This is a genomic window from Arthrobacter sp. EM1 (assembly GCF_029964055.1).
In the GTDB taxonomy this organism is placed as follows: domain Bacteria; phylum Actinomycetota; class Actinomycetes; order Actinomycetales; family Micrococcaceae; genus Arthrobacter.
This window is the reverse complement of record NZ_CP124836.1, coordinates 863,108-975,382: the sequence shown is the minus strand read 5'-3', so window position 1 is coordinate 975,382 and position 112,275 is coordinate 863,108. Positions and strand designations below refer to the sequence as shown.

Annotated in this window: 110 protein-coding genes, 3 tRNA genes and 1 pseudogene (2 of these 114 only partly in view); 30 read left to right on the top strand and 84 right to left on the bottom strand. The window is 66.5% G+C overall.

The genetic code is table 11. The annotated features are described in order from the left end of the window. From QI450_RS04330 to QI450_RS04320, 3 genes are all read right to left on the bottom strand, one after another. A protein-coding gene (locus tag QI450_RS04330) for a ribonuclease J (protein WP_226774375.1) crosses the window boundary here: on the bottom strand, window positions 1-661 show its 5' end (the start). 1,031 nt of this gene lie to the left of the window's left edge; the window shows 661 of its 1,692 coding nt (coding positions 1-661); the start codon lies at window positions 659-661; its stop codon lies off the left edge, out of view. A gap of 61 nt (window positions 662-722) precedes the next feature. Then, window positions 723-1,631: a 4-hydroxy-tetrahydrodipicolinate synthase gene (dapA, locus tag QI450_RS04325; protein WP_226774376.1), complete on the bottom strand. Its 909-nt coding sequence runs from the start codon at window positions 1,629-1,631 to the stop codon at window positions 723-725. A 126-nt stretch (window positions 1,632-1,757) separates the two neighbouring features. Beyond that, window positions 1,758-2,129: a hypothetical protein gene (locus QI450_RS04320; protein WP_226774377.1), complete on the bottom strand. Its 372-nt coding sequence runs from the start codon at window positions 2,127-2,129 to the stop codon at window positions 1,758-1,760. Window positions 2,130-2,241: 112 nt separating this feature from the next. On the opposite strand from QI450_RS04320, the gene QI450_RS04315 reads away from it, so the two are divergent. Next, on the top strand, window positions 2,242-3,492 hold the full coding sequence (locus QI450_RS04315) for a heparan-alpha-glucosaminide N-acetyltransferase domain-containing protein (protein ID WP_226774378.1): 1,251 nt from the start codon (window positions 2,242-2,244) through the stop codon (window positions 3,490-3,492). Between the two features lie 7 nt (window positions 3,493-3,499). Here QI450_RS04315 and QI450_RS04310 read toward each other — a convergent pair whose 3' ends face one another. From QI450_RS04310 to QI450_RS04280, 7 genes are all read right to left on the bottom strand, one after another. Beyond that, complete coding sequence (locus tag QI450_RS04310; RefSeq protein WP_226774379.1) at window positions 3,500-4,012, bottom strand: hypothetical protein; 513 nt, start codon at window positions 4,010-4,012, stop codon at window positions 3,500-3,502. A gap of 5 nt (window positions 4,013-4,017) precedes the next feature. Beyond that, window positions 4,018-4,776, bottom strand: coding sequence for a 4-hydroxy-tetrahydrodipicolinate reductase (gene dapB / locus QI450_RS04305; RefSeq protein ID WP_226774380.1), 759 nt, complete (start codon window positions 4,774-4,776; stop codon window positions 4,018-4,020). Between the two features lie 29 nt (window positions 4,777-4,805). Next, window positions 4,806-5,288, bottom strand: a complete 483-nt coding sequence (locus tag QI450_RS04300; protein ID WP_226774381.1) for a molybdenum cofactor biosynthesis protein MoaE — start codon at window positions 5,286-5,288, stop codon at window positions 4,806-4,808. Next, window positions 5,278-5,784: a MogA/MoaB family molybdenum cofactor biosynthesis protein gene (locus QI450_RS04295; RefSeq protein ID WP_226774382.1), complete on the bottom strand. Its 507-nt coding sequence runs from the start codon at window positions 5,782-5,784 to the stop codon at window positions 5,278-5,280. Before QI450_RS04295 ends, QI450_RS04300 begins: the two co-directional genes overlap by 11 nt. Before the next feature lie 2 nt (window positions 5,785-5,786). Continuing rightward, window positions 5,787-6,272: a cyclic pyranopterin monophosphate synthase MoaC gene (gene moaC, locus QI450_RS04290; protein WP_226774387.1), complete on the bottom strand. Its 486-nt coding sequence runs from the start codon at window positions 6,270-6,272 to the stop codon at window positions 5,787-5,789. A 35-nt stretch (window positions 6,273-6,307) separates the two neighbouring features. After that, the gene (gene glp, locus QI450_RS04285) at window positions 6,308-7,531 is read right to left on the bottom strand and encodes a gephyrin-like molybdotransferase Glp (RefSeq protein WP_226774383.1); all 1,224 of its coding nucleotides are present in this window, start codon (window positions 7,529-7,531) and stop codon (window positions 6,308-6,310) included. Between the two features lie 81 nt (window positions 7,532-7,612). Continuing rightward, the gene (locus QI450_RS04280) at window positions 7,613-9,295 is read right to left on the bottom strand and encodes a molybdopterin-dependent oxidoreductase (protein ID WP_282468162.1); all 1,683 of its coding nucleotides are present in this window, start codon (window positions 9,293-9,295) and stop codon (window positions 7,613-7,615) included. Between the two features lie 209 nt (window positions 9,296-9,504). On the opposite strand from QI450_RS04280, the gene moaA reads away from it, so the two are divergent. Both moaA and QI450_RS04270 read left to right on the top strand, forming a co-directional pair. Further along, on the top strand, window positions 9,505-10,641 hold the full coding sequence (gene moaA / locus QI450_RS04275; protein ID WP_226774198.1) for a GTP 3',8-cyclase MoaA: 1,137 nt from the start codon (window positions 9,505-9,507) through the stop codon (window positions 10,639-10,641). 7 nt (window positions 10,642-10,648) lie between these two features. Then, a complete protein-coding gene (locus QI450_RS04270; RefSeq protein WP_226774199.1) occupies window positions 10,649-10,915 on the top strand; it encodes a MoaD/ThiS family protein in 267 nt (88 codons plus the stop codon). Here the strand turns inward: QI450_RS04270 and QI450_RS04265 are convergent. The 14 genes and pseudogenes from QI450_RS04265 to QI450_RS04200 all read right to left on the bottom strand — a co-directional run bounded on the left by QI450_RS04265 (window position 10,912) and on the right by QI450_RS04200 (window position 27,243). Continuing rightward, window positions 10,912-11,817, bottom strand: coding sequence for an alpha/beta hydrolase (locus QI450_RS04265; RefSeq protein ID WP_226774200.1), 906 nt, complete (start codon window positions 11,815-11,817; stop codon window positions 10,912-10,914). The two genes, QI450_RS04270 and QI450_RS04265, sit on opposite strands and share 4 nt — an antisense overlap. After that, window positions 11,814-12,491, bottom strand: a complete 678-nt coding sequence (locus tag QI450_RS04260) for a TetR/AcrR family transcriptional regulator (RefSeq protein WP_226774201.1) — start codon at window positions 12,489-12,491, stop codon at window positions 11,814-11,816. Before QI450_RS04260 ends, QI450_RS04265 begins: the two co-directional genes overlap by 4 nt. Continuing rightward, window positions 12,488-14,104 (bottom strand): AMP-binding protein, encoded by a 1,617-nt coding sequence (locus QI450_RS04255; protein ID WP_226774202.1) that lies wholly within the window; start codon window positions 14,102-14,104, stop codon window positions 12,488-12,490. Before QI450_RS04255 ends, QI450_RS04260 begins: the two co-directional genes overlap by 4 nt. Next, on the bottom strand, window positions 14,101-15,351 hold the full coding sequence (locus QI450_RS04250; protein WP_226774203.1) for a branched-chain amino acid ABC transporter permease: 1,251 nt from the start codon (window positions 15,349-15,351) through the stop codon (window positions 14,101-14,103). Before QI450_RS04250 ends, QI450_RS04255 begins: the two co-directional genes overlap by 4 nt. Continuing rightward, window positions 15,348-16,223 carry a branched-chain amino acid ABC transporter permease gene (locus QI450_RS04245; RefSeq protein ID WP_226774204.1) on the bottom strand — a complete coding sequence of 292 codons (876 nt, stop codon included), beginning with the start codon at window positions 16,221-16,223 and terminating at the stop codon, window positions 15,348-15,350. Before QI450_RS04245 ends, QI450_RS04250 begins: the two co-directional genes overlap by 4 nt. Beyond that, window positions 16,220-16,975 carry an ABC transporter ATP-binding protein gene (locus QI450_RS04240; protein ID WP_226774205.1) on the bottom strand — a complete coding sequence of 252 codons (756 nt, stop codon included), beginning with the start codon at window positions 16,973-16,975 and terminating at the stop codon, window positions 16,220-16,222. The genes QI450_RS04245 and QI450_RS04240 overlap by 4 nt, the downstream gene beginning before the upstream one ends. After that, window positions 16,972-17,741 (bottom strand): annotated as a pseudogene (locus QI450_RS04235) (ABC transporter ATP-binding protein). The gene QI450_RS04240 and the pseudogene QI450_RS04235 overlap by 4 nt, the downstream one beginning before the upstream one ends. Window positions 17,742-17,832: 91 nt before the next feature. After that, window positions 17,833-19,005 carry a substrate-binding domain-containing protein gene (locus QI450_RS04230; RefSeq protein WP_226774206.1) on the bottom strand — a complete coding sequence of 391 codons (1,173 nt, stop codon included), beginning with the start codon at window positions 19,003-19,005 and terminating at the stop codon, window positions 17,833-17,835. Window positions 19,006-19,515: 510 nt separating this feature from the next. Next, window positions 19,516-20,859 carry a pitrilysin family protein gene (locus QI450_RS04225; protein ID WP_226774207.1) on the bottom strand — a complete coding sequence of 448 codons (1,344 nt, stop codon included), beginning with the start codon at window positions 20,857-20,859 and terminating at the stop codon, window positions 19,516-19,518. 157 nt (window positions 20,860-21,016) lie between these two features. Continuing rightward, window positions 21,017-23,266: a polyribonucleotide nucleotidyltransferase gene (locus QI450_RS04220; RefSeq protein ID WP_253033235.1), complete on the bottom strand. Its 2,250-nt coding sequence runs from the start codon at window positions 23,264-23,266 to the stop codon at window positions 21,017-21,019. Window positions 23,267-23,509: 243 nt separating this feature from the next. Next, window positions 23,510-23,779 carry a 30S ribosomal protein S15 gene (gene rpsO / locus QI450_RS04215; RefSeq protein WP_226774209.1) on the bottom strand — a complete coding sequence of 90 codons (270 nt, stop codon included), beginning with the start codon at window positions 23,777-23,779 and terminating at the stop codon, window positions 23,510-23,512. Window positions 23,780-23,938: 159 nt separating this feature from the next. Next, on the bottom strand, window positions 23,939-25,231 hold the full coding sequence (gene kynU / locus QI450_RS04210) for a kynureninase (protein ID WP_226774275.1): 1,293 nt from the start codon (window positions 25,229-25,231) through the stop codon (window positions 23,939-23,941). Between the two features lie 5 nt (window positions 25,232-25,236). Then, window positions 25,237-26,091, bottom strand: coding sequence for a tryptophan 2,3-dioxygenase (gene kynA, locus QI450_RS04205; RefSeq protein ID WP_226774210.1), 855 nt, complete (start codon window positions 26,089-26,091; stop codon window positions 25,237-25,239). A 135-nt stretch (window positions 26,092-26,226) separates the two neighbouring features. Next, window positions 26,227-27,243, bottom strand: coding sequence for a bifunctional riboflavin kinase/FAD synthetase (locus tag QI450_RS04200; protein ID WP_226774276.1), 1,017 nt, complete (start codon window positions 27,241-27,243; stop codon window positions 26,227-26,229). Between the two features lie 217 nt (window positions 27,244-27,460). On the opposite strand from QI450_RS04200, the gene QI450_RS04195 reads away from it, so the two are divergent. After that, window positions 27,461-27,883, top strand: a complete 423-nt coding sequence (locus QI450_RS04195; RefSeq protein ID WP_226774211.1) for a DUF937 domain-containing protein — start codon at window positions 27,461-27,463, stop codon at window positions 27,881-27,883. A 204-nt stretch (window positions 27,884-28,087) separates the two neighbouring features. Here the strand turns inward: QI450_RS04195 and QI450_RS04190 are convergent, their stop codons facing one another. Both QI450_RS04190 and QI450_RS04185 read right to left on the bottom strand, forming a co-directional pair. After that, on the bottom strand, window positions 28,088-28,342 hold the full coding sequence (locus QI450_RS04190; RefSeq protein WP_226774212.1) for a hypothetical protein: 255 nt from the start codon (window positions 28,340-28,342) through the stop codon (window positions 28,088-28,090). Window positions 28,343-28,369: 27 nt separating this feature from the next. Beyond that, window positions 28,370-29,437 carry a GNAT family N-acetyltransferase gene (locus QI450_RS04185; protein WP_226774213.1) on the bottom strand — a complete coding sequence of 356 codons (1,068 nt, stop codon included), beginning with the start codon at window positions 29,435-29,437 and terminating at the stop codon, window positions 28,370-28,372. 158 nt (window positions 29,438-29,595) lie between these two features. On the opposite strand from QI450_RS04185, the gene QI450_RS04180 reads away from it, so the two are divergent. Beyond that, window positions 29,596-29,724, top strand: a complete 129-nt coding sequence (locus tag QI450_RS04180; protein ID WP_256446691.1) for a hypothetical protein — start codon at window positions 29,596-29,598, stop codon at window positions 29,722-29,724. A 109-nt stretch (window positions 29,725-29,833) separates the two neighbouring features. On the opposite strand, the gene QI450_RS04175 is transcribed toward QI450_RS04180, so the two are convergent. Then, window positions 29,834-31,366, bottom strand: coding sequence for an HNH endonuclease signature motif containing protein (locus QI450_RS04175; protein ID WP_226774214.1), 1,533 nt, complete (start codon window positions 31,364-31,366; stop codon window positions 29,834-29,836). A 771-nt stretch (window positions 31,367-32,137) separates the two neighbouring features. On the opposite strand from QI450_RS04175, the gene QI450_RS04170 reads away from it, so the two are divergent. After that, window positions 32,138-32,722, top strand: coding sequence for an NUDIX domain-containing protein (locus QI450_RS04170; RefSeq protein ID WP_226774215.1), 585 nt, complete (start codon window positions 32,138-32,140; stop codon window positions 32,720-32,722). On the opposite strand, the gene QI450_RS04165 is transcribed toward QI450_RS04170, so the two are convergent. The 3 genes from QI450_RS04165 to truB are packed head-to-tail and all read right to left on the bottom strand — an operon-like array spanning window position 32,719 to window position 34,545. Continuing rightward, window positions 32,719-33,168, bottom strand: coding sequence for a hypothetical protein (locus QI450_RS04165; protein ID WP_226774277.1), 450 nt, complete (start codon window positions 33,166-33,168; stop codon window positions 32,719-32,721). The two genes, QI450_RS04170 and QI450_RS04165, sit on opposite strands and share 4 nt — an antisense overlap. A 46-nt stretch (window positions 33,169-33,214) precedes the next feature. After that, window positions 33,215-33,568 (bottom strand): hypothetical protein, encoded by a 354-nt coding sequence (locus tag QI450_RS04160; protein ID WP_226774216.1) that lies wholly within the window; start codon window positions 33,566-33,568, stop codon window positions 33,215-33,217. After that, window positions 33,568-34,545: a tRNA pseudouridine(55) synthase TruB gene (truB, locus tag QI450_RS04155; protein WP_226774217.1), complete on the bottom strand. Its 978-nt coding sequence runs from the start codon at window positions 34,543-34,545 to the stop codon at window positions 33,568-33,570. The genes QI450_RS04160 and truB overlap by 1 nt, the downstream gene beginning before the upstream one ends. Before the next feature lie 67 nt (window positions 34,546-34,612). On the opposite strand from truB, the gene QI450_RS04150 reads away from it, so the two are divergent. Together QI450_RS04150 and QI450_RS04145 are read left to right on the top strand one after the other, a co-directional pair. Then, a complete protein-coding gene (locus QI450_RS04150) occupies window positions 34,613-35,770 on the top strand; it encodes a pyridoxal phosphate-dependent aminotransferase (RefSeq protein ID WP_226774218.1) in 1,158 nt (385 codons plus the stop codon). Window positions 35,771-35,914: 144 nt separating this feature from the next. Then, window positions 35,915-36,115 (top strand): hypothetical protein, encoded by a 201-nt coding sequence (locus tag QI450_RS04145; RefSeq protein ID WP_226774219.1) that lies wholly within the window; start codon window positions 35,915-35,917, stop codon window positions 36,113-36,115. A gap of 83 nt (window positions 36,116-36,198) precedes the next feature. Here QI450_RS04145 and trxA read toward each other — a convergent pair whose 3' ends face one another. From trxA to rimP, 6 genes are all read right to left on the bottom strand, one after another. Beyond that, entirely contained in the window at window positions 36,199-36,636 is a 438-nt protein-coding gene (gene trxA / locus QI450_RS04140) for a thioredoxin (protein ID WP_226774220.1), read from the bottom strand. A 163-nt stretch (window positions 36,637-36,799) separates the two neighbouring features. Beyond that, complete coding sequence (rbfA, locus tag QI450_RS04135; protein ID WP_226774221.1) at window positions 36,800-37,309, bottom strand: 30S ribosome-binding factor RbfA; 510 nt, start codon at window positions 37,307-37,309, stop codon at window positions 36,800-36,802. Window positions 37,310-37,615: 306 nt separating this feature from the next. Beyond that, window positions 37,616-40,522 (bottom strand): translation initiation factor IF-2, encoded by a 2,907-nt coding sequence (infB, locus tag QI450_RS04130; protein ID WP_226774222.1) that lies wholly within the window; start codon window positions 40,520-40,522, stop codon window positions 37,616-37,618. A 152-nt stretch (window positions 40,523-40,674) separates the two neighbouring features. Further along, a complete protein-coding gene (locus QI450_RS04125; RefSeq protein WP_348994533.1) occupies window positions 40,675-41,007 on the bottom strand; it encodes a YlxR family protein in 333 nt (110 codons plus the stop codon). A 266-nt stretch (window positions 41,008-41,273) separates the two neighbouring features. Next, on the bottom strand, window positions 41,274-42,254 hold the full coding sequence (gene nusA, locus QI450_RS04120) for a transcription termination factor NusA (RefSeq protein ID WP_226774224.1): 981 nt from the start codon (window positions 42,252-42,254) through the stop codon (window positions 41,274-41,276). After that, the gene (rimP, locus tag QI450_RS04115; protein ID WP_226774225.1) at window positions 42,254-42,871 is read right to left on the bottom strand and encodes a ribosome maturation factor RimP; all 618 of its coding nucleotides are present in this window, start codon (window positions 42,869-42,871) and stop codon (window positions 42,254-42,256) included. The genes nusA and rimP overlap by 1 nt, the downstream gene beginning before the upstream one ends. Before the next feature lie 97 nt (window positions 42,872-42,968). Here rimP and QI450_RS04110 point away from each other — a divergent pair, with 97 nt between their 5' ends. From QI450_RS04110 to QI450_RS04100, 3 genes are all read left to right on the top strand, one after another. Then, a complete protein-coding gene (locus QI450_RS04110) occupies window positions 42,969-44,090 on the top strand; it encodes a DUF4439 domain-containing protein (RefSeq protein WP_226774226.1) in 1,122 nt (373 codons plus the stop codon). 78 nt (window positions 44,091-44,168) lie between these two features. Beyond that, window positions 44,169-44,900, top strand: coding sequence for a VIT family protein (locus QI450_RS04105; RefSeq protein ID WP_226774227.1), 732 nt, complete (start codon window positions 44,169-44,171; stop codon window positions 44,898-44,900). A 22-nt stretch (window positions 44,901-44,922) separates the two neighbouring features. Then, the gene (locus tag QI450_RS04100) at window positions 44,923-45,987 is read left to right on the top strand and encodes an aminoglycoside phosphotransferase family protein (RefSeq protein ID WP_226774228.1); all 1,065 of its coding nucleotides are present in this window, start codon (window positions 44,923-44,925) and stop codon (window positions 45,985-45,987) included. Here the strand turns inward: QI450_RS04100 and QI450_RS04095 are convergent. The 17 genes from QI450_RS04095 to QI450_RS04015 form a co-directional block, all read right to left on the bottom strand. Beyond that, window positions 45,984-47,405: a pyridoxal-dependent decarboxylase gene (locus QI450_RS04095; protein WP_226774229.1), complete on the bottom strand. Its 1,422-nt coding sequence runs from the start codon at window positions 47,403-47,405 to the stop codon at window positions 45,984-45,986. The genes QI450_RS04100 and QI450_RS04095 overlap by 4 nt on opposite strands. Before the next feature lie 79 nt (window positions 47,406-47,484). Further along, entirely contained in the window at window positions 47,485-48,279 is a 795-nt protein-coding gene (locus QI450_RS04090) for a TSUP family transporter (RefSeq protein ID WP_226774230.1), read from the bottom strand. A gap of 18 nt (window positions 48,280-48,297) precedes the next feature. Then, window positions 48,298-50,109: a proline--tRNA ligase gene (locus QI450_RS04085; protein WP_226774231.1), complete on the bottom strand. Its 1,812-nt coding sequence runs from the start codon at window positions 50,107-50,109 to the stop codon at window positions 48,298-48,300. A gap of 342 nt (window positions 50,110-50,451) precedes the next feature. Further along, window positions 50,452-51,339, bottom strand: a complete 888-nt coding sequence (locus QI450_RS04080) for a GNAT family N-acetyltransferase (protein ID WP_226774278.1) — start codon at window positions 51,337-51,339, stop codon at window positions 50,452-50,454. Beyond that, complete coding sequence (gene ispG, locus QI450_RS04075; protein ID WP_226774232.1) at window positions 51,302-52,468, bottom strand: flavodoxin-dependent (E)-4-hydroxy-3-methylbut-2-enyl-diphosphate synthase; 1,167 nt, start codon at window positions 52,466-52,468, stop codon at window positions 51,302-51,304. The genes QI450_RS04080 and ispG overlap by 38 nt, the downstream gene beginning before the upstream one ends. A gap of 35 nt (window positions 52,469-52,503) precedes the next feature. Then, the gene (locus tag QI450_RS04070) at window positions 52,504-52,797 is read right to left on the bottom strand and encodes a YciI family protein (protein ID WP_226774233.1); all 294 of its coding nucleotides are present in this window, start codon (window positions 52,795-52,797) and stop codon (window positions 52,504-52,506) included. A 47-nt stretch (window positions 52,798-52,844) separates the two neighbouring features. Next, window positions 52,845-53,327 carry a hypothetical protein gene (locus QI450_RS04065; RefSeq protein WP_226774234.1) on the bottom strand — a complete coding sequence of 161 codons (483 nt, stop codon included), beginning with the start codon at window positions 53,325-53,327 and terminating at the stop codon, window positions 52,845-52,847. Then, window positions 53,324-54,085: a MarR family transcriptional regulator gene (locus tag QI450_RS04060; RefSeq protein ID WP_226774235.1), complete on the bottom strand. Its 762-nt coding sequence runs from the start codon at window positions 54,083-54,085 to the stop codon at window positions 53,324-53,326. Before QI450_RS04060 ends, QI450_RS04065 begins: the two co-directional genes overlap by 4 nt. A 413-nt stretch (window positions 54,086-54,498) precedes the next feature. Then, window positions 54,499-55,830 carry a M50 family metallopeptidase gene (locus tag QI450_RS04055; RefSeq protein ID WP_226774236.1) on the bottom strand — a complete coding sequence of 444 codons (1,332 nt, stop codon included), beginning with the start codon at window positions 55,828-55,830 and terminating at the stop codon, window positions 54,499-54,501. Window positions 55,831-55,849: 19 nt separating this feature from the next. Then, complete coding sequence (gene dxr / locus QI450_RS04050; RefSeq protein ID WP_226774237.1) at window positions 55,850-57,034, bottom strand: 1-deoxy-D-xylulose-5-phosphate reductoisomerase; 1,185 nt, start codon at window positions 57,032-57,034, stop codon at window positions 55,850-55,852. A gap of 207 nt (window positions 57,035-57,241) precedes the next feature. Next, entirely contained in the window at window positions 57,242-58,075 is an 834-nt protein-coding gene (locus tag QI450_RS04045) for a CoA ester lyase (RefSeq protein ID WP_226774238.1), read from the bottom strand. A gap of 4 nt (window positions 58,076-58,079) precedes the next feature. Further along, window positions 58,080-58,613: a MaoC family dehydratase gene (locus tag QI450_RS04040; protein WP_226774239.1), complete on the bottom strand. Its 534-nt coding sequence runs from the start codon at window positions 58,611-58,613 to the stop codon at window positions 58,080-58,082. Next, window positions 58,610-59,383 (bottom strand): CoA transferase subunit B, encoded by a 774-nt coding sequence (locus tag QI450_RS04035; protein WP_226774240.1) that lies wholly within the window; start codon window positions 59,381-59,383, stop codon window positions 58,610-58,612. The genes QI450_RS04040 and QI450_RS04035 overlap by 4 nt, the downstream gene beginning before the upstream one ends. Beyond that, window positions 59,380-60,174: a CoA transferase subunit A gene (locus tag QI450_RS04030; protein ID WP_226774241.1), complete on the bottom strand. Its 795-nt coding sequence runs from the start codon at window positions 60,172-60,174 to the stop codon at window positions 59,380-59,382. The genes QI450_RS04035 and QI450_RS04030 overlap by 4 nt, the downstream gene beginning before the upstream one ends. A gap of 38 nt (window positions 60,175-60,212) precedes the next feature. After that, window positions 60,213-61,388 (bottom strand): acyl-CoA dehydrogenase family protein, encoded by a 1,176-nt coding sequence (locus QI450_RS04025; protein WP_226774242.1) that lies wholly within the window; start codon window positions 61,386-61,388, stop codon window positions 60,213-60,215. 63 nt (window positions 61,389-61,451) lie between these two features. Continuing rightward, entirely contained in the window at window positions 61,452-63,629 is a 2,178-nt protein-coding gene (locus QI450_RS04020; protein ID WP_226774243.1) for a biotin carboxylase N-terminal domain-containing protein, read from the bottom strand. A gap of 7 nt (window positions 63,630-63,636) precedes the next feature. Further along, complete coding sequence (locus QI450_RS04015) at window positions 63,637-65,244, bottom strand: carboxyl transferase domain-containing protein (RefSeq protein ID WP_226774244.1); 1,608 nt, start codon at window positions 65,242-65,244, stop codon at window positions 63,637-63,639. Window positions 65,245-65,399: 155 nt separating this feature from the next. Here QI450_RS04015 and QI450_RS04010 point away from each other — a divergent pair, with 155 nt between their 5' ends. The 3 genes from QI450_RS04010 to QI450_RS04000 all read left to right on the top strand — a co-directional run bounded on the left by QI450_RS04010 (window position 65,400) and on the right by QI450_RS04000 (window position 67,546). Further along, on the top strand, window positions 65,400-66,050 hold the full coding sequence (locus QI450_RS04010) for a TetR/AcrR family transcriptional regulator (protein ID WP_226774245.1): 651 nt from the start codon (window positions 65,400-65,402) through the stop codon (window positions 66,048-66,050). Window positions 66,051-66,498: 448 nt separating this feature from the next. Then, window positions 66,499-66,894 carry a hypothetical protein gene (locus QI450_RS04005; RefSeq protein ID WP_226774246.1) on the top strand — a complete coding sequence of 132 codons (396 nt, stop codon included), beginning with the start codon at window positions 66,499-66,501 and terminating at the stop codon, window positions 66,892-66,894. A 76-nt stretch (window positions 66,895-66,970) separates the two neighbouring features. Continuing rightward, window positions 66,971-67,546 (top strand): hypothetical protein, encoded by a 576-nt coding sequence (locus tag QI450_RS04000; protein WP_226774247.1) that lies wholly within the window; start codon window positions 66,971-66,973, stop codon window positions 67,544-67,546. Here the strand turns inward: QI450_RS04000 and QI450_RS03995 are convergent. From QI450_RS03995 to pdhA, 3 genes are read right to left on the bottom strand one after another with little or no spacing between them, the layout of a single operon-like run. Next, window positions 67,543-68,943, bottom strand: coding sequence for a dihydrolipoamide acetyltransferase family protein (locus QI450_RS03995; protein WP_226774248.1), 1,401 nt, complete (start codon window positions 68,941-68,943; stop codon window positions 67,543-67,545). The genes QI450_RS04000 and QI450_RS03995 overlap by 4 nt on opposite strands. Further along, entirely contained in the window at window positions 68,940-69,950 is a 1,011-nt protein-coding gene (locus QI450_RS03990) for an alpha-ketoacid dehydrogenase subunit beta (protein WP_226774249.1), read from the bottom strand. Before QI450_RS03990 ends, QI450_RS03995 begins: the two co-directional genes overlap by 4 nt. After that, window positions 69,950-71,128: a pyruvate dehydrogenase (acetyl-transferring) E1 component subunit alpha gene (gene pdhA, locus QI450_RS03985; RefSeq protein WP_226774250.1), complete on the bottom strand. Its 1,179-nt coding sequence runs from the start codon at window positions 71,126-71,128 to the stop codon at window positions 69,950-69,952. Before pdhA ends, QI450_RS03990 begins: the two co-directional genes overlap by 1 nt. A gap of 195 nt (window positions 71,129-71,323) precedes the next feature. On the opposite strand from pdhA, the gene QI450_RS03980 reads away from it, so the two are divergent. Continuing rightward, window positions 71,324-71,797, top strand: a complete 474-nt coding sequence (locus QI450_RS03980; protein ID WP_226774251.1) for an Lrp/AsnC family transcriptional regulator — start codon at window positions 71,324-71,326, stop codon at window positions 71,795-71,797. Window positions 71,798-71,926: 129 nt separating this feature from the next. On the opposite strand, the gene QI450_RS03975 is transcribed toward QI450_RS03980, so the two are convergent. Next, entirely contained in the window at window positions 71,927-73,543 is a 1,617-nt protein-coding gene (locus tag QI450_RS03975) for a cation acetate symporter (protein WP_226774252.1), read from the bottom strand. Further along, window positions 73,540-73,920, bottom strand: a complete 381-nt coding sequence (locus tag QI450_RS03970; protein ID WP_226774253.1) for a DUF485 domain-containing protein — start codon at window positions 73,918-73,920, stop codon at window positions 73,540-73,542. The genes QI450_RS03975 and QI450_RS03970 overlap by 4 nt, the downstream gene beginning before the upstream one ends. A gap of 229 nt (window positions 73,921-74,149) precedes the next feature. On the opposite strand from QI450_RS03970, the gene QI450_RS03965 reads away from it, so the two are divergent. The 4 genes from QI450_RS03965 to QI450_RS03950 are packed head-to-tail and all read left to right on the top strand — an operon-like array spanning window position 74,150 to window position 77,971. Next, window positions 74,150-75,367, top strand: coding sequence for a histidine kinase (locus QI450_RS03965; protein ID WP_226774254.1), 1,218 nt, complete (start codon window positions 74,150-74,152; stop codon window positions 75,365-75,367). Window positions 75,368-75,403: 36 nt separating this feature from the next. Continuing rightward, window positions 75,404-76,123, top strand: coding sequence for a LytTR family DNA-binding domain-containing protein (locus QI450_RS03960; RefSeq protein WP_226774255.1), 720 nt, complete (start codon window positions 75,404-75,406; stop codon window positions 76,121-76,123). Further along, the gene (locus QI450_RS03955) at window positions 76,120-76,497 is read left to right on the top strand and encodes a hypothetical protein (RefSeq protein WP_226774256.1); all 378 of its coding nucleotides are present in this window, start codon (window positions 76,120-76,122) and stop codon (window positions 76,495-76,497) included. Before QI450_RS03960 ends, QI450_RS03955 begins: the two co-directional genes overlap by 4 nt. Window positions 76,498-76,504: 7 nt before the next feature. After that, complete coding sequence (locus QI450_RS03950; protein WP_226774257.1) at window positions 76,505-77,971, top strand: cation acetate symporter; 1,467 nt, start codon at window positions 76,505-76,507, stop codon at window positions 77,969-77,971. 6 nt (window positions 77,972-77,977) lie between these two features. Here QI450_RS03950 and QI450_RS03945 read toward each other — a convergent pair whose 3' ends face one another. The 6 genes from QI450_RS03945 to rpsB form a co-directional block, all read right to left on the bottom strand. After that, window positions 77,978-78,556: a DivIVA domain-containing protein gene (locus QI450_RS03945; RefSeq protein WP_226774258.1), complete on the bottom strand. Its 579-nt coding sequence runs from the start codon at window positions 78,554-78,556 to the stop codon at window positions 77,978-77,980. 81 nt (window positions 78,557-78,637) lie between these two features. Further along, window positions 78,638-79,558 (bottom strand): phosphatidate cytidylyltransferase, encoded by a 921-nt coding sequence (locus QI450_RS03940; protein WP_226774259.1) that lies wholly within the window; start codon window positions 79,556-79,558, stop codon window positions 78,638-78,640. Next, complete coding sequence (frr, locus tag QI450_RS03935) at window positions 79,558-80,115, bottom strand: ribosome recycling factor (RefSeq protein ID WP_226774260.1); 558 nt, start codon at window positions 80,113-80,115, stop codon at window positions 79,558-79,560. Before frr ends, QI450_RS03940 begins: the two co-directional genes overlap by 1 nt. 109 nt (window positions 80,116-80,224) lie before the next feature. After that, complete coding sequence (pyrH, locus tag QI450_RS03930; RefSeq protein WP_226774261.1) at window positions 80,225-80,962, bottom strand: UMP kinase; 738 nt, start codon at window positions 80,960-80,962, stop codon at window positions 80,225-80,227. Between the two features lie 196 nt (window positions 80,963-81,158). Continuing rightward, window positions 81,159-81,995 (bottom strand): translation elongation factor Ts, encoded by an 837-nt coding sequence (gene tsf / locus QI450_RS03925; protein ID WP_226774262.1) that lies wholly within the window; start codon window positions 81,993-81,995, stop codon window positions 81,159-81,161. Between the two features lie 133 nt (window positions 81,996-82,128). Continuing rightward, complete coding sequence (gene rpsB / locus QI450_RS03920) at window positions 82,129-83,028, bottom strand: 30S ribosomal protein S2 (RefSeq protein WP_226774263.1); 900 nt, start codon at window positions 83,026-83,028, stop codon at window positions 82,129-82,131. Window positions 83,029-83,554: 526 nt separating this feature from the next. Here rpsB and QI450_RS03915 point away from each other — a divergent pair. Beyond that, on the top strand, window positions 83,555-84,130 hold the full coding sequence (locus tag QI450_RS03915) for a peptidoglycan DD-metalloendopeptidase family protein (protein ID WP_226774264.1): 576 nt from the start codon (window positions 83,555-83,557) through the stop codon (window positions 84,128-84,130). A gap of 109 nt (window positions 84,131-84,239) precedes the next feature. On the opposite strand, the gene QI450_RS03910 is transcribed toward QI450_RS03915, so the two are convergent. The 6 genes from QI450_RS03910 to QI450_RS03885 form a co-directional block, all read right to left on the bottom strand. Then, entirely contained in the window at window positions 84,240-85,430 is a 1,191-nt protein-coding gene (locus tag QI450_RS03910) for an acyl-CoA dehydrogenase family protein (RefSeq protein ID WP_226774265.1), read from the bottom strand. Between the two features lie 321 nt (window positions 85,431-85,751). Continuing rightward, window positions 85,752-85,825 (bottom strand) — tRNA-Ile (locus QI450_RS03905). Between the two features lie 57 nt (window positions 85,826-85,882). Further along, on the bottom strand, window positions 85,883-87,100 hold the full coding sequence (locus QI450_RS03900) for a glycosyltransferase (RefSeq protein ID WP_226774266.1): 1,218 nt from the start codon (window positions 87,098-87,100) through the stop codon (window positions 85,883-85,885). A gap of 104 nt (window positions 87,101-87,204) precedes the next feature. After that, the gene (locus QI450_RS03895) at window positions 87,205-88,110 is read right to left on the bottom strand and encodes a DMT family transporter (protein WP_226774267.1); all 906 of its coding nucleotides are present in this window, start codon (window positions 88,108-88,110) and stop codon (window positions 87,205-87,207) included. Continuing rightward, entirely contained in the window at window positions 88,110-88,745 is a 636-nt protein-coding gene (locus QI450_RS03890) for a CDP-alcohol phosphatidyltransferase family protein (protein WP_226774268.1), read from the bottom strand. Before QI450_RS03890 ends, QI450_RS03895 begins: the two co-directional genes overlap by 1 nt. Window positions 88,746-88,800: 55 nt before the next feature. Next, on the bottom strand, window positions 88,801-89,694 hold the full coding sequence (locus QI450_RS03885) for a phage holin family protein (RefSeq protein WP_226774269.1): 894 nt from the start codon (window positions 89,692-89,694) through the stop codon (window positions 88,801-88,803). 182 nt (window positions 89,695-89,876) lie between these two features. Here QI450_RS03885 and QI450_RS03880 point away from each other — a divergent pair, with 182 nt between their 5' ends. Both QI450_RS03880 and QI450_RS03875 read left to right on the top strand, forming a co-directional pair. Next, complete coding sequence (locus QI450_RS03880) at window positions 89,877-91,100, top strand: multidrug effflux MFS transporter (protein WP_226774270.1); 1,224 nt, start codon at window positions 89,877-89,879, stop codon at window positions 91,098-91,100. Between the two features lie 200 nt (window positions 91,101-91,300). Next, window positions 91,301-91,708 carry a hypothetical protein gene (locus tag QI450_RS03875; protein ID WP_309485681.1) on the top strand — a complete coding sequence of 136 codons (408 nt, stop codon included), beginning with the start codon at window positions 91,301-91,303 and terminating at the stop codon, window positions 91,706-91,708. Window positions 91,709-91,784: 76 nt separating this feature from the next. On the opposite strand, the gene QI450_RS03870 is transcribed toward QI450_RS03875, so the two are convergent. The 7 genes from QI450_RS03870 to QI450_RS03840 all read right to left on the bottom strand — a co-directional run bounded on the left by QI450_RS03870 (window position 91,785) and on the right by QI450_RS03840 (window position 98,290). Beyond that, a tRNA-Asn gene (locus tag QI450_RS03870) sits at window positions 91,785-91,857 on the bottom strand. Between the two features lie 135 nt (window positions 91,858-91,992). Further along, window positions 91,993-92,065, bottom strand: a tRNA-Asn gene (locus QI450_RS03865). A gap of 66 nt (window positions 92,066-92,131) precedes the next feature. Beyond that, complete coding sequence (gene dnaG, locus QI450_RS03860) at window positions 92,132-94,072, bottom strand: DNA primase (RefSeq protein ID WP_226774272.1); 1,941 nt, start codon at window positions 94,070-94,072, stop codon at window positions 92,132-92,134. Window positions 94,073-94,145: 73 nt separating this feature from the next. Then, entirely contained in the window at window positions 94,146-95,435 is a 1,290-nt protein-coding gene (locus QI450_RS03855; RefSeq protein WP_226774273.1) for a deoxyguanosinetriphosphate triphosphohydrolase, read from the bottom strand. Continuing rightward, the gene (dusB, locus tag QI450_RS03850; RefSeq protein ID WP_282359299.1) at window positions 95,428-96,609 is read right to left on the bottom strand and encodes a tRNA dihydrouridine synthase DusB; all 1,182 of its coding nucleotides are present in this window, start codon (window positions 96,607-96,609) and stop codon (window positions 95,428-95,430) included. The genes QI450_RS03855 and dusB overlap by 8 nt, the downstream gene beginning before the upstream one ends. Before the next feature lie 65 nt (window positions 96,610-96,674). Then, complete coding sequence (locus QI450_RS03845) at window positions 96,675-98,144, bottom strand: YibE/F family protein (protein WP_226774980.1); 1,470 nt, start codon at window positions 98,142-98,144, stop codon at window positions 96,675-96,677. An 86-nt stretch (window positions 98,145-98,230) separates the two neighbouring features. After that, on the bottom strand, window positions 98,231-98,290 hold the full coding sequence (locus QI450_RS03840) for a BBE domain-containing protein (protein WP_256446859.1): 60 nt from the start codon (window positions 98,288-98,290) through the stop codon (window positions 98,231-98,233). A 457-nt stretch (window positions 98,291-98,747) separates the two neighbouring features. On the opposite strand from QI450_RS03840, the gene QI450_RS03835 reads away from it, so the two are divergent. The 4 genes from QI450_RS03835 to QI450_RS03820 all read left to right on the top strand — a co-directional run bounded on the left by QI450_RS03835 (window position 98,748) and on the right by QI450_RS03820 (window position 102,662). Then, entirely contained in the window at window positions 98,748-99,497 is a 750-nt protein-coding gene (locus QI450_RS03835; protein WP_226774978.1) for an alpha/beta fold hydrolase, read from the top strand. Further along, window positions 99,497-100,309 carry a DUF1295 domain-containing protein gene (locus tag QI450_RS03830; RefSeq protein ID WP_226774977.1) on the top strand — a complete coding sequence of 271 codons (813 nt, stop codon included), beginning with the start codon at window positions 99,497-99,499 and terminating at the stop codon, window positions 100,307-100,309. The genes QI450_RS03835 and QI450_RS03830 overlap by 1 nt, the downstream gene beginning before the upstream one ends. Before the next feature lies 1 nt (window position 100,310). Beyond that, window positions 100,311-101,141 (top strand): lysophospholipid acyltransferase family protein, encoded by an 831-nt coding sequence (locus QI450_RS03825; protein WP_226774976.1) that lies wholly within the window; start codon window positions 100,311-100,313, stop codon window positions 101,139-101,141. Window positions 101,142-101,213: 72 nt separating this feature from the next. Next, window positions 101,214-102,662: a TIGR00366 family protein gene (locus QI450_RS03820; RefSeq protein WP_226774975.1), complete on the top strand. Its 1,449-nt coding sequence runs from the start codon at window positions 101,214-101,216 to the stop codon at window positions 102,660-102,662. Between the two features lie 81 nt (window positions 102,663-102,743). Here QI450_RS03820 and QI450_RS03815 read toward each other — a convergent pair whose 3' ends face one another. From QI450_RS03815 to QI450_RS03805, 3 genes are all read right to left on the bottom strand, one after another. After that, window positions 102,744-103,742 (bottom strand): GNAT family N-acetyltransferase, encoded by a 999-nt coding sequence (locus QI450_RS03815; protein WP_226774974.1) that lies wholly within the window; start codon window positions 103,740-103,742, stop codon window positions 102,744-102,746. A gap of 2 nt (window positions 103,743-103,744) precedes the next feature. Further along, on the bottom strand, window positions 103,745-105,130 hold the full coding sequence (locus QI450_RS03810; protein ID WP_226774973.1) for a glycine--tRNA ligase: 1,386 nt from the start codon (window positions 105,128-105,130) through the stop codon (window positions 103,745-103,747). A gap of 183 nt (window positions 105,131-105,313) precedes the next feature. After that, window positions 105,314-106,303: a DMT family transporter gene (locus QI450_RS03805; RefSeq protein WP_226774972.1), complete on the bottom strand. Its 990-nt coding sequence runs from the start codon at window positions 106,301-106,303 to the stop codon at window positions 105,314-105,316. Between the two features lie 33 nt (window positions 106,304-106,336). Here QI450_RS03805 and QI450_RS03800 point away from each other — a divergent pair, with 33 nt between their 5' ends. Beyond that, window positions 106,337-106,573 carry an RNA-binding S4 domain-containing protein gene (locus tag QI450_RS03800; protein WP_226774971.1) on the top strand — a complete coding sequence of 79 codons (237 nt, stop codon included), beginning with the start codon at window positions 106,337-106,339 and terminating at the stop codon, window positions 106,571-106,573. 44 nt (window positions 106,574-106,617) lie between these two features. On the opposite strand, the gene QI450_RS03795 is transcribed toward QI450_RS03800, so the two are convergent. Then, window positions 106,618-107,268 (bottom strand): phospholipase, encoded by a 651-nt coding sequence (locus QI450_RS03795; protein ID WP_226774970.1) that lies wholly within the window; start codon window positions 107,266-107,268, stop codon window positions 106,618-106,620. A 148-nt stretch (window positions 107,269-107,416) separates the two neighbouring features. On the opposite strand from QI450_RS03795, the gene QI450_RS03790 reads away from it, so the two are divergent. Together QI450_RS03790 and QI450_RS03785 are read left to right on the top strand one after the other, a co-directional pair. Continuing rightward, a complete protein-coding gene (locus tag QI450_RS03790; protein WP_226774981.1) occupies window positions 107,417-108,214 on the top strand; it encodes an SGNH/GDSL hydrolase family protein in 798 nt (265 codons plus the stop codon). 74 nt (window positions 108,215-108,288) lie between these two features. Then, window positions 108,289-108,795: a hypothetical protein gene (locus QI450_RS03785; RefSeq protein ID WP_282468105.1), complete on the top strand. Its 507-nt coding sequence runs from the start codon at window positions 108,289-108,291 to the stop codon at window positions 108,793-108,795. Here the strand turns inward: QI450_RS03785 and QI450_RS03780 are convergent. The 3 genes from QI450_RS03780 to mmsB are packed head-to-tail and all read right to left on the bottom strand — an operon-like array spanning window position 108,782 to window position 111,769. Beyond that, a complete protein-coding gene (locus QI450_RS03780; protein WP_226772947.1) occupies window positions 108,782-109,342 on the bottom strand; it encodes an isochorismatase family protein in 561 nt (186 codons plus the stop codon). The genes QI450_RS03785 and QI450_RS03780 overlap by 14 nt on opposite strands. 9 nt (window positions 109,343-109,351) lie before the next feature. Continuing rightward, window positions 109,352-110,836: a CoA-acylating methylmalonate-semialdehyde dehydrogenase gene (locus QI450_RS03775; RefSeq protein WP_226772948.1), complete on the bottom strand. Its 1,485-nt coding sequence runs from the start codon at window positions 110,834-110,836 to the stop codon at window positions 109,352-109,354. 30 nt (window positions 110,837-110,866) lie between these two features. Continuing rightward, the gene (gene mmsB, locus QI450_RS03770) at window positions 110,867-111,769 is read right to left on the bottom strand and encodes a 3-hydroxyisobutyrate dehydrogenase (protein ID WP_226772949.1); all 903 of its coding nucleotides are present in this window, start codon (window positions 111,767-111,769) and stop codon (window positions 110,867-110,869) included. Between the two features lie 176 nt (window positions 111,770-111,945). Here mmsB and QI450_RS03765 point away from each other — a divergent pair, with 176 nt between their 5' ends. After that, window positions 111,946-112,275, top strand: partial view of a LysR family transcriptional regulator gene (locus tag QI450_RS03765; protein ID WP_226772950.1) — the start only. It continues 576 nt past the right edge of the window; 330 of the gene's 906 nt are visible here — the first part of the coding sequence; the start codon lies at window positions 111,946-111,948; its stop codon lies beyond the right edge, outside the window.

Here is a 112,275-nt window from a genome sequence, read left to right as displayed (position 1 = left end):
CCTTTTCGGCCGTGGTGAAGCCGGGCACGTCGGCATTGGTGGAGTCCGACATAAACAGGTCCACACCTTCTTCGCCCAGTTTGGCGAAGTGGCGGAGATCGGTGATGCGGCCGTCCAGCGGCAGCTGGTCCATCTTGAAGTCGCCGGTGTGCAGCACGGTTCCGCCGGGCGTGCGCAGGAACACGGCAAGGGCGTCAGGGATCGAGTGGTTGACGGCCACGAATTCGCATTCGAACGGCCCGAATTTCTGGACCTGGCCCTCGACGACGGTCTGGGTGACCGGCTTGATCCGGTGCTCCTGCAGCTTCGCCTCGATGAGCGCCAGGGTCAGCTGGGATCCCACCAGGGGAATGTCTGCCCGCAGCCGCAGCAGGTAGGGAACAGCGCCGATGTGGTCCTCGTGGCCGTGGGTCAGGACGACGGCAACGATGTCATCGACGCGGTTCCGGATGTAGGAGAAATCGGGCAGGATCAGGTCCACGCCGGGCTGGGTTTCCTCAGGAAAGAGGACGCCGCAGTCGACAATCAGCAGCTTTCCGTCGATTTCGAAGACTGTCATGTTGCGGCCAATCTCCCCGAGGCCGCCGAGCGGAACGATCCGCAGGGTGTCCTTGAGCAGTTTCGGCGGCGTAACAAGGCCGGGAAGGGCGGTTTGGGTCATAATGCACTACTTTCCAGGCGGTTACCGGAATGGTCTTTACTTATCAGAAACAAACACCTGATCAGGAAAAGAGCATTCCGGCTTCCGCCAAGTCCTCGCGGATGGATTCGATCTCAGCTTCGTCCGGCTCCACGAGGGGCAAACGGACAACCGAGTTGGGCAGGACTCCCTGCCACTTAAGAACTTGCTTCGCAGCAACAGCACCCTGGATATGGGTCATCACTGCACGGACCACAGGGTCCAGTTCGAAATGTATGGTGCGGGCGGCGGCGAAGTCGCCCGCAAGTGCGGCATCGATCATGGCGCGGAACTGCCGCGTTGCGACGTGCGCGGTGACACTGACGAGTCCGGCAGCTCCGGCTGCCATCCAGGGCAGCGTGAGCCCGTCATCGCCGGAATAGACGTCAAGGTCGGTGTTCGCGAGGACCCGGGTGACGGCGGCAAAGTCGGCCTTGGCGTCCTTGAGCGCAACGATGTTGGGGTGGTCCGCGAGCCGGATCATGGTTTCCGGAAGGATCGGGACGCCCGCGCGGCCCGGGATGTCATAGACCATCACCGGAAGATCGGCGGCGTTGGCGACGGCTTCGATGTGGGCCTGGATGCCGGCCTGGCTTGGCTTGTTGTAGTACGGGGTGACGATCAGCTGGCCGTGGGCGCCGGCCTTGGCGGCGCGCTTGGCCATCTCGATCGAATGCGAGGTGTGGTTGGTGCCGGTTCCGGCGATGACCTTGGCGCGGTCCCCTACGGCCTCGACGATAACCCGGAAGAGCTTTTCCTTCTCGTCGTCTTCCAGTGTCGAGGTCTCCCCCGTTGTGCCGGAGATGACCAGCGCATCGTGGCCGTCATCGACGAGCTTGTTGGCCAGTTCCGCGTTCAGCTCGTAGTCGACCTCGCCGGCGGAAGTGAAAGGCGTGACCATGGCGGTTACGAGGGATCCGAACATACGAGAACGAGCGCGAGAGTCAGCCATACGAAAAACGTTACCCTGTCCCCGGCATGATATGACAATGGCCGCGACGTGATGAAGATCAAAGCCGGCCCCAAAACCCGTGCGGGAACCGGCCGGAGACGCCGCGGCTGCGGCGGCAAAGGACTCTCAGGCGGCCGTGCCAGCACCGCCCGGCGGGGTGGCGCAGTAGCGGCCGACCGCACTTTCCCGCAGGGACTCGGCCCACACCGCGAGGCGCTGGGCCGCCCGGACATAGTGGAATAGCTCCGCCGGGGTCAGGGATTCGAGGTCGGTCTCGGCCAGCCGGCGGGCTAGTTCCGCCCCCGGGGCCTGCGCGGCGAGGGCGGTGCCTTCCCGGTGCCACTGGACATCCTCTGCCGATTCGCCGGCGATCAATTGCCGGAAGAGGAAATCCACGACGCCGGGACTCATCGCTTTGAGGACCCCGGACGCCGCGTCCGGGCCGCACTGACCTGCTCGGGTGGATCCCGGGGCTGCGGACTCTGGAGTGTTGTTCATGCCCCCATGCTATTCGAACATATATTCGAATTCAAGGGCTCCCCGGCCGCGCGGCTTTTCGACCGGCCCCGCACCGGCAGTATGAGACGATCAAAGCATGACGCCGCGCGGAATGGCTTCCCCACCCGGGACGGCACGGGGCAGGGGCAGGAACAGTTCCAGGGGTACCGGCGGTAAGTCCGGAACCCGCCTCCCAGGCATTGATGCCGCCCGCGGACTGGCTCTCCTGGGCATGATGGCCACCCATATTCTTCCCATCTTCGAAGCCGATGCCCAACTCACACCCACCTGGGTGGGCTTGGTGTTTTCCGGGCGCGCCTCGGCACTGTTCGCGGTCCTTGCGGGGATCGGGCTTGCCCTCTCAACCGGTAAACAGCATCCCTTCCAGGGTCCGCAACTGTGGGCGGCTCGGCGGGGAATCGCCCTGCGCGCCCTGGTGGTCGCCGCAGTCGGGCTCTCCATCGGCGGACTGGAGGTTAATATAGCCATCATCCTGGTCCACTACGCCGTGCTGTTCCTGTGCGTGCTGCCGTTCCTCGGCCTGGACGTCAGACGCCTGCTGGTTCTTGCCGCCGGCTGGGTGCTCGTGACCCCGGCGCTCGCTTTCCTGTTGCGGCCGTGGCTGCTCACCGCGATGCCTCGGCTGCAGCTGGGCCACAACCCGGAGTGGGGGGACCTGTCCACCCCCGCCGTGCTGTTGGGGGACCTTTTTTTCACCGGCTATTACCCGGTGCTGCAGTGGATCACCTACCTGCTGATCGGACTCGCGATCGGCCGCCTGGCGCTGACCACGGCGTTGGTCCCGGTCCTGCTGCTGGCAGCCGGAACCCTGGTGGCGGTCGCAGCCAAGTGGCTCGGCGTGGTGCTGATGGAGGACTGGGGCGGCCGGGCGGCGCTGCAGGCGTCCCTGCTGAATCCGTCCTATCCGCTGGAGAGCCTCCTGCAGGTCAACCTGGCCGGCGTGGACCAAACCGGCTCCGCCTGGTGGCTCGCCTCCAGCGCACCCCATTCGGGCAGCACCCTGGATCTGCTGCACACCTCGGGGGTGGCGGCCGCAGTCGTTGGAGTCTGCCTGTTGCTTGGCCGGCTGGTCGTGCGCACCGGGGTGGATCTGCTGCTTGCGTTGCGGGGTGCCGGTGCCATGACACTGAGTCTCTACACGGCCCACCTGTGCGTGATGGCCGCGTTGTACGGCCAGACCCTACCGGCGGGGTGGACGGTCGAGGGCGTGTACTGGGCGCAGGCCGGGGCAGCCCTGGTTGTTGGCGGAATCGTCGCGGCCCTGGCCTGGCGGGGTCCGCTGGAGTGGGTGGCTCATGCCGCCAACCAGCTCGGCCGCTTCCAGCCGGCCCGCCTCCGCTGACCGGGTTTCAGGCCCTGCCGTTGCCGTTGCCGTTGCCGTTGCCGTTGCCGTTGCCGCCACGATACAGCCGGAGTGCGTCGCGCATCGAGGAGCGCGCCCGTTTCCGGTCTCCCGCGGCGTCATAGGCGCAACTGAGCCGGAACCAGGAGCGCCAGTCTGCCGGCGCAGCCTCCGCTTCGGCGCGGTACTTTTCGAATTCACGGTCCGCCGCATCGCGGATGATCCGCCCCGCCGGGGTGCGCGGCAGGTTGTCTTCCGGCAGGCCGCCCTCGGCCTCGAGGATTTTCGCCAACCGTTCGGTCCGGGCGCCGAAGAGCAGCTCCCGGGCAAGGGCCCAGGCTCCGATAACCGGCAGGACCAGGTAGGCGGCCCCAATCGCCTTGGCCATCGGGTTGGCGTCCGTCATCAGCAACACCGAGCGCTGGAAGGACACCACCAGGTAGAAGACCAGCAGGAGCGTCACGGCACCCACCCAGATCTTGGTGCGGTTGGCTTTGACGAGCGTGAGGACATTGGCCATAGCGCTCAGAGCCCCAGGTCCAGGTAGCCGTCGAGGCCCACGGTGAGGCCCGGATTCGCGGCCACGCTGCGCACACCCAGCAGCACACCGGGCATAAAAGAGGACCGGTCGAAGGAATCGTGCCGGAAGGTCAGCTGCTCACCCGGCCCGCCAAGCAGGACTTCCTGATGTGCCACGAGGCCCCGGAGCCGGACACTGTGGACGCGGACTCCGTCGACGTCGCAGCCGCGCGCGCCGGGCAGGCCGGTGGTGGTGGCGTCGGGGCTGGCGGGCAGGCCTGCGTCTGCACGCTCGGCGGAGATCAGCTGCGCGGTGCGCACGGCGGTTCCGGACGGGGCATCCACCTTGTCCGGGTGGTGCAGTTCGACGATTTCGACGGATTCGAAGTAGCGCGAGGCCTTGGCCGCAAACGCGGAGGCGAGGACCGAGCCGAGCGCGAAGTTCGGTGCGATCAGGACCCCGACACCGGACCGGCCGGCGAGGAGCTGCTCGAGCCGGGCCAGTCGCGCCGCGTCCCAGCCTGTTGTCCCCACCACAGCGTGGATGCCGTGTTCAACGGCGTAGGTGACGTTCGCTTCCGTGCTTGCGGGGACCGTCAGGTCCACCACGATCCGGGCTCCGGCGCCGCTGAGGGTCTCCAGGGGATCGTTCCGGCCCAGCGCGGCCACAAGCTTCAGGTCCGCGGCGGCCTCGATGGCCCGCACCGCCTCGGCGCCCATGCGCCCGTTCGCGCCCAGCACGGCGACTGCGAGTTGTTCGGTCATGCCATCAACCCTACCGCCGGGCAGCGGGCCTACTCCCCTGCGCCGACCCACTCGACCGTGCCGTCGGCAAAGAACTGTTCCTTCCAGATCGGGACCTGGGCCTTGATCCGGTCCACAAGTTCCGAGCAGACGGCGAAAGCCTGGCCGCGGTGCGCCGCAGCGACGGCACAGACCAGCGCGGGGTCGCCGATCTCCAACATCCCGATCCGGTGTGCCGCCCAGATCCGGACAGGATGGGCAGGCACGTCCGCGGAACTGCCGGGATGTCCGGCGGCTGACTGTTCGGCGACAAGTTGCGCGACGACGTCGGCCATCACCTGGTGCGCTGTCGGGTGGGCGCTGTAGCTCAGGCGCTGGACGGGTTTGCCGCCGTCGTGGTTCCTAACCACGCCGCTGAAGCTGACCACAGCACCTACGGTGTCGGACTCGACGGCGGCGATGGCCTGGTCCACCGAGATGGCGTCGGCGCTAAGCACCGCGTTGATGACTTCGAAGCGTGGCTCAGTGCCCATGGGTGCCCTCCAGCTGGTCGCAAAGGTGTCCCAGGATCGGATCGAGCACGCTGAGGCCGTCCATCACGCCTTTGGGGGAACCGGGGAGATTAATAATGAAGGTCTGGCCGGCCGCGCCTGCGTGGCCCCGGCTGAGCATCGCCGTCGGGGTCTTGGCAGATCCGGCGCTGCGGATGCCTTCCATGATGCCCGGGATCTCCCGGTCCAACAGTGGCAGGGTCTGTTCCGGGGTAGCGTCTGTGGGGCTCAGCCCGGTGCCGCCGCTGGTGATGATAACGGCCGGAGCCTGGCTCAGGAGCGCGCGCAGGGCACCGCCCACCGCGTCTCCGTCCGGGACCACGAGGGCCGGGTAGGGTTCAAAGCCGTGTTCGGTTAGCCAATCGATGATGACGGGCCCGGTCAGGTCCTTATAGACCCCGGCCGCGGCCCGGGTCGAAGCAATAACAACGCCGGCCTTACGCCCGCTCGCTTCACCGTGGCGGTGTGGTTCAGGCATGCTCACAGTCTCCAGTCCCCGCTCTTGCCGCCGCTTTTGGCCAGCACCTTGATATCGGTCAGGACCGCGTGCTTGTCTACTGCCTTGATCATGTCGTACACGCTGAGGGCGGCGACGGAGGCTGCGGTCAGCGCTTCCATTTCGACGCCGGTGACCCCGCGGGTCTTAACCGTGGCGAACACGGTGACCGAGTCGGCGCCGAGTTCAAAGTCGACGGTGACCTTGGCGATCGGCAGCGGGTGGCAAAGCGGGATTAAGTCCGGGGTTTTCTTGGCGGCCAGGATGCCGGCGACCCGGGCGACAGCCAGGGCATCGCCTTTGGGCAGGTCTCCGCTGCCGAGGAGCGCCAGGACCTCCTCCGTGCTGCGGACTGTGGCGGTGGCGGTGGCCTCGCGGGTGCTTTCGGCCTTGTTGGACACGTCCACCATCTGGGCCGTGCCATCCTGCCGCAGGTGGGTCAGGCCCGGGCCCTCCGGTGCGGGGGTCATCCCTGCGGGGGTCTTCTTTGGAGGGTTCTCTTCATTCACAGCATCCATACTTCCACCTCGGCGCCCGCAGCGAGCGCAGCGGTACCTTCGGGCACCTGGATCAGGGCGTTGGAGTGCGCCAGCGCACTGACGAGGTGCGAACCGGACCCGCCTTCAAGCCTGACGGTGCCGTCGGGAAGGACCGTGCCGCGCCGCACCTGGTGTTTGCCTGCCGGTGACGTGAGCGCCCCGGCCAGGCGGGCCTTGACTGCCGGCCGCGGGGCGGGCGAACCGAAGAGGTCCCCGAGCGCCGGCCGCAGGAACATTTCGAAGGACACGAGGCAGCTCACCGGGTTCCCCGGGAAGCCCAGCACTGGCACTCCTTCGAAGGTTCCGATTCCCTGCGGGCCGCCGGGCTGCATCGCGACGCCGAAGAAGTCGACGCGATGACCCTCCATCGCCTGCCGGACCACTTCATACGCGCCTTTGCTGACGCCGCCGGTAGTAACAATCAGGTCAATGTCCGCCAGGTGCAGGCCCAGCAGGGCGGCGAGCTCCTCCGGACGGTCGGTCGAAACCCCGGTCCGGGTGACGTCGAGGCCGGCCTGGCGCATGGATGCCTCGAGCAAGGTGGCGTTGGAGTCGTAGATCTTGCCGGCGCCCAGCGGCCGTCCCGGCTCCACAACCTCGTCCCCGGTGGTGACCAGGAGGACCCGCAGGGCTTGGTAGACGGCTACCTCGGTGTATCCCAGCGCGGCCAGCAGCCCCAGCTGACCGGGTCCGAGGCACGTTCCAGCGGTGAGAGCCAGCTCACCGGTGCGGATGTCGCTGCCGGCGTCGCGGACGAAGTTTCGTGCCGGGGCGGCGGGAAGGCGGACCGTGGCCGGCACTCCCGGGAGGGGGAAAGCCGCGGGGTCCGCCTGCTCGATCGGGACGACGGCGTCGGCGCCGGCTGGCAGCATGGCTCCGGTCATGATCGGCGCGGCAGTCCCGGCAGCCAGTTCAGGGGGCGCCGCGCCGGCCGCGACGGGGGCCACAACGGTCAGTTCGGTGCCGCCGTCGGGTACGTCAGCACTCCGGATGGCAAAGCCGTCCATCTGCGAATTCGCAAATGGCGGCAGGTCCAGCGGAGCCACGACGTCCGCAGCGAGTCCGCGGCCCAGTGCCGCCAGGAGCGGGAGCATCTCGATCCGGTCCGGGGTGCGGAGCGGGGCCAACAGCCGGCGGACCGATTCGCGGTGCGCTGCCACGGTGACGTGCCGTGCCTGGGTGCTGTGCATTCGTTCGTGACCCCTCGTCGTGGGCCATTGACCTGAGTCGCCGGCCCGGCTCCGTGGCCCTGGCGTGTTTGGCCCGGCCCGCTAGGACTTCACATCAACTCTAACCGTGTGAAAGCCGGTAGCACCGCTGGGCGCCACGGGCGCGCGCTCTTCCACCTGCGCGACGCCGTTGAGGTCCGTGGCGCGGACCTGGACCTCGTACTGGCCGGGGCTCAGCTGCAGTTCGAGTTTCCACTGGTACCACGTGTCGCGGGAGATCCCGGGGGCCAGCTGCGCCGGCTGCCAGGTGCCGCGGTTGACCCTGAGCTCGACCCGGCCAATCCCGGTGTGCTGGGCCCACGCGACGCCGCCGAAGGCCACCGTCCCGGCCTGGACCGACCGGGCCTGCCGCGGCACGTCGATCCGGGAGGAGGTTTTAACCGGCCCTCGCTCGCTCCAGCCGCGGGGCGTCCAGTATCCGGCGTCATCCGCGAAGCGCGTCACCTTAAGCTCTGTGACCCACTTGGTCGCCGAAACGTAGCCGTAAAGGCCCGGGACGATCATTCGGACCGGGAAGCCGTGCTCGAGCGGCAGCGGGTCGCCGTTCATACCAACCGCCAGGAGTGCGTCACGGTCATCCGTCAGCGCCTCCAGCGGGGTGCCGGCCGTCCAGCCGTCCGCGCTGCGGGACAGCACCATGTCCGCGCCGTCCTTCGGGCGGGCCAGTGCCAGTAGTTCCCTGACCGGCCAACCCAGCCACCGGGCATTGCCGATCAGGTCCCCGCCCACCGCATTGGAGACACAGGCGATGGTGACGTGCCGTTCGATCAAGGGTTTGGCCAGCAGGGCGGCAAAGTCCAGGGAGATCTCCTGCTCCACCAGGCCGATGACTTTGAGGGTCCACTGCTCCGGGTTCACCACCGGGACGCGCAACGCGGTGTCAATCCGGTAAAAGTCCTTGTTCGGCGTCACCAGCGGCACCGCGCCCTCCAGCCCGAGTTCAGCGCCGGCCGGGACCGGCGGGGCCGGTGCCGATGGTCCGGGAAGCACCAGCTTGCTGCGCAGTTCACTCACGGCTGCGGCTGCCCCGCGGATTGTTGAAGCCAGCACCCCCGCGATGAGGGCGGCAGCGGCCGTTCCGCCGAGCGCCTGGAAGAATCGACGCCGGGCCGGAGCAGGCGCCGGAGCGGAGGCGGAAGCGGCGGTGCCGGGGGCGGTGGTGCCCGGAGCAGGCGCCGGGGCGGGGGCGGCGGTGCCCGGAGCAGCCGCCGGGGCGGTGGTGCCCGGGGCGGAATCCGCGGGCGCCCGTAGGGCACGGCTGTGCCATTCGCCCAGCCGCCGGACCAGCCACCGCAGCGCAATCATCCCCACGATGGCGGCGAGCAACGGGACCGGGACCGCGTTCAACGTCAGTTCGGCCCGGCCAAGTACTGCCACCAGCCCCACTGCGCCGAAGACGGCAATCAGGGCAACCCCGGCGAAGCGCCGGCGCGCTTCGACGACTCCGGACAGGGCTGCCAGTCCGGCGATCAGCAGCGCCATGCCACCGAGCAGGGCTACCTTGTCCGCCGTCCCGAAGAGCGAAACAGCCCAGTCCTTGACTCCCGGCGGGACAGCATCGATCACGGCCCCGCCCACAGCTGTCACCGGGGAAAGGGAAGGACTCACGAATCCGGCAGTGAGCTCCCCCAGGGCAAGGCCCGTCCCGACGGCCGTGATTCCGGCCGCTGCAGCCCAGCCGCCCGTGTGCCGGGCCGGACTTCGCGGCCTGGGGACAGCCGGCACCTCGGTGCGCCCGCCGGGGCCCGGGGTGGGCGCAGGCGCCGCTGGTTGACGGTTAGGGGTCGTGTTCACCCCTCCATCATAGGTTTTGTGCCGCCCGACAGCGCCGGGTGGACGACGGTACGGACCACGGAACGGGCGGCGGAACGCCGGCAGCGGAATCCGGACCGGACCGGAGTGTTGCCGGCGTCGGGTTGGCGTAGCCTGATCCTATGAGTGTTCAGCTAGGCATGCCCCAGCCCCGCGCGGATGACGCATCCGGCGAGGGAATTTCTGCGACGCAGCCCACCGCACGCCCGGCCGGAATGCCCGCGGGCCTCCTCGACCGCTACGGCCGACGTGCCACCGATATGCGGCTCTCCCTGACGGACAAGTGCAATCTGCGCTGCACCTACTGCATGCCGGCCGAGGGCCTTCAGTGGCTCTCCAAGCAGGCAGTGATGTCCGCGGCGGAGATTGTCCGGATCGTCAGGATCGGCGTCGACATGCTGGGGGTGCGTGAACTGCGGCTCACCGGCGGCGAACCGCTGGTCCGGGCGGACCTGCTGGATATCATTTCAGCCCTCCGGCAGGCACACCCGGACCTTCCCATCTCGATGACCACAAACGCCGTCGGGCTGGACAAAAAAGCCGCCGGGTTGAAGGCGGCGGGGCTGTCCCGGATCAACGTCTCACTGGATTCGCTGCATGAGGAAACGTTTACCCAACTGACCCGGCGCCCCGTCCTGAACAAGGTCCTGGCCGGCGTGGACGCCGCCTGGGCCGCTGGCTTGGGTCCCGTAAAACTCAATGCAGTGCTGATGCGCGGCATCAACGACGCCGAGTCCCCCGCGCTGCTGGCATGGGCCCTGGACCGCGGCTACGAACTGCGTTTCATCGAGCAAATGCCGCTCGACGCGGACCACGGCTGGACCCGCAGGAACATGATCACGGCCGCGGAAATCCGCGATTTGCTCTCCGTTGATTACGTCCTGAGCGCCGATCCGCGGGACCGCGACGGCGCCCCCGCGGAACGCTTCGAAGTCCGGGCGCGGGTTCCCGGCACCGCCGAGGCGACCGGCCCCGTACTTGGAACCGTCGGGATCATCGCCTCCGTGACCGAGCCGTTTTGCGCGGACTGCCGCCGCACCCGCATCACAGCGGAGGGCAAGATTATGAGCTGCCTGTTTTCCCGTGAGGAAGTGGATCTGCTGGACCTGCTTCGCCAGGGCGCCAGCGACGAACAACTCGCCGAGCGCTGGCAGGATGCCATGTGGATCAAGCCCAAGGCCCACGGTATGGACCACGTCGGGCTGGACGCCCCGGACTTCGTCCAGCCGGACCGCAGCATGAGCGCCATCGGAGGCTGAACCACCTGTGAATGTACGTTACTTCGCTGCCGCGCGCGCTGCCGCCGGCGTCGACAGTGAACTCTTCGACCTGCCCGCGGACGCCACGCTCGCCGCGTTGCTGGATGCGATCCTCGCCGTCGAACGCCCGGAACCCCCGGCCGGGACCCCGCCGCTGGCGCGTTTACTGTCACGAAGCAGCTTCCTGCGCAACGAGGTGGCGGTGCGGAACCGTGCGGTGGTGCTGCAGCCGGACGACGTCGTTGATGTGTTGCCGCCCTTCGCCGGCGGCTAAGGAGCCGCCAGCGCCGAACGCACGGTGTCCGCGACGGCGGCTGCGCCGGCCCCGCCCATAATAATCGTGTAGTGGTTAACGTCGGGGACTTCGCGGACGGACAGGGAAGGCAGCTTGTCCGCCCAGGTATTCAGGTAGCCGGGCGCGTAAAGGCCGCCGGCTTCATTGAGCAACCCCCGCGGGGCCCGCAACGCAATGGTTTCGACCGCGAGCTCAGCCAGGGCCTTTAGCAGTGAAGCGCCCCGGTGCAGTTCGGCGGTGTCGTCCGCCATCGCCTGGTACCGGGTGGCCGGCCGGAGCTGCGGTGCCTCGCCGGTGAGGTCGTAATCGACGTATTCCTCCACGAGCGGGTTCCAGTCCGCACTGAAGGCCGGATGCTGCCGCCAAAAGCCGCGATAGGCCTCCTTGCTGGGGAAGGCTGCGTTCAAGCGCTCGGCCGCCGGACCCAGCACCGCAGCGACGATTTCTTCGTCGCTGAGCTGCGCCGGCACCTGGAGCGGCAGCCCGCCGTCGACCAGCACCAGGGACCGCACCAGCGCCGGAAACAGGTTCGCCATCACCACGGCGGCGAAACCTCCCATCGAATGGCCAACAACCACCACGGGCCCGGTGCTGAGTGCGGTCAGCACGGCCGCGAGGTCCCCTGCGTGGGACGGCATCCCGTAGGGAGCAGGCAGCCCGTTGCTCCGGCCCCGGCCCCGCAGGTCCGGGGCAATGATCCTGACGTCCGGCAGCGCCCGGGACAACGCCAGCCAGGCCTTGTGGGACGCCGTAACACCGTGCACCGCCAGGATGGTCGGGGCAGCAGCGTCCGCGGGTCCCCAGAGGGCGGTGTGCAGGGTTCCGCCACGGACCTCAACCTCGATGGTCCGGTAGCCGGGGTCAGCAGTGGCCTCGTTCATGGGACTGTCCTTTCCGGAGCCTGTATCGGTTTGGTGGCGGGGCCGGGAGTTGGACCCGGCGTCGGTGCGAGGGCACGTTCGATGAACTGCATCATTTGCTCAAAGACTTCCTCCGGGACATCAGGCCGGGCACCGTGCGCCGGCTCGGTGCCTTCCTCGTCCCACAGCACCCAGCGCATGCCGATAAGTTCGCCGATGCCCATGAGGGCCCACGCCGCGACCGTGGGGTCCATGTCCCGGACTTCGCCGCTGAGCTGCGCGGCTTTAAGCCCTTCGATGTAGCCATTGACGATCCGGGTGTAGTGCAGGCGCAGCGCCCCGGGCGAGACGAACTCGGCCTGCCGAATGATGCGGTACAGCGCGGGATGTTCTGCGGTGAATTTGAAGAAGGCCCGGAACCCGGCGCGTTCGGCTGCGAGACGGGTGCCGGCGGATCCGGCGGCCTCCGCCATGGCGTGCCGTACCCGCCGGTTCAGGTCCTCAACGACCTCATCGAAAATGGCTTGTTTGCCCTCGAAGTAGAGGTAGAACGTGCCGAGTCCGACGCCTGCCTCCTCGGTGATTTTTACAATAGAGGCCTCGTGGTAGCCCACCGAAGCGAAGACCGTTTCGGCAGCCTGCAGCAGTTTGGCCCGGGTGCGGGTACCCCTCGCGGTGCGCGGCGCGGCGCTCATCGTTGACTCCCGTCCGCGGGCAGGAAGGCGCCCCTGTTGTCCGGTTGTGCCGCCGGCCCGTCCCCGCCCAGCTGCTGCCGCAGCCGGCCGCGCAGCACCTTGTTCAAGGCAGTGCGGGGCAATGCGGCAACAGTGACGATCCGTGCCGGAACTTTGAAGTGGGCCAGCCGGGCAGCGCAGTGCTCAAGGAGGTCCTGATCATCGGTGGCAAGGCCGGGGCGGATCACTACAAAAGCCACACCGGTTTCGCCCCAGCGCTCGTCGTCGACGCCAACGACGGCGGCCTGCGCCACTGCCGGATGGTCCAGCAGTACCGCCTCGACCTCAGCCGGGGCCACGTTTTCGCCCCCTGAAATGTAGATGTCCTTGAGCCGGTCCACGACTTTGATGTATCCCTCGGCGTCGCGCTCCACGAGGTCACCGGTGCGAAGCCAGCCGCCGGCCAGGACGGCCGCAGTAGCGGCCGGGTCGCGGAAGTAGCCGGCAAAGACCCCGGGGCCGCCCACCAGGAGTTCGCCGGTGGCGGCGCCGTCCAGGATGTCCCCCGTCACCGGGTCGGCCACGGCGACGGCGACATGCGGGTACGGTTTGCCCGATGACCCCACCATCCGGGCGGCGTCCTCGTTGGCAAGGCAAAGGACATTCGGTGACGCTTCCGTGAGTCCGTAGCCCTGGCTCAGGGCCACTCCCCTGCGGTGCCAGATCCGCAGCAGCGGTGCCGGCATGGGTGCCCCGCCCACCACGGCGTGCCGGAGGCTGGCCAACCCGGCGGACGCGAAGTCCGGATGCTCGGCGAGCATCAGGTACTGGGTAGGGACACCCATGAGCATGGTAACGCGCCGCTCCGTGATCAGCTGCAGGACCCTGCCAGGTTCGAAGCCGCGTTCGAGAACCACGGTTGCCCCCGTCCACCAGGCCAGCAGGGGCTGGATGTTCCAGCCCCCCACGTGGAACTGCGGCAGCACGGCCAGCACGACGTCGGTGCTGCCAAGATCCAGCGTTCGGGACAGGGACAGATTGGTCCAGAAGCAGTTGGCGTGGGTCAGCACGGCGGCCTTGCTGGCGCCCTCGGTTCCGGACGTGAAGACCATCAGGAGGGGATCGTCGTCGCGCACTTCCCGGTTGATCCCGGGCCCGCCGGCGCCCGGACCGGACACAATCAGCGGCCGGGACGGTGGTGGCACCGACTTTTCAATGCCGCCGGGGCCCAGCGCGGCGGTCCGCGGCCGGTGCGCCAACAAGGTGCAGGCCCCCGCGGCGAGGGAGTCCAGTTCGTCCTCGACAAGCAGCAGCTGCGGCTCGGCGAGCTCCAGCTGCGCGGCGAGCTCCCTGGCTGAGAGCCGCCAGGACAGCGGGACGAGGACCAGGCCCGCCTTGGCGCAGGCGAAAAACACCACAACGTGGTCTGAGCTATTGCCCGTCAGGGTCGCGACCCGGTCCCCGGTGACGTAGCCGGCGACCTTCAAGGCAGCGGCGAGTCCGGCAGCCCGACGCTCCAGTTCGCCGTAGCTCAGCGTGCAGCCGCGGTCGTCAACGGCGATCCGCAGGGGGGTGGAAAGGCTGCGGTCAGTGGTCCAGCGGCCCAGGGTGTGCAGCCCGTCGACGGGTATCATTCGGATTCCTCCAGGATCTCGCGGGACGCCGCCCTCTGTTGGCGGCCCGTGCCGGGGGGCCCGGCACCTTCATTTCCCTTGCCGGGCCCCCTGCTTGGGTTGCGGCGGCCGGCCAGCCGCTGTGCGGTGCCCGTCAAGCCGCCTGGCAGGAACAGCACCACGAGGATAAACAAGGTGCCCAGGATGAACAGGGGTTCCGACAGCGGTACCCGAAGGATGTCCGGCAAGGCATTGATTGCATCGGAGTTTGCCAGCGTCGTGAGGCGCTGGTCCAGGATGGTGTAGAAGACTCCACCGATCACGGCACCCCAGCGTGAACCGACGCCGCCCAGGACCACCATCACCAACAACGTGATGGTCAGGTCCGCGGACATGGCCCGCGGCACGGCGCCGCTCTGGAGCAGCAGGAACACCATACCGATGATGCTGACCAGGACGGCGGAGACCACAAAGATGAGCAGCTTGACGAGGTACGGCTGCAGGCCCAGGACGCGGACGCGCAGCTCGTTCTCGCGCACTGCGGCGGCGACGTGCCCGGCGCGGGAGGACTGTACCCAGGTCACCACGACGAAGACAGCCACCAGCACCACCAGGGCCAGCCAGTAGAGGTTGCGTGTATTGACCACTCCGACAAGGAAGTCCGGCAGGTTGTCGGTGCGCAGCGTCAGGCCTTCATCTCCGCCGGTGGTGCCGTCCGGGTTGCGTCCTACTATGACCGAGCCGGCCTGGGCGAACGCGAGCGTGACCATGGCGAAGGGGATGCCGTTGACCCGCAAGCTGATGCTGCCCACCACATGGGCCAACACAATGACAATCAGCAGGGTCAGTCCCATTGCAGGCACCAGCGGGATGTCCAGGTTTTGCAGGATGATCGCCAGGCCGTAGACGCCGGCCCCGAAATACAACGCATGGCCAAAGGACAACAGTCCGGCGACACCGAGCAGCAAATGGTAGGTCAGGGCTGCGGCAGCCATCAACATACACATCGCGAGCAACTGCAGGGAACCGGGCGTGTACGTCGGCCCGGGCAACACTCCCGGCAGGGACAGATTGAGCAGCGGCAGCAGGAACAGGAACACGATCCCGGCGGCCCCGGCGGCCAGGCCGGCGATCCTTCGGCGGGTTGGGAGTCCCCGGCCGCCGCCGGGGGTTGCCCGGAGGGCGCCGCCAGCGTGCTCGCGGGTGCTGTTGCCAGTGCTCTGGATGTTTCCGGCGTTGGTGCCGGCGGCGTCAGTATCAGTGGTCATGAGGTTCTCCCGAGCAGGCCGGATGGACGGAACAGCAGGACCAACGCCAGGGCGAGCACCACAACGAAGTCGCCGGTGCCGCCGAGATAAAAGTTGGCGAACTGTTGCAGTACGGCGACAGCGACGGCAGCGATGGCTGCGCCGGTCAGCGAACCCAGTCCGCCGATCACTGTGACGATGAATGCGAAGATCAGCAGCGAGCCGCCCAGCATCGGTGAGACGTAGCCAAAGTAGTGCGAGGCCAGGACCCCGCCGAGTCCCGCCGCGGCTCCGCCGATCGTAAAGACGAGGGTAAAGGCCTTCCGGACATCGATGCCAAGGGCCGTCACCATGGAACGGTTCTCGACGCCGGCGCGGATGATCATGCCGTAGCGGGTGTTTTTCAGGAAGAACACCATGGCCAGCAGCACCAGGACGGCGGCGACGATGCAAACAAAGCGATCGTTGGGTACCCGGGCGCCGAGGACCTCGGTGGTTTCCTTGAACCACGCAGGTCCCTGGATGAACACCGGATCGGTGCCCCAGATTCCGTCAAAGAGGGCGACGGCCGCGAGGGACAGGCCCACCGTAATGAGGACCTGCTCGATGTGCCGCTGGTAGAGCCTGCGGATCAGGACAAACTCGGTGAAAGCGGCGAAGGCGGCAGCGGCAGCCGCGCCGGCCAGGAGCGAAAGCAGGAATGTTCCCCAGCTATCGGAGCCGGTCCGCCGGGCGATTTCCCAGCCGGCGAAGGCTCCAAGGGTAAGGAAGGCCCCGTGCGCGAAGTTGAGCACTCCCATCAGCCCGTAAATCAGAGACAGTCCGGCGGCCACGAGGAAGTACAGGGCACCCAGGCCCAGGCCGGTGAAGAGCAAGAGGACAACGGTACTCACAGGGCGGTCCCCCTCACGGTATGGTCCCGCGCGGGGCCCTCAGCGGAGACCCCCAGGAGGCGCTGGGTTAGCTCGGCGTCGTCGAGGAATTCCAGGGCCCGGCCGGTGTGGACCACCCTGCCGCCGGAGAGGACGACGGCACCCTCGGCGAGTTGGCGGACGACGTGCAGGTTCTGCTCGACCAGCAGGATGGGCACGGTCCTGGCGGCCTCGGCGAGCGTCTCGGCAACCTCCGAGACAATTTTCGGAGCCAGGCCCTTGGTGGGTTCATCCACCAGCAGGATCTTGTTGGTATTCAGCAGCGCGCGCGCCAGTGAGACCATTTGCTGCTGGCCGCCGGAGAGGGTTCCTGCCATTTGCGCGGACCGGGCCAACAGGTCCGGGAAGAGCTCCTCGACGAGCTGGCGCCGGGGTGCGGCGTCCCGCTCGGCAAGTCTGAGGTTTTCTGCCACGGTGAGTTTGGCGAAGACTTCGCGGTCCTCGGGAACGTAGCCCACCCCGCTGCGGACAATCTTGAACGTTGGTTCCTTCTCGATCCGTACACCGTCGAGCTCAACGGCCCCGGTTCTGTCGATCAGGCCAATGATGGCCTTGATGGTGCTGGTTTTCCCCACCCCGTTGCGCCCCAGCAGGGCGGTGATGCCGGTGGCCGGGACGATGAACGAGACGTCCTCCACGACCTGCTGCCCGGCGATGTGGGCGCTGAGGCCCTGAAGGCTAAGAATCGGGCGGGGGTCCGCTGCAGTGCTCATACGGGTTCTCCAAGATAGGCACTTTGCACTGTCGCGTCGGACATCACGGCCTCCGGACTGTCCAGGGCGAGCAAGCTGCCATGGTGCATCACCGCCACCCGGTCTACCAGGCCCAGGACCACGTCCATGTGGTGCTCCACCATCATCACCGTGCATCCCCGGTCCCGGTGCAATCCCCGGATGATGGCCGTGAGCGCCGGGACGTCCCCCGATGCCACCCCGGCCATCGGTTCGTCCAGGAGGACGACGGCGGGATCCGTTGCCAGCAGCACGGCGATCTCCACCTTGCGCTTCTCGCCGTGCGAGAGATCGCCGGCCGCCGTCATGAGCTGGCTCGTGAGCCCGACTTCCCCGATGGTCCCGCGCGCAATCCGGGTCGCTTCGTCGGACGCTGCGGGAAATCGCAGCACGCTGAAACTGCCTCCCAGTTTCGCCTGCGCGGCGAGCCGGACGTTTTCCAGCACGCTGAGACGGGGGAACAGGTTCGAGGTCTGGAAGGTCCGCCCCAGACCTGCCCTGGCCTGGCCCGACGGTGGATGGGCGCGGCCGTTATCTCCCTGCCGTTCAGCGTGATGCTGCCCGCCGTGGGCCGCATGACACCGGAAATCAGGTTGAACAACGTGGTCTTGCCGGCACCGTTGGGGCCGATCACGCCGACCATTTCGCCGGCGCCGATGGCGAAGCCCACATCCTGGAGGATGCGCGCACCGCCGATCTGCAGACCGAGGCCGTCGACCGCCAAGGCGGGCAGGGCTGGGGAATTCATTCGGATCCTTCGTCTTGTGCTGGGGCCGGCCACGGTGGTGGCGGCGCAGTGCGGCGCTGTGCGTTACCGTGCTGCACAGCGCCGCGAAGGACTACTTCTTTTCCGGCGGGGCGACCGTGTCGCCCGGGACGACCTTGATCAGCTCAGGAGCCCAGGAACCGCCCGCCTGGACGAGCTTGACCTGGTACATGTCCTGGATCAGTGCGTGGTCTGAAGCCCGGACGGTTTCCTTGCCCTTGGGCCCGTCGAAACTGAATCCTTCGAGCGCCTTAACCATGGCGTCGGTGTCGGCGCCGCCTTCCTTGACGGCCTGGGCGATCATCTGGCCGGCAACAAAGCCGTCCGGGGTGAAGAGGTCGGCCTTTTGGCCCGCCTTTTCGACGGCGGCGATCATCTTCTTCTCCACGACGGTACCCGCGGCCCCCGGGAAGTAGTGGTTCAGGAAGCTGATTTTACTGGTCGCCTCGCCGTAGGCGCCGAAGGTCGCTGCGTCGCCGAGGCCGGTGACGATCGGTGCGGCGTCGAATGCGCCCTGCTGGCTCAGTGTCTGCCACATGGTGCCGGAGGTAGCCCCGGCCCAGGCAACAAAGACCATGTCAGGCTTCGCATCGATGATCTGGCGAGCGAACGGCGTGAGCTCCTGGCCTTCCGGAACAAGGACCGGCTCCACTGTGGCCCCCTTGGCCCCGAGGACGGCCTTGACAGCGGCGACGTTGCCCTGTCCGAAGGCGTTGTCCTGCGCGAAAACCACAACCTTTTTGCCCTTGGTATCGATGAACGAGCCGGCTGTGGCCACATCCTGCAGACTTTGCCGGCCGGACCGGAAGGTGTATTTGTTAACGCCTTGGAGGGCATCCGTGGCGGCGGGGCCGGCGATGTAGAGGACTTTGTTCTGCTGCGCCTGCTCGGCCAGTTTCAACGCAATTCCCGAGGAGACCGTGCCGCCGATGATCTTGTAGCCCTTGCCGATCAGGTCTTTGGCCGCCGTGACGGCTTTGTCCGGATCGCCGCCGTCGTCGGCGTAGCTGAGGTTGATCTTGGCGCCGTTGACCGTTCCGGTCCCGCCAGTCGCGTAGTCGATGCCGGCTTGGAGGCCCTCATAGTAGGTGGCGCCATAGGCTGCGAGCGGTCCGGTTTTGGAGTAGATAATGCCAACGTTGACGGGTTCGGCCGACTGGCTGCTGCCCGATTCGGCCGGCGCTGCGGTGCCGGCAGTGGGCGCGCAGGCGCTGAGGGCCAGCCCGGCGGCCAAAACGGTGGCCATTAGGAACTTCTTTGTATCCTTCACGGGATGCCTTTCGTTGAGAATCCGGGGAATCTGAGCAGGAAATTCGCTGAACCTGAAAGGTGATTCAGATTACAGTTAATCTAGGGCGCAGCTCAGGGCGTGTCAACGGATTTCAAAAAAGGCTTTTGTAACGTAACGGCGTCGGCCACAGTTCGGCGTCGGCCACAGTTCGGCGTCGGCCACAGTTCGGCGTCGGCCGCAGGCCGGCGTCGGGCGCAGGCCGGCGTCGGGCGCAGGCCAGCGTCGGGCGCAGGCCAGCATCGGCCACAGTTCGGCGTCGGCCACAGGCCAGCATCGGGCGCAGTTCAGCGTCGGGCACAGGCCGGCTTAGGGCAACGGCGGCTCCACGCGGGGATATGCCGGGGCTGCGCCTCCTAACCGAGGCGCAGCCCCGAGGCTCCCGGGGCAACTCCCCCGGCGCGCGGCCCGCACGCATCCGCGGGGAACGTTTCGGGCGCCCCGGGCGCCCTGCCGGGCACGGCCCGGTTAGAGGCCGAAGGTTTCGTTTTCGTCGAAGGGGCCAACGACCGTGAGGGTCCGTGGCGCAGCCGCGAGTTCGCGGGCGAGCACCTGGACCTCGTCAGCGGTCACCGCCTTGATCTGGCGAAGGGTCTCGTCGATGTCCTGGTATTCGCCGGAGACCAGTTCGGCACGGCCGAGCCGGGACATCCGTGAGCCGGTGTCTTCCAGTGCCAGCACGATTCCGCCACAGAGCTGCCCCACGGCCTTGCGGAGTTCCTCCTCGGAGATCCCGCCTTCTGCGAGCTTGTCCAGTTCGGCGCCGAGCAGCTCAACGACCTGCCGGACCTTGGACGGGGTGCAGCCGGCGTACATTCCGAAGTACCCGGCGTCGGCGTAGGAGGAGGCGAAGGAGTAGGTCGAGTACACCAAGCCGCGTTTCTCCCGGATTTCCTGGAACAGCCTGGAGGACATCCCGCCGCCCAGGACGGCGTTGAGCACGCTCATCACAAAGCGGCGGTCGTCGGTGGCGACGATGCTGGGGCAGCCCATGATGATGTTGGCCTGTTCCACCGGACGCTTGACCACGTGCAGTCCGGCGGTGCCGGTGATCGCGGCCCGGTCGGTGGAGCGTCGCTGCACCGGCGCGGCGTCAGGCTCAAGGCTCCAGCCGGCGGAGTGCAGGGCATCCACAACGAGTCCGCAGACGACGTTGTGGTCCAGTCCCCCGGCGGCGGTGATAACAAGCTCATCCGGGCGGTAATAGCGGCGGTAGTGGTCCCAGACGGAATCCCGGGCGACGGCACGGATGGCGTCGGGGGTACCGCCGATTGGGCGGCCCAACGCGTGGGTACCCAGCACGGCCGCGACAAAGTGTTCGTGGGCGACGTCGGTCGGGTCGTCGCTGTCCATCGCGATTTCTTCGAGGATAACGTCGCGTTCCTGCTCCATCTCCTGCGGGTCCAGCACGGCACCGGTGATCATGTCCGCGATGACGTCGATCGCCATCGGCAGGTCGGTGTCCAGCACGCGGGCAAAATAGCAGGTGCTTTCCTTGGCCGTGGCTGCGTTGGACTCCCCGCCGACCTCATCGAAGGCCGAGGCGATCTCCAGGGCGGTGCGCCGCTGGGTGCCCTTGAAAAGGAGGTGTTCGAGGAAATGGGTGGAGCCGTGCTGCCCGGGCGCCTCGTCGCGGGATCCCACGCCAACCCAGAATCCGATGGTGGCAGAACGCTGTCCGGGCATCGCCTCGGTCAGCACACGGACACCGCCGGGAAGGACCGACCGCCGCACTTCGGATCCGCCGTCGGCTCCGTGGATCAGGCTGTCAGCATGCTGGTTCTGCTCAAGCGGCAGGGGTACGACAGTCATCAAAGCCTTTCAGTAAAAACATCCCAAATCTGCCTGCCATCGTACCAGCGGGAAATCGCCCGGACGGTACGGCGGCGACGGCGATGTTCTACGCCGCCGTTAACGGCAGCGGGGCCGGTGGATAATCCACCGGCCCCGCCACTTGGGTCTGGAAAGACTACTCTGCGGCCTCGAGGGAGACCTCAGCGTCGTCAGCGTTTCCGGCACCGGCCTCGTCAGCCACAACGGGCGAGAGCGAAAGCTTTCCACGGTCGTCGATCTTGGTGATTTCCACCTGGATCTTCTGGCCGACGGAGACGACGTCATCAACGTTGTCCACGCGCTTGCCGCCGGCGATCTTGCGCAGCTCGGAGATGTGCAGCAGACCGTCCTTGCCCGGGGTCAGGGAAACGAAAGCACCGAAGGTGGTGGTCTTGACGACCGTGCCCAGGTAGCGCTCGCCGATTTCCGGGATCTGCGGGTTGGCAATGGCATTGATCGCGGACCGTGCTGCGTCGGCAGACGGGCCGTTCGTGGCGCCAATGTAGACAGTTCCGTCGTCCTCGATCGAGATGTCGGCGCCGGTGTCTTCCTGGATCTGGTTGATCATCTTGCCCTTCGGGCCGATGACCTCGCCGATCTTGTCTACCGGGATCTTGACCGCGATGACGCGCGGCGCGAACTCGGAGAGCTCATCCGGGGTGTCGATTGCGGAGTTCAGCACGTCCAGGATGTGCAGGCGGGCTTCGCGGGCCTGCTTCAGGGCGGCGGCCAGCACCGAGGCCGGGATGCCGTCGAGCTTGGTGTCCAGCTGGATGGCCGTAACGAACTCGGAAGTACCGGCAACCTTGAAGTCCATGTCACCGAAGGCATCTTCGGCGCCGAGGATGTCGGTAAGGGCGGCGTAGCGGGTCTGGCCGTCAACCTGGTCGGAAACCAGGCCCATGGCGATACCGGCAACAGCAGCCTTCAGCGGCACGCCTGCGTTGAGCAGGGACAGCGTCGAGGCGCAGACGGAACCCATCGACGTCGAACCGTTGGAGCTGAGGGCTTCAGAGACCTGGCGGATGGCGTAGGGGAATTCCTCGCGGGACGGCAGCACCGGCATAATGGCGCGCTCTGCGAGGGCGCCGTGGCCGATTTCGCGGCGCTTCGGGGAACCGACCCGGCCGGTCTCGCCGGTGGAGTACGGCGGGAAGTTGTAGTTGTGCATGTAGCGCTTGCGCGTTACGGGCGAAAGCGAGTCGATCTGCTGTTCCATCTTGAGCATGTTCAGCGTGGTGACGCCCATGATCTGGGTTTCACCGCGCTCGAAGATGGCCGAGCCGTGGACGCGGGGAAGAACCTCAACCTCGGCGGTGAGCTGGCGGATGTCCGTCAGGCCACGGCCGTCGATGCGGATCTGGTCCGTGAGGATACGCTGGCGCACAACGTGCTTGGTGACGGAGCGGAAGGCTGCGGACAGCTCCTTTTCGCGGCCTTCGAACTGGCCGGCCAGGGATGAGGTGACCTCGTTCTTGAGCTCGTCGGAAGCGGTGTCGCGTTCCTGCTTGTCGGCGATCTGGAAAACAGCGGCCAGCTTCTCGGCGGCAGCTGACTCCACGGCGGCGTAGACGTCGTCCTGGTAGTCCAGGAAGACCGGGAACTCGACGGTCGGCTTGGCGGCGCGTGCTGCCAGGTCGGACTGGGCGTCGCAAAGGGCCTTGATGAACGGCTTGGCGGCCTCCAGGCCCTCCGAAACGACCTCTTCGGTCGGGGCGGCGGCGCCCTGTTCCTTGATGAGGTTCCAGGAGTTGTCCGTGGCTTCGGCTTCAACCATCATGATGGCGACGTCGTCGCCCTTGACGCGGCCGGCAACGACCATGTTGAAGACGGCGTTCTCGAGCTGGGAGTGCTTCGGGAAGGCGACCCACTGCGAACCGTGTTCGTCGGCGATCAGGGCAACGCGGACGCCGCCGATCGGGCCGGAGAACGGCAGGCCGGAGAGCTGGGTGGACATCGACGAAGCGTTGATCGCTACGACGTCGTAGAGCTCGTCCGGGTTGATGGACAGCACGGTGACCACGATCTGGACCTCGTTGCGCAGGCCCTTGACGAAGGCGGGACGCAGCGGGCGGTCCATCAGGCGGCAAGCGAGGATCGCTTCAGTGGACGGGCGGCCTTCGCGGCGGAAGAACGAGCCCGGGATGCGGCCGGCGGCGTACATACGCTCTTCGACGTCGACGGTCAGCGGGAAGAAGTCGAAACCTTCACGCGGGTGCTTGCCGGCAGTGGTGGCGGACAGCAGCGCGGTTTCTTCGTCGAGGTAGACCATCGCTGCGCCGGCTGCCTGCTTGGCAAGTCGGCCGGTTTCAAAGCGGATTACACGCTTGCCGAAGCGGCCATTGTCAATGACTGCTTCTGAGAACTGGATTTCGGGACCCTCCATAGAGAGTCACCTCCGTTTCATGGTTCACGGAGTCCAGCCGCATCAACCCAGCCCGGCATCTGCCGGCCTGCACTACACCCGGTCATCGATCGAGACCCACGGGCCGGGCTTCATATCCTGGAAGCCGTTCCCGGAGATCACTACCGAAGACCGCGAATGCGTGATGCGGTTGATCCTCCTGTTGAGTTGTGTGTGAAAAAGGCGGCCCATTCCGTCACGGAAGGGGCCGCCCCTTAAAGCTGACTAGCGGCGCAGGCCGAGACGCCCAATGAGCGCACGGTAGCGGGTGATGTCAGTGTTTTTGAGGTAGGTGAGCATACGCTTGCGACGACCAACCATGGCCAGCAGACCGCGCTGGGTGTGGTAATCGTGCTTGTGCACCTTCATGTGCTCAGTGAGATCCTTGATCCGCTGAGTCAGGACTGCAACCTGGACCTCCGGCGAACCGGTGTCGCCCTCGGACGTTGCGAAATCCTTGATGATGGACTGCTTTACAGCGGCTTCAAGTGCCACAATAACTCCTAGATATGTGCCGTGAGGCCCGAATCAGTAACTCACCGCCGGGGGGTGCCGTGCCGGTTCTTCTGCTTTGATGCCAGCTGTCCCGTACACAACAGGACCCAGCCGCCACGGACTGCAGCCGGATCCAACGCTTAGTTTACCGGCACGCCGCTAATCTTGTCGAAACGACCCCTCCAGTGGCTGCCCGGAATGGCCCGCGTCCAGCCGTTCGCGGATCGCAGCCACCCCGCGGTGCACCTCGGTAAAGGACGTACTCAGCGGGGACAGCCCGATCCGCAGGCCCTGCGGTGCCCGGAAATCCGGGATGACGTCGGCCGCCCACAGTGCGGCGGTCATCTCCCGGAACGCCGGGTGGTCCACCGTGATGTGGCTGCCGCGCAGCTCCGGCTCCCGCGGCGTCGCGAGTTCCACGCCGGCCGGGGCGAGCCAGGCATCGTGGAGCTCGACGGCGAACGCGGTCAGCAGGCGTGATTTCTCCCGAACCGCGGCCATGCCGACCTCCTCGAGCAAGTCCAGGGTGCCACGCATGGCAAGCATCCCGAAGACCGCCGGGGTGCCGCTGAGGAACCCGCGGATGCCGTCTGCCGCTTCATACCCGGGCCCCATCTCGAATGCGTCTTTCCGGCCCATCCAGCCCCAGATCGGCTGCTGCAAACCCGGCAGGTGCCGGGCATTAACATAGGCGAACGCCGGCGAGCCGGGCCCCCCGTTGAGGTATTTGTAGGTGCAGCCGGCGGCGAAGTCGACCTCGGCGGCGTCCAGGGCAATCTCAACCGAACCGGCGGAATGGCAAAGGTCCCAGACCACCAGCGCACCCGCGGCGTGAACGGCAGCGGTGATCCCGGGCAGATCGGCAAGGAACCCGGAGCGGTAGGCAATCTGGCTCAGGACCACAACGGCGGTGGCCGGCCCCGTTGCCGCCCGCACCTGCTCGACAGTTACCCCGGCGGAAGGATCGGTGTGGATCCAGCGCAGCGTCAGCCCTTCTTCGCGGGCGATGCCCTCGACAAGGTAGCGGTCAGTGGGGAAGTTCTCCGTATCCAGCACTATTTCGGTCCGGGCCGGGTCGGCGATCGCGGCCACTGCGGCCCGGATCAGCTTGTAGAGCACCACAGTGGTGGAATCGGCGATGATGGTCTGCCCGGCGGCCGCGCCGAGGACTGCCCGGCCGAGCTGGTCGCCGATGGCCTGCGGGAGCTCCAGCCAGTGCTCGTCCCAGCCGCGGATCAGACGCCCGCCCCAGCTGTCCTGGATGAAGCTGCTGATGTCCGTGACGGTGCGCTTGAGCGGCCGGCCCAGGGAGTTGCCGTCCAGGTAGGCAAGGTCCGTGTCGGCACCGATGAAGTGGTCGCGGCAGGCAGCCAGCGGATCGGCGGCGTCCAGTTCCCGGGCGCGCTGCAACAAGGCATCTCGGTTCTGCGCCGCTGCCGCCGCCGGAGTCAGTGCGCTCACTGGCCGATCTCCGTCCGGACGGCGAAGAGCTCGGGGAAGAACGTCAGTTCCAGCGCCTTCTGCAGGAAGGCAGCACCGCTGGAGCCGCCGGTGCCGGACTTCATGCCGATGGTGCGCTGGACCGTTCGCAGATGCCGGAAGCGCCACAGCTGGAAGTTGTCCTCAAGGTCCACGAGTTCCTCACAGGCCTCGTAGGCGCCCCAGTTGTCCGCGGCGTTCTCGTAGATGTACTTAAAGACGGGGACCAGCTCGGCGCAGAACTCGTGCGCCTTGGTGACGTCCCGCTCCAGCAGCGCGGCGGGGACGTCGAAGCCCTGCCGCTTGAGGTAGGCGAGGAAATCGTCATAGATGCTCGGCGATTCGAGGATCTCCAGCAGCATCGCGTGGGCTTCGGGGTCGGATTCGAACACCGGGAGCATCTTGCGGTTCTTGTTGCCCAGCAGGAATTCGACGGCGCGGTACTGGCTGGACTGAAATCCCGAGGAGTTACCCAGGAAGCCGCGGAACTGCGAATACTCCGTGGGCGTGAGGGTGGCCAGCACGGACCACTGCTCGGTCAGGGTCTTCTGGATGTGCTTGACCCGGGCAATCGCCTTCAGCGCCGAGCCGAGGTCGTCGGAGCGGAGCCAGGCGGCGGCGCTGCGGAGCTCGTGCAGGACCAGCTTGAGCCACAGTTCTGTGGTCTGGTGCTGGATGATGAACAGCAACTCATCATGGTGCTCCGGTGTGCTGACCGGGTTCTGGGCGCTCAGCAGCGTCGGGAGCTGCAAGTAGGAGGCGTAGCTCATTCGGGAGCTGAAGTCGCGGACAATATCCTTGTCCAGTTCCCTGGTATTTTTCTCAATCGTCACGTTTTGTGCCTTCCTTGCCCACGGGCTCTTCTTCGTTTTCCCGTCCGGCGGCCCGGGGAAACCTGGCACCGGCCGGGCCGGGCATCCGGCCGACGGATTCACCTCTCCGGCGGCCCGGCGCAGCGGATGGTCGGGTTAGGGCACAAATAGAATATTGTGCGCTTGGACAACGTCCAGCCGCATCTGGTCCACCAGTGCTTCAGGGCCACGGTACGTCACCATGCCCCGCAGCCGGGCGACGAATTCCACAACTACTGTCTGGCCGTACAGATCGAAGTCTTCCACGGCCTCTTTCGGCCGGTCGATCACGTGCGCCTCAACCTGACGGCTGACGCCGTCGAAGGTGGGGTTGGACCCGACGGAGATGGCGGCAGGCCAGCGCGTGCCGGCCTGGTCCACAAGCCACCCGGCGAAGATGCCATCAGCCGGGACGTAGCCGCTCGCGTCAGCGGCCAGATTTGCGGTCGGGAAGCCGAGGTCACGGCCGCGAGCGGCGCCGTGGACCACCTCGCCGCGCATCCGGTGCGGCCGTCCGAGTACGGCGGCCGCAGTGGCGACGTCGCCCTCCCGCAGTGCCTCGCGCACCCAGGTGGAGGAGCAGCGGCGGTCGGTGCCGTCGTGGGCGGTGCGGTCTTGTCCCGCACCGGGTGCGTCGCCGTGGATCGGAAAGCCTTCCGAGCCGAACTCGCTGATAACCAGCACCTCGAAGCCGAGCTTCCGGCCGAGGTCCTGCATGGTCTCCAGGTCCCCGGAGTTGTTCCGGCCGAACCGTGCATCGTGGCCGATCACCACGTGGCTCGCCCTGAGGCTGCCGACCAGGACTGTGGCGACGAATTCTTCGGGGGTGAGGCTGGCCAGCTCGAGGGAGTACTTCATGACCAGAACGGCGTCGAGGCCCAGTTCGCTGAGGGCGGCAAGCTTGTCTTCCAGACCCATGATCAGTTCCGGGGCGGATTCGGGACGGTGGACCTGCGCCGGATGCGGGTCGAAGGTGATGGCGACGGCGCGTGCGTGGTTGAGACGGGCAACCCGGATGAGCTGTGAGAGCACTTGTTGGTGGCCGCGGTGTACCCCGTCGAAATTGCCGAACGTAACGACGGAAGGACCAAAGTCCGCCGGGACTTCGGACGGATCGTTCCAGATGTGGACCATCAACCTCGCCTTTTTGCTTCCTGCCATGTGCTCCTCCGGATAAACCTGCCGGCTCCGGAACTCTCCTAGATTACCTGCAAACGTCGGCTGCTTCCGACGGCACTGCGGGTCCGCGGCGACGCTCCGCCGCGTTCGGCACGCCAGCACCACGAGGCACAGGCAACAGTCCGGCGGGTGTCTGCGCGGGTGCGGTTTCCACCGAGGCCCGCACCCAGGTGTGGCTGAAGGAGACCCCGGGTCAGAGCTCCACGGTCTCCTGAGGCAGATCCCGGTAGTCCAGATTGCCGGCATGCTCGGCACGGACCGGCAGACGGTGCAGGCCACGGTGGAGGCCACGGTGCAGGCCACGGTGGAGGCCGCGGTGCCCATGCTGCTGGCCGGCATGCACAAGAACGCACAAGGCTACGAGGGCGCTGCCAGGCTCGAGCTTGCGATCAGCCGGGAGATCAACGACGCCGGGCAGCCCAGCAGGATTACGGATGTTCCCTACACCGTGGTTCCCGATCCGTCCTGGCCGGCGGACTCCGTGATCATCATTAACACTGCGGCCAACAAGGTGATCGAGCACTTCCGCGTCGACCTCAACGGCAACCCGCTGCGCTGGCGGCCTCGACTGCGCCGGCCACCGTGCGGGGACTGAGCCGCCCGGCTGAACTGCCCGGTTGAGCTACCCGGCTGAACTGCCCGGTTGAGCTACCCGGCTGAACTGCCCGGTTGAGCTACCGGCTGTCCGGCAGTTCCGCCAGTGCAGCAGCACGGCGGCGAGGATCAGTGGAACGTGGATGACCGGAAGGTTCCTCGCGAACCATTCCCGGCAGGTAGATGTCGGGTGACCGAGCCTGCCTCATCCCCCAGGTCCTTGGCCACTGCGGTAAGCGGGCAGTGGAAGCGGTTCGCGGAAAACCAGCGTCTCGGCAGCCAGAACTGCGGCGGCGAGGCCCGCCCGCCGGTCCGTGCGGCCGCGGACACCGGCGTACAGGACGGATACCATGCAGGCTTCGATCGTGAACCAGGCAAAGGTATGGAATGCCTTCACGGCCCTCAGGAGGGACTTACGTTCTGCCTTCCGCAACGCTTGTGGAGCCTTGAGTCCAGCCATGCCTCCAGCGTAGCCGCGGGTGTCTGTTCAGGGGCTTTCTGCCCGGTCAGAGGTCCCGGTCAGCTGCGCCAGCCAAGCGTCGAGTTCCCGGGGACGGCGGAACATGACTATAGCCGGCATCCGGGGGTCCGCTTCCAGCCCCCGCATCACCTGCCGCTTCCGAGTGAAGGACCGGAAATGCCACCGGAGGATCGAGCCCTGGGTGAAGAGCCGGGCAATAGTTTCCTCATTGCCGTTGCAGACAGGCTCCCGGGTCAACGCCCGCCGCAGCGTGCGGCGAACCAGCCGGGCCAGCGAAAGCCAGCGTGGATAGTCGAGGCAGACAATGAGCTCCGCGCGCGGCAGCACAACGTCCCGCCAGGCACCATAGGCGCTGTCCAGCACCCAGCGGTCCTGGGCTGCAAGCGAGGCTGCGATACCACGCTGCTCCTCGACGGTGCGCTGCTGCCAGCCGGGCAGCCAGCCGGTGTCGTCATCTGCCGAAAACCCGGGCAACCCCCTGGACTGGGCGTAGGCGCGGGCGGCGGTCGACTTCCCGCTGCCGGTCACTCCATAGAAGAGGACGCGGGAGGGCGCCGGCGGGGTTGGTCCACGGCCGGCGGGAGGCTCGATGGCCCAAGGCGGTCCGAGCTGTTTATGGTGGAGCGCAGCAGTTTCCGTGGCAACGCTCCGGTTGCCGTCAGGGTCGGTAAATTCATAGGAGCATGTTTCCGTGGCACCGGTGGGCCGGTAGCCAAGGCCTTTGTAGAGCTTCCGTCCCGCAGTGTTGCCAGGTTCGACGCCGAGGACGATCGCACTGTGTCCGGCCAGCCTGGCTTGCTCTTCCAGCCAGCGGCACAGCGCACTGCCGATCCCTGCTCCCCTGCTGCCGGGATACACAAAGAGATGCTTGAGTTCGGGGACTGGCCCGGCACGGAAATCCAGCACCGCCCCGCCGTGCGGGGTGCCCCCGGTCCACGCCGTGGCATAGAGGAGCTCCCCCGCCGTCTGGCGCACCAGGAAGCCCTCGGCGATTTTTGCACCCGGGGGCTCGTGCAGGCACAGGGCGGGAAGATCGTCCGCCGTGCACTTTCGGATGTTCACGGATATGTTCATGGTTTATCCCCTGGACGTGGCCAACGCAAGGGCCCGGGCGCCTGTTACGCATCGGCGCTACGCTAGCACCTCCCGCCCGTGGCCGGGGGACGGCTGCGTGCGGCACTGTTCCGATGCCAGCGTCCGCAGTCCTTGCCGGAAGCCCGTAACCCGACTCCGTGGTGCTGGCGCTGGCTCTGGCGCTGGTGCTGGTGGGACTGGCCAGCGCGGCCTCCGGCGCCGCGACCATCTGCTCCGTCCAGGACATCCTGGTGGATCCGGCGTTCCGGAAAGCGTGCTTTTTGTGAAGGCCTCGGCTTCACCGAGGGCCCGGATATTCGTCCCGAACCGGCACAGGTCTTTGCGCAGTTCAGATAATCCCTGATTTGCCCGCAGAGCGCGCACTGTCCCTTGGGTTTACTCAAGGCGAAAATAGCTGTTCCGTCGTGGCACCTGGCGTGGGTCCAGGTGCGCCGGGGGGATGAACCACGGGATGCCGGCGCGGACCTGAATGGTCCATTCTTCCTTGTGGATGACGTGGTGGTGGTGTGAGCAGAGCAAAGCGCCTTGCTCCGTTCCGGTCGTTCCGCCGCGGGACCAGTACTCGATGTGGTGGGCCTCGCACCACGGCGCGGGGATGGTGCACTGGGGGAACGCGCAGCCCTGGTCCCGTGCGGTGAGGGCTTTGCGGATGTGGGGCGGGAAGACCCGTGACGCCCGGCCGATGTCCAGGATGCGGCCGTTGCCGCCGAGCACGATTGGAGTGATGTCGCCATCGCAGGCGATCTTGCGCGCGGTCTCGGCCGTGACCGGGCCGGTGAACATCAGGGTTCCCGCGCCGGATCCCGGCCCGTGTGACTGCGGGTTGGCGCCGCCGAGCCGTTCGAGGAGGTCCCGGTAGTCGATGGTGACCATAACCTGCGGGCGCAGTCCACCGGAAGCGGGCAGTTCTCCGGCCGCGAGGGCCACCTTACAGGCGCCGACCAGGCCATCGAGCAGCCGTTGCGGACGGGTGCGCTGATCCAGCCGCCCGGCAGCGGCCGCCTCCCCAGCAGCCGGGTGGTCCACGGCACCGCGGGCGTCGGCATTGGCGCCGGCATTGGCGCCGGCGTCGGCCCGGGCGTCGGCCCGGGCGTCGGGACCGGCACTTTCGGCCGTGCCGGCGGTGGGGTCGGTGCGGTTGGTGGCAGAGCATGTCCGTGGGTTGGTGGCTGTGTTCATGACCGTGAGCAGGTGCTCGAATTGGTCGGCGGTGGCGAAGATTTCCAGGTGCTGCAGTCCACGGTGGGACCGGCGGATGAACGCGCCTTGGCGCTGGCGCAGTTCCTGCTCGCTGGGTTCGGCACCGTCCTGGTCCAGGGCGTCCGTCCAGCGCTTCGCGATCCGGGTCAGGAAATCCTGGTCGTTCTCCACAGCCGTGCGGGTCAGGGCATGCTCCATCCGGACAACGTCACCGGGCGCGGCCACGTGCCCGACCCGGTGGAGGGACAGGCTAACCAGGGTCGCCGCCCGCGAGGCGATGTCCCCGGCTGTGAGGACAGCCGCGAGTTCCTCCCACGCGGCGGGCAGGGGCTGCCCTGACAAGCCGGTACGCGGCAGAACATCCGATGCCAGGGCAAGCCGGCGCCGCGCCTCCGCCGCGGTGATCCGAAGCCTGGCCCGCAGGAACTCGGTGGTGTTCCGGTACCCGTCATCGACGCAGCCCTGTTCACGGCCCGCGCCAAGCTGCACGTTCCAACCGGAATCGGGCCCGGCGACCCTGGCCGCCGGCACCGTCACAGTCGTGGTCGTGGTCGTGGTCGTGGTCGTAGTCGCGTCGGCGTGCCAGCCGGTCAACCAGCTGGCAGGGGCACCGGAACCAAACTTCGCAGCCGCGTTGCTGGCTGCCGCCGCCTGGTTTCGGGTCCGGTCAACCGCCGCTGCGGCCACAAGTTGCAGATAGTCGACCATGCGGGATAATTCCTCGACCCGACCGGCAAAGTCCGAGGCTTCTGTCACTCCGAACATCGCTGCAACAGACAGTGCCGTCCCGTTTGAAGAACGCAGCAGTGCAAGCGCCCCATCCAGAGCACAGTCCACGTCATCGGCTGCGTGTGGTCCAGCCGGCAGCCGGGGAATTCCCAGGAGTATTCCGGAGCCAGGCCGTGTGGCCTGTAGCGGAATGAAATCTTCACTGGCTTTCATAGCCAAATTCTTCCTCGATGCTGTGACATTCTGGGCCGCGACTTTTTTGGATCTCCTAAAGAAAATTCGAGTGTGGAGAAGCTGTAGTCACCAGGTCCCAGTGAGCGATCCGCTGCTCCGGCCGCCCGGGGGCCTACCTCCAATGATTCCCGATTCCAGCTCTGGTGGCGCTCGTTGTTCCCCCTATGTGGATAACTGAAGTGTTGGGCCCCGGAGTTTCCGTCGGCGAACCCTCGTGGGAGGCAACAGGCCCGGCGTCTGGTTGCTTCAGAGGGTTGGGCGGCCCGTTCACTGGTGCCGTTTGGCCGTCAACGGCAAGCTGTCGCGACGAAGATTGGAAACCGACCGCTGCTGACCGATGGATCCCGCCGTACCCCGGCGTGCAGCCCGTCTGATCTGTCTTCCCGCCGTACCCCGGCGTGCAGCCCGTCTGATCTGTCATCCCGCCGTGCCCCCCGGCGTGCAGCCTGCCTGATCTGTCTTCCCGCGGGGTCACACTTCGGCGGGTACGGGCACGGTCCGTGGGAAACTGAGGGCATGGACAGCCCTGTCGCCTCGACATCGAGCCCGGCCAGCCCCCAAACCGGGCGGCCCGGCGAAGCACACTCCACTGAGCTCCCCTTCGACCTGCGTCGGCCCCTCGGGCCCCGCGATCCGGGTGACGCGTGGGTTGAAGGCGACAGCGGACGGTTCTGGGGGCTATTTGGCTCGGCCGGGCTGCTGGTCCACGACCCCGGCAAGGGCGTCCTGCTCCAGCACCGCGCTTTGTGGAGCGACAAGGGCGGCACCTGGGGCCTCCCCGGCGGGGCCTTGCACCAGGGCGAAGAAGCAGTCCAAGGCGCACTGCGGGAGGCCCAAGAGGAAGCCGCCGTTCCGCCGCAAAACGTGCGGGTGCTGTTCACTTCGGTGTTCGACGTCGGCTATTGGAGCTACACGACAGTCGCCGTCGAAGTTGTGGAAGCGTTCGAACCGGTGATTAGTGATCCCGAAAGCCTGGAGCTGCAGTGGGTGCCGCTCGAGCGCGTCGGCGAGAAGGAATTGCATCCTGGCTTCGGCGCCGCGTGGCCGGCCCTGTGCAGCCGGCTGGTGGGCCAGGACCCCGGCCCCGGAATGCCCAGCTAGGACGCTCGGGCCGGCTTCGGCGCCGGACGGCGGCGGTACAGCCAGATCAGGCCAAGGATCGGCAACAACAACGGGATAAACGCATAGCCGCGGCCAAACAGCGACCAGACGGTCTCATGCGGGAAATTGACCGAGTCGAACACGCTGAGGGCCCCGACCACAATCACACCCAACAGTTCCACGAGCACCGCCGCCACGGAAACCTTGAACCAGGTGCGGCCGGCTTTTGCGAGTGACACGGTTGCTACGAGATAAACGACTGCGGCGAATGCGGACAGCAGGTAGGCCAGCGGAGCTTCGGAAAACTTGGTGAGGATCTGGTATCCCGCCCGGGCCGTCGCCGAAATGGCAAACACCGCGTAGACAGCGATCAGCAGCCGGCCGGGCCCGGTATTGCGGGTATCCCGTGCGCTGCCGGACGCCGAGGGGTCCGGCGTCGTTCCGATGTCCTGCTGCGATCGTTTCGCCGTCACGTTATTTGCCTCTTCCACGTCAGTACCAAATCTGATTCATACGGGCCGCCATCACCAGGGCCGTGACTCCGACGGCGGCCAGCACAAAGTTGCTCCAGCGGGTCCGTTCCAGGATGGCCCAGTAGACGGCGCCGACCGGCAGCAAGAGCGCTGTCAACAAATAGCCCCAAAATTCCCAGGGCTCCCCCGCGATCTGTTCCCCGCCCGCGACCCGGATTATCGACCCGACCAGATAGACCACCAAGGACAGTTCGACGGCGGCCACCGAGAGGATCGTCGTATCGTTCGGCGCCTTTTTGAGGATGCCGGCGATCAGGCAGATGACGCTGGAGACCAGCCCAACCACCAAAATGATGTAGAAAAACGCGTCCACTATTGCCCGTCCTGCTGGACCGGCGAAGGCTGCTTCGGCGGATGCTTTTCATTGTCCGGTGCAAAGACCAGCACCGGCTTGGCGTAGCTTCCCTTGTCCGCCAGCAGGGCCACGAGAGTGCCGTCCGGGCCGAACGCCGCGGCAGGGTTCTCCGGTGTGGCCGCCTCGGACGTGCCGGCCTTCACACCTGAGGCGATGCGGCGACCGAAGGATAGCTCGGTGGTTTCCTCGTCGCTGAGCTCTCGGTTGGGCATCAGGGCCCGCGCGGCCTGGGACATTTCGAGCACGTCCAACTGCTCGGCAAGCTGTTCGAGGGTGCGTGCCTGGTCCAGCGTGTAGGGGCCCACCTGGGTCCGGCGCAGCGCCGTCAGGTGCCCGCCGACCTTAAGAGCCTCCCCAAGGTCACGGGCCAGCGCCCGGATATAAGTGCCTGATGAGCATTCCACAGTCACGTCAACGTCCAGCGCCTCGCCGTCTGACTCCACCGCTGACTCCCCCGTGCGAACCCGACGGATCCCGTGGACCTCGAAGCGGTGGATGGTGACCGGCCGGGCGGCCAGGTTGACCTCTTCGCCGGAGCGGACCCGTGCATACGCACGCTCGCCGTTGACTTTGATGGCGCTGACGCTGCTGGGAACCTGATTGATCTCACCGGTTAATGCGGCGATGCCGGCCCGTACTGCTTCCTCGGTCACCGCGGCGGCACTGCGGGTGGCCGTCACTTCGCCCTCGGCGTCATCGGTGAGGGTGGATTCACCGAGGCGGATGGTCGCCGTATAGGTCTTCGACGTGCCCACGATGTACGTGAGCAGCCGGGTCGCCTTGTTGATGCCGACCACCAGGACACCCGTGGCCATGGGATCCAGGGTCCCGGCGTGGCCCACCTTTCGGGTACCGGCGAGCCGCCGCATCCGGCCAACCACATCGTGGCTGGTCCAGCCTTGCGGTTTGTCCACTATTACCAGTCCAGAAAGCACGCTTCCCAGTATATCTGCGCTGGCGCTGCCACCGGCGCAGGAAGCTGCGGCGGCTAGGATGGCAGACATGCCCGAGCTAGCCGCCCACGTCCGCGACGTCCCCATTAACCAGATCCGCGAAATCACCGAAGCCGCCTGGGCGACTCCCGGCGCCATTGTGCTGAGCATCGGCGAACCTGGTTTTGCCGTCCCCCGCCATATCCTTGAGGCCGGGATGGCCTGCCTGGACCGCGACGAAACCAACTACACGCCCAACGCCGGCATCCCGGCCCTGCGTGAGGCGTTCGCTGCCCGGTTCCGGGAGCACAACGCGACACCGCTCGGGCCGGACCGCGTTTACGTCGTCGACGGCGCCCAGCAAGGCCTGCACTTCGCGATGAGCCTGCTGCTCTCGCCGGGCGATGAAATCCTGATCCCCAATCCCGGCTACCCAACCTTCGCGATGACGGCCAGCCTGCTGCACGCCGTCCCGGTGCATTACCCGCTGTATCCCGGCCACGACTTCCAGCCCCGGATCGCGGACATCGAGGAGCTTATTACACCGCGGACCAAGGTGCTGATCCTCAATTCACCCTCCAACCCGCTGGGCGCCGTCCTGGGCGAAGAACTCACCCGGGACCTGGTGGCCTTGGCCGTCCGGCATGATCTCTGGATCATCTCCGACGAATGCTACGAAGCCTTCACGTATGACGTCCCGCATGTAAGCCCGGCCCGGTTCGACAGCGACGTCCCCGGGCAAGCCCGCGTGTTCACTTCGCTCACGCTCTCCAAGACCTATGGCCTGACCGGGCTCCGGATAGGAGCGTTGATCTGCCCGCCGGGCCTGGAACAGAAAATGAACAACGTGATGGAGGCGATTGTTTCCTGCGTGGCCGCTCCCTCGCAGTACGCCGCCCTGGCGGCGCTCACCGGCCCGCAGGAGTACGTAAGCCACGCCCGTGCGCACTACCGGGCCAACCGGGATGCTGCCGGCACGGTGTTGGAGTCCAAGGGCATTCCGTTCCTCACGGCGCAAGGCGCGTTCTACCTTTGGGCCGATGTGTCCCATGTCAGTGGTGGCGATGTCCGGGGCTGGGTCCGGAGCTTCCTGGCCGATTCCGGTGTGGCCTTCGCCCCCGGCACCGCGTTCGGTTCGATCGGCGAGGGTTGGATCCGGATTGCGCTTTGCAGCAGCCAGGCCGAGCTGGTGGAAGGCCTCAACCGGCTCCCGACCCGGGCCAGCTGACATTCGGTTGCCGGCACCGTAGGTTGTAGGGTCGCTGTGCCCTACCGCGGCTGTGCCGCAGCGCCTAGCCTGAACGCAACGCGGGCATTTCGCGCCGGTCCCGGGACGTGCGGTCCCGGATGACGGTTCGGTCAAGGAGTAAACATGTGGTGGCAGGACCTGCTATGGGGTATTTGGAACGGGGTCACGGCATGGGTAGTGCTGATCGTCCATGTCTTTGGGCAGTGGAGCGAATTCCCCTTCTACAACACGGCTCGCGCCGGTAACTGGTACGACGTCGGCTTCCTCCTGGGCATGGGCTCGCCCCTCCTGGGTGGCTTGGGAGCCCGCGGCCGGCGCCGTTGAAGGGGCGCCACCGAGCCGGCGCCACCGAACGGGCATCACTGAACGCACATCACTGAACGGGCACTGGCAGGTACCGCCTTCGGCTAGGGGTGACCCGCCGCCATCGCGTTGTCGAGCCATTGGCGCAGGGCTGCTGCGGGCGGCGCCCCGGTCTGGCGGGCCACTACTTTCCCGTCCCTGATCAGCAGCATGGTGGGGATCGACTGGATCTCGAAGCGCCGCGAGAGTGCCGGCGCCGAGTCGACGTCAACCTTAACGAGTTTGACCCCGCCGGCCCGTTCCTGGGCCAGCTTGTCCAGCACGGGGCTGACCATACGGCACGGTCCGCACCATGCTGCCCAGAAGTCGATGAGGGCCGGCGTCGAGGACTGCTCGGCGATGAGCGCGAAGTCCGCGTCCCCTGCGGCGACAATCCAGGGCAGGTCCTTGCGGCAATTTCCGCAGCGCGGGTGCCCGGCGGCCGATGCCGGAATCCTGTTGGTCTTCCCGCAGTGGGGACACGGGATCAGGCTGGAACCCACGGCCCACCTCTTTCTTCAGTCCCCGCAGTCATGGTTCCATCGGACGCCACCGCCGGCAGCGGGCCTAGAGTCCAAAGTCCTCCCGGCCATGGCAAAAGCTCAAAAGGATGGCCGGCCCCAACCGGGGCCGGCCATTCTTCTGCAGCGCTGCATTGTTGCTGAACTACTTACCGCTGTCCTCGTCGACGTCGCCTTCGGCGATGAGGTCAAGTTCCTCTTCGTCGAAGTCGTCCTCGTCGAGCTCGATATCCTGCGGAGTATCACTCTTGTACGGGTCGGCGTCGCCGGCGTGCTTCGCGCTGGCGGCGAGAGCCGCCACCTCGGCATCACGCTTTTTTGCCGCCCGCAGCAGTTCCTCCAGGTTGGAAGCATTGACCGGAATCTGGTCCGCCACGAATTCGAGCGTCGGGGTCAACCGGACAGTGACGTTCCGGCCGACTTCCTGCCGCAGCACGCCCTTGGCCTTCTCAAGGCCCTTGGCAGCCTCGGCCTGGACCAGCTCGTCGCCGAATACGGTGTAGTAGATCGTTGCATGCTGAAGATCGTTGGTCACCCGCGCATCGGTGACAGTGACGCCTTCCAGCCTGGGATCCTTCACCCTCCGGCCCAGTGCCTCGGCAACAACAACCTTAATCCGCTGCGCCAACTTGGCAGCCCGTGCGGGATCAGCCATTTCCACTCCTAAAAATTTGGATGTACGACGGCGCGTTAGCGGCTGAAGTACACAGGTTCGGTTTGTTGCCACGCGCCTAAGGCGAGTCTACGACGGACTCCCGTTGGATTCTTCCGGCGGCCTGGGTGGCATCCAAGGTGGCAGCCGGGGGACCCGATGCGAACTTGCGAGCATTGGGAAGGCTGACGCCGCTGCCGGAGCTGGGCGGCCGACGTCGTCAGACGTTGGCCGCCCAGCGCAGGGGCGGGGCCGCCGGAAGAATCCAACGGCCCCGCACCTTTACTGCACCTGTAACGCTAAGACATCTTAGACGCGCGGCTTTTCGCGCATCTCGAAGGTCTCGATGATGTCACCTTCGGTGATGTCGTTGAACGAGCCAAGACCGATACCACACTCGAAGTCCGTGCGGACCTCGGTGGCGTCGTCCTTGAAGCGCTTGAGCGTCTCAACGGCAAGGTTGTTGCCGATGATCTTTCCGTCGCGCGTGACCCGGGCCTTGGCGTTGCGTCGGATAACACCCGAGCGAACGATCGAGCCTGCAATGTTGCCGAACTTGGAGGAACGGAACACTTCGCGGACCTCGGCGGTACCAAGCTGGACCTCTTCGTACTCCGGCTTGAGCATGCCCTTGAGGGCTGCCTCAATGTCATCAATTGCTGCGTAGATGACGGAGTAGAAGCGCATGTCCACGCCTTCGCGGTCTGCCAGTTCGGCAACACGCTCGGCGGGCTTGACGTTGAAGCCGATGATAACGGCGCTGTCGACGGTAGCCAGGTTGACGTCGTTCTGCGTGATCGCACCGACACCGCGGTGGATAACGCGCAGCTGGACACCCTCGCCGACGTCGATCTTGAGCAGCGCGTCTTCGAGGGCTTCCACGGCACCTGACACATCACCCTTGAGGATGAGGTTGAGGGTGTCGATCTTGCCGTCGGCGACGGCCTGGTCGAAGTCTTCCAGGCTGATGCGCTTGCGGCGCTTGGCCAGGGCCGCGTTGCGGTCCGCAGCTTCACGCTTCTCGGCGATCTGGCGGGCGGTGCGCTCGTCAGCGGTCACAAAGAAGGTGTCACCGGCGCGCGGGACGTTGGACAGACCCAGCACCTGCACGGGGCGGGACGGGCCGGCCTCGGTCAGTGCACTGCCATCATCGTCGAACATCGCACGGACGCGGCCGTGGGCCGTGCCTGCCACGATGGTGTCGCCGATGTGCAGGGTACCGGACTGAACCAGGACGGTAGCAACCGCGCCGCGGCCCTTGTCCAGGTTGGCTTCAATCGCAATACCGCGGGCGTCCTTGTTCGGGTTGGCGCGCATGTCCAAGGCTGCGTCTGCGGTCAGCAGGACAGCCTCGAGCAGTTCGTCGATATTCAGGTTCTGACGCGCAGAGACCTCCACGAACATGGTGTCGCCACCGTACTCTTCCGGAACCAGCCCGTACTCGGTCAGCTGGCCGCGGACCTTTTCCGGGTTGGCGCCTTCCTTGTCGATCTTGTTCACGGCCACAACGATCGGCACGTTGGCCGCCTGGGCGTGGTTGAGGGCCTCAACGGTCTGCGGCATCACGCCGTCGTCCGCTGCTACAACCAGGATCGCGATGTCGGTCACCTTCGCACCACGGGCACGCATGGCGGTGAACGCCTCGTGGCCCGGAGTATCGATGAAGGTGATCTTGCGATCGGTACCCTCATGCTCGTGGGTGACCTGGTAGGCACCGATGTGCTGCGTGATACCGCCGTGCTCGCCCGCCATAACGTCGGACTTGCGGATGGCATCGAGCAGGCGGGTCTTACCGTGGTCAACGTGACCCATGACGGTGACAACCGGAGGACGTGCCTCGAGTTCCTCGTCGCCTTCGGCTTCCAGCTCGGCATCGAAGTCGATGTCGAAGCCGGAGAGCAGGTCGCGCTCCTCGTCCTCCGGGGACACAACCTGGAGCTTGTAGCCAAGCTCCTCGCCCAGCAGGGCGAAGGTCTCTTCATCCAGCGACTGCGTGGCCGTAGCCATTTCGCCGAGGTGGAAGAGGACGGTCACCAGCGCTGCGGGGTTCGCCTCGATCTTGTCGGCGAAGTCCGTGATGGACGAGCCACGGCGAAGCCGGACTACCGTGTTGCCGTCGCCGCGGGGCACACTAACGCCACCCAGCGACGGAGCACTCATCTGCTCGAGTTCCTGGCGCTTGGCACGCTTCGACTTGCGCTGCTTGCCACGGCCTGCACCGCCCTTACCGAAAGCACCCTGCGTACCGCCGCGACCGCGGCCACCCTTGCCGAAGCCACCGCCGGCCGGAGCGCCGCCACCGGCACCGGGAGCACCGGTGCCGGGAGCCCCGCCCGGACGGCCCGGGCCGCGGGCTCCGCCGCCAGGACGTCCTGCGCCAGCGGGTGCGGGACGTTCGGTGCGGTTAGGCATCATGCCCGGAGTGGGTCGGTTTCCGCCGGCCCCGCCCGGACGTCCGGCGCCTGCTGCGCCGGCCGGACGAGGAGCGCCCGGGCGTGCACCCGGGGCGCCGCCGGTGCGGGGAGCACCCGGACGGGGACCACCAGCGCCTGCTGCGGGACGGGGGCCGCCGGGGCGCTCGCCCTCGGTGCGGTTCCCGCCCGGACGCGGCATGCCCTGGGAAGGAGCGAATGGGTTGTTACCCGGACGCGAGGGACGTTCGTTGTCTCCGCCGCGGCCCCGGGGCATGCCCTGGGAGGTAGCAAAGGGGTTGTTGCCGGGACGGGGGCCGCCCGGGCGAGGTGCCGAGCCGCCCTGGCGTGCCGGAGCAGCCGGGGTTTCAGCCTTGGGTGCCGGACGCGCGCCGGGCTTGGCGCCCGTGCTGGGCGCAGCCGGCGCACTCGGAGCCTGAGCAGCCGGTGCCGCCGGTGCAGCGGCCGGAGCCGCCTGGGGGGCACTGGGTGCCGGAGCAGCTGCGGCCGGAGCCGGAGCTTCAGTCTTTGTGGTGTCCGCAGCCTTCGGGGCAGCCGGGCCCGGCGCAGGCGCCGGAACGGTTGCGGCGGGGCTGGCGGGCGCCTTGGGTGTGGACGCGGGTGCTTCGGACTTGGCTGCCGATGCTGCGTCGGGGAACGCGTTGCGGAGTTTCCTCACAACGGGGGCCTCAATGGTGGAAGAGGCCGAGCGAACGAATTCGCCCAGTTCCTGCAGTTTGGTTACTGCATCTTTGGAAGTAATACCGAGCTCTTTAGCAAGCTCATGTACGCGGACCTTGGCCACATTTCTCCTGTCTCGGTCCGCACCGAGCCAGGCACGAACCGTCTACTTCTTACTGCGGACCTCCGCCGCGAGTGCAGCTGAAAGGTCCATTCCAGAGCGCAACAAAGATGTCATCGTTGCGCACTCATCGCTGGGAACTCATCGGGTTTCCATCAGTTTTCTGACCCGCTTTCAGGTTGGACGGTTGTTGCTGCGGCCACCGGGGTGTCCACGGCTTGCGTGCCTGCCATGATCCGGCGTTCAACGTCGGCTGTTCCGGCAGCACCGTTGAGGGCGCGTCCGAACGCTCGACGTTTGACCGCCAGTGCCAGGCACTTTTCGCTGGGGTGCAGCCATGCACCCCGGCCAGCCATCCGGCGGCGTTCATCGACTATGACGGCGGATGAACCGCTGCCATCGATGACGAGCCGGAGAAGCTCTGACCGGGCGCCCGTCTTCCGGCATCCGATGCAGGTACGCTGCGGCTGATGCTCGAGGTGTTGCACTTGTGCCACTTACGAGAATCTTCCTGCCAGTACATATCTGCCGTCCAGGGACCGGGCCAGCATAGCCAAGGGCCCGTAAGGACACCTTCGCCGGAACCAAGCCCGGACGCGTCAAGGACACGCGGATACCGGCCGTAAGGCGCGGTCATGTCTATTCTAGCCCCTCCAGCGCCCGGGCCCCGAACTGAAGGGGCCACGAACGCCGGCGGTGGGCCCGATCCGGGCCGAACTTCCAGCGCCGGCGGACGGTGACCGCGGGGTCAGCCCTATTTGTCGCGGTTGACCGCAGCATCGGAGACGATGTCGATCCGCCAGCCGGTGAGCTTGGCGGCGAGGCGGGCATTCTGGCCCTCCTTGCCGATGGCGAGGGAGAGCTGGTAGTCCGGCACCACTACGCGCGCCGAGCGGGTTGCCTCGTCAGTGATCGTGACGGAATTCACCCGGGACGGGGACAGTGCGCTGGCAATGAACGTGGCCGGGTCGTCACTGTAGTCAACAATGTCGATCTTTTCGTCGTTGAGTTCGTTCATGACCGCACGAACGCGCGAACCCATTTCACCGATGCAGGCACCCTTGGCATTGATCCCGGGCATGTTGGCTTTGACGGCCATTTTGGTCCGGTGCCCGGCTTCGCGGGCCAAGGCGACGATTTCCACCGAGTGGTCCGCGATTTCCGGAACTTCCATTTCGAAGAGCTTCCGAACGAGGCCCGGGTGCGAGCGGGACAGCGTGATCGACGGGCCCTTGGTACCGCGGTGCACGTCGATCACGAACGCGCGGAGCCGGTTGCCGTGGGTGTATTTCTCCCCCGGCACCTGCTCCGGCGGCGGCAGGAGTGCCTCCACAGTGCCCAGGTTGACCTGGATCATGTGCGGGTTGTTGCCCTGCTGGATGGTGCCGGCAACCAGCTCGCCCTCGCGGCCCTTGAACTGGCCCAGCACGTTGTCGTCTTCGGCGTCGCGCAGGCGCTGCAGGATGATTTGCCGTGCGGTACTGGCGGCAATGCGGCCAAAGCCCGCCGGGGTGTCCTCGAATTCACCGATCGGCGCGCCGTCGTCGTCAATCTCGGTGGCCCAGATGGTCACGTGTCCGCTTTTGCGGTCCAGCTCGGCGCGCGCCGTCTCAAAGGCACCCGCTGTTTTGTGGTATGCCACCAGCAGGGCCTGCTCGATTGTCGGAATCAGGAGATCCAGCGGGATTTCACGCTCACGCTCCAGGAGTCTCAGTGCGCTCATGTCAATATCCATTAGGCCTCCTCGGAAGGTCCATTGTGTGCGTTCTCCAGACCGGCCTCTTCGAGGTGGCTGAACTCTATCTCGACTTTTCCACTGCGGATCCTGTCGAAAGGAAGTTTCATGGGCTCGCCCTGCTTGGGCTTCATCCCTTTTTTGACCGTGATCTCCGGGACCAGCGTGACGCCTGCGTCATCGACTGACCGGACCCGGCCTGTGACGTTCTCACCCTGCAGGACATTAACCTTAACCATCCGGCCGCGGGCCCGGTGCCAGTGCCGCTCTTCGGTCAGGGGGCGTCCGACGCCGGGCGAGGAGACCTCAAGCTCGTACGGGCGTGCGTCGGTGCTGGGATCGTTGTCCAGGATGTCGGAGAGGGACTTGGAAATCTCGGCGATGACGTCCAGGCCGACGCCGCCGGTCTCGTCCTGTGGCAGGTCCACCACCACGTGGACCACCCGGTTGGCGCCGGCGACGTGAATCGAGACGTCCTCCAGGTACAGCCGGTTCGCCAGGACTTCGGGCTCCAGGAGGGCATGCAGCCGCTCGGCCTCGAAGTTGTGAGCGGGTGCGGCGTCAGCCTTACCCGTTCCGGTCCGGTCTGTCGAAGTCGTGGCTTCTGCATTTGTCATGATGCCGGCCGCCTCCCGCTAGATGATGTTGTGTGTACTAGCCTAGCGATTTTCCGGGCACCGTGGTGCACTTCAGGTCCCGGCCGGCATGCCAACCATGACAAAATGGTCTGTTGTGAAAGAGGACAGCAGGCAAAAGCGGTGGCGGGGGCTCGTTCCGCGCGTCGCACTTCTCGCCTGCCTCGCCCTCGTGGTCGCCAGCCTGGGGCTGGCCTGGCGCCCCGCACACCCCATGGACCCCGCAGAACCGCCGTTTTCCGAACAAGCGCGGTCCGCTGCGCTGGCCGAAACGCTGAGACTGCGCACCGCCGGAGCAGCACTGGAGCGGGCAGCCGCGGGCGCCCCCCAACCGGCTGTGGCGCGGACTGTGAGTTTGCTGACAAGCCAGTCCCGGGCCCTCCTGCTCCCCGGGGCGGAGGGTGCCGACACCGCTCCCCCGGCGGGCACTGCAGCCCAATCGGCTACCCCCACCGAAGCACCTCCTGCTGTTCCGCTGCCCGCGTCGGCCGCAGAATTAGCCGCCGCGCTGGTCGCCAGTGCCTCGCAACGGCTCGCCGACGCCAACGTGGCCGACGGCGGAATGGCCCGGCTGCTTGCCGCCGTCGGGACCGCCCAGCTGCTTCAGGCTTCCTCCCTTGCAGCGGCCGCCGGGGCGCCCGCCCCTGCGGTCGCCGACCCCGCAGCACCGCAGCTCTCCGGCGCGTGCCAGGGCGTTCCGGCATCGCCGTCGTCCGCTGCTGGGCCTTCGGCAGGCACTCCCGCCGCAACCTTGCCGGCGGCGCTGGCAGCAGCGGTGGCGAGCGAACGGGAAACCGTATACGGCTATCAGGTGGCCCTCACCCGGCTCGGGGGTTCAGCAGCCGGCCCGGCCTCAGCGCAGCTCGCCCGGCACGAGACCCTCGCCGCCGGCGCGGAGGCGCTGAGCCGGATGCACTGCGTTGCCGTTCCAGCGCGGGAAGCCGGCTACACCAGCGCACCTGCGTTCCTGGCCGCACCCGCCGCCGGGCTCGGCGTGCTGGAGGCATCGGCGCTTGCGGTGTACGGCGACCTGGTGGCTTTGAGCGAGGGGCAGACACGCCAATGGGCGGTGGCCGGCCTGGTCGGCGCCGCTCGCAGCGCCGCCCGCTGGGGAACCGACGCCGGAGCTCTTCCCGGCCTCACCGCAGATCACGACGCGTTCCCGGAGCTGCCGGCTCCCGCTCTGGCCCCCGCGCCCTAGCCGGCGCGGCGGGGAAGCGGCGGCTTACTTAGGCTTGTAATACTGGTGGTTCGGTGGCGCCGGTGCTTTGCTGTAGGCATGGACAGTCAAGCGGCCCCCACCCAGCACAAGAACGAGCCCCACCACAGCGACATCGCGCACCGCCTGAACTGGCTTCGCGCCGGTGTGCTGGGCGCCAACGACGGTATCGTCTCCGTCGCTGCGATTGTGGTCGGCGTCGCCGGCGTCACCACGGACTCCGGTCCCATCCTCGTCGCCGGTGCCGCCGGCGTCGTCGGTGGCGCCATCTCCATGGCGCTTGGCGAATACGTCTCAGTGAGCAGCCAGAAGGACAGCCAGCAGGCGCTGATCGAAAAGGAACGCCGCGAGCTGGCCGAACAGCCCGAAGAGGAGCTCGAGGAACTCGCCGCCATCTATCAGGGCAAGGGCCTCAGCGCCGACACCGCCCGCACTGTGGCCAAGGAACTCACAGCGCACGACGCGCTTGGCGCGCACCTGTCTGCTGAACTCCACATCGACGAGACCGACATTGTCAGCCCGTGGCACGCTGCCTTCGCCTCCGCAGCTGCCTTCCTGATCGGTGCGATCCTGCCCATGCTCGCCATCCTGCTGCCGCCGGAGAACATCCGGGTCCCGCTGACCTTCGTGGCAGTGTTGGTGGCGCTGGCCTTGACCGGAGCCATCGGCGCCTGGATCGGCGGCGGTTCGAAGTCGAAGGCGGCCTTCCGTGTGGTGATCGGCGGTGCGGCGGCCCTCATCGCGACCTTCCTGATCGGCAGCTGGCTCGGCGCCAGCGGCATCACCGCCTGATACCCGCCACTACGCTGGACCGATGAGCCAGCCTGCAGACCTCCCGATTCCGACCGACCTCAGCCGCCGCTACGGCGGAAGCGCCGGCGGCCGCGACTGGCTGGCCTCGCTCCCCCGGCTGATCAGGGAATGCCTGGGCCGGTGGCAGCTCGAACTTGACCTTGCTCCCGGCGCCCTGCCCTGGAACGGCCACGGCGCCATTGTGGTCCCGGTGCGCGCTGAAGCCGGCACCGGACGGGCCGGCGCCGGGGAAGCTGCCGTCCTGAAGATCGCCTTTCCGCATGAGGATGCGCTGGCGGAACCGCATGCCCTCGCCCTCTGGAAGGGCGAGGGTGCGGTCCGGCTGCTGGCCAATGATGCCGGTGCGGGGGCGCTGCTGCTGGAGCGCCTGGACGCCGTCCGGTCCCTCCAGGACCAGCCCATGGACGTGGCGGTCCCGGTGTGGGGTGCCCTGGTTCGCCGGCTGAGCCTGGTGCCCGGCGTCGGGCCGCAATGGCGGGAGTTCAGCCATGTGGCAGCACGGGCCGAACAGTGGAGTGACGAGCTGCCGCAGAACTGGGAACGGCTGGGCCGGCCGTTCCCGCGCTGGCTGCTGGAAGCGGCGCTGGAGGTTTGCCAGACCCGCGGGGCCGTCGGCCGCCGCGCGGGGCGGGATGTGCTGGTCCACACCGATCTGCACTACCTCAACGTCCTGGCCCGGCCACACGGGGAAGCCGCCGGGGAAGCCGGCCAGGAGGAGGCCCGCAGCTGGGCCGCAATCGATCCCCAGCCCATGCTCGGCGAGGCGGAATTCGCGGTGGCACCCCTGCTGTGGAACCGGATCCGTGAGTTGCCGCGGGCGCATCCGGAAGAGGGCCTGCGGCAGCGGTGCCGGGACCTCAGCCTTGCCGCCGGCCTCGACGCCGACGTCGCCCGGCAATGGAGCGTGGCCCGCGAGGTTGACAACGCCCTCTGTTACGCCTCCAAACGCCGCCACAAAGGGGACCTCGCCCGTTCGCTCTGGGTGGCCAGCACCCTGGCGGGCAAGCCGCTGCCGGAGCTCCCCGCGGCACACGACCTGCCGGCGCCGGGCGAAGCAGGCAGCTAGCGGTTCGGCCCGCGGACCTCGGCCAGGGCGTCCCTGACGACGTCGACGGCGACTGCCACGTCGGCGTCGTCCGTGCTCCAGTTGCTGACGGAGATGCGCAGGATGTCGCGGTCGCGCCAGCGCGAACCGGACATCCAGACCCGGCCGTCGGCGATGATCCTGGCGGTCACCGCGCGGGTAGTGGCGTCGTCGCCGAAGGCCAGCGAGACCTGGGTGTAGTTGACGTCGTTGAGCACTTCGATCCCGTCGAGCGCGGCGAGCCGCTCCGCCAATTCCTTGGCGTGCAGCACCAGCCCCCGGACCTGGCCGGCGACGCCGTCCCGCCCGAGCGACTTCAGCGCCGCCCAGACCGGCACCCCGCGGGCCCGGCGGGACAGCTCCGGGACCGTTTCGAAGGGGTCGGCCGCGCCGTCGGCGTCCTGCATCAGGTAGCTGGTGTGCACGCCCATGGCCGAGCGAAGCGCCTGCGCATCCCGGACCACGGCTATCCCGCAGTCGTAGGGCACGTTGAGGGTCTTGTGCGCATCGGTGCCCCAGGAATCGGCACCCCGCAGTCCGGCGGTCAGGGCGGACAGTTCCGGCACCGCGGCGGCCCAGAGTCCGAAGGCCCCGTCCACATGGACCCAGGCGCCGTGCGCTTTTGCCACCGCGATTGCCTCCGCAAAAGGATCAAAGGCGCCGGAGTGCAGGTTTCCCGCCTGCAGGCAGACCAGCAGCGGGGCGCGGGCTGACCCGGAGGCAGCGTCGCTGGCGCGGTCCAGCGCGCGGTCCAGTTCGGCCGGGTCAATGCGGCCCTGCCGGTCCGCAGGTATGGCAGTGGGCCTGCCCAGCCCGAGATACCGGAGGCCCAGGTCGATGGTGTCGTGCCGTTCCTGGCCCACGAAGCACTGTATCCGGGGGGCGCCGGAGAGCCCGTCGACGTCGAGGTCCCAGCCGGCGTCCGCCAGCAGGCGCCATCGGGCCGCTGCCAGCCCGGTGAAGTTCGCCATCGTGGCGCCGGTGGCAAAGCCGACGTCGGACTCGCCGGGAAGGTCCAGCAATTCGAGCAGCCATTTGCCGGCGGCTTCCTCGATGGCCGCCGTCGCAGGAGTGGCTAAGCGCAGCCCGGCGTTTTGGTCCCACGCACTGACCAGCCAATCCGCGGCGAGTGCGGCCGGCAAGGTGCCGCCGATGACCCAGCCGAAGAAGCGTCCGGACGGCATCGCCATCAGCCCGGGTTCGGCTTTGGCTGCCAGGTAGTCGATTACCTCCACCGCCGGGGTTCCCCTCAGCGGCAGCGGGCCGCCGAAATCTGCGGCCAGGTCCGCCGCGGTCATCCGCGGTCCAACATGCCGGGTGTCCTGGCTTTGCAGCCATTGGCGGGTGTGCCGGGCCGCAGCTTCGAGGGCACCGCTGTAGCGTTCTTCAGGTGCTGACATAGCTGCATGCTACGCCGGCGGGCACGCCAGCGGGAGTCCCCGGCGAGGCTTGGGGCGACGCTTGGGGCGGACGCGCGGGCTACCTGACGCTGTCCTGCCAGATGTCCGTTCCGAGCTTAATGATGAGCGCTCCGACGACCGCCAGGAACACGATGCGGATGAATTTGCTCCCCTGTTTAACGGCCGTCCGGGCTCCGAGGTAGCCGCCGGCCATGTTCGCCAGGCCCAGGACCAGTCCGAGTCCCCAGAGCACCGCCCCGTGCGGGACAAAAAACAGCAGGGCGCCGGCGTTGGTGGCCATGTTCACGATTTTGGCCTTGGCACTTGCTTCGAGGAAGGCGTACCCCATCGCCGAAACAAGCGCGATGATCAGGAACGAGCCGGTGCCGGGCCCGATCAGGCCGTCGTAGAAGCCGATCACACCGCCGATCAGGCACGCCAGCACATAGTGCCGGTGACCGCTGTGCCGCAGCTGGGTCAGTTCCCCGACGTTGGGCCGCAGCGCAGTAAAAAGTGCGACGGCGACAAGCGCGGCCACGATGATGGGTTTGAAGACGCTCGCAGGGAGGTTCGCGGCGAGCACCGCCCCGCCGAAGCTGCCGGCCATCGCGATCACCGCCATCGGCACGGCGGTGCGAAGATCCGGCCGGACCCGGCGGTAATACGTGACGGCACTGGTGCCGGTGCCGAAAATCGACCCCATCTTGTTTGTCGCCAGGGCCTGCACCGGACTGATGCCCGGGACCAGCAGCATGGCCGGCAGCTGGATCAATCCCCCGCCGCCGACCACGGCATCGACCCAGCCCGCGCCGAAGCCGGCGACCACAATCAGGATCAGCGTGCTGAGCTCTACCGATTCAAGCCCGGACACCACGCCTGCCGCTGCCGCGCGTTAGCTGTTACGGACGGCGTCGACACAATAGTCGACTGCCTTCGCAACGGGGACGTTTTCGGCATGGCCGCTGCGGCGGTCCTTGATCTCGACGACTCCGTCCACCAGTCCACGCCCCACGGCGAGGATTGTCGGCACACCGACGAGCTCGGCGTCGCCGAACTTCACACCCGGGGACACCTTGGGGCGGTCATCGTAAATCACCTCGAGGCCCGCGGCTTCCAGCTCAAGGGCCAGCTTCTCCGCGGCCGCGAAGATCTCCTCGCCGCGGCCAACGGCCACCACGTGGACATCTGCCGGTGCGACGGCGCGCGGCCAGATCAGGCCCTTGTCGTCGTGGTTGGATTCGGCCAGCGCCGCGACGGCGCGGGTGACGCCGACGCCATACGAACCCATCGTAACAACCACCTGCTTGCCGTTCTGGTCAAGGACTTTCAGTTCGAGCGCTTCGGCGTACTTGCGCCCGAGCTGGAAGATGTGGCCCATTTCAATGCCCCGGGCGGTTTCCAGCGGTCCGGAGCCATCGGGGGCCTCATCGCCGGCCCGTACCTCGGTGCATTCGATGACGCCGTCCCAGCCGAAGTCGCGGCCTGCTACCAGCCCAAAGACGTGCTTGCCAGCCTGGTTGGCGCCGGTAACCCAGGCGGAGCCGCGCACAATCCGGGGATCCACGAGGTAGAGCAGCTTGGCGGAGCCCTCGGCGCCCAGCAGGGCCGCATCAAGGGTCAAGCCCGGGCCAATGTAGCCCTTGACGATAAGGGGTTGCTTCTTGAGGTCCTCTTCGTTGGCGGCCTCAAGCATGATTTCGCCGCCGATGGGCAGGAAGGAACCGATGTTCGCTTCCACCCGCTTGAGGTCGACTCCGCGGTCGCCCGGCACGCCGATCACTACGATTTGGCGTTCGCCGGTCGGCAGGGTGACGGCAAGGACAACATTCTTCAGCGTGTCAGCTGCGGTCCAGGCGCCGCCGTCGGCCGGAGCGCGGGGCACCAGGGTGTTTGCGGCGTCGACGAGCGTATCAATGGTGGGGGTGCCCGGAGTGTCCCGCACCTGCGCGGCGGGGGCGTTGCTGAAGTCGATATCCGGCGGGACGACTGTGGTGACGGCCTCGACGTTGGCCGCGTAGCCGCCGGCGGAACGGACGAAGGTGTCCTCGCCGATCTCCGTGGGGTGCAGGAATTCCTCGCTCTTGGACCCGCCCATGGCTCCCGCCGTGGCTGCGACCGGGACCACTTCGAGGCCGAGGCGCTCGAAGATCTTCAGGTACGCGCTGCGGTGTGCGGCGTAGCTGGCGTCCAGGCCGGCGTCGTCAACGTCGAAGGAGTAGGAGTCCTTCATGATGAACTCGCGGCCGCGCAGCAGGCCGGCCCGGGGCCGCGCCTCATCGCGGTACTTGTTCTGGATCTGGTAGATGCTCAGCGGAAGGTCCTTGTACGAGGAGTACAGGTCCTTGACCAGCAGGGTGAACATTTCCTCGTGTGTGGGCGCCAGCAGGTAGTCGTTACCCTTGCGGTCCTGGAGCCGGAAGATCCCCTCGCCGTACTCGGTCCAGCGGTTGGTCACTTCGTAGGGTTCCTTGGGCAGCAGTGCCGGGAAGTGCACTTCCTGAGCGCCGATCGCGGACATTTCCTCGCGGATGACGGCCTCCACCTTGCGCAGTACGCTCAACCCCAGCGGAAGCCAGGTGTAGATGCCCGGGGCGGCCCGGCGGATGTACCCGGCGCGGACCAGGAGCCGGTGGCTGGCCACTTCGGCATCGGCGGGATCTTCACGCAGGGTGCGCAGGAACAGCTTGGAGAGTCGAAGGACCACGAGGTATCTATCCGTTTCTGGGAAGGTGCAGGGCAAAGCAGCAATGCTGTGAATCAGCAGTACCGGCACAGCCGGCACAAGAGTCTACGTACTAATCTACCGTCAGCCCGGATGCAGGAGAGCCACGCCATAACTGACGGAAGCCCCTGGCCGTTTCCGGCTGGTCATCCTGTCATGGCGTGGCCCTGCGGACCCCCGATTCCGCCAAACCTTCGGCTGCGGGTTCCCGGTGTTGCCCTCTGGGCATCTGCATCCCGGCACTTGCACCCGCGGAAACGCGTGCCGATGCGGCACGGTAGTCCGAAGATATGTGACCCGGGGCACAAAAACAAGAGCCAGCACTCAGAAAAGCACTGTGGCGAACGTGCCTGCCTGCCGGAAGCCCACCCTCTCGTAGCTGGCGCGGGCCCGGGTGTTGAAGTTGTTGACGTAAAGGCTGGTCACCGGGGCAAGGGACTGGGCCAGCACCACAGCTGCCGCCATGTAGCCTGCGCTGAGGCCCTGGCCGCGAAACTCCGGGTTCATCCAGACTCCCTGGACCTGCGTCACCTCCGAAGTGACCGCGCCGAGCTCGGCTTTAAAAACCACCTCGCGCGCCTGGTTCAGGTGAACCATGGAATGACCCTCACGGATCAGGCCCTTGACCCTCCGGCCGTAATACTCGCGGCCACCGAGATAGGGTGAATAGCCCACTTCCTCCTCGAACATGGCCGCGCAGGCGGGCAGGATCCGGTCGAAGTCGGCGAGCTGGCTAAAACCAAGCTGCGGGTTCGGGGTCACGGCGGGCGGGCCGGCAATTGTCATCAGCGGCTGGTTCGCGCGGATCTCGTGGGCCGTCTGGCCGAAGACTTCCAGCCCGGCGTACAGGGCAAGCACCGTGTCGGCAGGACCGAAAATCGAGGCGTACCGGCGCCCCGAGCTGTGGGCGGCGGCTGCCACCGCGCCCGCAAAATCGGGGTCCAGCTGCACCGGCACCAGGTTGGCCCCGGCCCAACAGGCTCCGAGCAGGGTGCCGCCGTCGAACACGCCAAAGATGCTGGCGCCTCCCGTGGTGGGAGCAGCCGAACCGGCGGTTGCCAGGTGCGAGAGGATAAAAACGTTGGCGACGACGTCCTGCCGGGCCAGGGCCAGGAGCTGGGAAGTATCCGAACCCCCCAGGCTCCGGACCGTGACGCCGGCCGCGGCGCCGTCCTTACGAGACGCTAACCACGGGGCTACCCTTGACAGCATCTTCGCCATCGGCCTCCCCCATCTCTTCGGCGATGCGCATGGCTTCCTCGATCAGTGTCTCAACGATCTGGTCCTCCGGGACAGTCTTGATAACCTCTCCGCGCACGAAAATCTGGCCCTTGCCGTTGCCGGATGCTACCCCAAGGTCCGCTTCGCGGGCTTCACCGGGGCCGTTGACCACGCAGCCCATAACGGCCACGCGCAGCGGAATTTCCATCCCCTCCAGTCCTGCCGTGACCTGCTCAGCCAGCGTGTACACGTCCACCTGGGCGCGGCCACAGGAAGGGCAGGAGACGATCTCGAGCTTGCGCGGACGCAGGTTGAGCGACTGCAGAATCTGGTTGCCCACCTTGATTTCCTCCACCGGAGGGGCCGAAAGGGAGACCCGGATGGTGTCACCGATGCCACGGGAGAGGAGGGCTCCAAAGGCCGTGGCAGATTTGATGGTGCCCTGGAATGCGGGGCCGGCCTCGGTAACGCCGAGGTGCAGCGGCCAGTCGCCCTGTTCGGCGAGCATCTCGTAGGCGGCGACCATAATCACCGGGTCATTGTGCTTGACCGAGATTTTGAAGTCGTTGAAGCCGTGCTCCTCGAACAGCGAGGCCTCCCAGACGGCGGATTCCACGAGGGCTTCCGGGGTGGCCTTGCCGTACTTCTTCAGGATTCCGGGCTCCAGCGATCCGGCGTTGATGCCGATCCGGATCGAGGTGCCGTGGTCCTTGGCGGCCCGGGCGATCTCCTTGACCTGGTCATCGAACTTGCGGATGTTCCCGGGGTTCACCCGCACCGCCGCACACCCCGCCTCGATCGCGGCAAAAACGTACTTCGGCTGGAAGTGGATGTCCGCGATTACGGGGATCTGGGACTTCCTGGCGATGATCGGCAGGGCCGCAGCGTCGTCCGCGGACGGGCAGGCGACGCGCACAATGTCACAGCCGGAGGCCGTGAGCTCGGCGATCTGCTGCAGTGTGGCGTTGATGTCCGTGGTGGGCGTTGTGGTCATAGACTGCACGCTGATGGGCGAATCGGAGCCGACGCCGACCGAACCCACCTTGATCTGGCGGGTCTTGCGCCGCGGCGCAAGGACGGGGGGCGGTGCTGACGGCATTCCCAAGCTGACCGAGGTCACATGGACTCCTTGTATCGAAGTAGGTCTGGCGGGGGCTAGGCGGCGTGGGCGGCCAGGAGTCCGGAGACGGGCGCCCAGGCCGTGGTGCGGGTGCCGGAGATGGCCCCGGCTGCGGCGAAGGGATCCTGCCTGAGGATCTCGTTGAGCGCATGCTCGTCGGCGGCCTTTAAGATCAGCAAGGCTCCGGCGCCGTCACCGTAGGGGCCGCTGGCGAGCAGGGTCCCTTCCTGGGCCAGCCCGGCGGTCCAGTCCCGGTGTGCCGGGCGGGTAGCGTCACGGACTTCGGTGGATTCGGCGTCGTATACGTACTCAACAGCAAAAACAGTCATACGGATAGACTATCGCCCCGCCGGCCAGGTACCGATCCGGGACAGCGTTAACCGAGGAGGAGAACCTTGGCCAGGGCCGCCACACCGGCCGCCCAGAGCAGGGACGTCAGGGTGCCGATGATAAACCGCTCGGCAGCAACCGGTGTCTCCTTGAGCTCGGCAAAGCGGCCCAGGCCCTTGATCGCTACCACGTACGCGATGGCGACCGGCTCACCGGCGAGGATTGCAAGGCAGACCGCCAGGCGTTCCAGCACTCCGATGATCGCACCACCGCGCAGGATCCGTACGCTGCTCACCGGGGCGGCTGCGGTGCCGGCGGGTGCCGCGATGCCGGCGGGTGCTGTTGGTACGAGCGGGACTGAGGGTGCAACGGTGACGTCCGCGGCGGGGTCGTTCGCCGGATCGCCCGCTCCGCCGCCTGTTTCCTGCCGGTCATCGATGGTCCGGGCGAGCCGGAAGACCAACGCCGTGACGGGCCAGCCGGCGAACCCTGCGATGAGCAGCGCGAGGGTGATCCAGAGGGCGTTCACCGGTCTCCTTCCAAACGGTCGGCGGTCCGGTAAGCCGCGGCACGGACCGGCTCGCTGGCGCCGGTAGTGGACTCCATGGTGGCCTCGTTGGTGCCTGCGATCACTCCTTGCGCGAAGGCCAGCAGCATTTCGGCCGCGGGCCTCGCCGCCCATTCTTCCTGCCAGCCGGAGCGCAGCAGCGCACGGCTGACCGATTGCTCGGTGATTCCCAGTTGCCGGGCAGCGATCTTTTGCGTTCCATGCGTTCCCGCATGGCCGTCCTGCACGGTGCGCAGCACATCCACGACTTTCCATTGTGCCGCCGTCCGGTCCTGGACCAGCCGCCCGATCAGGCGCAGCACCGCCTCGGCGTTGGCGCAGGAACTGGCGCCGGCGGATCCCGCCGGCGAGGGTGCTGCCTCGCCCCGGCGCAATCCTCCCGAGGCGACGGCGAGGGGCACATGGGCGGAACCGGATTTGGCCTTCTCCACGGCCACCCGAGCCGCTACGAACGCCGGACCGGAACCTTCCCGCGGGCTTGCCGGCAGCGGCAGATCCACCGCCCCCACCCCGATTCCCACGTACCAGCGGCCGCTGCGCAGGGCGTGCAGTGCGATCTCCACTACTTCGCCCGGCCGCTCCAGGACCCCCTGGACTTCGTCGCCCACGGAACGCTCGAAGTGTCCGGCCGTGGAGAGCCCGGCCAGTTCCGCCAGCAGGGCCGGGACACGGTCGACGTCGGCAGTGCTTCCGCGCTGGTCGATTGTCATTACGTACATGGCCCTACCCTAAAGGGGTGATGTTCTAGAATCAATCAATTTCAACTGATTACCAAAAATAAGCCGAAATGAGCTGATAAAGAAAAAACAGCGTCATCCGGTTAGCCTGCCTGAGCCACGCTCCCCGAGTCCCGCGAGCAGACAGCCCGGCTGTAGGTGGGTCCGCTCCTGCTCGGCGCCTGGGCGGTCTTTGGCAGCTACCTTGGATCTCTCGCGCCGGGTGGAATGGCGCTCGCCGCCCAGGCTGGGACTGTTAATCCCCTAAGTGGCCTAGTATTTCCGGGCACAGATGATCCTGTGGTGGCCGCTTTGGGACCTCCAGCGCGTCGCCTGGTCCGTCTTCCTGGTCCTCTTTTGTGTCAACACGGCCCCTAACCTCACGGGAGATTTCCGCCGGCCGGAAGGCGGCGGGGTCAGCCGAAGAGATTGACGGGCTTAACGATGTCCGCGTAGATCAGCAAGGCGCCCATCCCCATCAGCAGCACCGCGACAACATAGGTCACCGGGAGAAGTTTGGCGATGTCGAACGCATCCGGAACCGGGCGGCCGAAGAGCTTGGCGATCCTGCGGCGCGCGCCCTCGTACAGCGCGCCGGCCACGTGGCCGCCGTCCAGCGGCAGCAGCGGAATGAGGTTGAAGACGGCCAGGGCGAAGTTGAGACCGGCCAGCAGGCCCACCAGGGCGGCCACCCTGGACTGCATCGGCACCTGCTCCATCGCGGCCACCTCGCCGGCCACCCGGCCCACCCCGACCACGCTGATGGGTCCGTTGGGGTCGCGGGGCTCATCGCTGAAGGCTGCCTTTGCGACGCCGGCCACACGCGCCGGGAGGTTCACAACAACGCCGGCGATCTGCTTGATGTTTTCTCCGGCCATGGGCAGGACCGCCGATGCCGGCTGCCGGACAAGGGCAGTCTGGGCGCCGACACCCAGGAAGCCGACGTCCTGGTACTGGAGCGTGCCGTCGGCACCCTTGGCCTGCCGGCCGTCGACCCCAACGACCGGGCGGGCAGAGAGCACGGGGGTGACAGTGGTGCTGACCGGAACGCCGTCGCGCTCCACGGTGATGGCAACCTTTTTGTCCGCGGACGCGCGGATCCAGCCGGTGAGCTCGTCCCAGCTGGAGACGGACTTGCCGTCGAAGGAGGTGATGACGTCATTGGGCAACAGGCCTGCGGCGGCTGCTGGCGTGAGCTTGCAGTCAGCGGAGTTCGGGTCCACGGTCTCGCCGGCCTTGACCTGGCACTTGGAGACATCAGCAATCGTGGTGGTCTGGGTGGCGATGCCAAAACCCATCAGCAGCACGGCCGTCAGCGCGAGCCCGATCAGCATGTTCATGGCCGGGCCGCCAAGCATAATGATGATCTTCTTCCAGGCCGGCAGCTTGTAGAAGACGCGGTTGCCGTCGTCGGGTCCGACTTCCTCATGCGCGAGCGACCGGGCGTCCGAAGCCAGGGACTGGAACATACCGGTGCTGGAGGGACGTACCGTGCCATCCTCCTTGTTCGGCGGGTACATCCCGATCATGGAGACAAACCCGCCCAGCGGGAGTGCCTTGAAGCCGTACTCGGTCTCGCCCTTCTTCCTGGACCAAACCGTGGGGCCGAAGCCGATCATGTACTTCGTGACGCGGACCTTAAACAGCTTGGCAGGCAGCAGGTGCCCCACTTCGTGCAGGGCAATGGACACGGCAATGCCGATCGCCACAAAGACGACACCGAGGATAAAGAGAAGGACGGGGCTCATGGGCGTAATTTGCTGCTTCCTAGACGCTGCTGATGGCTAAACGTTCGTGGGTGCGGGCTCGTGCCCATCGTTCAGCATCCAACACGGACTCCAAGGTCAGCTTGGAGGATCCTGTGTGTTCGCTGAGGACTGCTTCGATCGTATCGACGATATCGGTGAACCGGATCCGGCCTGCGTGGAAGGCCATCACGGCTTCCTCGTTCGCTGCGTTGAAGACAGCCGGGAAGGTGCTCCCCTGTTTTGCGGCATGCTTCGCCAGCCCGACGGCGGGAAACGCCGCGGTGTCCAGCGGTTCGAAGGTCCAGCTGGTGGCCTTGCTCCAATCACAGGCCTGCGCGGCCTTCGGCACCCGGTCCGGCCAGCCGATGCCCAGGGCGATCGGAAGGCGCATGTCCGGCGGGGAAGCCTGGGCGATGGTGGAGCCATCGATGAACTGGACCATGGAGTGGACGACGGACTGCGGGTGGACCACCACGTCGATCTTCTCCAGCGGGATGTCAAAGAGCAGGTGCGCCTCGATCACTTCCAGGCCCTTATTCACCAGGCTGGCGGAGTTGGTGGTGACCATCAGGCCCATATCCCAAGTGGGGTGGGCGAGGGCGTCCTGCGGGGACACAGTGCGCAGCTCGTGCCGGCTCATACCGCGGAAGGGGCCGCCGGAAGCGGTGAGGACCAGCCGATCCACCTCGGCCGCGGTCCCGGCGCGCAGGCACTGGGCGATAGCCGAGTGCTCGGAATCAACAGGGACGATTTGGCCCTCTCGGGCGGCGGCCTTGACCAGGGCGCCGCCGACAATCAAGGACTCCTTGTTCGCCAGCGCCAGGGTCGCGCCCGATTTGAGCGCCGCCAGGGTGGGCGCCAGGCCGATGGAACCGGTAATGCCGTTAAGCACCACGTCGGCTTTGATCCCGGCAATCCGGGTGGCGGCGTCCGGCCCGGTGATGATCTCGGGACGGTAGCCGTTCACCCCTTGGGCGCGGGCGGCGTCGTCGATCAGCGTCTGGAGGGCCGTCGCGTCGCCGGACGCGGTGCCGACGGCTTGGGCCCGGGTGTGGACGGCTTGCCGGGCGAGGAGTTCGAGGTTGCCACCGCCCGCGCTCAGCGCAATGACCTCAAAAAGGTGCGGGGCGCCGTCGACGACCTCAATCGCCTGCGTGCCAATGGAACCTGTGGACCCGAGGAGGACGATCTTGCGCGGCTGCATGTCTTAAGTATCCCGCACGGGGTTGAGTGCTTGTGGTGCCTGCCGGGCTGGCATTTCGCAACTAGGGTGAGCACGAACCGCCGGGGCGCGGGACAGCGTTCACGGTCGCCCTGGGCACCTTGTTTCCCATGGGGGTCCGTTTTTCCTGGTGAAGGGCCGACGTTGGGAATCTTCGGTGGCCCGGCGCAGGAGCCGCAAGCCCGGAAACTAGTGCCCGGCGCGGCGGAGCGTTGACTCGGCGTGCTTAAGGATGGGGCCGTCGACCATCTTGCCGTTGAACTGGAACACCCCGGAGCCAGCCGAGGCAGCCGCTTCGAGGAGTTCCCTGGCCGCCGCGACCTCGGATTCAGAGGGCGCATAGGCGTCGCGGACCACCGCGACCTGGTGCGGATGGATGCAGGCCTTGGACCCAAAGCCCGAGGCGACGCCGTCACGGGATTCGGCGGCGAGCCCTTCAAGATCGGGAATGTTGACGTACACCGAGTCAACCGCTTCCTTGCCGAACGCCCGGGCGGCCAGCAGCACCGTGGAGCGGGCGTGCAGCGCCACCGCGCGGTAGGCGCCGTCGTCGGTCCGGCTGGAGGTGCCGCCGAGCGAGGCGAGCAGGTCCTCTGCACCCCACATCAGGCCCACCACATTGGGTTCCGCGGCGATGGCGGCGGCGTTGACGATCCCCAGTGCCGTCTCACAGAGGGCAATGACACTGTACCCCTCGAGCTCCTTGAGCTGCCCGGCGCTTTCAGCCTTGGCGAGCATCACGTGCCGGTACGGAGTGTGCTTGAGGCAGTGCAGGTCTTTTTCGAACTCTGCGGTGCCGGCCGGGTTGATCCGGATGATCGTCCGGCTCGGATCGAGCTCGGGGACGTCCCCGGTGGCCCCGAGCTGGGCAAGGATGGCGCCGCGGGCACGCTGTTTATCCGCCGGGGCCACCGCGTCCTCCAGGTCCACGATGACGGCGTCGGAGCGCTCGGCAGCCTTCTGGTAGCGCTCGGGGCGGTCGGCAGGGCAAAACAGCAGGGCAGGACCCATCAGGAAGCTCATCTGTCTATTCTCCGCTCTTGCGCGCATTCTGCGCCTCTGCATGTGCTTCGCGCACCCACATCAGGCAGCTGCGGGTGGCGAGCGCAACAACGTCGCCGTCCTGGTTCCGGCCGGTGTGCTTCAGGGTCACAATCCCTTGCCCCGGGCGGGAGGAGGATAACCGTTTCCCGGTCACCACAGTCTCGGTGTAGAGGGTATCGCCGTGGTACATCGGGTGCGGGAAGGACACGTCAGTCATCCCCAGCTGGGCGATGATCGTGCCCTGGGTCAGCTGCGGCACTGACTGCCCCACGACGGTGGCCAGGGTGAACATCGAGTTCATCAGGCGCTGGCCAAACGGCTGGTCCGCGCTCCAGGCGGCATCGAGGTGCAGCGCCTGGGTGTTCATGGTCATGGTGGTGAAGAGGACGTTGTCCGTCTCGGTGACGGTCCGGCCGGGCCGGTGCGCGTAGACCACGTCCTCCTCGAGCTCGTCGAAATAGAGGCCGCGCTGTTCGACGATCCGGGGCTCACGCGCCCGCAATGGTTCAGTCCTCATACCGTCAGTTCCTGGTCTTCCTCGAAGAGTTCGGCGCCGGTGGCCGCGGCCACGTCTTCCACGGACACATTGGGGGCAAGTTCGCGGAGCACCAGCCGGGACTTCCCGCCCTCGGTCACGACGTCGATCACGGCGAGGTCGGTGATGATGCGGTCCACGCAGCCCTTTCCGGTCAGGGGCAGTGTGCAGTGTTCCACGATTTTGGGCCTGCCGTTGCGGTCCACGTGCTCCATCATCACGATCACCTTCTTGGCGCCGAAGACGAGGTCCATGGCGCCGCCCATGCCCTTGACCATTTTGCCGGGGATCATCCAGTTGGCCAGGTCCCCGTTCTGGGCGACCTCCATGGCGCCGAGCACGGCCACATCCACGTGCCCGCCCCGGATCATGCCGAAGGAGGCGGCTGAATCGAAGAAGGCGGCGCCCTTGTTGACCGTGACGGTTTCCTTGCCGGCGTTGATCAGGTCCGGATCGACCTGGCCCTCCCCCGGGTAGGGCCCGACGCCGAGGATTCCGTTCTCCGAGTGCAGCACCACCTCAACGCCGGCCGGAATGTAGTTGGGGATCAGCGTGGGCATCCCGATGCCGAGGTTGACGTACTGGCCGTTGTGCAGCTCCTGCGCCACCCGGGCGGCGAGTTCGTGGCGGGTCCAGCCCTTCGTGTCAGGGCTCACACCGGCGGGATGTACGACGGCGGAGCGCCGGTATTCGTGCCGGACCGCCTCCGGACGCGGCGGCTCCCCCTGCGCATTGTTCGTCTTCACAGTCATGCTCCTGCCTGGTCGGTGCTGCCGGACACGGGGCCGGAGGCCGGCACCGCGACGGTCCGCTTCTCGATCCGCTTCTCGACGCCGGGCGCCAGCACTACGCGCTGGACAAAGATGCCCGGGACGTGGACGTGTTCCGGATCCAGCTCCCCCGGCTCCACCAGTTCCTCGACCTCGGCGATGGTGATTTTCGCTGCCATGGCACACAGCGGGTTGAAGTTCATCGCCGTGGCGTGGAACACGAGGTTTCCGTGCCGGTCGCCCTTCCAGGCGTGCACGAGGCCGAAGTCGGGGGTCAGCGACTCCTCCAGCACGAAGTCGGCGCCGTTGAAGTTGCGCACCTCCTTTGCCGCGGAGGCGATCGCGACGTTCCCGTCGGCGTCGTACTTTTGCGGCAGGCCGCCCTCGGAGACCTGGGTGCCGACGCCGGCCGGGGTGTAGAACGCGGGAATACCGGCACCGCCGGCACGCAGCTTCTCGGCGAGTGTGCCTTGTGGGGTGAGGACCACCTCGAGTTCACCGGCAAGGTACTGCCGGGCGAATTCCTTGTTCTCCCCCACGTAGGAGCTGATGGTGCGGCGGATCCGGCCTTCCTTGAGCAGGATCCCGAGTCCCCAGTCGTCGACCCCGCAGTTGTTGCTGACGGTCTCCAGATTCGTGGCGCCGCCCCGGTGCAGGGCCTCGATCAGGGCCACCGGGATCCCGCACAGCCCGAATCCGCCGACGGCGAGCGAGGCTCCGTTAGGGATGTCCGCGACGGCCTCGGCCGCGCTGGCAACAACTTTATTGATCATCGGTGACCCTTCCCTCGACAGTTGCGGCCGGCGGCCGGTCAGAGCCCCAGTTCGCGGGCGATCAGCATCAACTGGACTTCGGTGGTGCCCTCACCGACTTCAAGGATCTTGGAGTCGCGGTAGTGGCGTGCCACGGTGAATTCGTTGATGAAGCCGTAGCCGCCGAACACCTGGGTGGCGTCCCGCGCGTTGTCCATGGCTGCCTCGCCTGCGACCATCTTAGCGATGGCCGCCTGCGTCTTGAACGGCTTGCCGGCGAGCATCCTGGCGGCCGCGTCGTAGTAGGCCAGGCGTGCGGTGTGTGCCCGGGCTTCCATCCGGGCGATCTTGAACGCGATGGCCTGGTACTTGCCGATGTTCTGCCCGAAAGCGCTGCGTTCCTTGGCGTATTTCACCGACTGGTCCACGCAGCCCTGGGCCGCGCCGACGGCCAGCGCCGCGATCGCGATCCTGCCCTCGTCCAGGATGGAGAGGAAGTTCGCGTAGCCCCGGCCCCGGGTGCCGAGCAGGTTTTCTTCCGGCACATGGACGTTGTCCAGGGTCAGCGGGTGTGTGTCCGAGGCGTTCCAGCCGACCTTGTTATAGGCCTTCTCCGCCGTGAAGCCGGGGGTGTTGGCGGGCACCAGAATGGTGGAGATTTCCTTTTTGATACTCCCGTCCGGGCGTTCCTGCTGGCCGGTCACCGCGGTGACGGTGACAAGGCGGGTGATGTCGGTACCGGAGTTGGTGATGAACTCCTTGTTGCCGTTGATGACCCAATTTTTTGCGTCTCCGACGCCCTCGAGCCGGGCGGTGGTCTTGGTGCCGCCGGCGTCGGAGCCGGCTTCCGGTTCGGTCAGGCCGAAGCCGGCGAGGGCTTTGCCGGAGGCCAGCAGCGGCAGCCATTCCTGCTTCTGCGCCTCGTTGCCAAAGCGGTGGATTGGCATGGCGCCGAGCGAGACGCCCGCTTCCAGGGTGATGGCAACGGACTGGTCCACCCGGCCGAGCTGTTCAAGGGCCAGGGCGAGGGCGAAGTAGTCCCCGCCCATACCGCCGAACTCCTCCGGGAAGGGCAGGCCGAACAGGCCCATGTCCGCCATCTGGTCGACGACTTCGTAGGGGAAGCTGTGTTCCTCGTCGTGCTTGGCGGAGACCGGGGCCACCACCTGGTCGGCGAATTCGCGGACGGTGTCGCTGAGGTCCTGGTATTCCTCGCTGAGTTCAAAATCTGGCATGGTGACTCCTTCGTCGGGTCTGTGGGGCTGTTTGCTGGGGAATGGTGCTGGAGGTGTGCGGCGCTAGTCTGCGGCGCCCATGGGAATGACGGCTTCCTCGACCGTGTCCTCGGCGGCGTCCTCCGGCGGAACCGGGGCGTGCGGGTGGATGGTCGCGAGGACCTGGTCTGCCCTGACGAGGTCGCCCGAGGTAGCGCTGATGTGCACGGTGCCAGCCAAGGGCGCGACGAGCTGGTGTTCCATCTTCATGGCCTCCACCGCGAGCAGCACCTGGCCGGCTGTCACGGCGTCGCCGTTTTCGACCGAGACGGACACCACTGTGCCGGGCATCGGCGAGCGCACCGCGGGGTCGGCGGCGCCTTCCTCGCGGTCGACGGCGGCGAGCACCCGGGCCAGCCGGGCCTCGCGGCTGAGCACCTCGAGGCGGCAGGACCAGCCGTCGTTGCCGAGGAATATCTCCGTGGGCGCCGGGCTGTCCGGCCCCGGGCGGTAGGGACCCGTGGACGCCTGTGCGAGTGAGAACCGCCGGGATTCGCCACCGAGGGTGGCCTCCGCCTGGTTGCGCCGGCCGAAACCCAACGACGCCGTACGCTGCGGGCCGCCATTGACACTCACCGTCCCCGTCCCCTGCCCTACCGAGCCGAACACCTCCACCGTGGCGATACCGCCGTCGGGTGTGCCCAGGCTGATCCGGCGGGGGGCGCGGGCGCCGAGCCTCCACCCGCCGGCGCGATCCCACGGGCCCTTCCCCGCGTCCTGCGCATCGTGCTCCCGCATCGCCGCGGCGAAGACGGCGGCAGCGGCCAGCTCGAAGTCGCCCGCATGCCGGAAGCTGAACTCGGGCATCTTCCGTTCGATCAGGCCGGTGTCGAGCCGGCCGGCGCGGACGTCGGCGTCGTTGATCAGCAGGCGCAGGTACTCGACGTTGGTGTCGATGCCCAGGGCGGTGTACCCGGCGAGCGCCTCATCCAGGGTGTCCAGGGCCAAGGTGCGGTCCTCCCCCCACGCAATGACCTTGGAGATCATCGGGTCATAGCTCGAGGAGATCTCCAGGCCTTCCAGCAAAGCGGAGTCAACGCGGACGCGGCCCGCCGCGGCGTCCGGCAGTTCGTCCAGCAGCACGACCCGGCCGGTGGACGGCAGGAAGTTCTTCTCCGGCACCTCGGCGTACACCCGGGCCTCCACCGAGTGCCCGGTGAGGACGACGTCGTCCTGCCGGATGGTGAGTTCCTCGCCGGCGGCGATCCGGACCTGCCATTCGACCAAGTCGATTCCGGTGACCATCTCGGTGACCGGGTGCTCGACCTGCAGGCGGGTGTTCATCTCCATAAAAAAGAATTCGTCCGGGGCGCTGTCCGAGACGAGGAATTCCACGGTGCCGGCGCCGGAGTAGTTGACGCTCCGCGCGGCCTGGCAGGCGGCCTCGCCGATCCGGGCCCGGATTTCCGCGCCGTTGAGCAGGGACTCCAGCAGCGGGGACGGTGCCTCCTCAATGACTTTCTGGTGCCGGCGCTGCAGCGAGCACTCGCGCTCGCCCAGGTGGATGACGTTGCCGTGGTTGTCCGCCAGAACCTGCATCTCGATGTGCCGCGGGGTGGTGACGAGCCGTTCCAGGAAGAGGGTGTCGTCGCCGAAGGCGCTCGCCGCGACCCGGCGGGCCGTGGCCAGGGTGGCTTCCAGTTCCCCGGGCCCTTCAACGATGTGCATGCCCTTGCCCCCGCCGCCGGCGGAAGGCTTGATCAGCAGCGGGTAGCCGACGCCGTCGGCTGCCTCGATGAGCCGAGCGTCGCTCATCCCGGGTTCGGCGATGCCCGGGACCACGGGGACGCCGTAGCCGGTGACGTGGTTCTTGGAGCGGATCTTGTCACCCATGACGTTGAGGGATTCGACGCCGGGGCCAATGAACGTGATCCCGGCTGTTTCCAGGGCGCGGGCGAAGTCGACGTTCTCGCTCAGGAAACCGTAGCCGGGGTGCACGGCCTCGGCGCCGGTGTCGCGGCAGGCCTGGACGATGGCGCCGATCTTCAGGTAGCTCTCGGCGGCGGCCGCCGGGCCGATCCGGACGGCGACGTCGGCTTCCCGCACGTGCCGTGCACCGGCGTCGGCGTCGGAATAGACCGCCACCGAACGGATGCCCAGGGCGCGCAGGGTCCGGATCACACGGCAGGCAATCTCGCCGCGGTTGGCGACCAGCACGGTGCCAAAGAGCGGCTTAGCGGGTGTTGCAGGAGTCGTAGTCACTGTTGGCTCACATCCGGAACAGGCCGAAGGAGGTCTCCGGCAGCGGGGTGCGGGAGACGACGTCGAGCGCCAGTCCCAGGACGGTGCGGGTGTCCGCGGGGTCGATCACGCCGTCGTCCCAAAGGCGGGCGGTGGAATAGTACGGGCTGCCCTGGTCCTCGTACTGGGCCTTAATCGGCGCTTTGAACGCTTCCTCGTCCGCGGCCGACCACTCTTCGCCGCGGGCCTCGAACTGGTCCCGCTTGACCGTGGCGAGCACACCGGAGGCCTGGTTGCCGCCCATCACGGAGATCCGGGACGCCGGCCACATCCACAGGAAGCGCGGCGAGTAGGCCCGGCCGCACATCGAATAGTTTCCGGCGCCGAAGGACCCGCCGATCACCACGGTCAGTTTGGGCACCCGGGCGGTGGCGACGGCGGTGACCATCTTGGCACCGTTCTTGGCGATGCCGCCCTGCTCGTAGTCCTTGCCGACCATAAAACCGGAGAGATTCTGCAGGAAGACCAACGGGATGCCGCGCTGGTCGCAGAGTTCGATGAAGTGCGCGCCTTTAAGTGATGACTCACTGAACAGCACACCATTATTCGCCACGATCCCCACCGGATGGCCGTGCAGCCTCGCGAAACCGGTCACCAAGGTGGTGCCATAGTTCTTTTTGAATTCGTGGAAGCGGCTGGCGTCCACCAGCCGCGCAATGACTTCGCGGACGTCGTACTGGGCATTCACATCCGTGGGGACGGCGCCATACAACTCCGCCGGGTCCGCTACCGGCTCGACGGCGGTATCCACGTCCCAGACGGGCTCCGCCGGCTTCGGCAGGGTGGAGACGATGTCCCGGACGATCTGCAGCGCATGCTCATCGTTTTCGGCCAGGTGGTCCGTCACACCGGAGATCTTCGAATGCACCTCCCCGCCGCCGAGTTCCTCGGCCGTGACGATCTCGCCGATCGCGGCCTTCACCAAGGGCGGGCCGCCCAGGAAAATGGTGCCCTGGTTACGGACAATCACTGTCTCATCACTCATCGCGGGAACATACGCCCCGCCCGCTGTGCACGAGCCCATCACCGAGGCGATCTGCGGGATCCTGGCCGCAGACATCCTGGCCTGGTTGAAAAAGATGCGGCCAAAGTGCTCCTTGTCCGGGAAAACCTCGTCCTGCTTGGGCAGGAACGCCCCGCCCGAATCCACAAGGTATATACACGGCAGCCGGTTCTCCATGGCGATTTCCTGCGCCCGGAGGTGCTTTTTCACCGTCAACGGGTAGTACGTCCCACCCTTGACCGTGGCGTCGTTGGAAATCACCAGGACCTGGCGGCCATGGACCAGCCCGATCCCGGCAATCACGCCGGCGCCGGGAGAATCGCCGTTGTACATGCCCTCGGCAGCCAGCGGTGCGATCTCCAGGAACGGGCTCCCATCATCGAGCAGCCGATCGATCCGTTCGCGCGGGAGCAGCTTGCCGCGCGCCACGTGCCGCTCCCGCGACTTTTCCGGCCCGCCCAGCGCGGCGGCAGCGAGGCGTTCCTTCAGCTCCCGGGCCAGCACCAACTGGGCCTCGCGGTTCGCGGCGAAGGCAGCACCCGCGGCGTCCACCTGACTGGCGATTGTCTCCATTGACTGCTTCCGTTCCTGGCCCGCGTGCTGGGGGCGGCCGATGATCGCCGGCGAATTCCGGCCATTCGGTTAGTGACGTGTAACTGAGATTTAGGTTAGTCTCTATTAACTGTGATGTCCAACACAGGCATCAGTGAAAATGAGGGGATGTGCCGGTGACCGGCCCCAGCCAGACCAGCCAGCGCAGCCAGACCAGCCAGCGCAGCCAGGCGAAGCAATTCCGGCGCCAGGCCCTACTGACCGCAGCCGCTGCGCTGTTCGCTGCAGAGGGCTACCACCGTGTGTCGCTCGAGGATCTCGGGGCTGCGGCGGGCGTCAGTGGTCCGGCAGTCTACCGGCACTTCGCCGGCAAGCAGGCCGTCCTCGGCGCGCTTTTGTTGAGCGTCAGCCAGGACCTGCTGTCCGGCGGCCGCAGCGTCGTGGCATCATCCGCGGACGCCGCGACCGCGCTGGAGCGACTGGTGGCTTTCCACGTTGACTTCGCCCTGAGCCGCCCCGACGTCATCCGGGTCCAGGACCAGGATTTCAGCAACCTGGCCACCGCGGACCAGTCGGAGGTCCGTATGCTCCAGCGCAGCTACGTGGAATTGTGGGTGGAAGTTCTCGCCGCGCTGCATGCCGGCACGGAATCGGCAGAATTGCGCCTGCGCGCCCACGCCACCTTCGGACTGATCAACTCCACCCCCCACTCGGTCCGGGGCCACGGACGCCCGATGGCCGCAAAACGGGCCCGTCCGTTGCTGGAAAGCATGGCGCTCGCGGCGCTCCTGGCGCCGGCGGCCGGGTCGGTTACGGATCAGGGTTAGCGCGGCACCGTCGCCCGCGCCCAGGTACGTGCGGATCCGGCGCCCAGGGTGGGCCTTCCGCACAGCGATTGCATGTGATTCACAATGCGTTTTAACGGTTCAGAGTGCAGTGATTCCAGGTGCATTCCGAAAGTGATTTGTGGTGCCTAACCCTTTGACTTAGCAAGTGATTATTGCTGTTTAACAAGTAGTGGTTCTCCGATTTATACGTACCGGATGCGCACCATCCGTGCACTCGACGGCAGGAATCGGGTAGCGGCCACTCGGGCCGGAGCGGCTCCCCGGGCGTAAATTTCCAAGCATCGGAAGCTCAGCCCACCAACAGGAGTCGCTGAATAATGGGTGCAGTCCAGAATTCGAAGCCGCTGGAAAGCCTGGTAATTCACCTGTGCAGCCAGCCACGAACGCGCCGCAGCCCGGCCGACAACAGCGTCCGTGGCGGGCGGCGATGACCACGCCGGGGACACCCGACGGCGCGCAGAAAGCCTACCGGGAAGCGGTAAGCATGGAGGTTCCTGCGCTGGTGCAGGCGCTCTCTGACTTGATTGGGTTGCGCCTTGTGGCCCAGATCGGCGCAGTCAAGGAAACCCGCGCCGTGCGTCAGTGGATAGCCCACGAGCGGTCCCCCTCGGCACCCACTGTGAAACGGCTGCGGGACACGTACCAGATTGCCCGTTCCCTGACTGAGTCGTGCAGCCCGGAGGTAATTCAGGCCTGGTTCGACGCGATGAACCCGCTACTGGGCGATTCGTCGCCCGCACGGCTGCTGCGCGACAGCGAACGCGACGACACCGCCGTGCGGGTGCTCACCGCCGCCCGCAGTTTCGCTTCCGGTTCCGGGTAGTGACCGGATCCGGGGCTGCTCCCCGCCAACACTGCCTGCCCGGCCCGCCCCCCGACTACCTGAAAGGCTGATCCTTATGGAACCTGGTGAGCGCTTCACGGCCGGGCACCTGCACCGGATGTCCCCCGGGGACGCGGAACAGTCGGCAGCCGGCGTGCCCGGGCGGATACCGCCGGCTGCTCCGCTGCGGCATGCCGACGGTGCTGCCAACGAATTGTCGGCCGCACTGTGGGAAGAACGCCGGCATCTGGCTGCTGTGCTCGCTGCCCTGCACCAGGCGGATTCCCTGCCGCCGGGTGGAACACCGGAGCGCAGCGCGCTGTTGCTGGAACTCAGAACGGCCGGGCTGGCCCGGGACATTGCCGCCCGGGTATTGGCCAGCGCGTGGGGCATGCCGGACGACACCCCGCTCCCCGAACTGATCCTGGGCGCTCCGGACGGTCCATGGCCATTTATCTTCGGCTCCCATCTGGACGCTATCCGGGACCTGGTCAGCCGGATCGACGGCGTTCAGCAGCACCTGTCAACCGATCCGCAAGGCCCCGACGGCGCTCGGCCGCTTTCCCGCGAAAATTCGGCCCCGGTTCCGCGCCAGCTGCTGCGTTTCCTGGGCGGCCCCTGCGACCCGGCTCCGTCCCCGGACCAGCGCTAGACCATCGCCAGTACCATCGCCGGATCCGTGAGTATAATCCCGAGATCCTGCAGGAAACGCGAACCCTGCTCGCCGTCGACCAACCGGTGGTCGAAAGAGAGACTCAGTGTCATCACTTGGCGCAGCGCGACGTCGTCCCGGTACTCCCAGGGCATCTTCCGCACCGCACCCAGCGCGAGAATTGCTGCCTCTCCCGGGTTCAGGATGGGAGTACCGGAGTCGATGCCAAAGACACCAATATTCGTGATGGACATCGTCCCCCCGGACAGGTTGGCCGGACTCGTTTTGCCGGACCGCGCCGTGTCCGTCAGCTCCGTCAACGCGGCGGAAAGCTCCAGCAGGGACATTCGGTCGGCATCCTTGATGTTGGGCACTGTCAGTCCGCGCGGGGTAGCTGCCGCGATGCCCAGGTTCACGTAGTTGTACTGGACGATCTCCTGGTTCGCTTCGTCCCAGCGGGTGTTGAGCGTCGGGTGGTTCTTCAGTGCGATGAGCACGGCCTTGGACACCAGGGTCAGCGGAGTGAGTTTGTAGCCGGCAAACGCCCGGCTGGCCTTGAGCTTCGCCAGCAGTTCCATGGTCGGGGTGACGTCGATGGTCAGGAACTCCGTGACGTGCGGCGCGGTGAACACGCTGGAGACCATCGCGGCGGCAGTGAACTTGCGCACGCCCTTGATCGGCGTCCGGGTTTCCCGCTCACCCCGGCCCGGGACCACGTCCTGCTCGGACATCCCGGCCAGGCCACGGCCCGCCACCGGCAAGTCCCCGCCGCCGGCGAAGTTGCGGACGTCATCGCGGGTGATCAGCCCAAACTCCCCGGTGCCGGTGACCGCAGCGAGATCAACGCCGAGATCCCTGGCCAGCTTGCGCACCGGCGGTGTGGACCGTGGGCGTTCGGCGGAGTCCGAAGCGGCAGGCCGCGTCTCGACGGGTTGGTCCACCGGCAGCACCGGCGCGGCCGGGACCGGTTCGAGGACCGGGGCGGACCGGGCGTGCTGGACGGCGGCTGAGGCAGCCGGGGCGGCGAAGTTGCGGGCGCGGCGCGCCGGCCGGCCCGAGGCTTCCAGGACGGCGCCGTAACCGACGAGATTCGGTTCGCGCGCGGCAGGTGCGGCCGCCCCGTCGGCGGCTGCCTCGCCGGCGTCGGCCTCCACTTCGAAGGAAACGATCGCTTTGCCCACCTCGACGACGGTGCCGGGCTGTTCGTGCAGCACGGTGATAACGCCGGCGAACGGCGAGGGGAGCTCGACGACGGCCTTGGCAGTTTCCACTTCCGCGATGATCTGGTTGAGCGCGACGGTATCCCCCACCGCGACTCTCCACGCGACGATTTCCGATTCGGTCAGACCTTCACCGAGGTCCGGGAGCCTGAATTCCTTGATCATGGTGGCGCTCATCCTTCCAGTCCGCTCAGGGAGTTGTGGCGGCCCAGGGCACGGTCGACGCCGTCCAGGATGCGGTCCAGTCCCGGGAGATGGTGCATTTCAAGCTTTGAGGACGGGTAGGGGACGTCGAAGCCTGTTACCCGGACCGGGGCGGCCTCGAGATGGTAGAAACAGCGTTCGGTGATGCCCGCGGCGACTTCGGCGCCGATTCCGCCGGTCTGGGACGCTTCGTGGGTGATAACGAGCCGGCCGGTCTTCCGGACCGAGGCCTCCAGGGTTGCGAAGTCCAGCGGGGCCAGTGAGCGCAGGTCGATGACCTCGATCGAAATACCCTCGTCCGCCGCGGCGAGGGCGGCGTCTTTGGCAGTCTTGACCAGCGGGCCGTAGGCCACGAGGGTAACGTCCGTGCCCACGGTGACCACCCGGGCCTTCTCCATCGGCAACGCGGCAGCGGGCTCCAGGTTTTCGTCCACCTCGCCCTTGTCGTGGTAACGCCGCTTGGGCTCGAAGTACAACACCGGATCATCCGAGGCGATGGCCTGCTGGATCATCGTGTAGGCATCCTGCGGGTTGGAAACGGAGATCACACGCAGGCCCGAGGTGTGCGTGAAATAGGCCTCGGGTGATTCGGAATGGTGTTCCGGGGACCCGATGCCGCCGCCGAAGGGCACCCGGATGGTAATGGGCATCTTCACCGCCCCCTGGGTGCGGTAGTGCATCTTGGCGACCTGGCTGACGATCTGGTCGAACGCCGGGTAGATAAAACCGTCGAACTGGATTTCCACCACCGGGCGGTACCCGCGGTAGGCCAGGCCTACGGCTGTGCCCATAATGCCGGACTCGGCCAGCGGGGTGTCCACAACGCGGTGCGTGCCGAAATCCTTCTGCAGCCCGTCGGTGACGCGGAAGACACCGCCTAGGGCGCCGATGTCCTCGCCCATGAGGATCACCTTCGGATCATTCTCGAGGGACTTGCGCAGGCCCGAATTGATGGCTCGGGCAAAGGTCATCTGCGTCATCAGCGTGCACCTTCTTCAGAAGCGGCCTCTGCGGGATCGCCGAAGGAAGCCAGGTAACGGGAATAGTGGTCCTGCTGGCGGTCCAGCGGGGAATGCGGGGTGCTGTAGACGTGTTTGAAAATATCCATCGGCGCCGGCTCCGGCATGTTGATGGTGCCGGACCGCAGCGCTTTGGCCACCGCATCCGCCTTGGCGGCGACGGCGGTTTCACGTTCCGCGGTGAGCAGTCCCTTGCGGTCAAGCAGTGACTTCAACCGGGCGATCGGGTCCTTCGCGGCCCAGTCCTCGAGTTCGTTGGCGTCCCGGTACTTGGTGGGGTCATCGGCCGTGGTGTGCGGACCCATCCGGTAGGTGACGGCCTCGATGAAGGTGGGACCGCCGCCGCGGCGCGCCCGGTCGGTGGCGATCCGGGTTGCCGCCATCACGGCCAGGACGTCGTTGCCGTCTACCCGCATGCTGGGGATGCCGAACCCTGCAGCACGGTCCGCGATCTGGATGTGGGACTGCAGCCGGACGGGCTCGGAAATGGCCCAGTGGTTGTTCTGGCAGAAGAAGACCACCGGGGACTGGAAGCTGGCGGCAAACACCAGGGCCTCGTTGACGTCACCCTCGCTCGTGGCACCGTCACCGAAGTACGCCACGGCGACTGAATCGGCGCCGTCGTTCTGGATTCCCATCGCGTAGCCGGTGGCGTGCAGGGTCTGGGCGCCGATGATGATCTGCTGGGTTGCGACGTTGACTGTGTAGGGGTCCCAGCCCGCTAGCGCGTTGCCCCGCCAGGCCTTGACAATGTCCTCCGGGTTGACGCCCCGGCAATAGGCGACGCCGTTGTCGCGATAGCTGGGGAAGACGAAGTCGTCGTCGCGGAGGGCACGGGCAGAGCCGATCTGGGACGCTTCCTGGCCCAGTAGCGGGGGCCACAGGGCCAGCTCGCCCTGGCGCTGCAGGGCGGTTGCCTCGGTGTCGATCCGGCGGATAACCACCATGTCCTCGTAGAGCGACCCGAGCTGGTCGTCACTGACGTCCTGGACCCAGGGGTCGAACTCGGGATGGCTGACGCGTTCACCCCCGGGGGTGATGAGCTGGAGGAGGTCCCCGCCCGAGCGCCTGTTTGATTCTGCACTGTTTCCGGGGCCACCGGCGGAAATGCCGCCCTTGCCCGCGTCGTCGGTAAACACAGTTTTCCGCACCTTCTGACGTCGTCTGACCGGGACTTTCGGGACTCGTGATCCCGGTCTGTGCCAGCCGCCCGGGCGCCGTTGCCCCGGATAGTTGTGACCCTACTCACAACTCTCATTGGGTACAACCGGCTGCACGTTAATTGAGCATTCTGCACTGCCGGACCGCAGCGGACCGTGCTAATCTTGCGCACTATGCACCCCCTGGATGGCACCGACACCCGCCTGCTTTCTGCCCTGGCGCGGGACCCCCGCAGGACCGTGGTTGCGCTGGCACAGAAGCTGGGTCTCTCACGGAATACCGTGCAGGCCCGGATGGCCCAGCTGGAGAAAAAACACGTATTCCTCTCCTTTGAGCGCCGAATCAATCCGGCCTCGCTGGGCTACCCCCTGATGGCTTTCATTTCGGTGCACGTACAGCAGCAGAAGCTCGGCCAGCTGGCGGTGGAATTGGCTGACATCCCGGAGATCCTGGAGGGCTTCGGCCTCACCGGATCGGCCGACCTGCTGCTGCGCGTCGTGGCCCTCGATGCCGAGGATCTGTTCCGGATCAACGGAAAGATCCTGGCTTGCGGCGGTGTGGACCGGACGGACACCGCGCTGGCCATGAGCGAGATGATCCCGTTCCGGATCCAGCCGCTGCTGGAACGCGGCTCAGCCGACGGCTGACGTTTCCGACGCCGGGTTCCCGCCCGGAACGCCGCCGGCTTGGCACGATCACACAGGAAGAGCCCCCGTGCTGATGGCACGGGGGCTCTTGGCCTTGCCGGCCGGCGACGTTCCGCCGGCTGTTGATGACTAGTGGTCGGTGGCCTTTTCGGCGCCCACCCCGGTGAGGGAGCGGACTTCCATTTCGGCCTGCTTGGTGCTGTCTTCCAGATTCTTGTCCAGCACCGAACCGAGCCAGCCCAGGATAAACGCGAGCGGGATGGAGATGATGCCTGGGTTGCTGAGCGGGAAGATCGCGAAGTTGGCGCCCGGGATCATGGACGTCTTGGCACCCGAGACCACCGGGGACAGCGCGATCAGGATGATCGCCGAGCCCAGGCCGCCGTACATGCTCCAGATGGCGCCTTGGGTGGTGAACTTGCGCCAGAACAGCGAGTACACGATGGTGGGCAAGTTGGCCGAGGCAGCCACCGCGAAGGCGAGGGCCACAAGGAATGCGACATTCTGGCCGTTGGCGAAAATGCCGCCGGCGATGGCCAGCAGGCCGATGACCACCACGGTGCGGCGGGCGACCTTGACTTCGGTGTCGGCGTCGGCTTTGCCCTTGGCAATGACGCTGGCGTAGATATCGTGCGCGAACGATGCCGCCGCGGTGATTGTCAGCCCGGCGACGACGGCCAGGATGGTGGCGAAGGCCACCGCGGAGATAAAGCCGAGCAGCAGCGGTCCACCCAGGTGGAATGCCAGCAGCGGTGCTGCCGAGTTGACGCCGCCGGGGGCGGACTTGATCGTGTCGGCGCCCACGAGCGCAGCGGCGCCGTAGCCCAGGACGAGGGTGAACAGGTAGAACACGCCGATCAGCCCGATGGACCAGACCACTGACTTGCGGGCTTCCTTGGCGGTGGGAACCGTGTAGAAACGCATCAGCACGTGGGGCAGGGCCGCGGTACCAAGCACCAGGGCCAGGCCCAGGGACATAAAGTCGAGTTTGGAGGTCTCGGACTTGCCGTACTGCAGGCCCGGGTTGAGCATGTTCGGGTTGCCCGAGGTTTCCACTGCTCCACCGAGCAGGTCGGAGAGGTTGAAACCGTAGATGGCGAGGACCCAGAAGGTCATCACGGCGGCTCCCGCGATCAGGAGCATGGCCTTGATGATCTGGACCCAGGTGGTGCCCTTCATACCGCCGATCAGTACGTACATGATCATCAGGGCGCCGACGACGATGATCACCAGGGCCTGTCCGCCCCAGTCGCTGATGCCCAGCAGCAGGGAAATCAGGCTGCCCGCTCCGGCCATTTGTGCGAGCAGGTAGAAGAAGCAGACGGCGAGTGTGGAGATGGCTGCCGCAATCCGCACCGGGCGCTGCTTGAGCCGGAAGGAGAGCACATCGGCCATGGTGAACTTACCGGTGTTGCGCAGCAGCTCAGCGACGAGCAGCAGTGCGACGAGCCACGCGACGAGGAAACCGATGGAGTACATAAAACCGTCATAGCCGTTGATGGCAATGGCCCCGGTGATGCCCAGGAAGGAAGCCGCCGAGAGGTAGTCGCCGGCGATGGCGGTGCCGTTCTGCGGGCCGGTGAAGGACCGGCCGGCCGCGTAGTAGTCTGCGGCCGTTTTGTTGTTGCGGCTGGCCTTGATCACGATCACCATGGTGATCGCCACAAACACCGCGAAGATGCCCATGTTGAGCAGGGTGGTGTCCTTGAGATCCGCAACGTTGACTGCGGGAACCATAAGCGTCATTTTGTTACCCCGGTGATCTGGTTGCCGTTTTTATCGAATTCGTGGCCTTCGATTTCGTGGCGGATTTCTGCGGCGATCGGGTCGAGCCGGCGGTTTGAGTAACTGACGTACCAGCCGGTGATAGCGAAGGTGGTCACGAACTGCGCCAGCCCCATGACCAGGCCAACGTTGATGTTGCCCCACAGCTTGATGGACATAAACCCTGCCGCGTAGTCGGCCAGCAGGACGTAGGCGAAGTACCAGAGCAGGAAAGCAATGGCCATCGGAAAGACAAAGCTGCGGTGACGTTTGCGCAGTTCCTGGAACCGCTCGGTCGACTGGACTTCCTTGAAGTCCACGGCCGCCGCGGCGTCCGTATTTTGGGCTTCGTGACCCATCGTTCCTCCTCATTGAGAGATTTGAGTCCACACCGGCTGCCCTGGCCTGCTCCGAACAGCCCGCCGGCCAATGTGACTGCAATCACTGTCTCCCGTGACGTGCCTAACATGCCAGAACCGCAGTACCGTGCGTCGCTCAACGGTCGGAATGCTGCGCTCAGCGGTGCCGGCAGGACCGTCGGGAGCCTCACCTGCCCCTGCCCGTCCTGCGCCGCGATACGCTGGGCGCATGCCCGACTCTCCGCTGTTCATCACCGCCGCCATCGCAGTGATCGCGGCGGCGATCGCCGTCGTCGTCGCCGTCGGTTTAAAGGTGCTCCGCTCCTTCCGGGAGCTTGGCACCGACGCGGAGCGGGCCACCTACAAGACGCTGCATACGGCGTCGCGCGCCGGCCAGCACCTTCGCACGGGGCTTAACCCTGCCGGTGCCGCGAAGGCGAGCCGGCAGCTGCGCAACCTGCTGGGCTGTGACGCGCTGGCGATCACCGACGCTGCCGGCGTGCTCGCGTGGGACGGTGCCGGCGAGGAGCTTGAGCCGCTGCTGATGGAGCTGGCGTCCGGGGTGCTCGCCGGCGGCCACACCGCGGTGATCCCGGCGGGTGAACTGCAGGAACTGGCACAAAACAAGGGCTCCGTGAGCACCCGGCCGGAGGTGGAACGCGCCGCGGTGATTGCCCCGATCAAGGCCGGGGCCCGGGTAGTGGGCGTCGTGGCCGCTTTTGCCCCGGCGGCCGGCGCAGGGCTGGTACGGGCCACCAGCGAAGTAGCCGACTGGGTGGCCGCGCAGGTGGAGCTGGCCGAACTCGACGCGTCCCGCACGCTCCTGATGGAGGCAGAGGTGCGGGCACTCCGGGCCCAGATCAGCCCGCACTTCATCTACAACTCGCTGAACGCGATCGCATCGTTCATCAATACCGACCCGGTCCGGGCCCGTGAACTGGTGGTGGAGTTTGCAGATTTCACCCGCTACTCCTTCCGCCGGCATGGTGACTTCACCACCCTCGCCGAGGAACTGCGCTGCATCGACCGTTACCTGCTGCTGGAGCGGGCCCGGTTCGGCGACCGCGTCCAGGTGAGCCTCCGGATCGCCCCCGAAGTGCTCAGCACCGTCATCCCCTTCCTGAGCCTGCAGCCGCTGGTGGAAAACGCCGTCCGGCACGGTCTCGAAGCCAAGGAGGGCCCCGGCCACATCGCCATCACGGCGCACGACTCCGGCGCCTTCGCCGAGGTGACCATCGAGGACGACGGCGTGGGCATGGATCCGGACCAGCTGCGGACGATGCTCGCCGGGCACGGCGAGGGAGACCATGTTGGGCTGCGCAACGTTGACGCCCGGCTGCGGCAGGTCTACGGCGACGACTACGGGCTGGTCATCGACACGGCACCCGGGGAAGGCACCCTGATCACGATGCGCGTGCCTAAATCCCAGCCTCGCCACGACGCCTGACCGGGACCCAAATGCCGTCGGCAGTAGTCTTGAGCCATGATTAACGTCCTCGTCGCCGACGACGAGTTGCCCGCCGTTGAGGAACTAGCCTTCCTGCTGGGCCGGGATGACCGAATCGGCGCTATCTTCCGGGCTTCCTCCGGTGCCCAGGCTCTGCGCGCCCTCGAGGCCGAGGAGGTCGACGCCGTCTTCCTCGACATCCACATGCCCGCGGTCTCCGGCCTGGATATCGCCCGCGTCATCGCCCGCAGCAGCAAGCCTCCCGCGATCGTTTTTGTCACGGCCGACGAGGACTGCGCGCTGGAAGCGTTCGAGTTGGCCGCCGTCGACTATCTGCTTAAACCCGTCCGGGCCGAGCGGCTGGCGAAGTCGATAGGCAGGATCAGCGAGTTGCTCAAGGACGGCGCGCCGCGACCGGAAATGATCACCGTTGACCTCGGCGGCACCACCAAGATGATCCGCCGCGAAGACGTCACCTATGTCCAGGCCCAGGGAGACTACGCCAGGCTGCATACCACCGACGCAAGTTACCTCATCCGGGTACCGCTGGCCGACCTGGAACAGCAATGGGCCGAAGCCGGGTACCTGCGCATCCACCGTTCCTACCTCATCGCACTCAAGCATGTCAGCCAGATGAAGCTCGCGGCCGCCCGGCCGAGTGTCACCGTAGCGGGGGCCGAACTGCCCATCAGCAGGCGGCATCTGCCCGCGGTGCGGGAAAAACTCGAGGCGACCCGAATCCGTCCCCAGTCATGACCCGGGTCCGAGTCACAGCGCCCCGCAACACCACACCCGGCGCCGGCTTACCGCCGGCTGCACTGCCGGGCGCCGATTCGCGCGACGCCGCGGAGGAATCCGATGCCGGGCAGGTTTTTGTCCGTTCGCTGATCCGCTCGCAGTTGCGGCTTGCGGTGGTGGTGGCCGCAGGCTTCCTGCTGATCCTGGTTGCATTCCCGCTGATGCTGGGTCTGGTCCCCGGCCTCGCTGACTCAACGATCCTGGGACTGCCCTTCGACTGGGTGCTGCTCGGCGCCGGGATTTATCCGGTCATCGGACTCAGCGCCTGGCTGTATGTCCGGACCGCGGCCAGGAACGAGGCCCGCTACCGGGATCTCGTTGGAGACAAGTGAGGCGCCCGTGAACCCCGTCGTCGGCATAGCGGCCTTTGCCGCCGTCTCGCTGGCCACTGCCGCCATCGGCTTCTATGGGCTGCGGATCTCTCGCACCACCGGGGATTTTTATGTTGCCTCCCGTACTGTCCGGCCCTGGTGGAACGCCTCGGCGATCGGCGGTGAATATCTTTCGGCGGCGAGCTTCCTCGGCGTCGCCGGACTCATCCTGCTCTCCGGCACTGACGCGCTGTGGTTCCCGGTGGGGTACACGGCCGGATACCTGATGCTGCTCCTTTTTGTCGCCGGCCCGCTTCGCCGCTCCGGTGCGTACACCATTCCCGATTTCACCGAAGCGCGGCTCGACTCCCGGGTGGTCCGCAGCGTCACGAGCGTCGTCGTTGTGGTGGTCGGCTGGCTGTACATCGTTCCGCAACTCCACGGCGCGGCGCTGGCCATCCGAATCACCACCGGGCTGCCCTCTTGGGTAGGGATGGTGGCGGTGGTCGCCGTCGTCTGCGTCACAGTGGTGTCCGGTGGAATGCGGTCCATTACCTTTGTCCAGGCGTTCCAGTACTGGCTGAAACTTACGGCACTTGCAGTGCCCATCCTCTTTGTCGTTTTTGTGCTGGCGGACTCCGGGGCACCGGCTGTGGCCCCGGCACCCGCGAACCCGACGGGCGCGGCGCCGGCGGGGCTATACCAGAACGTCTCGCTGCTGGTCGCGCTGCTGTTCGGGACCCTCGGGCTGCCCCACGTGCTGGTGCGCTTTTACACCAACCCCGACGGGCAGTCCGCCCGCCGCACTACCCTGATAGTTCTGGGTTTACTCTCGGTCTTCTATCTCTTCCCGACGGCGTACGGGCTGATCGGCCGGATGTTCGCGCCGGAGTTGGCGCAGAGCGGCCAGGCCGATGCCCTGGTGCTGCTGCTTCCCCGGGAGCTTGTGGGCGGCATGGCCGGTGATCTGTTGTCCGCCTTAGTGGTCGCCGGGGCCTTTGCCGCGTTCCTGTCCACGACGTCCGGACTGGTGGTTTCGCTCGCAGGCGTGATCAGCCAGGACCTCTTCGGCGGCAGTGTCAAAGGCTTCCGGCGGGCGGCAGTGCTGTCGGCAGTGGTCCCGCTGGGAATCGCATCGATGACGGGTTCCCTTGCCCTGGCCGGCAGCGTAGGGCTGGTTTTTGCCTTTACCGCATCCACACTGTGCCCGGTGCTTCTGCTGGGCATTTGGTGGCGCGGGCTGACCGACGCGGGGGCAATCGCCGGTATGGCCGCAGGGTCGGTGTTGTGCGGCGGGGCGATGGTGGCGGGGTCCATGCTGGGCGCCCGGGGTACCCCCGATTGGCTGGCGCAGCCGGCGGCCTGGACGGTGCCGGCCGCGTTTGCCGTGATAATCCTGGTTTCCCGGGCCACCCGGAACCGAGTGCCGCGGACCGTCACCCGGCTTATGACGCGCCTGCACACCCCTGAGCGGCCGCTGGTCACGGAGCGCTGACAACGCTCAGTCGATTGCGGCCATCAGCTCTACGACCCGGTCCAGGAAAGCGTCCACCTGGTTTTCCTCGTAGCCATCCTTGCCAACGGCGGGGCGGAAGACAGCGCGGCGGACATTGTCCACACTCAGCGGCTTGTCTTTTTCCAGGTAGCCGATCAGCGAGTGGCACAGGTCATCCACGTCGCTGGTGTTGTAGCTGCGGGCTTTGACCTTCGCGGGGCGCCGGAAGCGCTGGCCGTCGGGGCGGTGCAGCCGGCCACGGAGCATTCCGGCGAGCCGGCCGATCTCGCGGAGCCAGGCGTCCTCGCCGCGTTCGAGGACAAGCTCGTCGCGTTCCCGCACGGCGAGGGCGTCCTCAAGCCGGTCCAGGGCCGCGTCCACGGCTGCTGCAGCATAGCCGGCCTTAACGGGGTCGAAGGAGACGGCACGGACATCGGCGCTCTTGACCGGCCGCCCGGCGGACCGGGGGGATTCGAAGGAAACCCGGGCGCGCTGCATAAACTGGTCCACTTGCTTGGCATTGTAGCCGTACTGGTTCCGCTCCACGCGGTCAAAAGACGCAGGAATCTGACGTTGAATGTCCACTGTAACTGTTGTTCCTTCAATGCCGTTCGGCTGGTTTGCCCGGCACCATTCTAGGGGCCGGAGGGTGGAAGATTGACAGCCTCACGCGCCGGCAAAGAGTGAGTAAAGGATAAACGCCGCCGGGGAAGCGAAGACGATCGAGTCCAGCCGGTCCATAACCCCGCCGTGCCCGGGCAGGATACTGCTCATGTCCTTGATCCCCAGTTCGCGTTTGACCATGGACTCGGAGAGGTCCCCGGCTGTTGCTGCGGCCACCATGCCCGCAGCCAGCGCCGCACCGAACCACCAGGGCTTGTCCAGTACGTAGACGGCGGCGAGCACCCCCACAAGCGTGGCACCGGCGATGGACCCGGCGAAGCCCTCCCAGCTTTTTTTGGGACTGATTTTCGGTGCCATCGGGTGCTTGCCGATCGAAGCGCCGACGAGGTAGCCGAAAGTGTCATTCGCGACCACCAGCAACAGCAGGGTGGCAATCTGCCAGGCTCCGGGAGGAATGAGGCCGTCCGGCCAGAGCCACACCGGCGTTTCGCCCGCCACGGTATGCAGCGGCAACACGGCGAAGCTGATCATAAACGGGATCCAGGCCAGGGTGAAGACTCCGGCGAAGATGCTGCGCGCGGAACCGGCGGCACCGTCCAGGGACCGCCACAACAGCACCGCTACGCTGCTGAGCATCATGGCGAACAGGAGGCTCTCGACGCCGCCAAAGTAGGAGGATACGGGCATCGCCGCGGTGCCGATCATCACCGGGACGATCGGCACTCTGGTGCCCGAGGCTTCCAGCGCCCGAAAGACTTCCCAGACGCCGAAAACGCCAAAGGCCGTGACGATCAGGACAAAACCCAGCGGCAGGAACAGCAGCCCGCCCAGGACAAAAAAGAGCATCCCAAGACCCACCACAATCGCGGCGGGTAGATTCCTGCCGGCTTTCGGCGTCGGGTTTGTCCGTTGCTTCCGCCGCACCCGGATATCAGCTCCGGGTTCCCCCTGTTCCTGCGTCATTAGACCTCGAGCAGCTCGGCTTCCTTGCGCTTGAGCAGATCATCGATACCGTCGACGTGGGCCTTGGTCATGGCGTCGAGTTCTTTTTCGCCGCGGTTGCCCTCGTCCTCGCCGGCTTCGCCATCCTTGACGAGCTTGTCCAGCGTTTCCTTCGCTTTGCGGCGGATGTTGCGGATGGACACCTTGGCATCCTCACCCTTGGTCTTGACGATCTTGACGTATTCCTTGCGGCGTTCCTGGGTGAGATCGGGGATGGTGATCCGGATGACGCTGCCGTCATTGGAGGGATTGGCGCCCACCTCGGAGTCGCTGAGGGCCCGCTCGATCTCGCGCAGTGCGCTCTTGTCGAACGGCGTGATCAGGATGGTGCGGGCATCCGGGATGGCAAAGGACGCCAGCTGCTGCAACGGCGTAGGCGAACCGTAGTAGTCCACCAGGACTTTGTTGTAGAGGCCCGGGTTGGCGCGGCCAGTGCGGATCGAGGCGAAGTCTTCCTTGGCTACCTCAATCGCCTTGTCCATCTTTTCCCCGGCTTCGAGCAAGGTTTCTTCGATCACGATCTCTCCTCAGAAATTGGTACACCCGCCACTGGCGGGGTGCTGTTGTGTTCCGGCTGCTTTCCCGCACTGCGGGGGCGGAACTGTCCTCGAAACATCCTAGCCGCTGCTAGGGACTGACTACGGTGCCTAGGTCCTCGCCCAGAATGGCGCGGGTGACGTTGCCATCACCTTCCATCCCGAACACCACCATGGTGAGGTTGTTATCCTTGCACATGGTCATGGCCGTCTGGTCCATCACACGGATGTCCCGGCGGAGGGCTTCGTCGTAGCTGAGGTGGTGCAGCTTCTCGGCCGTGGGGTCTTTCTTCGGGTCCGCCGTGTAGACGCCGTCGACGCCGCTTTTGGCCATCAGGACGACGTCGGCGTGAACCTCCAGGGCGCGCTGGGCGGCCACTGTGTCGGTGGAGAAGTACGGCAGGCCCGCACCGGCGCCGAAGATGACAACACGGCCCTTTTCCATGTGGCGGATGGCACGGCGCGGAATGTACGCCTCAGCGACCTGGCCCATGGTGATGGCGCTTTGGACCCGGGTCTCGACGCCGGCCTGCTCCAGGAAGTCCTGGAGGGCCAGGCAGTTCATCACCGTGCCAAGCATGCCCATATAGTCGGCCCGGGACCTGTCCATGCCGCTCTGCGAGAGTTCGGCTCCGCGGAAAAAGTTTCCGCCGCCGACGACGATGGCAACCTCGACGTCCGGCACTGCAGCGGCGATCTGCTTGGCCACGCCGCGGACGGTATCCGGGTCAACGCCGAGCTTGCCGCCCCCGAAGACCTCGCCGGAGAGCTTCAACAGGACGCGGCGCCTGCTCTTCTTTGGCTGGGCTGAAGTGGTGACGGTTTCCATGGTGCCTTCCCGTTGGTGAGCTCTGAGCTAGGTTATCGTGCCCGGGGCCAAAGGCGTGACTCGCCCCGGGCCAGGATGCGCCCGGGGTCACCCGGGCGCGTGCAGGGTGCATAACACTGGGCCTGCATACAAAAAGGGCGGCCACCGCAGTGGCCACCCCTTTTGCGTGTCTGACGAGGGTCAGACGGGTGTCTGGCTAGGAACCGACGCGGAAGCGCGTGAACGCGGTGCCCTTGACGCCGGCCTCGGTGAGGACCTGCGCAACAGACTTCTTGGCGTCCTTGGCGAACGACTGGTCAAGGAGGACCTCGCCCTTGTAGAAACCGGTAACCCGGCCTTCCACAATCTTGGTCATTGCTGCCTCGGGCTTGCCTTCAGCCTTAGCCGTCTCTTCGGCGATGCGCCGCTCCGACTCAACGAGCTCGGCCGGCACATCCTCGCGGGAGAGGTAGTTCGGGGACATCGCGGCGATGTGAACGGCGACGTCGTGGGCTGCGGTGTCTGCCGTCTCGCCTTCGCCGTCAACTGCGAACAGGACGCCGACCTGGGCCGGGAGATCCTTGGAGGTCTTGTGCAGGTAAGCGTCGACTGTGGCACCCTCAACGCGGGAAATCCGGCGGACAACAACCTTCTCGCCCAGCACGGCGCCCTCTTCGATAACAACCTCGGAGAGCGGCTTGCCGTCAACTTCGGTGGCCAGCAGGGTCTCGAGGTCGGCGGCGCCGGACTCGACTGCAACGGCCAGAACCTTATCGGCCAGCTGGATGAACTTGTCAGCCTTCGCGACGAAGTCGGTCTCGCAGTTGACTTCAATCATTACGCCGACGCCGCCGTCGACCTTGGCAGCAACCAAGCCCTCAGCGGTGGAACGGCCTTCGCGCTTGGTAGCGCCCTTGAGGCCCTTGATGCGGATGATTTCGATTGCCTTCTCGGCATCGCCGTTGGCCTCGTCAAGAGCCTTCTTGACATCCATCATGCCGGCGCCAGTGCGCTCGCGCAGAGCCTTGATATCAGCGGCAGTGTAGTTCGCCATGTGAACCCCTCTGTCTAGAAATTATGGGTGGTGTACGGACCGACAGGACGGCAGCTCACCAGGTGAGCCACCATCCTGTCAGTTCCCCTGCGCTGCGGAGAGCGGGCGGGGAGATCCGAATTTATTTGTCTGACTACTTGGCTTCGTCGGCCGCAGCAGCTTCGGCAACCGGTGCCTCTTCAGCAGCAGCAGCTTCGGCAACCGGTGCCTCTTCAGCAGCAGCAGCTTCGGCAACCGGTGCCTCTTCAGCAGCAGCAGCTTCGGCCTTGTTGCCTTCGAGGAGCTCGCGCTCCCACTCGGCGAGCGGCTCTTCCGGAGCTTCCGTGGTGCCGGTGGCGCGCTGGTTGCGGGCGATGAGGCCTTCAGCAACGGCGTCGGCAACAACGCGGGTCAGCAGGTTCACGGAGCGGATGGCGTCGTCGTTACCCGGGATCGGGAAGTCGACTTCGTCGGGATCGCAGTTGGTGTCCAGGATCGCAACAACCGGGATGTTCAGCTTCTTGGCCTCGTCGACAGCAAGGTGTTCCTTCTTAGTGTCAACGATCCACAGCGCGGAGGGCGCCTTGGTCAGGTTGCGGATACCACCGAGGTTGGTGTTCAGCTTGGTGAGTTCGCGGCGAAGGAGCAGCAGTTCCTTCTTGGTGTAAGCGGAACCGGCGACGTCGTCGAAGTCGATCTCTTCCAGTTCCTTCATGCGCTGGATGCGCTTGGAGACGGTCTGGAAGTTGGTCAGCATACCGCCAAGCCAACGCTGGTTCACGTACGGCTGGCCCACGCGGGTGGCCTGCTCGGCGATGGATTCCTGCGCCTGCTTCTTGGTGCCGACGAAGAGAACGGTGCCGCCGTGTGCAACGGTGGCCTTCACGAACTCAAAGGCACGGTCGATGTAGGACAGCGACTGCTGCAGGTCAATGATGTAGATGCCGTTGCGCTCTGTGAAGATGAAACGCTTCATCTTCGGGTTCCAACGGCGGGTCTGGTGTCCAAAGTGGACGCCGCTGTCAAGCAGCTGGCGCATAGTTACGACGGGCATGCCGGCGCTCCTTCCGGCAGGTCATTCATGAGAGAGCCCATGGGATCTCTTACCCTGCCACTAGTTGACGGTTGATTAGCAACACCCAGGCGGGCAGTGCTCCTGGCATCCACTGCGCTTCTTCTCCGAACCACTGGCCCGGACCGAAAGAGGCGCAGTCCAGCTCATCTGAAGGGTTTAAGCTTCCAATAAGCCGGGCTGGATACGCGTAGTCAGCGCTGCTTCCCCGCACCCCTGAATGAGGCGTGCCGGCTTGGACAAGTACCTTGTTCAAGCGTGAGGGCACAGCAAACTGCTCCACCAAGTGTACTACAGGGACGGTGTAAAACCGGACGGCTTCCCCGCACCTGAAGGGGCTGCGTGCGAGCCCGAAACCTACCGCCCGGGCCCTACGCCTGGTGGCCGGCGGCTTGCGGATTTGAGGTCGCCGCGGCCGTGGAGCCGCCGTACGGGAGCCCCGGCTGCGCTATCCACATAACACCCGGCAGCGCTTCCTTCGGTCCGGGTGCGGTTGCAGGCTTGGAACATGAAACGTCGGATGCATCGTGCGGCCCTGATCGCCGTTGTGTTGGCCATCTCCCCCGCGGCGGCCGCCGCCGTCCCGGGTCCCGCCGGCGGTCCTGCCGGCGGCGGCCCAAGCGGCGGCGGCCCAAGCGGCGGCGGCCCCGGGGTGGCCACCGGGTGGAGCTGGCCGCTGCACCCCGCCCCTGCCGTCCTGCGCGGCTTTGATCCGCCGGCGAAGCCGTGGCTGGGCGGCCACCGCGGGGTGGATCTCCAGGCTACGGACGCGGGCGCCCCGGTCACCTCGCCAGCCGCCGGCCGGGTGAGCTTTGTCGGCATCGTTGTGGATCGTCCGGTGATCACCGTGGATCACGGCAACGGGATCAGAAGCAGCTTCGAGGCGGTGCGCAGCGATTTGAAGGATGGTGCCGCCGTCGCGGAGGGGGCTGTCCTGGGCTGGATCCAGCCAGGCCACTGCACACCGGGACCGTGCATCCATTGGGGAGTCCGACGCGCCGATAGCTATCTTAATCCACTGGCCTTCGTGACCGACCTGCGGCCTTCAGTCCTACTCCCCCCGTTGGACCCCACCCCCGGATAAGGGTCAAGCCTGCAACCGCCGGACGGGATGCGGCCGCCGGAAGGGGATGCGGCCGCCGGGGCAGCACGCGTGCATCGACGAGCTTGGCGCAGGTGGCTTCGCGCGCTGGCTAGACGATCGCGGAGATGCCCGTGATCGCTCGGCCGGTGACGAGGGTGTTGATCTCGTGGGTGCCCTCGTAGGAATAGATGGCCTCGGCATCGGAGAAGACCTTGGCCATCTCATAGTCGGTCACAATCCCGTTGCCGCCGAGAACGCCACGGCCCAACGCCACACTCTCACGCATGCGTGCGGTGGTGAATGCCTTGGCCAGGGCAGACTGCTCGTCCTTGGCCTGGCCCAGGTCCTCCAGCTGGGAGAGGCGGACCATCATACCCATCGAGCTGACGGCGTTGCCGAGAATCTGCACAAGCTGGTGCTGCACCAGCTGGAAGGAAGCGATCGGACGCCCGAACTGGCTGCGTTCCACAGCGTAACGGCGCGCCACGTCGAAGGCCGCAAGCTGCTGGCCCACTGCCTGCCAGGCAACGGCAAGGCGGGTGACCTTGAGGACCTTGTTCGTGTCGCGGAAGCTGTTGGCGTTCGCGAGCTTGAAGAATTCCGGCACCACTACGTTCTCAAGGGTGATGTCGGCGTTCTGGACAGTGCGCAGCGAGATCTTGTTCTCGATCTTGGTGGCGCGGTAGCCCTCAGTTTTAGTGTCCACCAGGAAACCTTTCACCTGGTTGTCGGCAAGGTCCCGGGCGTAGATGACCACCCAGTCCGAGAACGTGGCGTTGCCGATCCAACGCTTTGCTCCGTTTAGTATCCAGCTGTCTCCCTCCCGGCGTGCAGTCGTTCTTGTGCCGCCGGCAACATCGGATCCGCCGAGGGGCTCGGTGAGGCCAAAAGCGCCGATCTTTTTGAGCGAGTAGATGTCCGGTAGCCACGCGTCCTGCTGCTCCTGTGAGGCCAGCGCCTCAATGGAGCCGGTAAAGAGTCCGTCATGGACGCCCATAAACGTGGCAATGGAGGTGTCAGCGCGGGTTGCCTCGGCGTGCATAATTCCCGCGAAGAGGTTGGAGTACCCCTGCCGCCGGACCGGGCTGACCAGATCAATCTCGGCAAGCTTGGGAATCAGGTCCATCGGGAATTCCCCGCGGTTCCAGCAGTCAACGGCGATCGGTTTGACTTCGCGGGCCAGGAACTCCCGGACCTCCGCGAGCCGGTCCCGCTCCTTGCCGCTGAGCAGCTGCTCGAACGCAAAGAAGTCGCCGTCGGCGTAGGGGAGGTTGTTGATGTCGATGTCAGCTTTGGACATGGTGTTCCTTCACGTGGGATCAGCAGCGGCCAGGATGACGCGGGCGTTGCGCCGGCAGGATGTTACTCACGAGTAACTTACCGCACCACTCGGGAGCACCGCAAGTGACGCAGGCCATAGCCCAGTGCAGGAAAGGCCATATTTTGATTCCGTAACAAGCTGCCGGCGACGGCGCCAGGCAAAAAGAAGCCGCGCGGAAGCGGGCAATCCCCGGGGGCCGGCCAAAAAACAGTAGCCGGGCAAAAACGGGAGCCGTGGCTGGCGCTGTCACGCCGGCCACGGCTCCCGTGGATGCGGGCCCGGCAGGGTCCCGCTTAAAGGTAGGGCTACTCGGACTTGAACCGAGGACCTTAGGATTATGAGTCCCGCGCTCTAACCAGCTGAGCTATAGCCCCGTGGGCCAGGAAAACGTTTCCGGCCTGAGGGCCGTTCGCTTTCCGGGCAAAATCACTCTAGCAATAGTAGTGTCCCGGGTCAGACAACGAGGTCGTCGTACTCGCGCCGCGGTAAAGGTCCTCGAAGCACCGGAGGGTGCGTTCGAGGCTGTGGCTTTCCACCATTCCCCGGCTCGCCTTGCCCATCGCCGCCAGCTCGTCCGCGGGCAGCGACAATACCCGGACCATCTTGGCTGCCAGGTCGTCACTGTCATTGGGTGTAAACAGGTAGCCGTTCTCGCCGTCGTGCACCAGGTGCGGCAACGCCATGGCGTCGGCCAGCAGGACCGGGGTGGAGGCCGACATCGCTTCCAGCGTCACGAGGGACTGCAGTTCGGCGGTGCCGGGCATACAGAACAGATCAGCGGCCTGGTAGGCCTTGCGGAGATCGGCGTCACTGGCCAGCCCGAGGAACTTCACCCGGTCCTGCAGGCCCAACCGCGCAACCTGTGCCTCGAGGGCCGGGCGCACTTCGCCGCCGCCGACAATCTCGAGGTGAACGTCAAGCTCCTTGGGTGTCTTCGCAACAGCATCGATGAGGACGTCTATGTGCTTTTCCTCGGCCAGCCGGCCCACGAACAGTGCTGTGGGGCTGGCGTGGCGCACCAGCTCCTCGCCGGGTTTGAGTTCGTAGGCGGCGGAGTCGATGCCGTTGGAAAGCGGCAGCACCTTGCGCAGGAAGGCGTGCTCGTGCATTGCCTGGGCGGCCAACGGGGTCGGGGTGGTGACGACGTCGGCCTGGCCCATGACCTTCCCCATGTCCTTCCAGGAAATGCGCCCCACAATGTTCTTGAACCACTGCGGGAACGGCAGGAACGGGTTCAGGTTCTCGGGCATAAAGTGGTTGGTCGCCACAACCCGGATGCCGCGCTTGAGTGCCTCGTAGAGCACATGTTCGCCGATCATGTAGTGGCTTTGGATGTGCACCACATCCGGCTTGATCCGGTCGAACAGCAGGCTGATTTCCTTTTTGATTTCCCAGGGGAACGTGATCCGGAAGTATTCGTGCGTGGGCACTGAGTGCGAGCGGATCCGGTGGACCGTACCCTCCTCGCAGAATTCGGAGTAACTCCCGCCTGTGTCCGGGCGGCAGGCGAGGACGTGAACGTCGTGACCGCGCGCCTTCATTCCCTTGGCCAGGCGGTAGCCGAACATGGCAGCGCCATTGACGTGGGGCGGATAGGTGTCCGCGGCAATCAGGATGGTCAGCGGGTGCTGGTTGTCAGGCATGGTCACGTGGAGAGCTCCTGGTGGTCACGGTGAGGGCAGCTGGGTTGGTGGTGGCCGGCTGGCCAACGGCAGAGGCGTACCTGGCCTGCTGCTGAGTTCTGGTTGATGTCCTAGGACACGCGCCCTTCGGCCTTCCGCGCTTCCCTCTTGCGCTTGGTGACTTCGGGATGGTGCCTGGACAAGGCGATCACTCCCACGATAGCAAGCGAACCGGCCACGCCCATCGCCATCGCAGTCACGGCATGCACGTCGGCGCGCAGCTCACCCAGGATCGTGATCCCGATCGCGATGCCAACGATCGGGTCTATCACAGTCAGCCCGGCAATCACGAGGTCCGGCGGACCGCCGGAGTACGCGTTCTGGACGAACCAGGAGCCCAGTCCGCCGGCAGCCGCGATGGCGACCACCGAGTACCACGGCACGTTCAGCAGAACGAGCCCGTTCGGGTCCAGGAGGTGCCTGCCGATGATGCGGGTCAAGACGGCAACAAAGCCAAACAGGATACCGGCGCCGAGGATGTAGACGAAGGCGCTCATCCGGTGTTTAAACATCACGGTCAGTGTCCCGAACACACCAACCCCCAAGGCGAGCAGGAGCACAATGGTTAGCTCATCGGAGGAACTGACCTGGTGGTTCTCCTGGGTCACGTTGACGGCCAGGAGCACAAACATTGCCGAGCCCGTGACGCAGGCGGAGATGGCCACCACAGTGGCCCGGTTGATGCTCAACCCCTGGTCCTTGGCGTTGACGATGGTGGTGATGACCAGGGCAATCGCCCCGATCGGCTGGACCACGGTCAGCGGCGCCATGACCAGTGCGACGGCGTTCATCGCCATGCCCACGGTCAGCAGCAGCAGGCCAAACACCCAGCGCCGGCTGCGGAGCAGCCTGAGCAGGCCATGACTGCTCAGGGCCAGTCCCCCGGTGTCCGCCTTGACGGCGCTGCCCTGGCGCTGGGCGCCGATGGCGAGGCAAAACGCACCGAGAACGGCCAGCAGGACAGCGAACCACACCATTAGGGGGTGCCGCCGTCGACGTCGGGTGTGTGGTCCTTGACTGCGGTCCCCTTGCGGATGATGGCCCAGAAATAGTTGTAGGCGGCGATCCAGTGACCCACGAGGCCCAGCCCGAGGCAGATCCAGGCTGCGACGAGGTAGATGCCGGCGCCCGGAACAGGGAGCTTCGCGAGCACAAGCAGCGGTGTTCCAAGCAGCAGCAGGGCAGTCCGGACCTTGCCGATCCGGCTGACGGGCAGGTCAGGGTGGCTGTGGAAGTAGTACAGCGACAAGGTCAGCAGGACGCCGTCCGGGATAAGGAGGGCCGCGAGGTACCACCATTGCACAACGCCGGCGATCACGAGCGTCACGGCAACGGCAATCAGCGCCAGCCGGTCCGCGATGGGATCCATAACCCGCCCCAGATGGGACATCTGGTCGTAGCGGCGGGCAACGTAGCCGTCCACCCAGTCGGTGCTGCCCATGACCGCCAGGACGAGGGCAGCAAAGCCATACTCCTGCGCCCCGAGGACGAGCCAGATGAACAGCGGGACGCCAAGGAACCGTACCACTGTCAACACGTTGGGGATGGTGAAGACCCTGTCGTGGTGAGTCTGGGGCTGACCAGGCCGGGCTCCAGCGCCGATGAACCTCATCGGATCCCCCTTTCCCTGGCCGGCAACGTGCGGACGTTGCAGTTCAGCGTTCTGCCTAACCTTTGAGTAGTTTGCGCAGCAGGAATACCATCGCAGCGGCCGAGGCGGCCAACGCGACGAGCGGTTTCCACCGCTGTCCCAAGTCGGCTGCCATACCCGCCGCTCCGGTCGGGCTGCCATCCGGCACCGCACTGCGTGCCGGAATGTGCCCGACGGCGGAGCGGAACCCTGCGACCTTGCCGCCGAGCTGTTCCTTGCCGTTCTGCAGCTTCGCCTGCGCCGCGGTCAGCAGGGCCTGCGCCTGGGGCTTGACGTCGAGTTCAGCATTGAGTTCATCACGGACCCCGGTGAGATGGGCCCGGCGCTGGCCCAGCCGGCGTCGCAGTTCCGATTCCGTGGGCGGCGGACCGAAGTCGGGCTCGGCGGCTTTCTTCGCTTCCTTCTCAGCTTTGGCCTTGGCTGCGGCCTCAGCCTTCGCGGCCTTCGCGGCCTTGAACTGAGCGGACGAAGGATCCAGCAGGGCAGCATCGAAAGCGGAGCCCTCCTTGGCGATGCCAAGGTCGTACTTGAGGCCGCGGATGGTGTCGGCCGGGACCAGCGGCATGGCCTTTTTGAATTTGTTGACACCTACCAGGCCGGCTATCGCGGCAATCAGCAGGAAGACGGCGCAAACCAGCAGGGCGGCGAGCCAGGCCGGCATAATCGTGGCGAGACCCATGATGGCGGCGACAATAAGGCCAATGACGAGGAAGGCGACGAATATAAGGGCGACGGCGAGAACGGCGGCGGCAACGCCGACTTGGATGCCTTTGCGCTTGATCTCGACTTTAGCCAGGGCAATCTCGTCGTTGAGCTGCCGCGGAGCCAGCTTGAAGATTAGTTTCAAGGTCTTGGGCAGCGCTAAAATGCGCGGCGCCCCGGTTGTCCCGCCGCTGTGACGTCCGCTCATCGGTCCTGCCTCACTCGTTACGTCTGTGATTCCGCTTCCGCGGGCTTGTCGGGTCTGCGCAACCTGACGCAGACCCCGGTGTCAAAACTACCATTCAGTCTTCCCGGCGCGTCGCCGGCGCGGGCTGTGGCGCGCCCGTTCAAGGCACCTTGCGGTGAGAGTGAGCCCTAGGATTGGTCTCTGTGACTACACCCACGAATCCCGGTGATTCCCTGAGCCGCCGTCGGAAGCTCCTCTACATTCTGATGCTCGGCGCGCTGACCGCGTTGGGGCCGTTCACTGTGGACCTTTATCTTCCGGCGTTCCCGGCCCTGGAAGAGAGCCTGAAGGTCTCGGAGGCGGCTGTCCAGCTGACGCTGACCGGCACCACCATCGGCTTTGCGTTGGGCCAGTTGGTGGTCGGTCCGCTCAGCGACAAGTTCGGCCGGCGGCTACCGCTGATCCTCGCGACCGGAGTGCACATCACGGCCTCCCTGGGGGCGGCACTGTCAACTGATATCTCCACGCTGGGCTTCTTCCGGGTGCTGATGGGGATCGGTGCCGCGGGCGGGGGCGTGGTGGCCATGGCCATGGTCCGGGACCTGTTCAGTGGTTACGCCATGGTGCGCATGTTCTCCCGGATGGCCCTGGTAAATGGCCTGGCGCCCATCCTTGCTCCGGTAATCGGCTCGCAACTGCTGCTTTTTATGCCGTGGCCCGGGATCTTTTTGTTCTTGGCCGGCTACGGGGCCTGCGTCCTGACCGCAGCGGTGTTCGTCGTCCGCGAGACACTGCCCCGGGAAATGCGCGGAAAAACCGGCATGACTGCCCGCCAGCGGTACGCCGTGCTGTTCGCCGACCGGATTTTTGTGGGGCTGCTGCTGGTCGGGGGTATGAACTTTGCCGGGCTGTTCACCTACCTTTCCGCGTCACCTTTCCTGTTCCAGAATGTGTACTCCTTCAGCCCGCAGCAATACGGGCTGCTCTTCGGCGTGAATTCGCTGGGTATTGTCGCCGGTGTGCAGACCAGCTCGCGGCTTATCCGCAGGGTCCCGCCGCAGTGGATTCTGGCCTGCTCCACGGCGTGGATGTTCCTGATGGCAGTGTTGATCGTAGTTTTCGACCAGCTGGGCCTTGGGCTGTGGGGCGTGATGGTGCCGCTGTGGTTCTACATCCTCGGCGCGGGATTCACGTTTCCCTGCGTCCAGGTGCTGGCTTTGGCCAAGCACGGAGCGCAGGCCGGGACCGCTGCTTCCCTGCTGGGTGCCGCCACCTTTCTGCTGGCGGGCCTCATCTCGCCGGTGGTCGGCTGGCTCGGAGTCACCTCAGCCACGCCGATGGGCGCCGTCCAGGCCGCGTGCATCTTCCTGTCCGCCGCGTCTTTGTGGCTGATAGTCCGGCCCCGCACGGTACCGGCGATCCAGTAGCAAGCCACCCGCGGGACATGCCCACCCCTCGCGGGACAAGCCCCCCTCCGCGGGACATGCCCACCCTTGGCACCCAGGACCGGGCACATAGCCACTATGTCCGCCGGGGAACCCAAACACAGAGCATGTCCACCTGGTGCGGGCGTGGTCCCGCCGTCCGGCCCTGTTGCGGCCCCACACCGGGCGATAAAGTGGAAGACGTGCCCCACTGGCAGGATCCTCCGCCCTTACCGGCCACGTGGCAGCGGTCCGACACCGGAATCCTGCCTCTGTGGTGGGATCGCCTGTGCACCCAAATGAGCCAACAGTCGGCCGCGCTCTTCGCCGCAGGGCTGTTCGCCGAGGACCGCCGGCGCCCGATCGCGCAGTGGTACAACCCGGCCCACAATTCCGCGCTCCTGGTCGCCCCGGAGACCTCCCCGGAGTGGCCCGTGCAACGCTTCGCCATCTTCTACGCTCCGCCAGGTGGCGGCTTCACCCAGGTCCACTCGGCGCCGCACGAATGGCACCCGCGAGAACCACGCACGTCCCCCACCGAACGCGAAGCCTTCCAGGCCGCCGTGGCCGAGGCTGAACGCTTCCTGCAGGTGGAGATGTACTTCGTCTGAGCACGCGGGAGGGTGCCCGGCACAAGCACAAAAAAGGTCCCGCAGCCGGATACTCACCGACTGCGGGACCTGTCCGCTCCTCCTGCTGGACTTGAACCAGCAACCCTTCGATTAACAGTCGAATGCTCTGCCAATTGAGCTAAGGAGGAATGAAGCAGGTATGACATTAGCAAAGGTTTTGCCGCTTAGGAAATCGGCCTGCTGCAACTCCCGGCTACCCCCCTCGATACCCCCGCCGGGTATAAAAAGTCCCCGCCCCGGTTGCCCGGGACGGGGACTGCGCGCTCCTCCTGCTGGACTTGAACCAGCAACCCTTCGATTAACAGTCGAATGCTCTGCCAATTGAGCTAAGGAGGAATGAAGCGGATACAAGCCTAGCAAACACCGGGCCGGGAAGCGAAATTGAATCCCCCTGCCGGCCTGTCAGGCCTCCGAGCGCAGCGACCGCCTCTGCATTTCCAACTGCATCAGCTCGCGGTTCAGCCGTTGGAAGTCCTCCGGGTCGGCGGAGGCGTCCAGGCGCTGAAGCTGTCCCATCTTCTCGGCCTTGACCCTAGTGATCTGCAGTTCGAACAGCCGAGCCAAGATATCCCGGCAGTAGCGCAGCACGCCGTCGGACGTGCTGGCGGGCAGCGGCACCACGGCCAGCTCGGACACAAGCGGGCGCAGCGGTTCGGGCACCTCCTGCAGCAACTGCTCCACCCACCGTGCCGGATCGCCAGCGAACGCCAGGCCGGTGGCCCGGATGGCCTCGTGGATGGCCAGGTACGCCGGTGTGGAAAACCTCGCCTCGGAGAAACGCAGCCAGGTCTCACCTTCCAGCATCGCGGACTGCTGCAGGGCAACCTCCAGCGCCTGCCGTTCCATTGCCGCCACGGGGTCGCGCGGGTCGGGCCGGTTAAAGGCCGGCAACCCGGCCGCCGCCGGCACGGGTGCCACCCCGGGCGCGGAGCGGCCACCGGCGACTGGCGAGGGACCTTGACCCTGCCCCCGGCTCTGGCCTTGGTAGTGGCCGCCGCCCGACGGCGGCTGGGCGGAACGCTTGGCGGCTGCGAGCACGGCACGGCTGACTTCCTCTACCGGCATGCCCAGCCAGCCGGATAATTCCCGGGCATAGGCGGGACGGATGCCGGCGTCGCGGATCTGCGCGACGACCGGTGCCGATTCCCGCAAGGCTGCGATCCGGCCCTCGACGGTGTCCAGATTGTGCCTCTTCAGGCTGGCCCGGATCGCGAATTCAAACAGCGGGCGGCGGGTGCCGATAAGGTCACGGACGGCAGCGTCACCCTTGGTCTGTCGCAGCTCGCACGGGTCGGCCCCGCCTGGCTCGACGGCCACGTACGTCTGGGCGACGAACCGCTGGTCCTCTTCGAAGGCGCGCAGCGCCGCCTTCTGTCCGGCAGCGTCGCCGTCGAAGGTAAAAATGACTTCGCCGCCGCTGCCGTCGTCGGACAGCAGGCGGCGGGCAATCTTGATGTGCTCGGTACCGAACGCCGTACCGCAGGTGGCCACGGCGGTCGTGATCCCGGCGAGGTGGCAGGCCATCACGTCGGTGTAGCCTTCCACCACAACGATCTGGCGGTCCTTGGCGATGTTGCGCTTGGCGAGGTCGATCCCGTAGAGGACCTGCGATTTCTTATAGAGCGCTGTTTCGGGTGTGTTGAGATATTTCGGGCCCTGGTCGTCTTCGTAAAGCTTGCGGGCTCCGAAGCCGATTGTGTCCCCCGCGATGTCGCGGATAGGCCAGATCAGCCGCCCCCGGAACCGGTCGTAAATTCCCCGGCCGCCTTCGGAGAACAAACCGGTGAGTTTGAGTTCGGGATCGGTGTACCCCCGGCCACGGAGGTGCTTAAGCAGGGAATCCCAGCCCTGCGGGGCGTAGCCGACGCCGAACAGTTCGGCGGCGGCACGGTCGAAACCTCGGCCGTGCAGGAAGTTGCGGCCTTCCGTAGCCCCGGTGGTCAGCAACTGGGCGCGGAAGAACTCATCCGCTACCTTGTGGGCGTCGAGCAGGCGCTGCCGACGGCCGACGTCTTCGCGGTTCGGGCCGGAGCCGCCGTCCTCGTACCGGAGTTCGAAGCCGATCCGGGCGGCGAGTTTTTCCACGGCTTCCTGGAACGAGGTGTGGTCCAGTTTCTGCACAAAGGAGATGACGTCGCCGTCTTCGCCGCAGCCGAAGCAGTGGTACCGGCCGACCTGGGGCCGGACGGTGAACGAGGGCGACCGCTCGTCATGGAACGGGCACAGGCCTTTGTAGGAGCCCAGCCCGGCGCCCTTGAGGGTCACATAGCCGTCGACGACTTCCTTGATGTCCGTGCGCTGGCGTACTTCATCGATATCTTCACGTTTGATCAGGCCAGCCACAGTGCCATCCTAGTACCGCGGACCTCAGGCGGCCGCCCACTGGCAGGACACTGCGGGCAAGTCACCGGAGACGTCACCACAGCGATGGCAGGCTGCCCACGAGCCGCTCATACATCGCCAGCGCGGACCCATCGGTCAACGACGCGACTTGGTCGATCACCACACGCAGCCGAGCACCGTCGTCGGCGGCGTCTCGCCAGTCCGCCGCGAACATGGGCTCCAGGTGTCGGTCCCCGGTCGCGCTCAAAGCGGTCACCAGGGCGTGCAGGACCTCGCGCTGGCGTTCGTAAATGGGCTGCCTGTGTTCGGTGGTCATCACGAAGGTGGTGGCCAGGCCTTTCATCACGGCGATTTCCATCACGGTCTCGTCCGGGACAATCAGCTCCGCGTTGTACCGGGTCAGATTCTCCGGTCCGTAGACCGCCCGGGTGGACGCCAGCGCACTCTGGCAGAACCGGCCAATGAGCTGGCTTGTCATGTCCTTGAGCGCTGCCATGGACTTGCGGCTCCCATCGGCCTCGCGCACCCAGACGCTGGTGGCCTCCAGTCGGGCGAGGGCGGCATCTATCTCGGCGGCGTCGTAATGCGGGAGGTACCACTGCTTCGCGTAGCCGACCACCCGGGCCCGGTGGTCGGGATTGTCCATCCAGCGGAGCTGGAAGTGCCCGGCGACGATCGCATCCTCGACGTCGTGCACTGAGTAGGAGATGTCATCGGCGAGGTCCATAACCTGCGCTTCGAGGCAGGAGCGGCGTTCGGGCGCATCCTCGCGGATCCAGTCGAAGATCGGCAGGTCGTCCTCGTAGGCGCCGAACTTGCTGGTCCGTTCGCCGCGGATGACGGGTGCATTCGCGGCTGACCACGGGTACTTCGCCGCGGCGTCGAGGCTCGCCCGAGTGAGGTTCAGCCCGGCAGGCCGGCCGTCCGGCGCCAGGACCTTGGGCTCCAGCCGGGTCAGCAGCCGCAGCGTCTGGGCGTTTCCTTCGAAGCCGCCGATCGCGTGGGCTACCTCGTTCAGGGCAGATTCACCGTTGTGGCCGAAGGGCGGATGGCCAAGGTCGTGGCTGAGGCAGGCGGTGTCCACAACATCGGGGTCGCAGCCCAGGGCGCGGCCCAGTTCCCGGCCCACCTGCGCCACTTCGAGGCTGTGGGTGAGGCGGGTGCGGACGAAGTCGTCAGTATCCGGGGCCACTACCTGGGTTTTTGCCCCAAGCCGGCGCAGGGCGGAGGAGTGCAGGACCCTGGCGCGGTCCCGTTCGAAGTCAGAGCGGTAGGTGGACTTGGCCGGTTCCTCCACCCAGCGGGCACAGTCGCGGCCCAGGTAGCCGTCCAGCACGGGCGCGGTTGTCCTGGTTTCAGCCACCGGAAACGTCCAGTTCCGCGTGGCTGATCTCACGCGACTGCTCGGCGTCCATGTTGCGGTCCAGCAGCCAGTCCTTGGGCAGGGCGGGCTTCTTGGGCGAGCCGGCGCGTCCGCGGGGGCCCTCGGCGTCACTGCCGGGGTACGGCGAATCAAGGTCCAACTGGTCCAGCGTTTCGCGCAGGACCTCAAGACTAGTCACCATGGCGAGTTTGGTCCGCAGTTCACTGCCGACCACGTAGCCCTTGAAGTACCAGGCCATGTGCTTGCGGATTTCACGCAGCGCCTTGCCTTCATCGTTGCCAAAGGTTTCGACCATCAGCTCGGCGTGCCGGTAGACACCCTCGGCCACTTGCCGCAGGTCCGGCTTGTGCCGCTCGTCGCTGCCTTCGAAGGCAGCCATAAGATCACCGAACAGCCACGGGCGGCCTTGGCAGCCGCGGCCCACGACGACACCGTCCACGCCGGTCTCCCGGACCATCCGGATGGCATCCTCGGCCGACCAAATGTCACCGTTGCCGAGCACAGGGATGTCCGGAAGGGCTTCGCGCAGCCGGGCAATCGCGGACCAATCGGCCTGGCCCGAATAGAACTGCGCGGCGGTGCGGCCGTGGAGCGCCACGGCGGCAACGCCGGAATCGCGGGCAATCCGTCCGGCGTCAAGGTAGGTGAGGTGGTCCTCGTCGATGCCTTTGCGCATTTTGATGGTCAGCGGGATGTTGCCCTTGGACGCTTCCTTCACGGCGGTCCGGACAATCGAGGTGAACAGATCGATCTTCCAGGGCAGGGCGGAGCCGCCGCCCCGCCGGGTTACCTTGGGTACCGGGCAGCCGAAGTTGAGGTCGATGTGGTCCGCCCGGTCCTCCTCCACGAGCATCCGGACGGCCTGGCCGACCGTGACCGGGTCCACGCCGTAGAGCTGCACGGACCTGACCTTCTCGTCCTCGTCATGCGAAATGATGCGCAGCGATTCCGGCGTGCGTTCGACGAGGGCACGGGAGGTGACCATCTCCGCGACGTACAGGCCGCCTCCGTATTCTCGGCAGAGCCTGCGGAAGGCTGAGTTGGTAATGCCGGCCATGGGAGCAAGGATCACGGGAGTATCCACCGTAAGCGGGCCCAGCTTCAGGGGCGGGAGTTCCAGCTTGGGGGCGGGAGGGGTAGCTACAACAGTCACTTGTCCATTGTCTCAAATCCGGGCAAATCGGTCGGAACCCCCGCCCGCTATGTGGAAATCCGGTGTCAGTCCCGGTCGGCGGCCCGGCGTCCGCGCCGCCCCGCCGGCCCAGTTTCAAAGGCGCCGGCGGCAGCGGCACCGTCGAAGTCCGGACGCGGACCGGCAGCTGCACCGGCACCGGCAGCGGCTCCTTCGCGCAGGGCGGCATCGATGACTGCGGCACCGGCGGGGCCCGCGTCGGCCCCCTTGTGCAGGGTGTCCTCGGTGGCTGCCCTGCCCGCAGCTGGCCTCATCCCGGTCGCTTTAACGACCAACACGGCGATCAGCGTCGTCACCGGGATGGCCAGGACAAGCCCGACGGAACCGACGAGGGTGCGGATCACTTCCTCGGAGAGCTCGGCGCTGGTCAAGGCGTCCCCGAGCGGCCTTTCGTAAAGCATCACCAGGATCAGCACCGGCAGGGCCGCGCCGGCGTAGGCGAAGGCGATGGTGTAGACGGTGGAGGCGATGTGGTCGCGTCCGATCCGCATGGCGGAGGTGAACAGCTGGCGGGCGGACGTTTCCGGCGCCAGTTCCCACAGCTCCCACACCGCCGAGGACTGTGTGATGGTGACGTCGTTCAGGACGCCCAGGCCCGAGATGATAAGGCCGCACAGGATGATGCCGGAGATCGAGATGTTGTCCGAGATGTTCGCCAGGGTGGCGGAGTCGTGGCTGCCCACCCCGGCGAGGTTGGCGGCGTCGGTGGCCCAGGCCGCCAGCAGCGCGGTGATGGCGAGCCCGAACATGGTCCCGAGCAGCGCCGTCGAGGTCCGGGCGGAGAAGCCGTGGGCGAAGTAGAGGACCCCGATCATGATCACCGTGGACCCCACCAGTGCCAGCAGGAGCGGCGGTTTGCCTTCCACGAGGCCGGGCAGCATAAAGCTGACCAGCACCGCATAAGCCCCGACGAGTCCGATCAGGGCGCGCAGCCCGCGCCAGCGGGCCACGGCGATGACAACGACGGCGTAGAGCACCGCGAGGAAAATGATCGGCATGGTCCGGACGAAGTCGACGAAGACGTAGGCCGGCGCGCCATGGGTGTCCGCCCCCTGGGCCTTGGAGAGGTTCAGGTAGCGGATGTTGTCGCCGGGCTTTACGCCGTGGGACTTCGCGACGTCCGGGTTGATGACCACCTTGACGGGGTTTCCGCCCCTGTCCGGGTTTGTGAACGCAAAGGTGCACTCCGATCCCTGCTGCGGTCCCGCGTCCGCCACGGGCTGCCCTTGCTGGAGCGCATCCATGCAGCTGCCAGTGACAACGCGCTGGATCTTGCCCGTGTCGAAAGTGACGCCGGGCGCGGCCGCATAGGGGCTGGCCAGCGTGATGCCCTCTTTGCTGCCCGAGGGCCACAGCAACCCCATCGCCACGAGTGTCAGCAGCGTCAGCGGGATCAGGACAGCGGCCAGAATGACGTTGGCTTTCTTCCGGGCGGCGAGCGCAGCCGGCGTCAAATCCGCCTGCCCGTGCGGGGTGTGTGAATGTCCGGCGCCCATCAGCGGTTCAACCTCATGGGAAAAACTCTACGGCGCTCCGCGGCGCCGTCCGGACCAGCGACGCCGCGACACTGTATCCCGCCTGGTTAGGCCGGCGCGATATTCTGGTTCATGCGGAAGAGGTTCTGCGGATCGTATTTGGCCATATCCGCCCTCAACCGCTGATAGTTCGGCCCGTAATTTTCCGCGACCGGCCCAGATCGTCGCCGTCCATGAAGTTGATGTAGCCCGCAGTCTCTGAATAGGGCAGCAGAGCCGCTGCATAATCCCGCACCCAGGCGATGTTCGCCTCGGTGTCCCGGGAGTCCTCCCAACGGCACGCTATGACCGGCGAGAATCTGGCGTCGCGGTTCGGAAACGCTTATTCCTTCACCCAGAACCCGTCAATAGGATGCGGCCGGTACGCCCGCAGGGCACGCGTCCCAGCTCTAAAGCCCATCTTTCCCGGGCACTGCTCCGAATGTCCTGTGGGCCGTCCCCGGGAACCGCGGGACCTGACGCGCCCTGCGGCTCGGAGCCCCACTGCGGGCGCTGCGCCCTATGGTTGGAAACGACGGTTAAAAACGACGGTTGAAAACGACGGACACGATGTGGAGGTACGGCATGGCCATACGCAAGTTAGACGACCGCGAACCTGAGCGCCCGGGCCCCGCCGCCAAGGCCGTATTGAGCATTGCCGCGGCAGCCGGGGAAACCCGGGGAGTTGCCCTGGTCCTGCACGGCGGACGGTCCGACAGCTTCGAATCCGTCCGTGCCCGGCACCTGAGTCCGGCCCGGATGCTGCCCTTCGCCCGCGCCCTCCGCAACGCCGGCACTGACGATGGCCTGGCAGTCTGGACTCTTCGGAACCGGTACCGGGGCTGGAACGGCGCGGCGATGTCCCCGGTCCAGGATGCCCGGTGGGCACTGAACCACATCAGCCGTGAACATCCTGGGGTTCCGATCTATCTTCTGGGCCACTCGATGGGGGGCTTGACCGCACTCTGCGTCGCGGACCACCCGCAGGTGGAAGCCGTCGTCGCCCTTGCGCCCTGGCTTAACGCCGAAACCCCGGTGGAGCGAGTGGCCGGCCGCCGGATCCTGATCGTCCATGGCACCGAGGACCGCTGGACCAGCCCCGGGAACTCGCTCGCGTATGCCCGCCGGGCCGACGGCGTCGCCGAGTCCGTGGACTACGTCTCCCTCAAGGGAGCAGGGCACTTTATGTTCCGCCGGCTGCACCTGTGGAACTTGCTCGCCAACGGTTTTATCCTCGATGCGTTCGCGGGCGGTTCAAGGCCGGACCCACACGGCGGCGCCGGCTCGTTCCGCAGCCTCCTTCCCGCCGCCGCCAGCCTCCCGGTGGTGCTGTAATGGCGGACTTTCCGCTCACCGGCTTCCTGGCCAGCCTGCCGTGGGTGGCGGCGGGCCTTGTGGTGCTGCTGGCCATCACCTTCAGCATCGCCGTCCGGCAGAACCGCCACTCCGTCATCGACACCGTCTGGGGCCTGGGCTTTGTAGTGGCGGCCGTCATCTCCTGGTTCCTTTCCGCCGGAGCCGGCGACGGCGGCCGGCGGCTGCTGCTGCTGGCGCTGGTGGCGGTCTGGGGCATCCGCCTCGCCGTCCACATCGGGCTTCGGGCCCGCGGCGGCCACGAGGATCCCCGCTACGTCGACATGCTCTCCTCAGCTCCGGGGTCCCGCAACAGCTACGCGGTGCGCAAGGTCTACCTGCCGCAGGGTGTGATCCTGTTCTTCGTCTCCCTGACCGTCCAGGTCGGGATGTTCGGCACCGGAAACCTTGGCTGGCTGGCATGGCTTGGTGTGCTGCTGTGGACTGTCGGTTTTGTTTTCGAGGCGGTTGGCGACTGGCAGCTGGCGCAGTTCAAGGATGATCCGTCCCGGCGCGGGACCGTGCTCAACACAGGGCTTTGGCGTTACACCCGGCACCCGAACTACTTCGGCGACGCCGCTGTTTGGACCGGAATCTTCCTGGTGGCCGCAGATTCCTGGCCGGGGGTATTGACGGTCCTCTCCCCTGCACTGATGATCTGGCTGCTAGCGGGCAAATCCGGCAAGCCGTTGACCGAGAAGGCCATGTCCGCCCGCCCGGGCTATAAGGAATATGTGGAGTCCACGTCGGGCTTCCTGCCCCTGCCGCCCCGCCGGATTCAGGGCGGTCGCTGACATGCCCTGGCGCCCCAGGCCCAATGACGGCTTCTACCGCGTGATCGTCAGCACCGGGCGAATGCTGCGCCGGCTCTTCCGGATCCGGGTCATCGTGACCGGGCAGGAACACCTCCCGGCGCCGGAGTCCCGCGGCGGGGGCCGGGAGGGTCGGTCCCGGCGGGTGGTCCCGGGCCGTGGCGCCGTCGTCGCGATCACCCACTTCGGGTACCTCGACTTCGCCTTCGCCGAAGTGCTGCTCTGGTGGCGCGCCAAGGCCCAGATGCGCTTCCTCATCACCCAGGGGGCGGCCGACCACTGGTTCGCGGGCCCGGCCATCAGCGCAGCCGGGCACATCGTCGTCGGCTATGGAACCGGCGCCCATGCCTACGACGCCGCCGTGGAAAAGCTCCGCGCGGGCGAGATCATCGCGATCCTGCCGGAGGCCGGCGTCAGCCGCAGCTTCCGCGTGCGCGAGTGCAAGACCGGCGCGGTGCGGATGGCGGCCGAGGCCGGGGTGCCCATCATCCCTGTGTCCGTCTGGGGCGCCCACCGGCTGATGACCAGGAACCACGGCTTTTCCCCTGCCCGCGCCTGGCGCGCGCCGGTCCGGATCCACGTCGGGGAACCGGTCTGCGTCGACCCGTCCCAGGACGCCCGGGCGGCCACCGACTCGCTGCGACGGTCCCTGCAGGCTGGCATCGATACCTGCATCGCGGACTTCCCCCTGGACCCGGCCCCGGGTGCGTGGTGGATGCCCGCGGCCCTCGGCGGCGGAGCACCTACCGAGGACGAACGCAGGCGGCTGGACAAGGCCGAAGGTCCGCGGCGCGCAGGCGGCCGGCGCCGATAAGCCTGGATACCGCCATCGTTTGGCTACACTCCTACGGGTACAAATGAGCACTCAATGGAGAGGTACACCCCTGTGGCAAACACAGTCCTGAGCAAAAGCGAAAGCGGCGAAGAACGCGGTCTCGCCCGGATAGCCCAACGGTTGGCCGCGTGGACCGAGAAGTGGTTTCCGGACGCCTACGTCTTCGCCCTGGCCGGCGTCATCATCATCGCTGTGGCCGCCTTGGCCATCGGAGCTTCGCCCCAGTCCATCGCCGATTCATTCGGCAACGGATTCTGGGACCTGACGGCCTTTACCCTGCAGATGGCGATGGTGGTGCTGACCGGCTACGTTGTGGCGACCTCACCGCCCGTAGCCAAGCTGATCAGCCGGCTGGCCCTCGTCCCGGCCACCGCCCAAACCGCGGTCAGCTTTGTCGCGCTGATGTCAATGTCGGTGTCCTTCCTGAACTGGGGCCTGAGCCTCATCTTCGGCGGCCTGCTGGCCCGTGCCATAGCCCGCCGCAAAGACTTGACGGTAGATTACCGCGCGCTTGGCGCCGCAGCCTTTATGGGCCTCGGCGCCGTCTGGGCGCTCGGGCTGTCCTCCTCCGCAGCACAGCTGCAGGCCACCGCCGCCTCACTGCCGCCGGCACTGCTGAAGATCACCGGCATCCTGGACTTCGGCACCACCATCTTCACGTGGCAGTCGCTGCTCACCCTGGCAATCCTGATGGCGCTGACCACAGTCATCGCGCACTTCTCGGCGCCCCGGGGCGGCGCCATCCGCACCGCCGCGGACCTCGGCGTCGACCTTGACGACGCGCCGGGCGAACCGGCACCGCGTTCGCGCCCGGGCGAGTGGCTCGAATACAGCATCATCCTGCCGGTGCTGGCCGGCATCCTGACACTCGGCTGGCTTATCTCGCAGTTCCTTACCAAGCCCTTCCTCACCGTGGTGAGCAGCCTCAACGGCTACCTGCTGGTCTTCCTCATCCTGGGCCTGGTGCTGCACGGGACCCCGCGGAACTTCCTGCAGGCCGTCACCAAGGCTGTTCCGGCGACCGCCGGAATCCTGGTCCAGTTCCCGCTCTATGCGGCGATGGCCGCGATCCTCACCAAGGCCACCGGCAACGGCGGGATGACCATCTCCGCGCACCTGGCCGAGTTCTTCTCGGGCATCGGCAGCGGCGGCGGGTTCGCCGTCGTTATTGCGCTGTACACCGCCCTGCTCGGCCTGCTTGTCCCCTCTGGTGGCGGCAAGTGGCTCGTCGAGGCGCCGTACGTGATGCAGTCGGCCACCGACGTCCAGATGAACCTCGGCTGGACCGTGCAGATCTATAACATCGCCGAGGCCCTGCCGAACCTGATCAACCCGTTTTTTATGCTTCCGTTGCTCGCCGTGCTGAAGTTGCGGGCCCGGGACCTGGTGGGCTTTACCTTCCTGCAGTTTGTGTTCCACCTGCCGGTGGTGCTGCTGCTCGTCTGGCTCCTGGGCATGACGTTCGACTTCGTTCCCCCGGTGATGCCGCCGGGTAAATAGGCCTGCACGCAAACTGACCCGCAGCTGTGGCCGTTATCACGCTTCATAACGGCCGCAACTGCGGGTCAGTTGAGTTAATGGCTAGGCCGGGTCCGAGACCACCAGCGTATTGGCACCCTGCAGACGGGCTTTGCCGCTTTCGAGCAGCGGCTCGACGACGGCGCTCAGCGCCGACATCGAGTCGTCCAGTTCCAGCAGCACCGGGTGCTGGAACGCAATCAGCGCCAGCAAGTCCCGAACCGCTGCCTGGGCTTCGTCCGCGGAGAGGTTCGGCTCGTGGCCCAGGAATACGTCGGTGGGCTGGCCGGACGGGGCTTCGCCCGCCGTTCCGTCGACGGGTACGAGCTCGGCGTAGCTGATGGCAAAAGCCTCGAGCCTGCCCTTCCTGCTGGCCGGCACCCCCGCACCGAAGGCACTGGCCTTCGGTGCGCGCAGCACAATCGCGCCGTGCGCTCCGCTGAGCTCGTCCAGGAACAAGCGCTGGACCTTGGCAATACTGAGCTCACCCGGGCTGTCCCAGCCGTGCACGGACGTGTAGTAGCGTCCCACCACATCGCTGAGCTCCACCGAACCGGTGGCCAGGTCCTCCACCTGCTCGGAGGCAGCAGCCTCGGAACCGTCGCCGAAAACGGGCAGCTTAAGCGCGCCGGGGTCGACGACGACGAGCCGGGAACGCTGGATCGGCACCATCCCTGCCGCCTCGACGAAGGCCGCGCCGGGGGTGCCCGGCTCCACCTTGGTCCGCAGCCGGCTGACACCGGACGGCGACTGGGCCGCCTCGTGCCGCAGCATGGTCAGCAGCGTCGAGCCGACGCCCGTGCGGCGGTGGTGCCGGTCAACCTCGATGTAGGCCCAGAGCCGTTCCGGGTGCAACGAGGCCTCGTGCACAACGCCGGCCGCGACCGGGATGGCCACACCGTCGACGACGTCCTCGGCCACGATGCAGCGCCGCCACGGCGCCCCGCCCGAGGGGGCCAAAGTACCGCGGAACTGCCGGGCCTGCTCGGTCTCGGGCCCGCCCCAGATTTCGAGCAGTGCCAGGTCGTCGCCGTCGCGCCATTGACGGTATGCGATCGCCACGATCAGGCGCCGATCAGCCGTGCGGCCAGGTAACCCTCCACCTTGTCCAGGGAAACGCGCTCCTGGCTCATGGTGTCGCGTTCGCGGATGGTGACGGCCTGGTCGTCCAGGGTCTCGAAGTCCACTGTGATGCAGAACGGCGTGCCGATTTCGTCCTGACGGCGGTAGCGGCGGCCGATGGCGCCGGCGTCGTCGAACTCGATGTTCCAGCTTTTGCGCAGCTGGGCAGCGAGGTCCTTGGCCTTCGGGGACAGATCCTCGTTCCGGCTGAGCGGAAGCACTGCCGCCTTGACCGGGGCCAGGCGCGGATCAAGCTTGAGTACTGTGCGGACGTCGACGCCGCCCTTGGAGTTGGGTGCCTCGTCCTCGGTGTACGCGTCGATCATAAACGCCATAAACGAACGGGTCAGCCCGGCGGCCGGTTCAATCACGTACGGGGTGTAGCGCTCGTTGGTGGCCTGGTTAAAGTAGCTCAGGTCCTGGCCGGAGGCCTTGGCGTGGGTGGAGAGGTCGAAGTCGGTGCGGTTGGCGACGCCCTCAAGCTCACCCCACTCCGAGCCGTGGAAGCCGAAGCGGTACTCGATGTCGGTGGTGCCCTTGGAGTAGTGGCTGAGTTTCTCCAGCGGGTGCTCGAAGAAGCGCAGGTTCTCTTCCCGGATGCCGAGGCCCGTGTACCAGGACATCCGCTCCTTCATCCAGTACTGGTGCCACTGCTCGTCGGTGCCCGGTTCGACGAAGAATTCCATTTCCATCTGCTCGAACTCACGGGTGCGGAAGATGAAGTTGCCCGGTGTGATCTCGTTGCGGAAGGACTTGCCGATCTGGCCGATGCCAAAGGGCGGCTTCTTGCGGGACGTGGTGAGCACGTTGGAGAAGTTCACAAAGATGCCCTGGGCCGTTTCCGGACGCAGGTAGTGCAATCCCTCTTCGTTGGCCACCGGGCCGAGGTAGGTCTTGAGCAGGCCGGAGAATTCCTGCGGCTCGGTCCATTCTCCGCGGGTGCCGCAATTTGCGCAGGCGATGTCCTTAAGGCCGTTCTCGGGGGGACGGCCCTTCTTCTCCTCGAATTCTTCCTCGAGGTGATCGGCGCGGTAACGCTTGTGGCAGGAGAGGCATTCGACCAGCGGGTCGGAGAACACGTCAACGTGCCCGGATGCTTCCCAGACCTGGCGGGGCAGGATGACCGAGGAATCCAGGCCAACGACGTCGTCGCGGCCACGGACCACTGACTGCCACCACTGGCGCTTGATGTTTTCCTTCAGCTCGGCACCCAGGGGCCCATAGTCCCAGGCAGAACGGGAACCCCCATAGATTTCACCGGCCTGGAATACGAAACCCCGGCGCTTGGCGAGGGAGATGATCTGGTCGAGGACGGATTTTGCTGCCATGGGAACTCCACTTTCTACAGGGCCGCTGGGTGCGGTCCGCGGTCTCAGCCCCGGAACCCCGGCTGGTTGCCGGTCGGGGCACTACAAAAACGCAAAACTAAAACACAAACACCGGCACGCGCCAACCAGCCGGTCCCGGAGGAGTGCTTAATGGTGGCGGTGCAGGAAGCTGCGCCTCCTAGCCTACCGGGCAGCCGGTCCCCGGCCCCGCCCCAGGACACCCCGGGGCCACGGCAGGCTCGCGAGCACAATGGCGGCCAGGGTCAGCAGTGTTCCCAGAACGGTGGGCAGCTCCACCACCGTGCCGGGTGACGGGAACGCCAGGTCCAGTCCCAGCGAACCCAGCAGCTGGCCCGCGATCATGCCCAGTCCGGTCACCAGCACGCCCAGGCTGCGCACCAGCAGGGCCCCGACGCCGATAAAGACGCAGCCCATGGGCCCGCCCAGGTAGTACCACCACTCCCCCGGCAGCGCGTTGCCTGGACCCGCGACGGCGGCCTTGACCAGCCACGCGGCCCAGAGCAGGACCGAGCCGGCGATGAAGTTCATCAGGGTAGCGGCGATCGGTGTGCCGTAGTGCACAGCAGCGGTGCCGTTCATGGCCTGCTGGAAGCTCATCAGGAAGCCGGCCAGGACGGGGACCAGGACCGGAACCAGCAGATCGGACATTCCCGCTTCAGCACCGGAGAAGCGCGGAGATACGGCCCAGGCGACGGCGGCAACGGTCAGGACGCTGCCCAGCACCCTGATTCCGGTGATGGATCTCCGGCCGGCCGGGCCAATCCCGATCCGGTCGACAAGCAGCCCGCTGAGGGTCTGGCCGGTCACGGCAGCGACCGTGAACAGGGCTACCCCCAGCACGCCGATCGTGAACGACTGCGCGAAGACGAAGAAAGCGCCGATGCAGCCGGCCAGGACGAAGTAGGGCGGGAACCGGCGCTCCCGGACGGCCGGCAGGATCTGCGCCAGCCCGGCCCGTCCGCGCGGCAGGACGAGCGAAATCACGATCATCACCACCAGCCCGGTCGAGAAACTCACCACAGCGGCGCCGATTCCGTCCGCGAGCGCCGTCCCCAGGGCGCCGTTGATCCTGCCCTGCACGGGCATCATCAGCCCCGCCGCCACGGCGAGGGGCAGCCCCGCGAGGAACGGAAGCCGGGGTGTGTGGGTCATTGCTGGCCCCTTTCGTCAGGCATCATTACTTCTATGAGCAAACCGGAAATTGCAGAGGTCCCCATCCGCGACGACATGATCCGGCTCGGCCAGCTCTTGAAGCTGGCCAGCCTGGTTGAGGACGGGGTGGAAGCGGCGGAGCTGATCAAGGGCGGACTCGTGAAGGTCAACGGCGATATTGACGAACGCCGCGGCCGCCAGCTCCACCACGGGGACACCGTAACCGTCAACGGCAGGACAGTGCGGATCAGTACCCCTGCCGGAGCGTAACCCGGACACTGGCGCCGGGCACAGTCCGCCCCGGCGCCGCCGGTTCAGCTCCTCAGCACCTCATGGGTCAGGAACTCGCCGACGTGCCCGATTTCCTGCTGGTTGATGCCGTGCCACATTCCGGTGTACAGGACCTTGGTGAGCTTAACGTGTTGACGGGCCCAGCCCAGGGTGAAGTCGACCTTCTCGGCCGGGATCACGGGATCCTGCTGGTCGCGGCCCCAGAACATCGGCACCGTCCCGTCCAGCTCCGCGTCACGGAAACCGCTGTCAGCACCGGCGTCGACCGCAAAACCGGAGAGTCCGACGACGGCGGCGTAGTCCGCGGGCCGCCGGCGCAACAGCGCGGTGGCGAGCGCCATCCCCATTGAAAAGCCCAAAAGCGTCACGGACGGGTGGTTCGGACGAACCGAGTCGAGCCAGTTCTCGACGTACCCGGCGGCATCCTTGACGGCGTCCAGGGAGTAGCCGATCGACGCCGACAACGGGAACCAGGTGAAGCCTGCACCGGAGACCATCGGGGCGCGCACCGACGCGACGGCGAATTCCGGCGGCAGCAGCTCGGCCAGGCTCATAAGGTCCGCTTCGTTGGCCCCATAGCCGTGCAGCAGGACCAGCAGCGGCCTGCCGGCCCGCTCTGGCTCCGGTTGGGACCACAGGACAACAGGGGCGGGGAAGGCAACAGCGTGTGTCATGGCTCCATTCTTACAGTTACCTGGAAGTAACAATTTCCGGTGGCGCGGCTTTACCGGAAGAGTGCACCATATGAAGGTGAACGAAACTGAAGCCCTCGCGACCTCCCCGGACAACGTCATTGCCCATCCCTGGTCCCGCTACGTGGCCATGGGTGACTCCTTTACCGAGGGCATCGGCGACCCCGAACAGGCGAGTCCGGGTGGACACCGGGGCTGGGCGGACCGCGTGGCCGAGGAACTGAGCCGCGGCCACGACGGCTTCGCCTATGCCAACCTGGCCGTCAGGGGCCGTCTCCTGCAGCAGATCGTGGACCAGCAACTGGCGCATTGCCTGTCCCTGCGGCCCGACCTTGTGACCTTGTCCGCCGGCGGAAACGACCTGATCCGCCCCGGCGGAGACCCGGATGCCCTGGCCGAGAAACTGGATTCGGTGGTGCAGATCCTCGCCCTGGCCGGCGCCACAGTGGTCCTCTTCAACGGTCCCGACACCGGTTCCTCCGTGCTGGGCCGGGTACGGAGCAAGGTGGCCATCTATAACGAGAACCTCCGCACCATCGCGGCCCGCCACGACGCCATCATCGCGGACATGTGGTCCCTGCGGCAGCTGAACGACCCGCAGATGTGGGATGCGGACCGGCTGCACTTCTCGCCGCTGGGCCATCACACCATCGCGGCCATGGTCCTGGAATCCCTCAACGTCGAGCACACCCTGGAGCCCCTCTCCCCCAAGCCGCTGCCGCCGCAAAGCTGGCGGCAGGCCCGGTCCGGTGATTTGGTGTGGGCCCGTGAATACTTTGTACCGTGGGTGGTCCGGCGGATCCGGCACCGTTCCTCCGGCGACGGCGTCACGGCCAAGCGCCCGCTCCCGGGGCCCGTCTTCGGACCCGGCATGCCGCTGGGGTCGGGCGAAGGCCCTCCCGGCACCGGCGAGCCAGTACGGTCCTGACCTGCGCCCGGCCGCGGGCACCCCGGAACGGGTCTGCGCGTTAGGCTGGAAGGACACTTCCTGAAAGGCGTGCCGTGAACAGTCTGTTCTTTTGGATCATCGTGTTGTCATTCCTGGTCCCGATGGCTATGCGCTACTACAAGAAGTCGGTGCGCGGCCGAAACCGGAACCAGGGTATGCCCGGCGGGCTGCCGGACCGGTTCGGCAACTTCCCCGGCGCCGGCCCCGGCCCCGGCCCCGGCCCCGGCCAGCAGGGAAACCCGCCGCGGGACGGCTTCACCCAGCGGGACTACTACGGCGGATTCGGACAGCTCGGCGCACCGCAGCCTCCCGCGAAGCAGGACTACCGCGCCCCGTATGAGGACAGCCCGGAGTACCTGAATCACCCGCCGCAGCAGCAATGGCAGCCGCCGGCGCCGATTCCGACCCCGGAGCCGACGCCGGAGCCGTCGCCTCAACCGCCGGCGGCCCCGCAGGGCTTCCGGGCGCGCAAGCTCGCCGACCTGGACCAGCGGTACAGCGACGGCGAGCTCTCCATGGAGGACTACATGGCCCAGCGGGCCGAGATCATGAAGGGCTAGCGAAGTCCACGTCGGCCGCGTTCACGGTTCCTGCGGTGCGCCCCGGAGCCCGGTGGTACCGCCAATAGAGATTCGTGTGGGCCACCACAAGTTCCGGCGGCGGCGCACCAAATTCACTAAGGTCCTCGGTGGTGTGGGCGTCCGCCACCAAGGTGACGTCATATCCGCGGGTGATGGCACCGTGGAGGGTCGAGCGAATGCACTCGTCGGTCTGCGCTCCGGCCAGGAACAAACGGCCGATGCCGCGGCCGGCCAGCACTGACTCCAGGTCGGTCGCTTCGAAGGCGTCGCTGTACTCCTTGGGCACCAGAGGCTCCGCCTCGCCCCGGACGAGCTCGGGAACATAGCGCCAGCCTGCGCTGCCGCTCGGGAGTTCCGCCCCGCTGTGCTGCACCCAGACGACCGCCGCCCCGGCGTCGCGCGCCTTGTCCACGAGGGTGGCGATGGCCGCGATGACGTCGTCGCGGCGGTAGGCCGCCGCGACGACGTCGAGCTGCATGTCCACGACGACCAGGGCCGTGTTGGGCCGGTTCTCAAGCGTGCTCATAAGCCGACTTTAGTCGACCTGCGGGAACCCCAGGTCGATCACCGAGGTGGCGGGATCCGGCCAGCGGGTGGTGACGACCTTGCCCCGGGTGTAGAAGCGGATGCTCTCCGGACCGTACATGTGCGTGTCGCCGAAGAGCGAGTTCTTCCAGCCGCCAAAGGAGAACGTCCCCACCGGCACTGGAATCGGCACGTTGACGCCCACCATGCCGGCCTCGACGTCGAACTCGAACTGCCGGGCTGCGCCGCCGTCGCGGGTGAAGATTGCCACGCCGTTGCCGAACTCGTTGTCATTGACAAGCTGCACGGCGTCGGCGTAGCTCTCGACCCGGACTACGGACAGGACGGGGCCGAAAATCTCGTCGTCGTAGACCTTCATGCCGGGCTTAACGTGGTCGATCAGGCTGACGCCGATGAAAAAGCCGTTGGAATCGAACTCCTGCTTCCGGCCGTCCACCACCACGGAGGCGCCCTCGTCCGCGGCGCCGGCCACGTAGGAGGCCACCTTGTCGCGGTGTTCCGCGGTGATCAGCGGCCCCATCTGCGACGCCGGGTCCGTGCCGGGGCCGATCTTGAGCGTGGCCATCCGGCTCTGGATAGCACCCACCAGGTCGTCGGCAATGTTCCCGACGGCGACCAGGACGCTCACGGCCATACAACGCTCCCCGGCGGAACCGTAGGCGGCCGAGACGGCGGCGTCGGCGGCCATGGCCAGGTCCGCGTCGGGAAGGACCACCATGTGGTTCTTAGCGCCGCCCAGGGCCTGCACGCGCTTGCCGTGGTCGGCGGCACGCCTGTAGATGGACTTGGCGATCGGCGTCGAACCGACAAAGCTGATGGCCTTGACGTCCGGGTGTTCGAGCAGGACGTCGACGGCTTCCTTGTCGCCGTGCACAACGTTCAACACACCGGCGGGCAGGCCGGCCTCGGCGAAGACCTGGGCGATGAAGACCGCGGATGACGGGTCCTTTTCGCTGGGCTTAAGCAGCACAGTGTTTCCGCAGGCCAGGGCGCTGCCGATCATCCACAGCGGCACCATGGCCGGGAAGTTGAACGGCGTGATGCAGGCGACGACGCCGACCGGCTGGCGCACCGAGTGAACGTCGACACCGCCGGCGACCTGTTCGGAACGTTCGCCCTTGAGTGCGTGGGAGAGCCCGGTGGCGAATTCGATGTTCTCCAGGCCGCGGGTGATTTCGCCCTCGGCGTCGGAGAGGACCTTGCCGTGTTCACTGGTCAGCAGGGCTGCCAGTTCGGGCCGGCGGGCCAACAGCAGTTCGCGGACCTTAAAGAAGATGGTGGTGCGCTTGGCGAGGCTTGTGGCGCGCCAGCCCGGGAGCGCGGCGCGGGCGGCTTCAACGGCTTCCTGGACGCGGCCGGCAGAGGCCAGGGCGACCTCCTTTTCCTGCTCGCCGGTGGCCGGGTTGAAGACGGGGCCGTAGCGCTCGGCATCGGAGATCAGGGCGCCGTTGATGAAGTGCGGAATGCGTTCCATGGGGAGGATCTCTTTCTAAAAGGTTTAGGGCTACTTGGCGGACTCGAACGAGCCGTCAACCAGCTTGACGATTGCGGAGCAGTCCGTGCCGGACTGGCCGCCGTCGATGAGCCGCTGGAAAAGCTGCTGGACGTGCTCGCCGATCTCCAGCGGCGTGCCGGTGTCGCGGGCGGCGCTGATGGCCAGGCCGATGTCCTTGTTGGCGAGCTCGGCGGTGAACGTCGGCGCGAAGTCGTTGTTCGAGGCGGCGGTGGGCACAACGCCGGCCACCGGGTACCAGGTCCGCAGCGCCCAGCTGTCGCCGGAGGAGACGGAGGCGATGTCCCAGAAGACCTGCTTGTCCAGGCCCAGACGGTCCGCGAGCACCGCGCCCTCGGCCGTCGAGGCGAGGTTGATAAAGAGCATCAGGTTGTTGCAGATTTTGGCGGCCTGGCCGGTGGTGGCGCCGCCGGTGGGGATGATGTTCGCCGCCATCGGCTTGATGTATTCGGTGGCGTCGGCCACCGCGCCGGCCTCCCCGCCGATCATAAACGTCAACGTGGCGGCCTTCGCACCGCTCATGCCGCCGGAGACTGGCGCGTCGACAAAGCGGAAGCCCGCCGCAGCGGCGGCGTCGTGAAGGGCCTGGGCCGAGGCGATGTCGATCGTGGAGGAGTCCACCAGCAGGGTCTTGGTGTCGGCGTGGGCCAGCACGCCGTCTTCGCCCAGGTACACGGCGCGGGCATGTTCGCCCTTGGGAAGCATGGTGAACACAACGTCGGCGCCGTCAACCGCCTCGGCGATGCTTCCGGCGGGCTTGACACCGCCTGCGGCGGCGGTGGCAACGGCCTCAGGGTTGAGGTCGAAACCGCGGACGTTGTGGCCGGCCGCGGCGAGGTTCACGGACATGGACCCGCCCATGTTCCCCAGTCCGATCCAGGCGATATCTGCCATGGCATAAGCTCCTTTGCTTTGGGTCATCCCGTGCGCGCCGCCAAACGCAGCGCCCGGGTTCCGGCCGTGGCCGGATGCTCAGTGTTAAGCATCACACCCCTGCTACAGTGCAATCAAGGGAAAAAACCACAGATGCTATGTGCACGGATGCACATACAGAGTTGCGAGGGAGACCCATGGACGTGAGGCGGCTGCCGAGCCCGGACGATCTGCTGATCCTGCTGACGGTAGCCCGGCTGGGCCGGTTCAACGCGGTGGCAGAGACCCTCGGCACAACCCACACAACCATCTCCCGCCGCATCCTGGCGCTGGACAAACAGCTGGGCGGGCGCACCCTGGAGCGGAGTCCGCACGGCTGGGAACTGACGGACCTTGGCAACGAGGCCGTGGCCGCCGCCGAGGCGATCGAGGGCACCCTCGGTGCGCTCACAAACCGCATCGCGCAGTCCGAAGACGTACTCTCGGGCCTGGTCCGGGTCAGCACACCCGACGGCTTCGGGGCAGAA

Excerpts from the sequence above, each read along its gene's own strand:
- QI450_RS04220 (WP_253033235.1), bottom strand. The coding sequence starts at position 23,266 with ATGGAGGGTCCCGAAATCCAGTTCTCAGAAGCAGTCATTGACAATGGC.
- QI450_RS03775 (WP_226772948.1), bottom strand. The coding sequence starts at position 110,836 with ATGGAACGCATTCCGCACTTCATCAACGGCGCCCTGATCTCCGATGCC.
- moaC (WP_226774387.1), bottom strand. The coding sequence starts at position 6,272 with ATGACCCCCGCACCGGAGGGCCCGGGCCTGACCCACCTGCGGCAGGAT.
- tsf (WP_226774262.1), bottom strand. The coding sequence starts at position 81,995 with ATGGCGAACTACACTGCCGCTGATATCAAGGCTCTGCGCGAGCGCACT.
- QI450_RS03810 (WP_226774973.1), bottom strand. The coding sequence starts at position 105,130 with ATGGCAGCAAAATCCGTCCTCGACCAGATCATCTCCCTCGCCAAGCGC.
- QI450_RS03940 (WP_226774259.1), bottom strand. The coding sequence starts at position 79,558 with ATGACGCAGGAACAGGGGGAACCCGGAGCTGATATCCGGGTGCGGCGG.
- QI450_RS03885 (WP_226774269.1), bottom strand. The coding sequence starts at position 89,694 with ATGAGCGGACGTCACAGCGGCGGGACAACCGGGGCGCCGCGCATTTTA.
- QI450_RS04045 (WP_226774238.1), bottom strand. The coding sequence starts at position 58,075 with ATGAGCTTCCTGATGGGTCCTGCCCTGCTGTTTTGCCCTGCCGACCGC.
- QI450_RS03965 (WP_226774254.1), top strand. The coding sequence starts at position 74,150 with ATGCCCGACTCTCCGCTGTTCATCACCGCCGCCATCGCAGTGATCGCG.
- QI450_RS03990 (WP_226774249.1), bottom strand. The coding sequence starts at position 69,950 with ATGACGCAGATGACCTTTGCCCGAGCCATCAATTCGGGCCTGCGCAAG.
- QI450_RS04230 (WP_226774206.1), bottom strand. The coding sequence starts at position 19,005 with ATGGCCACCGTTTTGGCCGCCGGGCTGGCCCTCAGCGCCTGCGCGCCC.
- QI450_RS04080 (WP_226774278.1), bottom strand. The coding sequence starts at position 51,339 with ATGCTGTCAAGGGTAGCCCCGTGGTTAGCGTCTCGTAAGGACGGCGCC.
- QI450_RS04190 (WP_226774212.1), bottom strand. The coding sequence starts at position 28,342 with ATGGCTGGACTCAAGGCTCCACAAGCGTTGCGGAAGGCAGAACGTAAG.
- QI450_RS04060 (WP_226774235.1), bottom strand. The coding sequence starts at position 54,085 with ATGTACGTAATGACAATCGACCAGCGCGGAAGCACTGCCGACGTCGAC.
- QI450_RS04170 (WP_226774215.1), top strand. The coding sequence starts at position 32,138 with ATGGACAGCCCTGTCGCCTCGACATCGAGCCCGGCCAGCCCCCAAACC.
- QI450_RS03975 (WP_226774252.1), bottom strand. The coding sequence starts at position 73,543 with ATGACGCTTATGGTTCCCGCAGTCAACGTTGCGGATCTCAAGGACACC.
- QI450_RS04255 (WP_226774202.1), bottom strand. The coding sequence starts at position 14,104 with ATGATACCCGTCGACGGGCTGCACACCCTGGGCCGCTGGACCACTGAC.
- QI450_RS04315 (WP_226774378.1), top strand. The coding sequence starts at position 2,242 with ATGGCTTCCCCACCCGGGACGGCACGGGGCAGGGGCAGGAACAGTTCC.
- mmsB (WP_226772949.1), bottom strand. The coding sequence starts at position 111,769 with ATGGCAGATATCGCCTGGATCGGACTGGGGAACATGGGCGGGTCCATG.
- QI450_RS04040 (WP_226774239.1), bottom strand. The coding sequence starts at position 58,613 with ATGAGGACTGAACCATTGCGGGCGCGTGAGCCCCGGATCGTCGAACAG.
- QI450_RS04000 (WP_226774247.1), top strand. The coding sequence starts at position 66,971 with ATGGAACCTGGTGAGCGCTTCACGGCCGGGCACCTGCACCGGATGTCC.
- QI450_RS04015 (WP_226774244.1), bottom strand. The coding sequence starts at position 65,244 with ATGGAGACAATCGCCAGTCAGGTGGACGCCGCGGGTGCTGCCTTCGCC.
- QI450_RS03955 (WP_226774256.1), top strand. The coding sequence starts at position 76,120 with ATGACCCGGGTCCGAGTCACAGCGCCCCGCAACACCACACCCGGCGCC.
- QI450_RS04320 (WP_226774377.1), bottom strand. The coding sequence starts at position 2,129 with ATGAACAACACTCCAGAGTCCGCAGCCCCGGGATCCACCCGAGCAGGT.
- QI450_RS03845 (WP_226774980.1), bottom strand. The coding sequence starts at position 98,144 with ATGGGCGCCGGACATTCACACACCCCGCACGGGCAGGCGGATTTGACG.
- QI450_RS04095 (WP_226774229.1), bottom strand. The coding sequence starts at position 47,405 with ATGTCAGCACCTGAAGAACGCTACAGCGGTGCCCTCGAAGCTGCGGCC.
- dapB (WP_226774380.1), bottom strand. The coding sequence starts at position 4,776 with ATGACCGAACAACTCGCAGTCGCCGTGCTGGGCGCGAACGGGCGCATG.
- QI450_RS04035 (WP_226774240.1), bottom strand. The coding sequence starts at position 59,383 with ATGACTGTGAAGACGAACAATGCGCAGGGGGAGCCGCCGCGTCCGGAG.
- QI450_RS04025 (WP_226774242.1), bottom strand. The coding sequence starts at position 61,388 with ATGCCAGATTTTGAACTCAGCGAGGAATACCAGGACCTCAGCGACACC.
- QI450_RS04225 (WP_226774207.1), bottom strand. The coding sequence starts at position 20,859 with ATGACTGTCGTACCCCTGCCGCTTGAGCAGAACCAGCATGCTGACAGC.
- QI450_RS03800 (WP_226774971.1), top strand. The coding sequence starts at position 106,337 with ATGAGCAAACCGGAAATTGCAGAGGTCCCCATCCGCGACGACATGATC.
- QI450_RS04005 (WP_226774246.1), top strand. The coding sequence starts at position 66,499 with ATGACCACGCCGGGGACACCCGACGGCGCGCAGAAAGCCTACCGGGAA.
- QI450_RS03825 (WP_226774976.1), top strand. The coding sequence starts at position 100,311 with ATGCCCTGGCGCCCCAGGCCCAATGACGGCTTCTACCGCGTGATCGTC.
- moaA (WP_226774198.1), top strand. The coding sequence starts at position 9,505 with ATGAGTGTTCAGCTAGGCATGCCCCAGCCCCGCGCGGATGACGCATCC.
- QI450_RS03890 (WP_226774268.1), bottom strand. The coding sequence starts at position 88,745 with ATGAGGTTCATCGGCGCTGGAGCCCGGCCTGGTCAGCCCCAGACTCAC.
- QI450_RS03835 (WP_226774978.1), top strand. The coding sequence starts at position 98,748 with ATGGCCATACGCAAGTTAGACGACCGCGAACCTGAGCGCCCGGGCCCC.
- dapA (WP_226774376.1), bottom strand. The coding sequence starts at position 1,631 with ATGGCTGACTCTCGCGCTCGTTCTCGTATGTTCGGATCCCTCGTAACC.
- QI450_RS04295 (WP_226774382.1), bottom strand. The coding sequence starts at position 5,784 with ATGCCTGAACCACACCGCCACGGTGAAGCGAGCGGGCGTAAGGCCGGC.
- QI450_RS04175 (WP_226774214.1), bottom strand. The coding sequence starts at position 31,366 with ATGGTCGACTATCTGCAACTTGTGGCCGCAGCGGCGGTTGACCGGACC.
- QI450_RS04200 (WP_226774276.1), bottom strand. The coding sequence starts at position 27,243 with ATGGTCCACATCTGGAACGATCCGTCCGAAGTCCCGGCGGACTTTGGT.
- QI450_RS04300 (WP_226774381.1), bottom strand. The coding sequence starts at position 5,288 with ATGGGCACTGAGCCACGCTTCGAAGTCATCAACGCGGTGCTTAGCGCC.
- QI450_RS04110 (WP_226774226.1), top strand. The coding sequence starts at position 42,969 with ATGACAAAATGGTCTGTTGTGAAAGAGGACAGCAGGCAAAAGCGGTGG.
- rimP (WP_226774225.1), bottom strand. The coding sequence starts at position 42,871 with ATGACAAATGCAGAAGCCACGACTTCGACAGACCGGACCGGAACGGGT.
- QI450_RS04265 (WP_226774200.1), bottom strand. The coding sequence starts at position 11,817 with ATGAACGAGGCCACTGCTGACCCCGGCTACCGGACCATCGAGGTTGAG.
- QI450_RS04260 (WP_226774201.1), bottom strand. The coding sequence starts at position 12,491 with ATGAGCGCCGCGCCGCGCACCGCGAGGGGTACCCGCACCCGGGCCAAA.
- QI450_RS03915 (WP_226774264.1), top strand. The coding sequence starts at position 83,555 with ATGAAACGTCGGATGCATCGTGCGGCCCTGATCGCCGTTGTGTTGGCC.
- QI450_RS04310 (WP_226774379.1), bottom strand. The coding sequence starts at position 4,012 with ATGGCCAATGTCCTCACGCTCGTCAAAGCCAACCGCACCAAGATCTGG.
- QI450_RS03980 (WP_226774251.1), top strand. The coding sequence starts at position 71,324 with ATGCACCCCCTGGATGGCACCGACACCCGCCTGCTTTCTGCCCTGGCG.
- glp (WP_226774383.1), bottom strand. The coding sequence starts at position 7,531 with ATGCACAGCACCCAGGCACGGCACGTCACCGTGGCAGCGCACCGCGAA.
- QI450_RS04030 (WP_226774241.1), bottom strand. The coding sequence starts at position 60,174 with ATGATCAATAAAGTTGTTGCCAGCGCGGCCGAGGCCGTCGCGGACATC.
- QI450_RS04055 (WP_226774236.1), bottom strand. The coding sequence starts at position 55,830 with ATGAGCCCCGTCCTTCTCTTTATCCTCGGTGTCGTCTTTGTGGCGATC.
- nusA (WP_226774224.1), bottom strand. The coding sequence starts at position 42,254 with ATGGATATTGACATGAGCGCACTGAGACTCCTGGAGCGTGAGCGTGAA.
- QI450_RS03960 (WP_226774255.1), top strand. The coding sequence starts at position 75,404 with ATGATTAACGTCCTCGTCGCCGACGACGAGTTGCCCGCCGTTGAGGAA.
- QI450_RS03830 (WP_226774977.1), top strand. The coding sequence starts at position 99,497 with ATGGCGGACTTTCCGCTCACCGGCTTCCTGGCCAGCCTGCCGTGGGTG.
- pyrH (WP_226774261.1), bottom strand. The coding sequence starts at position 80,962 with ATGGAAACCGTCACCACTTCAGCCCAGCCAAAGAAGAGCAGGCGCCGC.
- rpsB (WP_226774263.1), bottom strand. The coding sequence starts at position 83,028 with ATGCCCGTCGTAACTATGCGCCAGCTGCTTGACAGCGGCGTCCACTTT.
- dxr (WP_226774237.1), bottom strand. The coding sequence starts at position 57,034 with ATGCAGCCGCGCAAGATCGTCCTCCTCGGGTCCACAGGTTCCATTGGC.
- QI450_RS04145 (WP_226774219.1), top strand. The coding sequence starts at position 35,915 with ATGTGGTGGCAGGACCTGCTATGGGGTATTTGGAACGGGGTCACGGCA.
- QI450_RS03910 (WP_226774265.1), bottom strand. The coding sequence starts at position 85,430 with ATGTCCAAAGCTGACATCGACATCAACAACCTCCCCTACGCCGACGGC.
- QI450_RS03895 (WP_226774267.1), bottom strand. The coding sequence starts at position 88,110 with ATGGTGTGGTTCGCTGTCCTGCTGGCCGTTCTCGGTGCGTTTTGCCTC.
- QI450_RS04185 (WP_226774213.1), bottom strand. The coding sequence starts at position 29,437 with ATGAACATATCCGTGAACATCCGAAAGTGCACGGCGGACGATCTTCCC.
- QI450_RS03780 (WP_226772947.1), bottom strand. The coding sequence starts at position 109,342 with ATGAGCACGCTTGAGAACCGGCCCAACACGGCCCTGGTCGTCGTGGAC.
- QI450_RS03790 (WP_226774981.1), top strand. The coding sequence starts at position 107,417 with ATGGGTGACTCCTTTACCGAGGGCATCGGCGACCCCGAACAGGCGAGT.
- QI450_RS04150 (WP_226774218.1), top strand. The coding sequence starts at position 34,613 with ATGCCCGAGCTAGCCGCCCACGTCCGCGACGTCCCCATTAACCAGATC.
- QI450_RS04240 (WP_226774205.1), bottom strand. The coding sequence starts at position 16,975 with ATGAGCACTGCAGCGGACCCCCGCCCGATTCTTAGCCTTCAGGGCCTC.
- QI450_RS04250 (WP_226774203.1), bottom strand. The coding sequence starts at position 15,351 with ATGACCACTGATACTGACGCCGCCGGCACCAACGCCGGAAACATCCAG.
- QI450_RS03805 (WP_226774972.1), bottom strand. The coding sequence starts at position 106,303 with ATGACCCACACACCCCGGCTTCCGTTCCTCGCGGGGCTGCCCCTCGCC.
- rbfA (WP_226774221.1), bottom strand. The coding sequence starts at position 37,309 with ATGGCTGATCCCGCACGGGCTGCCAAGTTGGCGCAGCGGATTAAGGTT.
- QI450_RS04100 (WP_226774228.1), top strand. The coding sequence starts at position 44,923 with ATGAGCCAGCCTGCAGACCTCCCGATTCCGACCGACCTCAGCCGCCGC.
- QI450_RS03795 (WP_226774970.1), bottom strand. The coding sequence starts at position 107,268 with ATGACACACGCTGTTGCCTTCCCCGCCCCTGTTGTCCTGTGGTCCCAA.
- QI450_RS04105 (WP_226774227.1), top strand. The coding sequence starts at position 44,169 with ATGGACAGTCAAGCGGCCCCCACCCAGCACAAGAACGAGCCCCACCAC.
- QI450_RS03995 (WP_226774248.1), bottom strand. The coding sequence starts at position 68,943 with ATGAGCGCCACCATGATCAAGGAATTCAGGCTCCCGGACCTCGGTGAA.
- QI450_RS03970 (WP_226774253.1), bottom strand. The coding sequence starts at position 73,920 with ATGGGTCACGAAGCCCAAAATACGGACGCCGCGGCGGCCGTGGACTTC.
- QI450_RS04070 (WP_226774233.1), bottom strand. The coding sequence starts at position 52,797 with ATGACTGTTTTTGCTGTTGAGTACGTATACGACGCCGAATCCACCGAA.